Annotated in this window: 106 protein-coding genes and 1 pseudogene (1 of these 107 cut by a window edge); 44 read left to right on the top strand and 63 right to left on the bottom strand. The window is 72.9% G+C overall.

Translation table 11 applies throughout. The features are described 5' to 3' along the window. Positions 1 to 179, top strand: the 3' end of a protein-coding gene (locus V6U89_RS07575; protein WP_334569960.1) for a hypothetical protein. It extends 745 nt beyond the left edge of the window; 179 of the gene's 924 nt are visible here — the last part of the coding sequence; the start codon falls outside the window, past its left edge; its stop codon occupies positions 177 to 179. 70 nt (positions 180 to 249) lie between these two features. Here V6U89_RS07575 and V6U89_RS07570 read toward each other — a convergent pair whose 3' ends face one another. Both V6U89_RS07570 and V6U89_RS07565 read right to left on the bottom strand, forming a co-directional pair. Then, positions 250 to 1329, bottom strand: a complete 1080-nt coding sequence (locus V6U89_RS07570) for an inositol-3-phosphate synthase (protein WP_334569959.1) — start codon at positions 1327 to 1329, stop codon at positions 250 to 252. Between the two features lie 23 nt (positions 1330 to 1352). Beyond that, on the bottom strand, positions 1353 to 1991 hold the full coding sequence (locus V6U89_RS07565; RefSeq protein WP_210773984.1) for a PadR family transcriptional regulator: 639 nt from the start codon (positions 1989 to 1991) through the stop codon (positions 1353 to 1355). A gap of 175 nt (positions 1992 to 2166) precedes the next feature. On the opposite strand from V6U89_RS07565, the gene V6U89_RS07560 reads away from it, so the two are divergent. From V6U89_RS07560 to V6U89_RS07550, 3 genes are all read left to right on the top strand, one after another. Beyond that, complete coding sequence (locus V6U89_RS07560; RefSeq protein ID WP_334569958.1) at positions 2167 to 2625, top strand: DUF5318 domain-containing protein; 459 nt, start codon at positions 2167 to 2169, stop codon at positions 2623 to 2625. A 197-nt stretch (positions 2626 to 2822) separates the two neighbouring features. Beyond that, entirely contained in the window at positions 2823 to 5585 is a 2763-nt protein-coding gene (locus V6U89_RS07555; protein ID WP_334569957.1) for a transglycosylase domain-containing protein, read from the top strand. Between the two features lie 131 nt (positions 5586 to 5716). Continuing rightward, positions 5717 to 7225 carry a glycosyltransferase family 87 protein gene (locus V6U89_RS07550; protein WP_334569956.1) on the top strand — a complete coding sequence of 503 codons (1509 nt, stop codon included), beginning with the start codon at positions 5717 to 5719 and terminating at the stop codon, positions 7223 to 7225. Between the two features lie 123 nt (positions 7226 to 7348). On the opposite strand, the gene V6U89_RS07545 is transcribed toward V6U89_RS07550, so the two are convergent. Together V6U89_RS07545 and V6U89_RS07540 are read right to left on the bottom strand one after the other, a co-directional pair. Then, entirely contained in the window at positions 7349 to 9532 is a 2184-nt protein-coding gene (locus V6U89_RS07545) for a hypothetical protein (RefSeq protein ID WP_334569955.1), read from the bottom strand. A 5-nt stretch (positions 9533 to 9537) separates the two neighbouring features. After that, positions 9538 to 10320, bottom strand: a complete 783-nt coding sequence (locus V6U89_RS07540) for a deoxyribonuclease IV (protein WP_334569954.1) — start codon at positions 10318 to 10320, stop codon at positions 9538 to 9540. A 640-nt stretch (positions 10321 to 10960) separates the two neighbouring features. On the opposite strand from V6U89_RS07540, the gene rpsF reads away from it, so the two are divergent. From rpsF to rplI, 4 genes are all read left to right on the top strand, one after another. Further along, positions 10961 to 11251, top strand: coding sequence for a 30S ribosomal protein S6 (gene rpsF / locus V6U89_RS07535; RefSeq protein ID WP_120328341.1), 291 nt, complete (start codon positions 10961 to 10963; stop codon positions 11249 to 11251). Positions 11252 to 11331: 80 nt separating this feature from the next. After that, on the top strand, positions 11332 to 11868 hold the full coding sequence (locus V6U89_RS07530) for a single-stranded DNA-binding protein (RefSeq protein WP_179802407.1): 537 nt from the start codon (positions 11332 to 11334) through the stop codon (positions 11866 to 11868). Positions 11869 to 11909: 41 nt separating this feature from the next. Next, entirely contained in the window at positions 11910 to 12149 is a 240-nt protein-coding gene (gene rpsR / locus V6U89_RS07525) for a 30S ribosomal protein S18 (RefSeq protein WP_007073789.1), read from the top strand. A 14-nt stretch (positions 12150 to 12163) separates the two neighbouring features. After that, positions 12164 to 12610 carry a 50S ribosomal protein L9 gene (rplI, locus tag V6U89_RS07520; protein ID WP_334569953.1) on the top strand — a complete coding sequence of 149 codons (447 nt, stop codon included), beginning with the start codon at positions 12164 to 12166 and terminating at the stop codon, positions 12608 to 12610. 81 nt (positions 12611 to 12691) lie between these two features. Here rplI and V6U89_RS07515 read toward each other — a convergent pair whose 3' ends face one another. Continuing rightward, entirely contained in the window at positions 12692 to 14236 is a 1545-nt protein-coding gene (locus V6U89_RS07515) for a hypothetical protein (protein ID WP_334569951.1), read from the bottom strand. 413 nt (positions 14237 to 14649) lie between these two features. Between V6U89_RS07515 and V6U89_RS07510 the strand changes: the two genes are divergently transcribed. Beyond that, positions 14650 to 18729: a replicative DNA helicase gene (locus V6U89_RS07510; RefSeq protein WP_334570144.1), complete on the top strand. Its 4080-nt coding sequence runs from the start codon at positions 14650 to 14652 to the stop codon at positions 18727 to 18729. Positions 18730 to 18741: 12 nt separating this feature from the next. On the opposite strand, the gene V6U89_RS07505 is transcribed toward V6U89_RS07510, so the two are convergent. The 5 genes from V6U89_RS07505 to V6U89_RS07485 all read right to left on the bottom strand — a co-directional run bounded on the left by V6U89_RS07505 (position 18742) and on the right by V6U89_RS07485 (position 24402). Next, positions 18742 to 19425 (bottom strand): maleylpyruvate isomerase N-terminal domain-containing protein, encoded by a 684-nt coding sequence (locus tag V6U89_RS07505; protein WP_334569950.1) that lies wholly within the window; start codon positions 19423 to 19425, stop codon positions 18742 to 18744. A 76-nt stretch (positions 19426 to 19501) separates the two neighbouring features. After that, complete coding sequence (locus V6U89_RS07500; protein WP_334569948.1) at positions 19502 to 19915, bottom strand: TFIIB-type zinc ribbon-containing protein; 414 nt, start codon at positions 19913 to 19915, stop codon at positions 19502 to 19504. Positions 19916 to 19944: 29 nt separating this feature from the next. Next, positions 19945 to 20580 (bottom strand): phosphoribosyltransferase, encoded by a 636-nt coding sequence (locus tag V6U89_RS07495; protein WP_154941091.1) that lies wholly within the window; start codon positions 20578 to 20580, stop codon positions 19945 to 19947. 10 nt (positions 20581 to 20590) lie between these two features. Further along, positions 20591 to 21886, bottom strand: coding sequence for a glycosyltransferase 87 family protein (locus tag V6U89_RS07490; RefSeq protein ID WP_334569946.1), 1296 nt, complete (start codon positions 21884 to 21886; stop codon positions 20591 to 20593). Beyond that, on the bottom strand, positions 21883 to 24402 hold the full coding sequence (locus V6U89_RS07485) for a putative bifunctional diguanylate cyclase/phosphodiesterase (protein ID WP_334569945.1): 2520 nt from the start codon (positions 24400 to 24402) through the stop codon (positions 21883 to 21885). The genes V6U89_RS07490 and V6U89_RS07485 overlap by 4 nt, the downstream gene beginning before the upstream one ends. Positions 24403 to 25280: 878 nt before the next feature. Here V6U89_RS07485 and moaC point away from each other — a divergent pair. From moaC to V6U89_RS07465, 4 genes are all read left to right on the top strand, one after another. Beyond that, positions 25281 to 25772 carry a cyclic pyranopterin monophosphate synthase MoaC gene (moaC, locus tag V6U89_RS07480; protein ID WP_334569944.1) on the top strand — a complete coding sequence of 164 codons (492 nt, stop codon included), beginning with the start codon at positions 25281 to 25283 and terminating at the stop codon, positions 25770 to 25772. Beyond that, positions 25745 to 26239: a MogA/MoaB family molybdenum cofactor biosynthesis protein gene (locus V6U89_RS07475; RefSeq protein WP_334569943.1), complete on the top strand. Its 495-nt coding sequence runs from the start codon at positions 25745 to 25747 to the stop codon at positions 26237 to 26239. Before moaC ends, V6U89_RS07475 begins: the two co-directional genes overlap by 28 nt. Before the next feature lie 89 nt (positions 26240 to 26328). Then, positions 26329 to 27588 carry a molybdopterin molybdotransferase MoeA gene (locus tag V6U89_RS07470; RefSeq protein ID WP_334569942.1) on the top strand — a complete coding sequence of 420 codons (1260 nt, stop codon included), beginning with the start codon at positions 26329 to 26331 and terminating at the stop codon, positions 27586 to 27588. Next, complete coding sequence (locus V6U89_RS07465) at positions 27585 to 28016, top strand: molybdenum cofactor biosynthesis protein MoaE (RefSeq protein WP_334569941.1); 432 nt, start codon at positions 27585 to 27587, stop codon at positions 28014 to 28016. The genes V6U89_RS07470 and V6U89_RS07465 overlap by 4 nt, the downstream gene beginning before the upstream one ends. A 94-nt stretch (positions 28017 to 28110) precedes the next feature. Here V6U89_RS07465 and V6U89_RS07460 read toward each other — a convergent pair whose 3' ends face one another. Both V6U89_RS07460 and V6U89_RS07455 read right to left on the bottom strand, forming a co-directional pair. Continuing rightward, positions 28111 to 29553 carry a glycosyltransferase 87 family protein gene (locus V6U89_RS07460; protein ID WP_334569940.1) on the bottom strand — a complete coding sequence of 481 codons (1443 nt, stop codon included), beginning with the start codon at positions 29551 to 29553 and terminating at the stop codon, positions 28111 to 28113. Positions 29554 to 29757: 204 nt separating this feature from the next. Next, the gene (locus V6U89_RS07455) at positions 29758 to 30303 is read right to left on the bottom strand and encodes a DoxX family protein (protein WP_334569939.1); all 546 of its coding nucleotides are present in this window, start codon (positions 30301 to 30303) and stop codon (positions 29758 to 29760) included. 135 nt (positions 30304 to 30438) lie between these two features. Between V6U89_RS07455 and V6U89_RS07450 the strand changes: the two genes are divergently transcribed. Next, positions 30439 to 30984, top strand: a complete 546-nt coding sequence (locus V6U89_RS07450; protein ID WP_334569938.1) for a GNAT family N-acetyltransferase — start codon at positions 30439 to 30441, stop codon at positions 30982 to 30984. Between the two features lie 72 nt (positions 30985 to 31056). Here the strand turns inward: V6U89_RS07450 and V6U89_RS07445 are convergent, their stop codons facing one another. Both V6U89_RS07445 and V6U89_RS07440 read right to left on the bottom strand, forming a co-directional pair. Continuing rightward, positions 31057 to 32298: an ATP-binding protein gene (locus V6U89_RS07445; protein ID WP_334569937.1), complete on the bottom strand. Its 1242-nt coding sequence runs from the start codon at positions 32296 to 32298 to the stop codon at positions 31057 to 31059. A 147-nt stretch (positions 32299 to 32445) separates the two neighbouring features. Next, positions 32446 to 32898 (bottom strand): annotated as a pseudogene (locus tag V6U89_RS07440) (LppU/SCO3897 family protein); the annotation flags it as partial. A 318-nt stretch (positions 32899 to 33216) separates the two neighbouring features. Between V6U89_RS07440 and V6U89_RS07435 the strand changes: the two are divergent. Both V6U89_RS07435 and V6U89_RS07430 read left to right on the top strand, forming a co-directional pair. Beyond that, on the top strand, positions 33217 to 34200 hold the full coding sequence (locus tag V6U89_RS07435; RefSeq protein WP_334569936.1) for an EamA family transporter: 984 nt from the start codon (positions 33217 to 33219) through the stop codon (positions 34198 to 34200). Positions 34201 to 34211: 11 nt separating this feature from the next. Beyond that, positions 34212 to 34841 (top strand): A24 family peptidase, encoded by a 630-nt coding sequence (locus tag V6U89_RS07430; protein WP_334569935.1) that lies wholly within the window; start codon positions 34212 to 34214, stop codon positions 34839 to 34841. Between the two features lie 239 nt (positions 34842 to 35080). Here V6U89_RS07430 and V6U89_RS07425 read toward each other — a convergent pair whose 3' ends face one another. From V6U89_RS07425 to V6U89_RS07405, 5 genes are all read right to left on the bottom strand, one after another. Further along, entirely contained in the window at positions 35081 to 38275 is a 3195-nt protein-coding gene (locus V6U89_RS07425) for a UvrD-helicase domain-containing protein (RefSeq protein WP_334569934.1), read from the bottom strand. Between the two features lie 94 nt (positions 38276 to 38369). After that, on the bottom strand, positions 38370 to 39617 hold the full coding sequence (locus V6U89_RS07420) for a metallophosphoesterase (protein WP_334569933.1): 1248 nt from the start codon (positions 39615 to 39617) through the stop codon (positions 38370 to 38372). Positions 39618 to 39629: 12 nt separating this feature from the next. Next, positions 39630 to 39875: a MoaD/ThiS family protein gene (locus V6U89_RS07415; protein WP_334569932.1), complete on the bottom strand. Its 246-nt coding sequence runs from the start codon at positions 39873 to 39875 to the stop codon at positions 39630 to 39632. 3 nt (positions 39876 to 39878) lie between these two features. Then, positions 39879 to 40892, bottom strand: a complete 1014-nt coding sequence (gene moaA / locus V6U89_RS07410; protein WP_334569931.1) for a GTP 3',8-cyclase MoaA — start codon at positions 40890 to 40892, stop codon at positions 39879 to 39881. Then, on the bottom strand, positions 40889 to 41803 hold the full coding sequence (locus tag V6U89_RS07405; RefSeq protein WP_334569930.1) for a fructosamine kinase family protein: 915 nt from the start codon (positions 41801 to 41803) through the stop codon (positions 40889 to 40891). The genes moaA and V6U89_RS07405 overlap by 4 nt, the downstream gene beginning before the upstream one ends. 150 nt (positions 41804 to 41953) lie before the next feature. On the opposite strand from V6U89_RS07405, the gene V6U89_RS07400 reads away from it, so the two are divergent. Then, positions 41954 to 43012, top strand: a complete 1059-nt coding sequence (locus V6U89_RS07400) for a DUF4192 domain-containing protein (protein WP_334569929.1) — start codon at positions 41954 to 41956, stop codon at positions 43010 to 43012. Between the two features lie 55 nt (positions 43013 to 43067). On the opposite strand, the gene fdhD is transcribed toward V6U89_RS07400, so the two are convergent. Then, positions 43068 to 43925 (bottom strand): formate dehydrogenase accessory sulfurtransferase FdhD, encoded by an 858-nt coding sequence (gene fdhD / locus V6U89_RS07395; protein WP_334569928.1) that lies wholly within the window; start codon positions 43923 to 43925, stop codon positions 43068 to 43070. A 76-nt stretch (positions 43926 to 44001) separates the two neighbouring features. Between fdhD and mobA the strand changes: the two genes are divergently transcribed. The 3 genes from mobA (at position 44002) to V6U89_RS07380 (ending at position 46195) form a co-directional block, all read left to right on the top strand. After that, entirely contained in the window at positions 44002 to 44721 is a 720-nt protein-coding gene (mobA, locus tag V6U89_RS07390) for a molybdenum cofactor guanylyltransferase (protein WP_442933890.1), read from the top strand. Beyond that, entirely contained in the window at positions 44718 to 44972 is a 255-nt protein-coding gene (locus tag V6U89_RS07385; protein WP_334569926.1) for a DUF6457 domain-containing protein, read from the top strand. Before mobA ends, V6U89_RS07385 begins: the two co-directional genes overlap by 4 nt. Before the next feature lie 110 nt (positions 44973 to 45082). Continuing rightward, on the top strand, positions 45083 to 46195 hold the full coding sequence (locus V6U89_RS07380; protein ID WP_334569925.1) for a T3SS (YopN, CesT) and YbjN peptide-binding chaperone 1: 1113 nt from the start codon (positions 45083 to 45085) through the stop codon (positions 46193 to 46195). 94 nt (positions 46196 to 46289) lie between these two features. Here the strand turns inward: V6U89_RS07380 and V6U89_RS07375 are convergent, their stop codons facing one another. Beyond that, complete coding sequence (locus tag V6U89_RS07375; protein WP_334569924.1) at positions 46290 to 47246, bottom strand: zinc-binding dehydrogenase; 957 nt, start codon at positions 47244 to 47246, stop codon at positions 46290 to 46292. Positions 47247 to 47312: 66 nt separating this feature from the next. Further along, complete coding sequence (locus V6U89_RS07370) at positions 47313 to 47771, bottom strand: Lrp/AsnC family transcriptional regulator (protein WP_088959726.1); 459 nt, start codon at positions 47769 to 47771, stop codon at positions 47313 to 47315. A gap of 59 nt (positions 47772 to 47830) precedes the next feature. On the opposite strand from V6U89_RS07370, the gene ddaH reads away from it, so the two are divergent. Continuing rightward, on the top strand, positions 47831 to 48664 hold the full coding sequence (ddaH, locus tag V6U89_RS07365) for a dimethylargininase (protein ID WP_334569923.1): 834 nt from the start codon (positions 47831 to 47833) through the stop codon (positions 48662 to 48664). 74 nt (positions 48665 to 48738) lie between these two features. On the opposite strand, the gene V6U89_RS07360 is transcribed toward ddaH, so the two are convergent. Continuing rightward, a complete protein-coding gene (locus tag V6U89_RS07360) occupies positions 48739 to 49965 on the bottom strand; it encodes an ABC transporter substrate-binding protein (protein WP_334569922.1) in 1227 nt (408 codons plus the stop codon). Between the two features lie 76 nt (positions 49966 to 50041). Then, a complete protein-coding gene (locus V6U89_RS07355; protein WP_334569921.1) occupies positions 50042 to 50839 on the bottom strand; it encodes an alpha/beta hydrolase family protein in 798 nt (265 codons plus the stop codon). An 80-nt stretch (positions 50840 to 50919) separates the two neighbouring features. On the opposite strand from V6U89_RS07355, the gene V6U89_RS07350 reads away from it, so the two are divergent. After that, a complete protein-coding gene (locus V6U89_RS07350) occupies positions 50920 to 51522 on the top strand; it encodes a bacterial proteasome activator family protein (protein WP_334569920.1) in 603 nt (200 codons plus the stop codon). A gap of 13 nt (positions 51523 to 51535) precedes the next feature. Here V6U89_RS07350 and V6U89_RS07345 read toward each other — a convergent pair whose 3' ends face one another. From V6U89_RS07345 to V6U89_RS07335, 3 genes are all read right to left on the bottom strand, one after another. Then, positions 51536 to 52348: an HAD family hydrolase gene (locus tag V6U89_RS07345; protein ID WP_334569919.1), complete on the bottom strand. Its 813-nt coding sequence runs from the start codon at positions 52346 to 52348 to the stop codon at positions 51536 to 51538. Next, a complete protein-coding gene (locus tag V6U89_RS07340) occupies positions 52348 to 53169 on the bottom strand; it encodes an HAD family hydrolase (protein WP_334569917.1) in 822 nt (273 codons plus the stop codon). Before V6U89_RS07340 ends, V6U89_RS07345 begins: the two co-directional genes overlap by 1 nt. A gap of 192 nt (positions 53170 to 53361) precedes the next feature. Then, on the bottom strand, positions 53362 to 54075 hold the full coding sequence (locus V6U89_RS07335; protein WP_334569913.1) for a hypothetical protein: 714 nt from the start codon (positions 54073 to 54075) through the stop codon (positions 53362 to 53364). Between the two features lie 133 nt (positions 54076 to 54208). On the opposite strand from V6U89_RS07335, the gene V6U89_RS07330 reads away from it, so the two are divergent. From V6U89_RS07330 to V6U89_RS07320, 3 genes are all read left to right on the top strand, one after another. Then, positions 54209 to 54640 carry an OsmC family protein gene (locus tag V6U89_RS07330; protein WP_334569911.1) on the top strand — a complete coding sequence of 144 codons (432 nt, stop codon included), beginning with the start codon at positions 54209 to 54211 and terminating at the stop codon, positions 54638 to 54640. A gap of 99 nt (positions 54641 to 54739) precedes the next feature. Then, a complete protein-coding gene (locus V6U89_RS07325; protein WP_334569910.1) occupies positions 54740 to 55099 on the top strand; it encodes a metallopeptidase family protein in 360 nt (119 codons plus the stop codon). A 106-nt stretch (positions 55100 to 55205) separates the two neighbouring features. Continuing rightward, positions 55206 to 55928, top strand: a complete 723-nt coding sequence (locus V6U89_RS07320) for an AIM24 family protein (RefSeq protein WP_334569909.1) — start codon at positions 55206 to 55208, stop codon at positions 55926 to 55928. Positions 55929 to 55967: 39 nt separating this feature from the next. Here V6U89_RS07320 and pheA read toward each other — a convergent pair whose 3' ends face one another. From pheA to V6U89_RS07295, 5 genes are all read right to left on the bottom strand, one after another. Continuing rightward, positions 55968 to 56924 carry a prephenate dehydratase gene (pheA, locus tag V6U89_RS07315; RefSeq protein WP_154941149.1) on the bottom strand — a complete coding sequence of 319 codons (957 nt, stop codon included), beginning with the start codon at positions 56922 to 56924 and terminating at the stop codon, positions 55968 to 55970. A gap of 10 nt (positions 56925 to 56934) precedes the next feature. Continuing rightward, complete coding sequence (locus V6U89_RS07310) at positions 56935 to 57480, bottom strand: hypothetical protein (RefSeq protein ID WP_334569908.1); 546 nt, start codon at positions 57478 to 57480, stop codon at positions 56935 to 56937. A gap of 99 nt (positions 57481 to 57579) precedes the next feature. After that, complete coding sequence (locus tag V6U89_RS07305) at positions 57580 to 57969, bottom strand: ACT domain-containing protein (RefSeq protein ID WP_334569907.1); 390 nt, start codon at positions 57967 to 57969, stop codon at positions 57580 to 57582. Between the two features lie 76 nt (positions 57970 to 58045). Then, positions 58046 to 58504, bottom strand: coding sequence for a hypothetical protein (locus tag V6U89_RS07300; protein WP_334569906.1), 459 nt, complete (start codon positions 58502 to 58504; stop codon positions 58046 to 58048). 183 nt (positions 58505 to 58687) lie between these two features. Then, the gene (locus V6U89_RS07295; RefSeq protein ID WP_088959739.1) at positions 58688 to 59425 is read right to left on the bottom strand and encodes a hypothetical protein; all 738 of its coding nucleotides are present in this window, start codon (positions 59423 to 59425) and stop codon (positions 58688 to 58690) included. Positions 59426 to 59587: 162 nt separating this feature from the next. Between V6U89_RS07295 and V6U89_RS07290 the strand changes: the two genes are divergently transcribed. Beyond that, on the top strand, positions 59588 to 60799 hold the full coding sequence (locus tag V6U89_RS07290) for an arginine deiminase (protein WP_334569905.1): 1212 nt from the start codon (positions 59588 to 59590) through the stop codon (positions 60797 to 60799). A gap of 53 nt (positions 60800 to 60852) precedes the next feature. Here V6U89_RS07290 and V6U89_RS07285 read toward each other — a convergent pair whose 3' ends face one another. The 13 genes from V6U89_RS07285 to V6U89_RS07225 all read right to left on the bottom strand — a co-directional run bounded on the left by V6U89_RS07285 (position 60853) and on the right by V6U89_RS07225 (position 73482). Then, a complete protein-coding gene (locus V6U89_RS07285) occupies positions 60853 to 61737 on the bottom strand; it encodes a DUF5926 family protein (protein ID WP_334569903.1) in 885 nt (294 codons plus the stop codon). 61 nt (positions 61738 to 61798) lie between these two features. Continuing rightward, the gene (locus V6U89_RS07280) at positions 61799 to 62215 is read right to left on the bottom strand and encodes an ATP-binding protein (RefSeq protein ID WP_334570142.1); all 417 of its coding nucleotides are present in this window, start codon (positions 62213 to 62215) and stop codon (positions 61799 to 61801) included. Positions 62216 to 62289: 74 nt separating this feature from the next. Next, positions 62290 to 63747, bottom strand: a complete 1458-nt coding sequence (locus V6U89_RS07275) for a PAS domain-containing sensor histidine kinase (RefSeq protein ID WP_334569902.1) — start codon at positions 63745 to 63747, stop codon at positions 62290 to 62292. A 52-nt stretch (positions 63748 to 63799) separates the two neighbouring features. Beyond that, positions 63800 to 64591, bottom strand: a complete 792-nt coding sequence (locus tag V6U89_RS07270) for a glycerophosphodiester phosphodiesterase (RefSeq protein WP_334569901.1) — start codon at positions 64589 to 64591, stop codon at positions 63800 to 63802. An 11-nt stretch (positions 64592 to 64602) separates the two neighbouring features. After that, positions 64603 to 64938: a rhodanese-like domain-containing protein gene (locus V6U89_RS07265; protein ID WP_088959745.1), complete on the bottom strand. Its 336-nt coding sequence runs from the start codon at positions 64936 to 64938 to the stop codon at positions 64603 to 64605. A 58-nt stretch (positions 64939 to 64996) separates the two neighbouring features. After that, positions 64997 to 65935 carry an LCP family protein gene (locus V6U89_RS07260; protein ID WP_442933883.1) on the bottom strand — a complete coding sequence of 313 codons (939 nt, stop codon included), beginning with the start codon at positions 65933 to 65935 and terminating at the stop codon, positions 64997 to 64999. 211 nt (positions 65936 to 66146) lie between these two features. Then, positions 66147 to 67178 (bottom strand): LCP family protein, encoded by a 1032-nt coding sequence (locus tag V6U89_RS07255; RefSeq protein WP_442933889.1) that lies wholly within the window; start codon positions 67176 to 67178, stop codon positions 66147 to 66149. A gap of 403 nt (positions 67179 to 67581) precedes the next feature. Then, positions 67582 to 68814 carry an LCP family protein gene (locus V6U89_RS07250; RefSeq protein ID WP_334569895.1) on the bottom strand — a complete coding sequence of 411 codons (1233 nt, stop codon included), beginning with the start codon at positions 68812 to 68814 and terminating at the stop codon, positions 67582 to 67584. 78 nt (positions 68815 to 68892) lie between these two features. Beyond that, the gene (locus tag V6U89_RS07245) at positions 68893 to 69867 is read right to left on the bottom strand and encodes an NAD-dependent epimerase/dehydratase family protein (protein WP_334569894.1); all 975 of its coding nucleotides are present in this window, start codon (positions 69865 to 69867) and stop codon (positions 68893 to 68895) included. A 96-nt stretch (positions 69868 to 69963) separates the two neighbouring features. Then, complete coding sequence (locus V6U89_RS07240; protein WP_334569893.1) at positions 69964 to 71637, bottom strand: solute symporter family protein; 1674 nt, start codon at positions 71635 to 71637, stop codon at positions 69964 to 69966. Then, on the bottom strand, positions 71615 to 71986 hold the full coding sequence (locus tag V6U89_RS07235) for a DUF485 domain-containing protein (RefSeq protein WP_334569891.1): 372 nt from the start codon (positions 71984 to 71986) through the stop codon (positions 71615 to 71617). The genes V6U89_RS07240 and V6U89_RS07235 overlap by 23 nt, the downstream gene beginning before the upstream one ends. Positions 71987 to 72206: 220 nt before the next feature. Then, on the bottom strand, positions 72207 to 72962 hold the full coding sequence (locus tag V6U89_RS07230) for a flavin reductase family protein (protein WP_334570141.1): 756 nt from the start codon (positions 72960 to 72962) through the stop codon (positions 72207 to 72209). A 292-nt stretch (positions 72963 to 73254) separates the two neighbouring features. Further along, entirely contained in the window at positions 73255 to 73482 is a 228-nt protein-coding gene (locus V6U89_RS07225) for a hypothetical protein (RefSeq protein ID WP_334569890.1), read from the bottom strand. Positions 73483 to 73677: 195 nt separating this feature from the next. On the opposite strand from V6U89_RS07225, the gene V6U89_RS07220 reads away from it, so the two are divergent. Then, positions 73678 to 74463 (top strand): helix-turn-helix domain-containing protein, encoded by a 786-nt coding sequence (locus tag V6U89_RS07220; protein ID WP_334569889.1) that lies wholly within the window; start codon positions 73678 to 73680, stop codon positions 74461 to 74463. Next, positions 74460 to 74654 carry a DUF397 domain-containing protein gene (locus V6U89_RS07215; protein WP_334569888.1) on the top strand — a complete coding sequence of 65 codons (195 nt, stop codon included), beginning with the start codon at positions 74460 to 74462 and terminating at the stop codon, positions 74652 to 74654. The genes V6U89_RS07220 and V6U89_RS07215 overlap by 4 nt, the downstream gene beginning before the upstream one ends. A 147-nt stretch (positions 74655 to 74801) precedes the next feature. On the opposite strand, the gene V6U89_RS07210 is transcribed toward V6U89_RS07215, so the two are convergent. The 5 genes from V6U89_RS07210 to V6U89_RS07190 form a co-directional block, all read right to left on the bottom strand. Further along, complete coding sequence (locus V6U89_RS07210; protein ID WP_334569887.1) at positions 74802 to 75317, bottom strand: SRPBCC family protein; 516 nt, start codon at positions 75315 to 75317, stop codon at positions 74802 to 74804. Further along, entirely contained in the window at positions 75317 to 77005 is a 1689-nt protein-coding gene (locus V6U89_RS07205) for an ABC transporter permease (protein WP_334569886.1), read from the bottom strand. Before V6U89_RS07205 ends, V6U89_RS07210 begins: the two co-directional genes overlap by 1 nt. Next, positions 76990 to 77754: an ABC transporter ATP-binding protein gene (locus V6U89_RS07200; protein WP_334569885.1), complete on the bottom strand. Its 765-nt coding sequence runs from the start codon at positions 77752 to 77754 to the stop codon at positions 76990 to 76992. The genes V6U89_RS07205 and V6U89_RS07200 overlap by 16 nt, the downstream gene beginning before the upstream one ends. Positions 77755 to 77863: 109 nt before the next feature. After that, positions 77864 to 79504 (bottom strand): sodium/solute symporter, encoded by a 1641-nt coding sequence (locus V6U89_RS07195; protein ID WP_334569884.1) that lies wholly within the window; start codon positions 79502 to 79504, stop codon positions 77864 to 77866. Position 79505: 1 nt separating this feature from the next. Further along, positions 79506 to 79919 (bottom strand): hypothetical protein, encoded by a 414-nt coding sequence (locus tag V6U89_RS07190; RefSeq protein ID WP_334569883.1) that lies wholly within the window; start codon positions 79917 to 79919, stop codon positions 79506 to 79508. A 62-nt stretch (positions 79920 to 79981) separates the two neighbouring features. On the opposite strand from V6U89_RS07190, the gene V6U89_RS07185 reads away from it, so the two are divergent. The 3 genes from V6U89_RS07185 (at position 79982) to V6U89_RS07175 (ending at position 85191) form a co-directional block, all read left to right on the top strand. Then, positions 79982 to 81526, top strand: coding sequence for a hypothetical protein (locus V6U89_RS07185; protein ID WP_334569882.1), 1545 nt, complete (start codon positions 79982 to 79984; stop codon positions 81524 to 81526). A gap of 182 nt (positions 81527 to 81708) precedes the next feature. Beyond that, positions 81709 to 82989: a hypothetical protein gene (locus tag V6U89_RS07180; protein WP_334569880.1), complete on the top strand. Its 1281-nt coding sequence runs from the start codon at positions 81709 to 81711 to the stop codon at positions 82987 to 82989. A 66-nt stretch (positions 82990 to 83055) separates the two neighbouring features. Beyond that, positions 83056 to 85191, top strand: coding sequence for a hypothetical protein (locus tag V6U89_RS07175; protein ID WP_334569878.1), 2136 nt, complete (start codon positions 83056 to 83058; stop codon positions 85189 to 85191). Between the two features lie 92 nt (positions 85192 to 85283). Here the strand turns inward: V6U89_RS07175 and V6U89_RS07170 are convergent, their stop codons facing one another. From V6U89_RS07170 to V6U89_RS07150, 5 genes are all read right to left on the bottom strand, one after another. After that, positions 85284 to 85934, bottom strand: a complete 651-nt coding sequence (locus V6U89_RS07170) for a DUF5701 family protein (protein WP_334570140.1) — start codon at positions 85932 to 85934, stop codon at positions 85284 to 85286. A gap of 69 nt (positions 85935 to 86003) precedes the next feature. Beyond that, complete coding sequence (locus V6U89_RS07165) at positions 86004 to 86774, bottom strand: LytR/AlgR family response regulator transcription factor (RefSeq protein WP_210773840.1); 771 nt, start codon at positions 86772 to 86774, stop codon at positions 86004 to 86006. Next, positions 86771 to 87994, bottom strand: a complete 1224-nt coding sequence (locus V6U89_RS07160; protein ID WP_334569877.1) for a sensor histidine kinase — start codon at positions 87992 to 87994, stop codon at positions 86771 to 86773. Before V6U89_RS07160 ends, V6U89_RS07165 begins: the two co-directional genes overlap by 4 nt. A 65-nt stretch (positions 87995 to 88059) precedes the next feature. Further along, positions 88060 to 89631, bottom strand: a complete 1572-nt coding sequence (locus V6U89_RS07155) for a sugar transferase (protein WP_334570139.1) — start codon at positions 89629 to 89631, stop codon at positions 88060 to 88062. 268 nt (positions 89632 to 89899) lie between these two features. Beyond that, positions 89900 to 90760 (bottom strand): Fpg/Nei family DNA glycosylase, encoded by an 861-nt coding sequence (locus V6U89_RS07150; RefSeq protein WP_334569876.1) that lies wholly within the window; start codon positions 90758 to 90760, stop codon positions 89900 to 89902. Between the two features lie 24 nt (positions 90761 to 90784). Between V6U89_RS07150 and V6U89_RS07145 the strand changes: the two genes are divergently transcribed. Further along, positions 90785 to 92041 carry a glycosyltransferase family 4 protein gene (locus V6U89_RS07145; protein WP_334569875.1) on the top strand — a complete coding sequence of 419 codons (1257 nt, stop codon included), beginning with the start codon at positions 90785 to 90787 and terminating at the stop codon, positions 92039 to 92041. 134 nt (positions 92042 to 92175) lie between these two features. Here the strand turns inward: V6U89_RS07145 and V6U89_RS07140 are convergent, their stop codons facing one another. The 4 genes from V6U89_RS07140 to V6U89_RS07125 all read right to left on the bottom strand — a co-directional run bounded on the left by V6U89_RS07140 (position 92176) and on the right by V6U89_RS07125 (position 95498). Continuing rightward, on the bottom strand, positions 92176 to 92898 hold the full coding sequence (locus V6U89_RS07140) for a CDP-alcohol phosphatidyltransferase family protein (protein WP_334569874.1): 723 nt from the start codon (positions 92896 to 92898) through the stop codon (positions 92176 to 92178). Next, a complete protein-coding gene (locus V6U89_RS07135) occupies positions 92873 to 93940 on the bottom strand; it encodes an iron-containing alcohol dehydrogenase family protein (RefSeq protein WP_334569873.1) in 1068 nt (355 codons plus the stop codon). Before V6U89_RS07135 ends, V6U89_RS07140 begins: the two co-directional genes overlap by 26 nt. After that, the gene (locus tag V6U89_RS07130) at positions 93928 to 94659 is read right to left on the bottom strand and encodes a phosphocholine cytidylyltransferase family protein (RefSeq protein WP_334569872.1); all 732 of its coding nucleotides are present in this window, start codon (positions 94657 to 94659) and stop codon (positions 93928 to 93930) included. The genes V6U89_RS07135 and V6U89_RS07130 overlap by 13 nt, the downstream gene beginning before the upstream one ends. A 68-nt stretch (positions 94660 to 94727) precedes the next feature. Beyond that, the gene (locus V6U89_RS07125) at positions 94728 to 95498 is read right to left on the bottom strand and encodes a hypothetical protein (protein ID WP_334569870.1); all 771 of its coding nucleotides are present in this window, start codon (positions 95496 to 95498) and stop codon (positions 94728 to 94730) included. Positions 95499 to 95818: 320 nt separating this feature from the next. On the opposite strand from V6U89_RS07125, the gene V6U89_RS07120 reads away from it, so the two are divergent. The 3 genes from V6U89_RS07120 to corA all read left to right on the top strand — a co-directional run bounded on the left by V6U89_RS07120 (position 95819) and on the right by corA (position 99015). Then, entirely contained in the window at positions 95819 to 96208 is a 390-nt protein-coding gene (locus V6U89_RS07120) for a CBS domain-containing protein (protein ID WP_088959774.1), read from the top strand. Positions 96209 to 96373: 165 nt separating this feature from the next. After that, complete coding sequence (locus V6U89_RS07115) at positions 96374 to 97468, top strand: aminotransferase-like domain-containing protein (RefSeq protein WP_334569869.1); 1095 nt, start codon at positions 96374 to 96376, stop codon at positions 97466 to 97468. Positions 97469 to 97866: 398 nt separating this feature from the next. Then, a complete protein-coding gene (corA, locus tag V6U89_RS07110; protein WP_334569868.1) occupies positions 97867 to 99015 on the top strand; it encodes a magnesium/cobalt transporter CorA in 1149 nt (382 codons plus the stop codon). A gap of 117 nt (positions 99016 to 99132) precedes the next feature. Here the strand turns inward: corA and V6U89_RS07105 are convergent, their stop codons facing one another. Next, complete coding sequence (locus tag V6U89_RS07105) at positions 99133 to 99930, bottom strand: hypothetical protein (RefSeq protein ID WP_334569867.1); 798 nt, start codon at positions 99928 to 99930, stop codon at positions 99133 to 99135. A gap of 84 nt (positions 99931 to 100014) precedes the next feature. On the opposite strand from V6U89_RS07105, the gene V6U89_RS07100 reads away from it, so the two are divergent. Together V6U89_RS07100 and V6U89_RS07095 are read left to right on the top strand one after the other, a co-directional pair. Then, positions 100015 to 100545, top strand: coding sequence for a peptidylprolyl isomerase (locus tag V6U89_RS07100; RefSeq protein ID WP_280839038.1), 531 nt, complete (start codon positions 100015 to 100017; stop codon positions 100543 to 100545). Positions 100546 to 100572: 27 nt separating this feature from the next. After that, positions 100573 to 101520 carry a rhomboid family intramembrane serine protease gene (locus tag V6U89_RS07095; RefSeq protein WP_334569866.1) on the top strand — a complete coding sequence of 316 codons (948 nt, stop codon included), beginning with the start codon at positions 100573 to 100575 and terminating at the stop codon, positions 101518 to 101520. Positions 101521 to 101580: 60 nt separating this feature from the next. Here V6U89_RS07095 and V6U89_RS07090 read toward each other — a convergent pair whose 3' ends face one another. After that, a complete protein-coding gene (locus V6U89_RS07090) occupies positions 101581 to 102018 on the bottom strand; it encodes a PH domain-containing protein (protein WP_334569865.1) in 438 nt (145 codons plus the stop codon). Between the two features lie 102 nt (positions 102019 to 102120). Between V6U89_RS07090 and V6U89_RS07085 the strand changes: the two genes are divergently transcribed. From V6U89_RS07085 to V6U89_RS07055, 7 genes are all read left to right on the top strand, one after another. Beyond that, the gene (locus V6U89_RS07085) at positions 102121 to 103293 is read left to right on the top strand and encodes a thiolase family protein (RefSeq protein ID WP_334569863.1); all 1173 of its coding nucleotides are present in this window, start codon (positions 102121 to 102123) and stop codon (positions 103291 to 103293) included. An 82-nt stretch (positions 103294 to 103375) separates the two neighbouring features. Continuing rightward, positions 103376 to 104374 carry a phosphotransferase family protein gene (locus V6U89_RS07080; protein WP_334569862.1) on the top strand — a complete coding sequence of 333 codons (999 nt, stop codon included), beginning with the start codon at positions 103376 to 103378 and terminating at the stop codon, positions 104372 to 104374. 163 nt (positions 104375 to 104537) lie between these two features. Then, positions 104538 to 105470: a DUF1906 domain-containing protein gene (locus V6U89_RS07075; RefSeq protein WP_334569860.1), complete on the top strand. Its 933-nt coding sequence runs from the start codon at positions 104538 to 104540 to the stop codon at positions 105468 to 105470. A 121-nt stretch (positions 105471 to 105591) separates the two neighbouring features. Further along, positions 105592 to 106104: a hypothetical protein gene (locus V6U89_RS07070; RefSeq protein ID WP_334569858.1), complete on the top strand. Its 513-nt coding sequence runs from the start codon at positions 105592 to 105594 to the stop codon at positions 106102 to 106104. Positions 106105 to 106172: 68 nt separating this feature from the next. After that, positions 106173 to 106865 carry a response regulator transcription factor gene (locus V6U89_RS07065; RefSeq protein ID WP_334569857.1) on the top strand — a complete coding sequence of 231 codons (693 nt, stop codon included), beginning with the start codon at positions 106173 to 106175 and terminating at the stop codon, positions 106863 to 106865. Beyond that, positions 106858 to 108336, top strand: a complete 1479-nt coding sequence (locus V6U89_RS07060; RefSeq protein WP_334569856.1) for a sensor histidine kinase — start codon at positions 106858 to 106860, stop codon at positions 108334 to 108336. The genes V6U89_RS07065 and V6U89_RS07060 overlap by 8 nt, the downstream gene beginning before the upstream one ends. 56 nt (positions 108337 to 108392) lie before the next feature. Then, entirely contained in the window at positions 108393 to 108995 is a 603-nt protein-coding gene (locus V6U89_RS07055) for a hypothetical protein (RefSeq protein ID WP_334569855.1), read from the top strand. Between the two features lie 55 nt (positions 108996 to 109050). Here the strand turns inward: V6U89_RS07055 and V6U89_RS07050 are convergent, their stop codons facing one another. Continuing rightward, a complete protein-coding gene (locus V6U89_RS07050; protein ID WP_334569853.1) occupies positions 109051 to 110649 on the bottom strand; it encodes a ricin-type beta-trefoil lectin domain protein in 1599 nt (532 codons plus the stop codon). Positions 110650 to 110797: 148 nt separating this feature from the next. After that, a partial coding sequence (locus tag V6U89_RS07045) for a hypothetical protein (RefSeq protein WP_442933882.1) occupies positions 110798 to 112822 on the bottom strand: 2025 nt, incomplete at its 5' end.

Below are 112822 nucleotides of genomic sequence, written 5' to 3'. Positions count from 1 at the left end.
TGGCCGACCAGATCTCCGTGCACGCGCAGCAGACCACCCACGTGATCCTGGACGTGGTCGCGTTCGTCGTCGCGTCCGGCAGTGTCAACCCGTCCATCCTTCCCACCGACGGCGAACTGGCGGCGGCCGATGACCGGGCGCGGCTGGCCCGGCGGACCAAGCCGTCCTGGGCGAAGTAGCCATCCCCCGTACGCGACGAGGGCCGGATCCGTTTGGACCCGGCCCTCGGTCGTGCTGCTGGTCAGCGCGTCAGCGCTCGACCTCGCCCTTGATGAAGGACTCGACGGCGGCGTGCGCGTCGTGGTCGGCGTACTGCACCGGCGGGGACTTCATGAAGTACGACGAGGCGGACAGGATCGGGCCGCCGATCTTGCGGTCCAGGGCGATCTTCGCGGCGCGGACGGCGTCGATGATCACACCGGCGGAGTTCGGCGAGTCCCACACCTCGAGCTTGAGCTCGGCGTTGAGCGGGGTGTCACCGAAGGAGCGGCCCTCCAGGCGGATGTAGGCCCACTTGCGGTCGTCGAGCCACGGCACGTGGTCCGACGGGCCGATGTGCACGTCGCTCTTGCTCATCTCGTGCGGGATCTGCGACGTGACCGACTGGGTCTTCGAGATCTTCTTCGACACCAGGCGGTTGCGCTCCAGCATGTTCATGAAGTCCATGTTGCCGCCGAAGTTGAGCTGGTACGTGCGCAGCAGCTCCACCCCGCGGTCCTCGAACAGCTTCGCCAGCGCCCGGTGCACGATGGTCGCGCCGACCTGGCTCTTGATGTCGTCACCGACGATCGGCAGGCCCGCGTCCTCGAACTTCTTGGCCCACTCGGGGTCGGAGGCGATGAAGACCGGCAGGGCGTTGACGAACGCGCAACCGGCGTCGATCGCGGCCTGGGCGTAGAACTTGTCGGCCTGCTCCGAGCCCACCGGCAGGTAGGAGACGACCACGTCGACCTGCGCGTCGCGCAGCGCCTTGGCCACGTCGACCGGCTCGGCGTCGGACTCCTCGACGATCTCGCGGTAGTACTGGCCCAGGCCGTCGAAGGTCGGGCCGCGCTGCACGGTGACGCCGGTCGGCGGCACGTCGCACAGCTTGATGGTGTTGTTCTCGCTGGCCACGATCGCCTCGGCGAGGTCCATGCCCACCTTCTTGGCGTCCACGTCGAACGCCGCGACAAACTCCACGTCCGAGACGTGGTAGTCGCCGAAGGTGACGTGCATGAGACCCGGGACGCGGTCGTTCGGGTCGGCGTTCCGGTAGTACTCCACGCCCTGTACGAGGGACGAGGCGCAGTTACCCACACCGACGATGGCGACGCGGACGGAGCCCATAGCGTCTGCCTCCTTCTTCTTCATCACGGCCGCTCTTTCCTGGACTCTCCAGGCGGAGGCGGGCTGTTGTTGTCTCGTCGGCCGCCGGCCGTCCCGGGTTTCGGGACCGTCGGGGCACGGCCGGAGCGCTCGTTGGCGATGAGCTCCTCCAGCCAGCGGACCTCGCGCTCACAGGCGTCGAGCCCATGGCGTTGCAGTTCCAGGGTGTACGCGTCGAGGCGCTCGGCCGCCCGGCCCAGCACGTCGCGAAGACCTTCGCGGCGCTCCTCGATCGTGCGTCGGCGACCCTCCAGGATCCGGAGTCGGGTCGCCTGGTCGGTCCGGGCGAAGAACGCGAAGTGCACACCGAAGCCCGTGTCGTCGTACGTCTCGGGCCCGGCCTGCGCGATCAGCTGGGCGAAGCGTTCCTTGCCTTCCGCGGTGATTTTGTAGACCACCCGACCTCGTCGGCTGGTCAGCGCGGGAACCTCCTCGGCGGTCGCGGGTGTCTCGGCGGCTTCGGTGATCCAGCCCGCCGCCTGCAGCCGGCGCAGGGTCGGGTAGAGCGAGCCGTAGCTGATCGCCGCCCGAATGGCCCCCAGCTTGGCCGCGAGCTCCTTGCGGAGCTCGTAGCCGTGCATCGGGGCCTCCTGCAGGAGGCCGAGGATGGCGAGCTCGAGCACGGGTGCCATCCTTCCTACCCCGGCACAGGGCCGTTAACCGCCTCGATGTATCGGACCGATACATCGCACGTTAGTACCTCACCAACGATCAGGGCAAACCCCCGCTCCGGGGTGTTCTTGTCACTCATCGTGACGGTGGTCGCCCCGCCCGGCCGGACCGCGTACCCTTCACCGCATGCGTACGCAGCGCCAGGTGGTGGACTACTCGCTGAAGAAGCGGGCGGTGCTGCGTGAACTCCTCGCCGGGCGGGTCGGTACGTACGACGTCTGCGACGCCTCGCCGTACCTGAAGAACGCCGCCCGGTTCCACGGAGAGCCGACCGAGGAGCGCTGCCCGATCTGTCGGAGCGAGAACCTCATCCACGTCCACTACATTTACGGGGACGAACTCAAGCAGTCCGCCGGCCAGGCGCGCACGTTGGCCGAGTTGCCCGTGCTGGCGATGACGCTGCGTGAGTTCCAGGTCTTCGTGGTGGAGGTGTGCCTCGGCTGTGACTGGAACCATCTCGTCGAGCAGTTCCTGCTCGGCCGGGACGGGCTGGCCGAGGGCGGGTCGGAGCAGGGCGCGGTGGGCGGCGTGACCGCCCCCGGGGCCGGTCCGGCGCGAGAGCGAAGGCGAGAGGCGCAACGGTGAACCTGGCTGGACCGGTCGCTACCGGTGCCGTCGACGACGGACACCCCGCCCGGCAGCTCGACGGCCCGATTGGTCCGAATAGTACGTATCCGACGGCGTCGCTCCGCTCGTATCGCGAGCGAGCGTCACGTGTGTCAACTCACGGCAACCCGGTGGTGGCGCCCCCGCGTCCCACCGCGACCGGCAGGGTGTGAGGAATGAACTCGTACGGCGATCCCAGTTCCCCGCGTGCGCGGGCCCAGGTACCGGGCTCGAACGGTGAGCCCGCCGCGGCTCCGGCCGGCCGGGCCTCGGTCGGCGGCGCGCCCGCCGGCCGGGCCTCGGCGTCGGTGCCGCCACGCGCGGCGGGAGCGGCCGGTTCGGCCTCGGTCGGGCGCGCGGGCGCGGGACGGGCCTCCGTGCCGGTCTCCCCGGCGCCCGGCGGCCGGGCCGGCGCGGGACGGGCGTCCGTTCCGGTGTCCCCGGCCCCCGGCCAGGCCGGCCGCGCCTCGGTGGGTGTCGGCTCCGCCGGGCGGGCGAGCGTCGGATCGGCCGCCGTCGGCGGCCGGGCGGCGGTGGCCCGTGCGGGCGTGGCGCCGGTCTCCGGCGGTGGCCCCGGCGGACCGGGCGGCCCGAACGGCCCGGGACGCGGTGGCCGCGGTGGCGGACCCGGCCCCGGCGATCCGGACGCGGTGGCCCGGGCGAAGAAGCGCAGGCGGGTCAACATGCTGATCGCGGGCTTCGCGGTCTTCATCATGCTCGCCGGCATCGGCGTGATCGGGTTCACCTACTACTCGACCAACGTGGTGCTGCCCAACCAGATCAACCTGCCGTTGGCCACCACCATCTACGCCGCCGACAACAAGACGCCCATCGCCAAGGTGGGTGAGCAGAACCGGACCTTCGTCTCGATCAACCAGATCCCGCAGCACATGCGGGACGCGGTGGCCGCCGCCGAGGACAAGAACTTCTACCGCCACTCCGGCGTGGACTACAAGGGCATCGCCCGGGCCGCCTGGAACAACCTCAGCGGCGGTGACAAGCAGGGCGCCTCGACGATCACCCAGCAGTACGCCCGCAACGCGTACGAGAACCTCCAGGACGACTCGTACGCCCGGAAGGTGAAGGAGGCGATCGTCGCCTCCAAGCTCAATGATCAGTTCACCAAGGAACAGATCATGGAGCACTACCTGAACACCATCTACTTCGGCCGGAACGCGTACGGCATCGAGGCGGCAGCGCAGGCCTACTTCGGCAAGTCCGTCTCGAAGGTCGACGTGGCGGAGGCCGCCGTGCTGGCGGCGCTGATCAAGCAGCCGGAGCCCAGCCCCACCCACAAGGGGTACGACCCGGCGGTCAACCCGACCGACGCCAAGATCCGGTGGGAATACGTCATCAACAACATGGCCAGCGAGGGGTGGGTCGGCTCGCCGAACCACCCGCCGCGTCCCGCCGGTTACCCGACCAAGACGTTGAAGAGCCCGAAGCAGTCGAGTGCCGGCATCCAGTTCGGGGTCAACAACCCGATCGGCAACGTCATCAACTACCTCGTGCCCGAGATGCGGGAGAAGAAGCTCTGCACCGACAACGAGGCCGAGGCGACGGATCGCAAACCGCTCTGCTCGACCATGCTGAAGCAGGGCGGGTACCGGATCCGGACCACCATCGACATGAAGGTCCAGAATGCGATCACCAGCGCCGCCCAGCGCAGCACCAAGGGCTCGGAGCTGGACGGGGCCCGGAAGAACCTGATGGCGGCGGTGGTGTCGATCGACCCGCGTAACGGCCGGGTGCTCGGCTACTACGGCGGTGACGACGGCACGGGCACCGACTACGCCGGCAAGAACACCGACGCGAGCGGCAACGTCACCGGTGGGCACTCGCCGGGTTCAAGCTTCAAGATCTACACCTTGGCGGCGGCGATCGAAGCGGGCAAGTCCGTCGAGTCGCGCTGGAAGGGCAAGGCCTTCACCCCCGACGGCGTGAAGTTCCGGGTCAGCAACGCCGGCACCGACAACCCCAGCTGCGGTGACTCCTGCACGCTGCGGGAATCGACCCTGAAGTCGCTGAACGTGCCCTTCTACCACGTCAGCCTCGACATCGGGCCGGACAAGATCGTCGGGATGGCCAAGAAGGCCGGCGTCAGCATGATGTGGCAGACCAACACCAGCCCGCCGAAGGGGCACGACCTCACCAAGGAAGACCCCAAGGACCTGGCGCCGGACCCCTTCTACCACGTGGTCGCCTACGGTCAGTACCCGATCACCGTGCTCGACCACGCCAACGGCATCGCCACCTTCGCCAACAAGGGCGTCTACAACAAGGCCCACTTCCTGGTCTCGGCGGAGAAGCAGAACAAGGACACCGGCAAGTGGGAGAAGCTCGGCGGCGAGCAGCTCAAGCCGCAGAAGCGGATCGACCCCAACGTGGTCGCCGACGTCACCAACGTGCTCGAGGACTACCCGGCCAAGATCAATCACACGCTGGACGGCGGCCGCAAGGCGACCGCCAAGACCGGTACGTGGGAGCTCAAGGAGGGCACCAACGAGAACGGTGACGCCTGGACGGTCGGCTACACCCCGCAGCTCGCCACCGCCGTCTGGGTGGGCAACAAGGGCAAGCGGGAGGCCATCAAGATGAAGGACGGCCGGAACATCAGCGGTGCCCTCATGCCCGGTGACATCTGGGAGCGGGTGATGGACGAGTCGCTCAAGGGCGAGGAGAAGTTGGACTTCCCGCCGGCCGCGAACGTCGGCGACAAGGAAGCGGGCAACGGCACCCCGCCGCCGCCCCCGCCGCTGCCGGAGAACCCCGGGCAGGGGCAGGACTGCGGACCGCTCGGCCTGTTCTGCCCGCAGGACCCCAACGGCGGCGGCAACCAGGGCCCGGACACGCCGACCGACCCCCGCGGACCCGGTGGCGGCAACGGCGGCAACGGCGGCGGTCTGCTGCCGACCCTGTCGCCCCGCCTCCGGGAGTAACCACCCGTGACACCGCCGACGGCGGCCGGACCCCCGGGTCCGGCCGCCGTCGCCTTTCCACGAGCTGATTTTCCGGTTGTGGCGCTGCGGGACGGGACGGCGACCCCGGACGTACGGCAGGATGCCTCTCCATGAGCACCCAGTCGACGGCCGGCCTCGACGACGCCGGGACCAGCGACCACCCGTCCCGGTCGGACGGTTTCGTCCGAGGCGCCTCCGAGCTGATCGGCGGTCCGCTCGGCGACCACGCGGTCGCGCTGGACCGGCCCGCCGGCCGGGAAGGGCACTTCTGGACCGCCGCGCGGATCGTCCTCGCGCTGGCCTGCCTCACCCTGGCGTTGCACTGGGTGCAGAAGTCGCCCTGCCAGGACGGCGCCTGGCAGAACAACGTGCAGTACACCCGGCTCTGCTACACCGACGTGCTCGCCCTCTACTACGCCGAGGGACTCAACGAGGGCAAGGTCCCCTACCGGGACCACCCGGTCGAGTACCCCGTGCTCACCGGCTACTTCATGGGCGCGCTCGGCCTGCCGGTGCACAGCCTCGGCGCCGACGACCCGCAGCTCAACCAGGGCCAGTGGTTCTACAACCTCAACGCGCTGACGCTCAGCGCGCTGGCCGTCGCCACCGTCGCGGTGATCCTCGCCCTGCGCCGCCGACGACCCTGGGACGCCGCGCTCTTCGCGCTGGCCCCGGCGCTGCTGCTCACCGCCACGGTCAACTGGGACTTCCTCGCCATCGGGCTGGCCGCCTTCGGCCTGGCCGCGTGGGCCCGCCGCCGACCCGCGCTCGCCGGGCTGCTGCTCGGCCTCGGCGGCGCCGCCAAACTGTGGCCGCTGTTCCTGTTCTGGCCCATCCTGCTGCTCGCGTTGCGGGCCGCCCGGGTGCGCGCCGCGCTGACCGCCATCGGCACCGCGGTGGTGGTGCTGCTGGCGGTCAACCTGCCGGTGGCGATTCCCTACCGGGAGAACTGGTACCGCTTCTTCGAACTGAACGACACCCGGCCCATCGACTGGGGCACGCTCTGGTATATCGGGCGGTACTTCGACGGCAAGGTGAACACCGGTGTGGCCGGCGACCAGGGGCCGTTCCAGTGGTTGAACGCGCACATCCCGACGCTCAACACCCTGTCGTACGCCCTGTTCATCCTGGCCTGCCTCGGCGTGGCCGCGCTGGCGCTGCTGGCCCCCCGCCGGCCCCGGCTGGCCCAGCTCGCCTTCCTGGTGGTCGCCGCGTTCCTGATCTTCAGCAAGGTCTGGTCGCAGCAGTTCGTGCTCTGGCTGCTGCCGCTGGCGGTACTGGCCCGCCCCCGCTGGGGCGCCTTCCTCGCCTGGCAGCTCGCCGAGGTCTGCTACTTCGCCGCCTTCTACGGCGAGCTGCTCGGCGCGGCGACCAGCCGGCCGGTCTTCCCCGAGGGCGTGTTCGTGCTGGCCTCGACGCTCCGGCTGGGCACGGTCGTGCTGCTCTGCGTGCTGGTGATCCGGGACATCCTGCACCCGGAACGCGACGCGGTGCGGCGCACCTACGCCGACGACCCGGACGGCGGCGTCCTCGACGGCGCCCCCGACACCCCCTGGCTGGCCGACCGCCACACCGCCGCCCGCTCTCCGCAGCCTCTTTCGACCACCGTCCCCACCTGACGACGCGCAAGTCCAAGACGGCCTCGGCTAGTCAGGTTTTGCGGGGGAGCCCCCGGCGCAGGGATCAAGCCTGACCGCCCGGAGTCGGTCGGGCTCCCCCGCAACACCCACCCCGTGCCGCGCTCAGAGACGGAACACCACGGCGTCGCCGACCTCCTCGCGGGTGATGCCGAGCTGGTCGACCGGCGCGTTGACGGTGACCTCCCACGGGGTGCCGACGATCTGGTCGCGCAGCAGCACCACGTTGCGGACGCCGAGCGTGCGCAGGTAGTCGACGCTGGTCTGGTCGGGGAAGGCCAGCGTCACCCGGCGCACGTCGTCGAGCTGGGTGGGGGTGAAGCCACTGCCGCCGTTGACCAGGTCCGGGAAGGTGCTGGTGGACCAGAGCATCACCGGCTGGTCGAGGTTCTGGCTGCTCGGCAGCACCAGCATCGGGCCGTCCACGGTCCGCATCGCCACCGGCTGCTCCGGGACCACCGGGTGCGGAGTGACGTTCAACCCCTCCGCCAGGACCAGCAGCACCGGAACCACCACGGCCACCCGCAGCCACGGCGACGGCCGGTAGGGGCCCCGCTCGGCGGCGATCTCGCCGACCCGGTCGGCGAAGGCGCTCACCGCGCCGGCCGCGAGCACGCCGAGCAGCAGCGTCGTCCAGAGCATCATCCGGCCCGGGGTGCGCAGCCCGTTCCAGCCCGGGAGGTGCTCGAAGAGCAGGCCGTAGGTGAAGGTGCCGTCGAAGAACCGGGTGCCCATGGCCAGCACCATGGTGACCAGCACCCCGGCGAGCAGCAGCAGCCGCTGCCGCACCTTCCAGACCGAAAAGAACAGGCCCCCCGCGGCCAGCGCGTAGAGCACGAAGCCGGGCAGCAGCGTCATCTCGGGGTGCCAGGGCAGCGTCGCGCGCGCCGCCTCGTGCAGCTCGCCCCAGACCCGGGACTCCGCCGGGGCGGTGAAGAAGCCCAGCGCCGGCGGCGAGTAGACCCCGATGTCGCCGAGCGTGCGCGCCGCGTTGGGGTGCAGCTCCGCGACCTTGAAGTACGGGATGGCCAGCAGCGCGCCCACGCCGGCGAAGATCAGCCCGCCGACCAGGTCCGCGACGAGCAGTCGGGTGCCGAACGGACGCTTCACCGGCCGGACCACCCAGCGCCGCAGGAACCAGGTCGTGGCCGCGACCAGCACGATGCCGGCCAGGACGTACCCGAACGGCAGGCCGATCCCGAAGCCCAGGCTGAGCTGCCAGGCCGCCACCAGCCAGCCGGTGTACGTCCAGCCCTCGTGCCGCCGTTCCGGGCGGTAGCCGTACCGCAGCGACCAGCCGTGACCCCGGGCCAGCATGGCCAGCGCCAGCGGGATACCGCCGTTGGAGACGATGTGCAGATGCCCCGCCTGGGCGAGCAGCCACGGCGCGTACGTGTAGCTGACCCCGGCCACCGCGGCCCCCGCGCGGCCCGCTCCCAGCTGCCGGGCCAGCGCGTACGCCCCGAGCGTGGCCAGCGCGTGAGCCAGCACGAACATGATGTTGTAGCGGAGCACGGCCGCCTCGGGGCCGGTGCCGATCATGCCGGCCGGGGCGTAGCCGAGCAGCATGTCGGAGAAGGCGAAGCTCCACTGCTCCGGGAAGAACGTGTTGGAGTGGAACAACTGGCCCGGCTCGGTCCGCAGGGCGTGCCCCGACCAGGCCATCTGCCAGGCCTGCAGGCTCGGGTCCCAGTAGTCCTGCGGCAGCGTGTAGAGCGGGTAGCGCAGCGTCGGCCAGGTCATGCCGACGGCGAGCGCCAGCGCGGCCAGGGTGGCCAGCGTCCACTCGTGGGCCAGGAGCCGACCGACGACGCGCGCCGCGCGGCGGGGACGCCCCGGCACCGGGTCGGGCGCCGGAGCGAACGCCGACCAGCGGTCCCGCGGCTCTCCCTCGCGGTCCTTCTTCTCGTCGCCGTCGCTCCCGGCCCTGGCGTCGGGGGCGTCGTGCTTCCCGGTCTCGCCGACGGTGGCCTTCGCGGTGTCCGCGGCTCTGGCGTCGGTGGTGCCGGCTCTTCCGGTGTCGCCGGTGGTGGCCCCGGCGGTGTCCGTGGTCGCGGCTGTGGCGCCGGCGGCGCCGTCTTTTCCGTCGTTGCCGGTGGTGGCCTTCGCGGTGTCCGTGGTCGTGGACTTCTTCGCGTCGGTGGCGTCGTCCGTTCCCGAGCTCTTCGTGGTGGCCGTCGTGTCGGGGGCGGCGTCCTGTCCGGTGGTGCCCGCGGGCGTGTTGCCCTGCTCGTCGGGCCGGTCGGTCTGCCCGGTCGGCTGGGCGCCGCCGGTCGCGTTCGTGGTCATCCGGGTCAGGCCCCCGTGCCGAGCTTGTCCCGCAGGAAGGCGATGTCCGCCCCCTGACCCTTGGCCCCGCCGGGCGTCTCCACGATCACCGGCGCGCCGGCGGCGCGGATCACCGCGACCACCAGGTCCGGGTCGATGGTGCCGCCGTCGAGGTTGTCGTGCCGGTCCTGCCCGGAGTTGAAAGCGCCCTTGGAGTTGTTGGCGTGGACCAGGTCGATCCGACCGGTGATCGCCTTGACCCGGTCGACCAGGTCGAGCAGTTCCTCGCCGCCCGCGTACGCGTGGCAGGTGTCCAGGCAGAAGCCGACCTCGTGGTCGCCGACGGCGTCCCAGAGCCGGGCCAGCGCGTCGAGCCGCCGGGCGCAGGCGTTGTCACCGCCGGCGGTGTTCTCGATCAGCACCGGCACCGGGAAGCCGCCGGAGTCCGCCGCGTACGCGAAGGTCTTGCGCCAGTTGTCGAAGCCGACGGCGAGGTCGTCGCCGGCGTTGACGTGCCCGCCGTGCACGATCAGCCCCTTGGCGCCGATCTCCGCCGCCGCGGCCGCGTGCCCGAGCAGCAGCTTGCGGCTGGGAATCCGGATCCGGTTGTTCAGGGTGGCCACGTTGATCACGTACGGGGCGTGGACGTAGAGGTCCACCTCGGCGGCGCGCAGGCGGGCCGCGTCCTCGCGGGGTTTCGGGGCCTTCCAACCCTGCGGGTCGGAGAGGAAGAACTGCACCGCCTCGGCGGAACGGGCGGCCGCCTCCGCCAACGGGTCGGCCTGGTCGACGTGGGCTCCGATACGCATGCAGGCGAGCCTACGTCGCATCCCCGACGCCCGGGGTGACGGAGGCGGGGAGTCGGGGCACCGGATGCGGCCCGCTCGCGTCACCGTCGGGCCGGGCGTTCGTTGACTCGGGTGGGATCGATGCCGGGCTCTTCCGGCCCGTAGGGCCAGGGGCATCGCGGTCGATCCCGGTGCGGGGTCACCCCCGTCGTGCGGCCCGGCACGTCGGGGGCGGGACCCGCCCGACCCGGTCCACCGACCACCGACAGGAAGCTCGGACTAATAGTGGTATTTCCACCAACTAGTGACGAGAGCCGTTGTACGGTCGGATAACAACAGGAAAGAGCTCCGCGGGGCGTCCTCGATCCAACCTCATCGGTGTGGTCGTTCCTCCCCAGGTCCCACCCAAGGAATGCGGATGGGACGCCCCGCGGTCCATGTGGACAGGGGTCCGCCACCGGCCTTCGGGCATCGGGGCGGGCCCCTGTCACCGCGCCCGGCCGGCTGGTCCGACCTGCCCGGGCATGATCGTCCGGACCGGGTATCCTGGTGCGGTTGTCCGCGTCCGGCCGGGTTCCCCCGACCCCGGAGCGGGCAGCGACGCACGACCTCCTGCCACGGAAGGACCGTGGCCGCATAGCCCACAGGAGGTGAGCACGTCTTGCGTCATTACGAAGTCATGGTGATCCTCGACCCCAGCCTCGAGGAGCGCACCGTCGCCCCGTCGCTCGACACGTACCTGAACGTGATTCGGACCGCGGGTGGCTCGGTGGAGAAGACCGACGTGTGGGGCCGCCGGCGCCTCGCGTACGAGATCAACAAGAAGGCCGAAGGCATCTACGCCGTCATCGACCTGCAGGCGACGCCGGAGGCGGTGGCCGAGCTGGACCGTCAGCTGCGGCTCAACGAGTCCGTGCTGCGCACCAAGGTCATCCGGCCGGAGATGCGCTAAGCATTCAAATCCCGGTTCGCCCGGATCAGCCTCATCGCCACTGTCGCACGGCTCTGAGAGCCTGTACGGCAGAACGATGAGTGCGCGAGGAGATGGTCATGGCAGGAGACACCACCATCACGGTCATCGGCAACCTGACCGATGACCCCGAGTTGCGGTTCACCCCGTCCGGTGCGGCGGTCGCCAAGTTCCGGGTCGCTTCGACGCCCCGGTTCATGGACAAGGCCTCCGGCGAGTGGAAGGACGGCGAGCCGCTCTTCCTGGCCTGCACCGTGTGGCGGCAGGCGGCGGAGCACGTCGCCGAGTCGCTCCAGCGGGGCGCCCGCGTGATCGTCTCGGGTCGGCTGCGTCAGCGGTCGTACGAGACCCGCGAGGGTGAGAAGCGCACCGTCATCGAGCTCGAGGTCGACGAGATCGGCCCGTCGCTGCGCTACGCCACGGCGAAGGTGCAGAAGATGTCGCGCTCGGGTGGCGGCGGCGGTGGCTTCGGTTCTGGTGGCGGTGGTGGCCAGGGTGGCGGCGGAGGCAACTTCGACGACCCCTGGGCTTCGGCCGCGCCGTCTCCGTCGCGCTCCGGTTCGGGCGGCGGAAACTTCGACGAGGAGCCCCCGTTCTAATGGCGCCGAGCGCCCGCGATCGCAAACCAGGAGCACGAGCAATGGCCAAGGCTGCGGCACTTCGCAAGCCGAAGAAGAAGGTGAACCCGCTCGACAAGGACGGGATCACCTACATCGACTACAAGGACACCGCGCTGCTGCGCAAGTTCATCTCCGACCGCGGCAAGATCCGCGCTCGGCGGGTGACCGGCGTGACCTCGCAGCAGCAGCGGCAGATCGCCCGTGCGGTCAAGAACGCCCGTGAGATGGCGCTCCTGCCGTACACCGCCACGGCCCGCTGAGAGGAGGCACCGACATGAAGATCATCCTGACCCAGGAAGTTTCCGGTCTCGGTGCCCCCGGCGACATCGTCGAGGTCAAGAACGGCTACGGCCGTAACTACCTGCTGCCGCAGGGCTTCGCGATCAGCTGGACCAAGGGTGCGGAGAAGCAGGTCACGGTCATCAAGCGGGCCCGCTCGGCCCGCGAGATCCGCGACCTGGGCCACGCCAACGAGGTCAAGGACCAGCTCGAAGGTCTGAAGGTCACCCTGAAGGCCCGCGCCGGTGACGGTGGCCGGCTCTTCGGCTCGGTCACCCCGGCCGAGATCGTCGACGCCGTCAAGGCGGCCGGCGGCCCGGCCCTCGACCGCCGTCGGCTGGAGCTGCCCGGTCACATCAAGTCGACCGGCTCCTACCCGGTGCGGATCAAGCTGCACCCCGAGGTGTCCGCCAAGTTCGACCTCAACGTCGTTCAGGGCTGACACCCACCGCACGACGAAAGGGCCCGCACCGGACTCCGGTGCGGGCCCTTTCGCATGTTCTCGTAGCGGCGGGCGGCGGGCTCAGCCGATCGGCTGGCCGGTCACCGCGCTGATCATGACGGTGGACAGGCCCCCGCCGACCACAGCGGCGGCCAACGCCACCGTCGCCGACCGCCAGGTCGTGCCCACCCGGCGCAACAGCCCGGCGACGACGAGGCTGCTCACCAGCGCCAGTCCGAAGCGCGGCGCCCCGGCCACCAACGACGCGAAGGCGTGCGCCCGCGGCGAATCGCAGCCGCCGCCGCTGATGTCCGTCACGCACCCCGCCGGCGCCTGGCCGTTTAGGGTCAGCAGCCACCCGAAGACCAGCGCCGCCGGCACCAGATAGCAGGCGGCGGTGTAGAGCAGCGGACGCAGCGGACCACCCGGATCCGGGTCCAGCAGGTCGTCCTCCAGGCGGCGGTTCCACACCCCGCCACCGACCGAATCGATCCGGTCACGCCACGACGGGGCGGCGACCGGCGCGGCCGGCTCCACCCGACGGCGGGGAGACGGGCGCGGTCGCGGCGCGGTGTAGGCGATCGCCGGCGACCGGGGCGCCGACGAGGGCGGGTCCATCCACCGCGGATCGTCCCCGGCCAGCCGCGTGCCCGACCAGAACCCGTCCGGCTGCTCCGGCCACGACCAACCCTCACCGGTCACCGGCTCCGCCGACCGGGGTGGCTCGGTACGGTCCCAGCGGCTGACGTCGGTGCGGTCCTCCCACCGGCTCGGCTCCTCGTACCGGTCCCGTCGGGCCAGGTCGCCACGGTCCCACTGGCCGGTGTCGGTGAACCGGTCCCACTGGCCGGTGCTGTCGCCCTGATCCCACCGGGCGGCCCCACCGGCGGCGCCCCAGCGGTCCTCGGGGCCCGAGCGCTGCCAGGCGTGCACCCCGGAGGCGTCCCACGGGTCCACCGCCGGCCGGTATTCCGGTTCCGGCTCCACCACCGGCTCGGTACGGCTCCACGGGTCGACGGCCGGGCGGGACCAGGCGTCGGCCGAGGCACGCCGGCTGCGCCGGGTCGGCCGCTCCACCTCCCGCGCGGCCGCGCCCGACTCCTCGTCGGACTCCTCGACACCCGACCAGATCACCTGGGGACGGCGCGACGCCGATCGACGTGGCCGGGGCGTCGGCACGGCCCCGGATACCGGCTCGTCCTCCACGGAGTCGGCGCGCCGGCTGCCGACGTACCCCTGGTCCTGCGGACGGTCGAAGGTCCACTCCCGAGTGTGGTCGGACTCGGCCGTGGCGCCGATCGCCCGGGGCTCGCCCCAGCTGCGCTCGCTGCGCCGCCCGCCCCCGGAGATCGGACGGTCGTCGTACTCGTCGTCGTCCGGCGCGGCGTGCCGGCCCCGGCCGTCGGCGTGCGCGATGCCCGACTCCACGGCCCAACGCGGCAGGTAGGCGTCGACCGGCTCCTGCTGACCGCGTTCGGCGGCCCGCCGTCGGCTGGGGGTGCGGTAGCCCTCGGCCGCGGACCGGTATGGATCGGCCGGGACAGCCTCACCGAAGTCGTCCCACGGGGCGACCGGCTGACGCTCGCGCGGGCTGCCCTCCCCGCGCTCCCAGTCCCGGTAACTCACGGCCGGAGCGTGACCCTTCTCAACCGAAAGCGCAATCCGCTGTCCAGGTGTAGCCGTTCCCAGCAGATAGTACGGGAAATCCGAACCCAAAGCCTTACCGGAAAATACCCGTCCACAGGGTGGGGATGATGTTTCCGCAGGTCAGAGCCGACCGGCCCAGAATTCCCCACCGGTTTTCCACAACCTGTGCACACGCTGCGCACACGCTCGTCCACTCCATCCACAGGTTGTCCCGAGGCTCGTCCACCGGCCTGGTTGGGGTCTGACCTCGGGTTCCGTATCGTGGGGCACCGACCGGTCGCGCGATCGCCCCCGATCGACCGGCCGGGTCGATCGGAAGTTGTCGCACCCGGCCGGTAGAGCTGGTATCGACCCGACGCAGTGGAGGGGGATCCGTGTCGGTCACCGACGACATGCGGGCGGAGCCCCGGGCTGGCGGGCAGCCGCCCGCCCCCGCGCAGCGCGACGGGCAGTTCGACAAGACCCCACCCCAGGACGTCGCCGCGGAGCAGTGCGTCCTCGGCGGCATGCTGCTGTCCAAGGACGCCATCGCCGACGTCGTCGAGATCCTCAAGACGAACGACTTCTACCGGCCGGTGCACGCCACCATCTTCGACGCGATCCTCGACATCTACGGCCGGGGCGAGCCGGCCGACCCGATCACCGTCGCGGCGGCCCTGGCCGACTCCGGTGACCTGGCCCGGGTGGGCGGCGCGCCCTACCTGCACACCCTCATCGCCAGCGTGCCCACCGCCGCCAACGCGGCGTACTACGCCCGGATCGTCGGCGAGCGGGCGGTGCTGCGCCGGCTGGTCGAGGCCGGCACCCGCATCGTGCAGCTCGGCTACGGCACCGCCAACGGCGGCAGCCGGGACGTCGACGACATCGTCGACCTCGCCCAGCAGGCCGTCTACGAGGTGACCGAGCGCCGGGTCAGCGAGGACTTCGCGGTGCTGGCCGACATGCTCCAGCCGACGCTCGACGAGATCGAGGCGGTCGGGGCGCAGGGCGGGGTGATGACCGGCGTGCCGACCGGCTTCACCGACCTGGACCGGCTGCTCAACGGCCTGCACCCGGGGCAGCTCATCATCGTGGCCGGCCGGCCCGGTCTGGGCAAGGCGCTCGCCCTGGACACCCCGCTGCCGACCCCGGACGGCTGGACCACCATGGGCGAGGTCCAGGTCGGCGATCAGTTGGTCGCCGCCGACGGGCGGCCGACGACGATCACCGCCGCCTTCGACGTCCGGTACGACCGTCCCTGTTACGAGGTCGAGTTCTCCGACGGCAGCGTCATCGTGGCCGACGCCGAGCACCTGTGGAAGACCACCACCCGGGCCAGCCGCCGTCAGCCCCAGTCGCGACTCCGGTCGCACTGGCCGCAGTCGTCCCTGGCGAAGGTCCGGGCGGCGGAGGCGGCCGCCGGTGCCCAGCCTCGGCGACTGGTCACCCTCGCGCAGACCCTCGAACTGGTCGGTCCCGAGTTCAAGAACGTGCTGCACACCGTCGCGCATGAGGTCGGCGCGAACGGCCGGGTCAGCCGACCGGTCACCCGGGCGGGCAACACCCGGAACTGGACGGCGCCGGGCTACCCCGCCGGCCCGCTCCTGACCGGGCCGCGGGAGCGCGCCGAACGCCCGGTCAACGCCGGTGCCCGGGTCCGGCACGACGGTGTCGTCACCACCGCCGAGATCGCGGCGACGTTGCGTACCGGTGGGGACGGCCGGCTCAACCACGCCGTCGAGAACGCCGCTCCGTTGCAGCTGCCGGAGCGGGAGCTGCCGATCCCGCCGTACACGCTCGGGGTCTGGCTGGGGGACGGGCACTCCGACGCGAGCCGCTTCACCACCGCCGATCCGGAGCTGGTCGAGCACGTCGTGCGGGACGGGTTCGTCGTGCGCCCGAGCGGCCCGCTGGTTTACACCATCGTGCTCCCTGAGGTGCCCGCTCCGGCCGACCGGCGCTGCGTCGACTGCGGCTCGTCCACTCGGGCGCTGCGGGAGAATCCGTCGACGCGGCGGTGCGCCGAGTGCCACGGGCGGCACGGATCGTTCCGCGCGCTGCTCGGGGCTCTCGGGGTGTCGCCGGAGAAGCACATCCCGCAGGAGTACCTGCGGGCGTCGGAGGCCCAGCGACGCGCCCTGCTCGCCGGCCTGATGGACACCGACGGGACGGTCGCCCCCAGCGGCAACCTGCAGTACACCTCGACCTCGAAGCGGCTGGCGGAGGGCGTCCGCGAGCTGATCGTGAGCCTCGGATACCGCTGCACGGTCAACGAGAAGCCGGTACGCGGCCGCAGCCCCGCGTCGTCCATCGGGTACACGCTGAACTTCTCCACGCCCGACACGGTCTTCCGGTTGGAGCGGAAGCGGTCCGCCCACGCCGCACGACGCCGGACGTCGTCGGATGTCCGGACCACCTCCCGTTACATCGTGGACGTCCGGCCGGTGCCCAGCGTGCCGGTCCGCTGCGTGACCGTGGACAACCCGGAACATCTCTACCTGGCGGGCCGGGCGATGATCCCGACGCACAACAGCACCGCCAGCATGGACTTCGCCCGAAACGCGGCCATCCGCGCCAACCAGGCGGCGGCGATCTTCTCGCTGGAAATGAGCAAGGTCGAGATCGTCATGCGACTGCTCTCGGCCGAGGCGCGGGTCCCGCTGCACGTGCTGCGCAGCGGCCAACTCTCCGACGACGACTGGACCAAGCTGGCCCGCTGCATGGGCGAGATCAGCGAGGCCCCGCTCTTCGTCGACGACACGCCGAGCATGAACCTGATGGAGATCCGGGCGAAGGCGCGCCGGCTCAAGCAGAAGCACGACCTCAAGATGATCGTGGTCGACTATCTCCAGCTGATGACCTCACCGAAGCGGACCGAGAGCCGCCAGCAGGAGGTCGCGGACCTCTCCCGTGGCCTGAAGCTGCTGGCCAAGGAGGTCGAGTGCCCGGTGATCGCGGTGAGCCAGCTGAACCGTGGCCCGGAACAGCGCACCGACAAGCGGCCCCAGCTGTCCGACCTGCGTGAGTCGGGCTGCCTCACCGCCGACACCAGGCTCATCCGCGCCGACAACAACTCCGAAGTCACGCTGGGTGAGCTGCTGGAGGCGGGGGCGAGGGAGATTCCGGTCTGGGCGCTCGACGAGAACCTCCGATACGCCCCGCGCACGATGACCCACGTCTTCCCCAGTGGCAACCGGGAAGTCTTCCGCCTGACCCTGGCCTCCGGAAAGCGGATCGACGCGACAGCCAACCATCCCTTCCTGACCTTCGCGGGTTGGATGCCGCTGGGTGAGCTGACGCCGGGAGCCCGTCTCGCCACGCCCAGGCACGTGCCGCCGCCCCTGGCCATCCGGCCCTGGGTTGAGGCCGAGGTGGTGCTGCTGGCGCACCTGCTCGGCGACGGCTCATTCGTGCGACGTCAGCCGATCCGTTACGCCAGTCGGGACGAGGAGAACCTGCAGGCTGTCGCGGAGGCCGCAAAGCACTTCGGTATCACCGCCGTTCGCGACGACTACGCGGCCGCCCGGGTCACCACGCTCCGGCTGCCCGCCCCCTACCGGCTGGCTCGCGGTCGGCGTAATCCGATCGCCGAGTGGCTGGACGGCCTCGGCCTGTTCGGCCTGAGGTCGCATGAGAAGTTCCTCCCCCAGTCGCTCTTCAGCCTGCCCAAGGAACAGGTGACCCTCTTCCTCCGGCACCTGTGGGCGACTGACTGCTCGGTCTGTCTGAACAAGTCGGGCCAGGGTGGTCGGGTCTACTACTCCTCGACCAGTCGTCGGATGCTCGAGGACGTCTCCCGTCTGTTGCTCCGGTACGGCATCACGGCTCGGCTCAAGGTGGTGCCCGTGGCGCGTCATCGGCCTCAATACACCCTCGACATCTCGGGGCGGGACGACCAGCTGCGGTTCCTCCGCGAGATCGGAGTGCACGGTGAGCGGGCTCACAATTGTGTGCAGCTGCTCGCCTCGCTGGAGTCGATGGAGAGCAACACGAACGTCGACACCGTGCCGACCGAGGTGTGGACCAGGGTTCGCGAGATCCTGGTTGAGCAGGGCATGAGTCACCGCGATTTCGCGAAGGCCCTCGGCACCCAGTTCTGTGGAAGCACGCTGTGGAAGCGCGCACCGAGCCGGTCGAGGCTCGCCAAGATCGCCGCCGTCCTGGATGCCGCCGACCTCGATCTGCACGCTACCAACGACATCTTCTGGGACGAGGTCGTCTCGATCGAGTCCCTAGGGCAGCAGGACGTCTTCGACGCGACCGTGCTCGGGACCCATAACTTCATCGCCAACGGCATCGCCACCCACAACTCGATCGAGCAGGATGCCGACGTCGTCATCCTGCTGCACCGCGACGACTACTACGACAAGGAGTCGCCCCGCGCCGGGGAAGCGGACTTTATTGTCGCCAAGCACAGAAACGGGCCCACCGACAGCATCACCGTCGCCGCCCAGCTGCACCTCTCCCGCTTCGTCGACATGGCGATCGTCTGACCGTCGCCGCGTTCAGCCGAGCAGCGGGAACCAGCCGGCGGCCTCGCCCAGCGCAGCGCGGTCCCGGTCGGTGAGCGGCTCGCGGCCGGCGGCCTTGAGCAGGTACGTGGCGTCGTCCCAGTCGCTCGGGCGGACCGCGTCGTCGCTGAGCAGCCCGTCCACCGTGGTCACCGCGACGCGGCAGGCGAGCGGCCCGGGCGACGGCGCGTCGGGCAGATCGAGCACCAGGTCCAGGTGATGGATGACGGCCTCGGTGGTCAGCGTGGCCAGGAAGTCGGGTACGCGCAGGACGTGCCCCTGCGTGCTGACGCAGCCGGCCGGGTCGGCGGCGGTGGCGGCGCGCACGGCGGCGGGGGCGGTGTCGGACCAGAGCCGGACCACTCCGCTGGGGCGGTCGAAGGCGGCGGCGGAACGGCGGGCCCACCAGGCGTGTCGGGCGGCGTCGTCGCCGTCCCCGCCGGGCGGGAAGGAACGCCAGTAGCTGACGTCGTCCACGTCGGGCGGCCCGTCGGCGGGGCTGGCCAGGGCGACCAGGGCGCGCTGGGCGTCGCAGAGCACGTGGAAGAGCAGGTCGGCGACGAGCCAGCCCCGGCAGCGGGTGGGTCGTTGCAGGTCGGCGTCGTCCCGCCCGGCGACCACGGCGGTGATCCCCTCGTACGCCTGAGCGAGCGCCTCGTGCTGCGCGATCGACCTCATGAGGGGGAGCCTGCCACGGGTCGCCCGGATCGGCAGGGCGGAAGGGCCGGGGCGGGTGCCCCGGCCCCGGTGGCGGTCAGCCGAACATCTCGTCGAGGAAGCTCTTGTGCTTCTTGCGCTTGTAGTGCCCGTGGTAGCCGTGGTGCTGCTGCTGGTGCCCGCTGTGGCCGTACGCCGGCTGCGGCGGGTAGGCCGGCGCGTGCGGCGGCGGGGGCGGCACCGCGGGGTAGCCCGGCTGGTGCGGGGGCGGCGGCGGAGGCGGGGCGTACCCGCCGGCGACGTGGCCGGGCTGGGCGGGGCCGTGGCCCGTGGGCTGCCCGGGCGCCGGGGCGGCGTGCTGCTGGTTCCAGTTCGCCTCGGCCTCGAACAGTTTCTCGAGTTCACCGCGGTCGAGGAAGATCCCCCGGCACTCGGTGCACTGGTCGATGACGACTCCGCTGCGCTCGTACTGGCGCATGTCTCCGTGACACTTGGGACAGGTGAGCTGCATCGCTCGACCGTACCCGGTCGACGCGAGGTTCAGGCGGTGGCGATCAGCGCCTCGTTGACCTCGTCGTCGGAGACCTCGTGGAAGTCCTCGTAGTAGGCGCCGACGGCGCCGAACTCCGGCGGGCGCTGGGCGCAGATCACCTGGTCGGCCTCGGCGGCCAGCATCTCGTACGCCTCCTGGGAGCCGACCGGCACCGCGACGACGACCCGGCGGGCGCCGAGGTGGCGGGCGACCTGCACGGCGGCCCGGGCGGTCGCGCCGGTGGCCAGCCCGTCGTCGACGATCACGGCGGTCCGGCCGGTGAGGTCCAGCGGTGGCCGGCCGGCCCGGTAGCGGGCCTCCCGGCGTTCCAGTTCGGCCTGTTCCCGGCGCTGCACGTCGGCGACGTCGTCGGGGCCGAGCCGGGCGGCGACGACGTCGTTGAGCACCCGGACCCCGCCGGGGCCGAGTGCGCCGAAGGCGACCTCGGGCGCCCAGGGCATGCCGAGCTTGCGGACCACCAGGACGTCCAGGGGCGCGCCGAGCCGGTCGGCGATCACCCGGGCCACCGGCACGCCGCCCCGGACCAGCCCCAGCACGATGACGTCGGGTTCTCCGACCAGGCCGGTCAGCCGTTCGGCGAGCTGTCGGCCGGCATCCTCACGATCGCGGTAGGTGCTGCTCATGTCCTCAGGTCTACGCCCTGGGGAGGGCCGGTGTCGGCGACTCCGGCGAAACGGTGGTCGGCTGTCCGGCCAATGCGGGTGCCCAGACGAGCAGGGCGAGCGGGTAGAGCAGGTAGCCGAAGCGGGTGGTGGGCATCAGCAGGATCGCCGTCAGCAGGCCGTATCCGCAGATCAGCGCGGTGGCGGTGGCGGTGCCGGGCGGGTGGCGCAGCAGTCGGACGGCGATCGCCACGCCGGCGGCGACGAGCAGCGTCGCGGCGATCACCCGGCCACCGGGCAGCCCGGTCGCGATCAGGTGTCCGGGGAAGGGGGACTGGGCAGGGCTGGTCACCTGCCCGTGGCCGAGCGGGAACCGCAGCACGTTCTCCACCAGCGCGTCCCGGTCGACCAGCACCGCCGGCACCAGGGCGAGCGCCGGCAGGCCGAGCGCGCCGACGGCAACGCGGAGCCCGGCCCGCCGGGTGGCGCCCCAGAAGATCAGGACCAGGGCGACCGGCCAGGCGAAGAGCTTCAACGCGCCGGCGAGCCCGACCGCCACGCCGGCCGCGCCGGGCCGGCCGGCGGCGGCGCACGCCAGCGCCAGCAGGCAGAGCGCGAGTACGGGCAGGTCGTCGCCGCCGGTGGCGAGGGTGAGCGCGCAGATCGGCAGCACGGTCGCGGCCTGTACGCCGCGCAGCACCGTCGCCGGATCGGGGCGGTCGGCCGAGGGGCGGCCGGCGGCGCACAGCGCGACCACCGCGACGGCCAGCGCCAGCGCGGTGACCAGCGCGAACCACACCCGGGAGTCGGTCCACCAGGCGTCCACGCCGGCCCGGGGCAGCCCGAACAGCGCCATTCCCGGCTGGTACGGCGTGTAGCCGAGCAGCCGTTCGTCGGCGGGGAGCGCGGCGATCGCGTCGGGCCCCAGGTAGGGGGTGCCGTGCTCGGCGAGCCGGATGCCGGCGCGCTCGACGACCACCACCTCCTCCTGCGCCCGGTCGGTACGCCCCGACGCCCGCTGGACGCTCTGGATCACCAGCGGCAGCAGGGCGGTGGTCGCCCAGGCCAGCGCGGTGATCGCCGAGCGCGCCGGCATCCCGGCCAGCTCGGGGCGGCGGCCTCGGAGCAGGAGCTGGCCGGCGACCAGCAGCGCGGCGATCAGGTAGCTGACGGCGGCGACGCTCCCCCAGGCCCGGTGCGGTGCCAGGGTGGAGGTGGCGGCGGTGACCGCGGCGAAGGCGGCGGAGACCGCGTAGAGGCCGAGGTCGAGGGCGAGGCCGCCGGCGGTGGAGTCCAGGGCGCGCCAGGTGCGGGAGGCGGCGGTCACGCCGGCAAGTGTGGCAGACCCGCCGGGCGGCTCCGGCCGGGCTGGCGGCGGCCGGGGGTGAGGCGGATGACCGCGCCGGTGTCGTGCAGCGGCGGGACGAGGGTGCCGGGTCGGCCGCCCGAGCCGCGTTGCAGGGCGGCGAGGAGGCTGCCGGACGGCAGCGGACGGGCGAAGAGGTGGCCCTGGCCGGCGGCGCAGCCCAGCTCCCAGAGCGCCCGGCGCTGCGGCTCGCTCTCCACTCCCTCGGCGACGACGGTGAGGTCGAGGCTGCGGCCGAGGTCGAGGGTCGAGCGGATGACGGCCGCGGCCTCCGCCGAGCCTTCCATCGCGGTGACGAAGCTGCGGTCGATCTTCAGCTCGTGCACCGGGATGCGGGAGAGCAGGGAGAGCGAGGAGTAGCCGGTGCCGAAGTCGTCCAGCGACAGCCGGACGCCGGAGTCGCGCAGCCGGCTGAGCACCCGGTCGACCACGTCGAGCTGGCTCAGCGTCAGCGTCTCGGTCAGCTCCAGGACCAGCCGGTCGGGCGGGAGGTCGTGGGCGCGCAGCCGGGCCAGCACCGCGCCGGGGAAGCGGGCGTCGAGCAGACTGCGTGGGGAGACGTTGACCGAGACCGGCAGGTCGAAGCCGGCCGTTCGCCAGCTCACGGCGGCGAGCAGCGCCTGGTCGAGGATCGCCTCGGCGAACGCGGGGAGCAGGCCGGAGCGTTCCACCGCCTCCAGGAAGCGCAGTGGGTCGATCATGCCGTGGGTCGGGTGGTGCCAGCGGGCCAGCGCCTCCGCGCCGGTGACCTCGCCGCTGGCCAGGTCCACGATGGGCTGGAAGTTGACGGTGAACTCGTGGTCGGCCACCGCCCGGGGCAGCTCGCCGCCGAGGGTGAGCCGGCCGAGGTCGGCGGTGTCGCGGGTCGGCGCGTACGTGGAGACCCGCTGACCGGCCCGCTTGGCCTGGTACATCGCCACGTCGGCGCGGCGCAGCAGCTCCGGCATGCCGCCGCTGGCCGGGGCCACGGCGATACCCCCGCTGGCCTCGACGCTGATCCGCATGCCGTCCACGTCCAACGGCTGGTGCAGGGCGCCGATCAGCGCCTCCGCCCGGTGCGCGGCGACCGCCGGAGCGGGCAGCCCGCGCAGCAGTACGGCGAACTCGTCGCCGCCGAGGCGGGCCACCAGGTCCTCGGCCTGCGCGGCGGCCCGTAACCGGTCGGCGACCTGCATGAGCACCTGGTCGCCGGCGGCGTGGCCGAGAGTGTCGTTGACCTCCTTGAAGTGGTTGAGGTCGATCAGCACCAGCGCGGTCACCCCCTCGGCGTGCCGGGTGCTGAGCTGCTCGGTGCCGCGCTCCAGCAGTTGCCGCCGGTTGGCCAGGCCGGTCAGCGCGTCGTGGGTGGCGGCGTGCGCGTGTTCGGCGGCCACCCGGGCCAGCTCGGCGTACGCCTGGGCGTTGCGGACGGCGGTGCACAGCGCCGAGGCGAAGGTGCGCAGCGTGTACTGCTCCCGCTCGGAGAGCTGGACCGGTCCCCGGAAGCGCAGCCGCAGCACCCCCACGTCGGCGCTGCCGTCGGGCCCCTCCAAGGGTGCGGAGACGGCGGAGCCCTGGACGCTGCTCGGGTCCCCGGCGGGCCCGTCGTAACCGATGCCACCTCTGGTACCCCGAACCGCGCGGGGGCCGTCGCGCAGCTCTATCTCGACCTCGTCTGCGGAGAAGAGTTCGGCGGCCTGAGTGACGGCGGTGGTGAGAACCTTGTCCAGGTCGACGACGTTCAGCGCGTCCGTGGTGCGGGCGAGGCGCTGCCAGGCCTGCTGCTCGGTGCGGGCCTTCACCCGGTTGGAGTACAGCAGGTGGAGGCTGAGCATCAGGGGTGGCACGGCGATGAGTAGGCGGCTGTCGCCGCGCAGGATGAGGAACGTCCCGAGGACCACCACCAGTCGGCCCACCGCAAAGGCGAGCCGGAGTTCCCAGTCCTCCCGGAACAGTTCCCGTACCCGTTCACCGGAGGCGATCGCGATGACCGGCAGTGCGACCAGCTCGTCCAGCAGCACCGCGGTCAGATAGGCGACGGACAGCGGCATGATCGTGGCCAGCACGCTCTCTTCGCCCACCTGCCAGCCGCTCGCGTGCAGCACCGCGCCCGCCGCCGTCGCCACCAGCATGTTCTTTCCGACGCCGAAGGCGGCCCGGATGGCGGGGATTCGAGCGAGGGTGGTGACCAGGACGAGGGCGCAGCCCGTGGCGAGGACCACGGTCGAGGTCGGGGCCACGGTGAGGCCGATGACGATTGCCGTCTCGGTCCACGCGATGTCGTGGTTGTTGGCTCTGATCCGGATACGCACCTTGACGGTGAACCCGGCGGCGACCAGCGAGATCAGAGCCAGCCAGGTGGCGGGGCCGACACGGGGTTCGTCATTGGTGAGACGAACGGCGGACACGATGGTGGACACGGCCGCCAGAAAGACGACGAGACCGACTAGCGGCAGCAGCCGCCGATCGGTCCCATCACTCCGTCGTTGTGGAGTCACCCATCGACCTCATTCAGTAACCGATGGTTGTGCACTCCGCAAGTTTACTGCTCTCGACCTGCTTGCAGAACGTTGCTCAGGTCCATTCGTGCGACGTCATCATGACCCCCAGTGCGATTGTTCTCGTTACCAATGGGGGGAGCTTAAGGGACAGTTGCCGCTCTCTTGCACTGATGAATGTCGGTATGCGCGATATCAGCGAACTCACAATGATTTGTGACGTTGTGTCCACGAGCTAAATGCGGAGCGCGTACCTCGTACCCGGTCCTGCAACGGACGACCCGAGTCCTCGCCGGTCACCGGCCTAGCACTGCCGTTTGCGAACTATCTTCAGTCTGGCCTTGCCCGCTTCCAATTCCAACGACGGATCGGATCATCTCCTGTCTGCCGCAGGGTGACGTGGAGGGGTACACCGATCATCCGGACGGGCAACGGGATGTGTGCCACTCACACCGTTCCACCCAGTTCACGATCTCGTAGAGTGATCCTTTGAGCACTTGGGCGGAGTGATCGAGGATCTGGTGGAGATTCGCGTCCTGGGTTGCCCTGCTGCTCATGCGAACCGGGCGACTGGTGACCGTAGAGGATCTGGTCGACGAGTTGTGGCCCGAGGTCCCCCATCCGCTGTCGCCAACGTGTGTAGTTATCCCGCCAGCCTCCGTCGTGCGTTCCGGGCCGCCGAAGACGTAACGGATCGCCTTATCCGAGCGGGCGCCCGATACCGGTTGAGCGTCTTCCCGGGATGCTCCTGCACGTCACGGTTTCCCCAGCGGCGCTGACGGCCGGGTGGGTGAGGGAAAGCCCGGCCAGGGCAGCCGGCTGTGCTCCTCCCGAACTCGTGGTGCTTCCCGGTCGTACCCGGCGGATAGGCTGCGGTCGTGACCGATCCCGCGCAGCTCACCCACGTCGACCCGGCGGGCGCGGCCCGCATGGTCGACGTCTCCGCCAAGCCGGTCACCGGCCGGCTCGCCGTGGCCGCCGGCCGGTTGCGCACCACCGCCGAGGTGGTCGACCTGCTCCGCCGCGACGGCCTGCCCAAGGGCGACGCGCTGGCGGTCGGTCGGCTCGCCGGCATCATGGGCGCCAAGCGCACCCCCGACCTGATCCCGCTCTGCCATCCGATCGCGCTGCACGGCGTGACCGTCGACCTGCGGCTGACCGAGGACACCGTCGAGATCACCGCCACGGCCAGGACCGCCGACCGGACGGGCGTGGAGATGGAGGCGCTGACCGCCGTGGCGGTGGCCGGGCTGGCCCTGGTCGACATGGTCAAGGCGGTCGACCCGGCCGCCTCCGTCGAAGCGGTGCGGGTGCTCCGCAAGGAAGGCGGCAAGACCGGCGAATGGGTCCGCCCGGAGGATCGGCCGTGATCCGGGCCCGGGTCGTGGTGGCGTCCAACCGGGCCGCCGCCGGTGTCTACGCCGACACCAGCGGCCCCCTGCTCGTCACGGGCCTGCGTGAGCTGGGCTGCGCCGTCGACGAGCCGGTGGTGGTTCCCGACGGCGAGCCGGTGGGCGAGGCGTTGCGCAGCGCCCTGGCGGACGGGATCGACGTGGTCCTGACCAGCGGCGGCACCGGGATCACCCCCACCGACCGGACGCCCGACGTGACCCGGGCGCTGCTCGACTACGAGATCCCCGGCATCGCCGAGGCGATCCGGGCGCACAGCCGCGACCGGGTCCCCACCTCCGCGCTGTCGAGAGGGCTGGCCGGGGTGGCGGGCCGGATGCTGGTGGTCAACCTGCCCGGGTCGACCGGCGGTGCGCGGGACGGCCTCGCCGTGCTCGGCCCGATCCTCGTCCACGCCGTCGAGCAGTTGCGCGGCGGCGACCACTGACGCCCGGTCCGGCGTCCGCGGCGATAGGCTCGCCCGGTGAACGCGCGGATGTGACGCGCGCACCGCAGTCGGTGAACGGAGGCCCCCCGGTGAGCACGGAAACCGCCGCCGCCGCGGCACAGGTGGCGGCACCGCCGCCGGCCGGTTGGGAGGAGGCCCGCTCCCGGGTGTACGCGGTCGGCCTCGCCGCCGCGCTTCCCGCGGTCCGCCGGCCGCTGGCCGACACCGACGGGCACACCCTCGCCGAGCCGCTGACCACGCGGACCGACCTGCCCGCCTTCCCGACCTCGAGCGTGGACGGCTGGGCGGTGCGCGGTGAGGGCCCCTGGGACGTCGTCGGGCGGGTGCTGGCCGGCAACACCCCGCCCCCGCTGACCGCCGACGGCACCACCGTCGAGATCGCCACCGGCGCGATGGTCCCCGAGGGCACCACCGCCGTGCTGCGGATCGAGGAGTCGAGCCGTACCGCCGACGGACGGGTGACCGGCACGCCCCGGCCCCACCCGGAGTGGCGGGAGCCGGGCGAGGAGGCGTACGCGGGTGAGGAACTGCTCCCCGCCGGCACCCCGGTCGACCCGGCGCTGATCGGCCTGGCCGCCGCCTGCGGCCACGACCAGCTGGCGGTGCGGCGGCAGCCCCGGGCCGCGCTGCTGGTCTTCGGCGACGAGCTGCTGACCGCCGGCCCCCCCGGCGCCGGCCGGGTACGCGACGCGCTCGGCCCGGCCGTGCCGGCCTGGCTGCGCCGGTACGGCTGTCAGGTGCGCTCCTCCGACGTGGTCGGCCCGGTGGCGGACACCCTCCCCGCCCACGTGGCGGCGCTGCGGTCCGCGCTGACCAACGCCGACCTGGTCTGCACCACCGGCGGGACGATGCACGGTCCGGTGGACCACCTGCATCCCACCCTGGAGGCGCTCGGCGCGGACTACGTGGTCAACACCGTGGCGGTCCGGCCGGGCTTCCCGATGCTGCTGGCCCGGCTCGTCGGCGCCGACGGCCGGGTCCGCTTCGTCGCCGGCCTGCCGGGCAACCCGCAGTCCGCGATCGTCGCCCTCGTCTCGCTGGTCGCGCCGCTGCTGGCCGGGTTGACCGGTCGACCGATGCCGGTGCTGCCGCACGCCACGCTCGCCGAGCCGGTGCCCGGTCGGGGCGACTACACGCACCTGGCCCTGGTCCGGCTGGACCGGGCCGCCGGCACCGCCCACCCGCTGCGCCACGTCGGCTCGGCGATGCTGCGTGGGCTGGCCGGGGCCGACGGGTTCGCGGTGATCCGTCCGGGCACCACCGGCGAGGCCGGGGCGCGGGTGCCGGTCGTACCGCTGCCGCTGCTGCCCGGGGAGCGCTCGTGGTGACCACCGACCCGACGGTCGCCGTCCTCGCGGTCACCGACCAGCCGCTCGACCTCGCCGCGCACGAGGCCGCGGTCGCCGACCGGCGGGCCGGCGCGGTGGTCTCCTTCCAGGGCGTGGTCCGCGACCACGACCACGGCCGTCGGGTCACCCTGCTGGAGTACGAGGGCCACCCGAGCGCCGCCGACGTGCTCCGCGAGGTCGCCGCCGAGATCGCCGCCGAACCCGAGGTGTACGCGGTGGCGGTGTCGCACCGGATCGGCCGGCTGGAGATCGGTGACGTGGCACTGGTCGCCGCGGTCAGCACCGCGCACCGCGCCGCGGCCTTCGAAGCCTGCGCCCGCCTGGTCGACGAGGTCAAGGCGCGCCTGCCGATCTGGAAGCGCCAGGTCTTCACCGACGGCACCGAGGAATGGGTCAACTGCCCCTGACCGTTCCCCTCATGATCCGCGCACTTACCGAGAAAGAGTGGCTATCCGACGCGGGATAGCCACTCTTTCTCTGTAGCTGCGGGGCCGGGGGCGGTCAGCGGCGGGCGGTGGTGGGGGTGCGGGAGAGGCGGTCGGTGTAGAAGGCCGGCTCGGCGCCGGGGCGCCAGGGCAGTGCGGCGACCAGCACGATCAGCGCCAGCGCGAGGGAGTTCTCCATCAGCGCGCCGAAGAGGCCGTCCTGGTAGTGCGACACCTCGGGGAGTTGGTGCTCGTACGGCCAGATGGGCGAGACGAGGAAGAGCAGGTAGAGCCCCGCCGCCGCGACGGCGTGCCGCAGGCCGGTCAGCGTCGGGTACCAGATCGGCGGGCGCAGCCCGTTGACTCCGGGCGGCCCCCCGTACGACGACGCCTGGCCGGCGCGGGCCGCCAGCCCCCGGCTCGCCTCGCGACGGCGTACGGCCGCGTCGGCGAGCACGACGATCGCCGGGATCACCCAGACCAGGTGGTGCGTCCAGGAGATCGGGCTGATCACGTTGGCGGTCAGCCCGACCAGGGTGAACGCGGTCAGCTCGTCGCCGTCGGCCCGGGCGGTGGCGGCGCGGGAGAGCCCCACCGCGAGGATCAGCACCGAGAACGACAGCCAGAGCAGGCCGGGCGTCTCGATCGAGTCGTACAGCCGGGCGAGCAGGCCGGCCAGCGACTGGTTGGGGGTCATGTCGGCCGCGCCGACCCGCTCGGTCTGGAAGAGCACGCCGCCGAAGTAGGCCCGCGACTCCGTACCGACCAGCGCGAACGTCCCCAGCGTCACGCCGATCGTGGTGCCGACGGCGGTGGCCGCCGTCCGCCACTGCCGGGTGATCAGCAGGTAGACGATGAAGAGCGCCGGGGTCAGCTTGACGGCGGTGGCCAGGCCGATGCCCATGCCGGCCCACGCCCCGCTGTAGAGGAAGCGCACGAACGGGCCGTCGGTCGGGCGACCGTGGGTGCCCCGCCGGGACCGCCAGCGCAATCCGATCAGGTCGGCCATGATCAGCCCGAAGAGCAGCACGTTGACCTGGCCGTACCCGAGGGTCTCCCGGACCGGTTCGATGGCGACGGACATCGACGTCGCGATGCCCACGGTGAACCAGAGCGGCCAGCCGAGCCGGTCCACGATCGGGCGCAACAGCGCGGCCAGCACGAGAGCGAGGGCGGCGATGCTGCCCGCCGCGTTGATCCAGCCGGACGCCTCGACCGGCAGTCGCGCCATCGGCAGCATCATCAGGGCGGCGAAGGGCGGGTAGGTGAAACCGAGGGTGGTGGTCGGCGCGATGAACTCGTACAGCTCGTGACCGCTCGCCCACCACACCACCGCGCCGTGGTAGATCTTCATGTCGAAGAAGTTGTACGGCCGCCCGAAAGCACCGATGGCGAGCCATGCGGCATAGGCGACGGCGGCCACGATGCCGGTCCGTACGACTGTCCTACGATCGATCCCACGCGTTGCGCGACGGACTGGGGCGAGGCGGTCCAGCCGTCTACCGACGATCGCCGGCATGGCGTGGCCACCCCCGTACCAAGGTCGTCCTACCCGTCCAGGTCCGGTACGGAGCCTAGAACGGCGCCTCACGTTGATGCCTCCCGCGTTATGCGACCGTGTCCGATCCCACACATGTTTTTGACATTTCCACCGCGTTAACGGCAGTCGGGTGGTTCAGGTAATTCGCGGCCTTGCGGGGGGTGATGGCCGTATTGACGCAGGTCAGCCCGGAAGTCGCCGGGCCGTGGACGCGGAGAGGGCGGCGATCCGCGCTTCCCGGCGGGCGGTACGCACCGCGCGGGTCACGGAACGTCGAGAGTGACCGATGCGATGACCGGCCCGCCAGCGCAGACCCGGCTTCCCCTCGGTGTCGGCGGCGGCGAGCAGCAGGCCGCCGAAGAGCCCGAGGTTCTTCAGGAAGTGGACCTGGTTGTTGTTGCGCGTCGCCGGGTCGTTGTTCTTCCAGAAGGGATGGCCGGCGATGGTGACCGGCACCAACGTGCCGGCGAGCACGAGCGCGGCCGGCCGGGCGAACCTCCCGGTGGCCAGCATGAGGCCGGCGGCGAGCTGCACCGCCGAATTGGCGCGGACCAGTGTGGTGGTGTCGGTGGGCAGCTGCGGTGCGACGTTGGAGATCAACGGAGCGACCCGGTCGGTGATCGGCTGGGCGGCCGGCGCGAGGCGCTCGGGGTGCTGGAAGTTGCGGGCCCCGCTGATCACGAAGATGCCGCTCAACATGACGCGGGCGAGGGAACGCACGGGTTTCATGGATCAGTCATACCCCGTCCGGACGTCCGCTACCCGGGCAACGGCCGATCCGGGACCTTCCGACATGGACGTGACGCCACGCCGATTCGAGCGACCGTCGCTGATGGACGCGTGTCGACGGGTAACGTCGCCCGGGTGACTACCCTGCGGCTGCGCCCCGAGGACCCGGCGGACATCGGCCCGGTCCGCATGGTGCTGGCCGCCGCCTTCGCCCGCCCGGACGCGGCGGTCCCCGGCGAGGTGGCGCTCGTCGACGAGCTGCGCGACAGCGACGCGTGGATCCCGGAGCTGGCGATGGTGGCCGAGTACGGCGGTGAGGTGGTCGGCTACGCCCTGCTGAGCCGGGTCTTCGTACAGTCCGACGACATCCGCGCTCCGGCGTTGGCGCTCGGGCCGGTCGCGGTGGCCCCGCACCGCCAGCGGGTCGGGCACGGCACGGCGGCGGTGCAGGCCGGGCTGGACGCCGCGACCGAGCTGGGTGAGCGCCTGGTGGTGGTGCTCGGCGACCCGGCGTACTACCGGCGCTTCGGGTTCGTCCGGGCCGACCGGATGGGGCTGACCAGCCCGTGGTCCGGTCTGGGGGAGCCGTGGCAGGCGCTGGCGCTGCCGCCGAGCACCAGCGGCGAGGGGCCGCCGCCGCGCGGTGAGGTGGTGTTCCCGGCCCCCTGGTCCCGCGTCTGACCGCCACGAGAGCGCCGTCGGCGTGACTGGTGCGCCGGGTGTCGCCGGAGGAGCTGGCCCGGCTGGCGGCGGTCAGGCCGGTTGGGTGCGCAGGTAGCGGCCGAAGTGCGGGACGGTGAAGGCGACCGTGCCCCGCTCGCCGGAGTAGATCAGGCCCTTCTTGATCAGCGCGTCCCGGGCCGGGGAGAGGCTCGCCGGCTTGCGCCCGAGCGCCCGGGCGATCTCCGCGGTCGGCACGGCCGCGTCCATGTCGTCCCGGCCGCCGCCGTCGGCCTCCCCTTCCACCAGGGACAACGTCGCCATCGCGCGCATGTACTCGCGCTCGGCCGGGGTGGCCCGCTCGAACCGGGAGCCGAAGAAGCCGACCGCCAGTTCGGCCTCCGCCTCCGGGGCGGCCACCCGGACGTCCGCCGCGGTGATCGGCGAGCGGGGCGCGTGGTCCCAGGTCGCCTTCCCGTACGCCTGGACGAAGTAGGGATAGCCCCCGGACTTCTCGTAGAGCAGGTCGAGGGCCTTCTGCTCGTACTCGACCTGCTCCCGCTCGGCCGGCGCGCAGAGTGCCTGGTCGGCGGCGATCCGGTCGAGCCGGTCGATGCGCTGGTAGCGGAACAGCCGTTCGGAGTAGGACTTGGCCGCGCTGAGCACGGCCGGCAGGTGCGGCAGGCCGGCGCCCACCACGATCAGCGGCGCGCCGAGCTGGGACAGCTCATGGCAGGCGGCGCAGAGCGCCGAGACGTCCTCCGGGCCGAGGTCCTGCATCTCGTCGATGAAGACGGCGATCCCGGTGCCCACGTCGGCGGCCACCCCGGCCGCGTCGCTGAGCAGCTCGACCAGGTCGATCTCGATGTCGCCGGAGTCGGCCCGGCCGCTGCTCGCCGGCACGTCGATGCCGGGCTGCCAGCGGTCACGCAACTTGGTGGCGGCGGCACCACGACCGGCGGGCGCGGAGCGCTGGGCGAACGCCTTGAGCACGCCGAGGAAGGCGTCGATCCGGTCCGGGGCGCGGTGCCGGGGAGCCAGCTCGCGGACGGCCATGTGCAGCGCGGCGGCCACCGGCCGGCGCAGTGACTGGTCCGGCCGGGCCTCGATCTTGCCGGTGCCCCAGAGATGGTTGATCGCCTGCGAGCGGAGGGTGTTGAGCAGCACCGTCTTGCCGACGCCCCGCAGCCCGGTGAGCATCAGGCTGCGCTCGGGGCGACCCCGGGCGATGCGTTCCAGGACCACGTCGAAGACGTCCAGCTCCCGCCCCCGGCCGGCGAGCTCGGGCGGGCGCTGGCCGGCGCCGGGGGCGTACGGGTTGCGGACCGGATCCACGCATCGCAGAGTATCGGGCCGTCTAGCCGGGGGACTAGAGATGCATAGACGAAGCTACCGGCGTGTCTGCGGGCCTCGACAACAATCTTGCCCTTTCTAGCGTCCAGGCTAGAAAGGGCAAGATTGACCTACCGGGAGTGTTTCCGATCAGCGCTGCTTCAGGCAGAGGACGAAGTCGAGGGTGTCCAGTTCGCTGTCGAAGAAGTACCAGTTGGTGTAGCCGGTGACCTTGGCGCACTTGGCCTCGGCGTCCTTCTCACCGCTGGTCTCCCCGTCGAACCGCCGCAGCACCTCGTACGTCTTCGGGGCGCAGTCGCTGATCAGCAGCTTGGGCTTGCCGCCCGCCGGGCCCTGGTTGCGTACGCACTGCCCCGCCTTCACGAAGCGCGGATCGGCGGACGAGGCCGGCGCGGGGGTGGTCGGCGCCGGTTCGCCCGGCCCGGGCAGCGCCGCGCTCGGCGCCGCCGAAGCGGTGGGCGCGGCGTTCGACGCCGGTTCGTCGTCCCGGCCGGCCAGGTACCACAGCGTGGCGGCACCGCCGAGGACGAGCACCGCCAGCACGGCCAGCACCGCGATCAGCGGACCCCGGCCCCGTTTCGGCTGCTGCGGCGTCGGGTCGCCGAGGTAGGCGGTCGGGCCGGCCGACCGGTACGGCTCGCTGGGCGGGTGGACCTCGGTGGCCGCCCACCCCGGCTGCGGGTACGGCTGCTGGGCGTGCGGCTCGCCCCACGCGGGCGACCCGTGCGGATCCGGTGCGGCGCCGTACGCGTCGTCCGGGCGTCGCCCGCCCCACGGCTCCGGGGCCCCGCCACCCGGTGGCCCGTAGTTCGCCATGCACGCCTCCTGCGTACTCGGTGCTGAGAGGCCGGACACCCGTGCGGGACACCGACGCCGTGGTCACCGTAGCGTGGTCCACCGATGAGCTCACCTCCCGCGAGTGCGACACCCACCCGGCCCGGCCTGATCTGGACGGCGCTGCTGCTGGTCTACGTCCTGTGGGGCTCCACCTATCTCGGCATCCGGATCGCCGTGGAGTCCATGCCGCCGCTCGCCTCGGCCGCCCTCCGGTTCGCCGCCGCCGGGCTGGTGCTCGCCGTCGTCCTGCGGCTGCGCCGCGGGCCGGGGGCGTTGCGGGTCGACCGGCGTCAGCTCGCCTCCGCCGCCCTGGTCGGGGTGCTGCTGCTGGCCGGCGGCAACGGCCTGGTGGTGCTCGCCGAGGCGGGTCCGCGCGGGGTGGCCGTGCCGTCCGGCGTCGCCGCGCTGCTGGTGGCCACCGTCCCGCTGCTGGTGGTGCTGCTGCGTACCGCCACCGGCGACCGGCCACGCGGCTGGACCTTCGCCGGGGTGACGCTCGGCTTCCTCGGCCTGGTGCTGCTGGTGCTGCCCACCGGTGGCGCGGGCGCGGTGCCGCTGGCCGGCGCGCTCACCGTGGTCGCCGGCGCCACCTCCTGGTCGGTCGGCTCGTTCCTGTCCGGTCGGCTGGCCATGCCCGCCGACCCGTTCGTCGCCACCGTGTACGAGATGTTCGCCGGCGCGGCGGCGCTCGCCGTGCTCGCCCTGGCCCGGGGCGAGCTGCGCGACTTCTCGCCGGGCGAGGTGACGGGCCGGTCCTGGGCGGCGCTGGCGTACCTGATGGTGGCCGGCTCGCTGGTGGCTTTCACCGCGTACGTCTGGCTGCTGCACCACGCGCCCATCTCACTGGTCGCCACGTACGCCTACGTCAACCCCGCCGTCGCGGTCGGGCTCGGCGCGCTGCTGGTCGCCGAGCCGATCACCGCGCAGGTGCTGCTCGGCGGCGCGGTGATCGTGGCCGGCGTGGCGCTGGTGGTGAGCACCGAGCGACCCCGGCGGCCGGCGGCGGAGCCCGCCGACGGGGCAGCCGCGGAACCGGCGCACCGGTAACGTCCGGGCCCGTGTCCGTCGGGCTGCTGACCGCCGCCGCGCTCTGCGGCGGCCTCGTCGGCGCGGCGGCACCGACCTCCGCCAACCGGTTCACCACGGACCGGTCCGCCACCGGCCGGTGGACGGTCGGCTGGGCGGTCGTCGGGGCGGTGGTGTTCGCCGGGCTGGCCGCCGCGCTCGGGCCCGACCCGGCCCTGCCGGCGTACCTGCTGGTGGCGGCCTTCGGTGTGGTGCTGGCGGTGGTCGACCTGGCCTTCCTGCGGCTGCCCGATCCGCTGGTCGGCGCGGCCGCCCTCGCCGGCGTCGCCGGCCTCGGGGTGGCCGCGCTCGCCGCCGGCACGCCGGGCCGCCTGGCGCTCGCTCTCGCCGGGGCCGCACTCTCCTTCTCCGGGTACGTCCTGCTGGCGCTGCTGCCCGGCGCCAGGCTCGGCTTCGGCGACGTCAAGCTCGCCGCCGCCCTCGGCCTGCCGCTGGGCTGGCTGGGCTGGTCGACCCTGGGCTACGGGCTGCTCCTGCCGCACCTGCTCAACGGCGTGCTGGTGCTGGCCCTGCTGGCCGCCCGCCGGGTACGCCGGGACACCGCCCTGCCGTTCGGCCCGGCGCTGCTCGCCGGGGCCTGGCTGGCTGTGCTCCTCGCTTGACGCTGGCTGGCGGCGTTGCCCGCCTGGCCTGCTTGGCCGTGCCGCTTGCCTGGCCTGCTTGGCCGTGCTGCTTGGCTGTGCTGCTCGCCAGCGCTGCGGCGGCGGCCGTCCCGTTCCGAGCGTGATACCTGACAGGCATCAAGATGACTCTGGGGTATCACGCTCGTCCGGGTGTCCGGCCGGGCGGAGGTCACCGTCCGTGGGCGCGACGAGCCGCGGGACGATGGTGGCCCGGCAGGTCAGATCAGTCGGAGCTGGCGGTCCTTCGGTCGGCGCGGCTCGGTCTCACCGAAGCGCTCGAAGAGCCCGGCGTCGATCACGTCGAGGAAGGGCGACGGCCGGCAGTCCCGCTCCGACCCGTGCCGGACCCGGCGGGCGGCGTGGCTGACGTAGAGCCGGTCCTGGGCGCGGGTCAGGCCGACGAAGAAGAGTCGCCGCTCCTCGGCGACCGCGTCGTCGTCCGGCTCGCTGCCCGGCCAGCGTAGCGGCAGCAACCCGTCCTCGGCCCCGACCAGGAAGACCACCGGGAACTCCAGCCCCTTGGCGGCGTGCAGGGTGAGCAGGGTGACCGCCTCGGCCCGCGGGTCGAGCGCGTCCACCTCCGCGCCGGTGGCGAGCTGGGACAGGAACAGCCCGAGGTCGTCGCCGCAGCGGCGGGCCAGCGGAGTGAGCAGGTCGACCGCCGTGCGGACGTCCTCGGGGCGTACCGCGGCGGCGCCGTCCAGCGTCGGCACGGCGAAGCGCTCCGCCAGCACCTGCCCGGCCAGGCGGACGCGGGCCGGCAACGAACCGTCCAGCCCGTCGGCGTGCCGCAGCTCCCGGGCGATGGCGGTCACCCCCGGCCGGTCCCGCAGCCGATTGTGCGAGCGCTTCTGCACCGGGATGTTCGCCCGGGCGAGAGCGTCCACTATCGGGGCGGCCTGCGAGTCGGTGCGGTAGAGCACCGCGATGTCGGAGAAGGAGAGCGTGGTCGACCGGCCGTCGATCCGGCCCGAGTCCAGCGACCGGTGGGACAGGCCGCCGACCAGCTCGTCGATGGTGCGTACCACGAAATCGGCCTCGTCGGCGACCGAGGCGGCCGGGTAGCGGCCGACCAGCGGGGCCTCCGGGTCGAGCCGGGCCGGGTCCAGCCGGCGGCCCCGCACCAGCGATGACGGCGCGATGGCCTGCACGGCGGCGGCCAGGATCGGTGCCGATGAGCGGTAGTTGCGGTTCAGCCGGACCAGTCGGGCGTCGGTGAAGTCCTGCGAGAAGCGCAGGAAGTAGCCCACGTCCGCGCCCCGGAACGAGTAGATCGCCTGGTCCGGGTCGCCGATCGCGCAGAGGTTGCCGTCGGCGGGGCTGAGCAGGCGCAGCAGCTCGTACTGGACCGCGTCGACGTCCTGGTACTCGTCGACGAAGATCCATCGCCAGCGCTCGCGGTAGTCGCGTACCAGCTTCTTGTCGGCCTTCAGCAGCGCGACCGGCAGGGTCAGCAGCTCGTCCAGGTCGACCAGGTCCTGCTTGCGCAGCAGCGCGGTGTAGCGGTCCGGGTCGTCACCGGCCTCGGCGTGGGCGGCCGCCCGGTCGGCGTCGTCGGCGATCCGGAAGTCCGCCGGCAGCCCGGCGGCGGCCGCGTTCTCCCGCAGCATGGCCAGCCCGAGCGAGTGGAACGTGCCGACGGTGACGTCCTCGGCCACCGGGCCGAGCAGCCCGTCGAGCCGGTGCCGCAGCTCCTCGGCGGCCCGCCGGGTGAAGGTGATCGCCAGGCACTGCTCGGGGAAGACGTTCAGCTCCGCGCAGAGGTACGCGATCCGGTGGGTCAGCGTCCGGGTCTTGCCGGTACCGGGGCCGGCCACGATCAGCAGCGGGCCACCCGGCGCGGAGGCGGCCACCCGCTGCATCGCGTCCAACCGGTCGAGCAGGCCGGTGCCGACCTCCTCCATGCCGGCGAGCATCGGCTCGAACGGCTCGTGCGGCGAGGGTGCCGGCGCGATCGGCGGGGGAGGCGGCGGCGTGGCCTTCCGCTTCGGCTCGGCCTTCGGCGTCGCCGGGCGGCGGGCCTTCGCCTTCGCCGCCGGCTCCGCGGGCCGTCGCTGCGCCGGCACGGGTACGTCGAAGAGCGTCTCCGCCTGCGCCCCCGTGGCCTTCGCGCCCAGCTCGGCGGGGTCGAAGAGGGTGATCACGCCGTACTCGCCGTCGTAGCCCGGCACCCGGCGGACGTCGCCGCGGCGCAGCCGGCCGATGCCCTCGGCCAGCAGCTCGCCGCCGACCCGCCCGATCTCGTCCAGCGGGGTACGGGTGAGGATCTCCAGCTCCGGGCCGAGCGCGGCGACCAGCTCGTGCAGCTTCCCCTCGACCTTCTTGCTCCGCGCACCCACCTTGTTGATCTCGCCGAGGATCTCGGCCAGCGGCACCAGGTGGGTGACCTCGCGGGCGTGCGCCGGGCGGTGCCCCGCCGGCCGGTCGGCCAGCTCCTCGACCCGACTCAGCACGCCGACGGTCAGCGGCTTGCCGCACTCCGGGCAGCGACCACCGGCCTGCCGGGTCCGCTCCGGCGACCAGTTGACGCCGCAGAGCCGGTGCCCGTCCGCGTGGTACTTCCCCTCCTCCGGGAAGAACTCGATCGTCCCGGCCAGCCCGCTGCCGGTGCGCAGCGCCTCGCGGATCGCGAAGTAGTCGCGATCGGCGGAGAAGACCGTCGCCTCCCGGGCCAGCGCCGGCGGGGAGTGCGCGTCGGAGTTCGAGACGAGCTGGTAGCCGTCCAGGCTGCCGACCCGCCAGTTCATCTCGGGGTCGGAGGAGAGGCCGGTCTCCACCGCGAAGACGTGCTCGGCCAGGTCGCCGTAGCAGTCGGCGATCGCGTCGAAGCCGGACTTCGAGCCGAGCGCGGAGAACCAGGGCGTCCAGATGTGCGCCGGCACCAGGTAGCCGTCGCCGCTCGCCTCCAGGGTGATCTCCAGCAGGTCCCGGGAGTCCAGGCCGAGGATCGGCCGGCCGTCCGAGCCGAGGTTGCCGATCCGGCCCAGGGCCGTGTTGAACCGCGCCACCGCGTCCAGGTCGGGCAGGTAGATCAGGTGGTGGACCTTGCGGGTCCGGTCGTCCCGCTTGTAGATCGTGGAGATCTCCACGCTGAGCATGAACCGGACCGGGTCGGTCTCCGCCTCGCTGGCCAGCCGGGGCGGCAGCCGCCGGGCGATGTCCCGTTCCGCCTCAGGGGCGAGCCGGTAGAGCCCGGGCTCGGCCGGGTGCAGCGTCTCGCGCAGGTGGTCGTACCAGGCGGGGTGGGTGAAGTCCCCGGTGCCGAGCACGCCGATGCCCTTGCGCCGGGCCCACCAGCCGAGGTTGGGCAGGGTGAGATCGCGGCTGCACGCGCGCGAGTACTTCGAGTGGATGTGCAGGTCCGCGACGAACGGCGGGACGCCACCGGGGGGTGCGGCGCTGAACGGAGGCACGCCGCATCCTGTCACGGCCGGTCCATCACCCGCCCGCCGCCACGCGTACGGGTGACCTGAGCAATCCGGTGCTGGACTCCGCCGCCCGGTCGCGCTATGGGGCGCGCAGCTCCACCAGGGTGATCTGCGGCGGGGCGCCGACCCGCACCGGCGGGCCCCAGAAGCCGGCGCCGTTGGTGACGTACACCTTGGTGCCGTCCACCTCGCCGAGCCCGGAGACGACCGGCTGCTGGAGCTTGACGGCCAGGTTGAACGGCACGATCTGGCCGCCGTGGGTGTGCCCGGAGAGCTGGAGGTCGACACCGAACTTCGCCGCCTCGTGCGCGGCGACCGGCTGGTGCGCCAGCAGCACCACCGGGCGGCTCGGGTCGCGGTCGCCGAGCGCGGCCGTGTAGTCGGCCGGTGCCGCCAGGCCGGTGCCGGCCGCGGTCACGTCGTTGACGCCGGCCAGGTCCAGCACGCCACCCCGGGCGTGGATCTCCTGCCGCTGGTTCTGCAGCACCCGCAGGCCGAGCCGGTCCACCTCCTGGACCCACTCCTCTACGCCCGAGTAGTACTCGTGGTTGCCGGTGACGAAGAAGTTGCCGTAGCGGGAGCGCAGGCCGCGCAGCGGCGCCGCGGCCTCGCCCAGCTCGGCGACCGAGCCGTCGACCAGGTCGCCGACGACCGCGACCAGGTCGGCGTCGAGGCGGTTGATCGCGGCGACGATCCGCTCGGTGTGCTCGCGCCCGCGCAGCGGGCCGAGGTGGATGTCGGAGACGGTGGCGATCCGCAGGCCGTCCATGCTGCGCGGCAGCTTCGCCAGCGGGATCCGGACCCGGTCCAGCTCGGGCGGGCCGGTCGCCACCCGGACGCCGTAGCCGGTGACGCCGGCCGCGGTGAGCCCGGCGAAGATCGCCGCGCCCCGGGCCAGCAGCAGCCGGCGCGAGGCGTCGTGGTCGGGCTGGTCCACCGCGTCGACGGCCGGCGGGTCGGCGGTGCCGGCCGCCCCGACCAGCACCGGCTCCGGCGCGGCGGCGGTCGACTCGGCGACCGCCGACCGGCGGCGCAGCACCAGCCGGGCGACCGCCATCGGCACTTCCAGCACGAGCAGCAGGACCAGCAGGTAGAACATCACCGCCAGCCAGAGGTAGCCCGGCCAGGCCAGCCAGAACGCCCCGACCGCCCGGGTGCCGGCCATCGTCGCCGGTACGAGCAGCGCCAGCACCAGCGCGGCGACCGCGCCGATCCGCCGCCACCGCCCGGGGCGGGTGGTGTCCTTGACCAGCCGCTTCCACAGGTAGAAGTGGATCAGCCCGATGATCAGGGCCAGGGTGGCAACGAACGCCAGAGTCGCCAACATGCCAGCCCTCTCTCAGCCGCCCGCAAAGGGGGGCAGCACGTCGATCGTGACCCCGGCCGGCAGCGGTGTCCCACGATCATGACAGCGCACCCCGTCGACCAGGAAACTCGCCACCTCCAGCACGGCGGCCAGCCCCGGCCCGTGCCGCTCGGCGAGTTCACCCACCAGTTCGTCCAGCGACCGGCCGGCGGATGCGGTCTCCTCGGTGCGGCCGGCGGCGGCCCGGGCCCCGGCGAAGTAGCGGACGGTGAGCTGCACGGCTCAGCCTCCGATCGCGGACATCGGCCGGGCCGGTTGCAGGAACGTGGGGTCGTCGATGCCGTGCCCGGCGCGCTTGCCCCGCATCGCCACCTGCCAGCGCTCGGCCAGCTCCGCGTCGTCCGCCCCGCCGCGCAGCGCGCCGCGCAGGTCGGACTCCTCGGTGGCGAAGAGGCAGGCCCGGATCTGGCCGTCGGCGGTGAGCCGGGTCCGGTCGCAGTCGCCGCAGAACGGCCGGGTGACGCTGGCGATCACGCCGACCCGGGCCGGTCCGCCGCCCACCAGCCAGGTCTCGGCGGGCGCCGCGCCCCGCTCGGCGGGGTCGGGCGTCAGGGCGAACGCGCCGGCCAGCGAGGCCAGGATCTCGTCGGCGGTGACCATGGTGGCTCGGTCCCAGCCGTGCTGGGCGTCCAGCGGCATCTGCTCGATGAACCGCAGCTCATAGCCGTGGTCGAGGGCGAACCGCAGCAGCGCCGGGGCCTCGTCGTCGTTGACGCCCCGCATCAGCACCGAATTGACCTTCACCGGGGTGAGCCCGGCGGCGGCGGCGCCGGCCAGCCCGGCGAGCACGTCGGCCAGCCGGTCCCGCCGGGTCAGCCGGCCGAACCGCTCGCGGTCCAGGGTGTCGAGCGACACGTTCACCCGGTCCAGCCCGGCCGCGCGCAGCGTGGGGGCGAGCCGGTCCAGGCCGATGCCGTTGGTGGTGAGGGAGATCCGCGGGCGGGGGGTCAGCGCGGCCACCTCGGCGACGATGCCGGCCAGCCCCGGCCGGATCAGCGGCTCGCCGCCGGTGAAGCGGACCTCGGTCACCCCGAGCCGTTCCACGGCGACCCGGACCAACCGGACGATCTCGTCGTCGCCGAGCAGCTGCGGCCCGGCCAGCCAGGGCAGACCCTCCGCCGGCATGCAGTACGTGCAGCGCAGGTTGCACTTGTCGGTCAGCGAGACCCGCAGGTCCCGGGCGACGCGGCCGTACCGGTCGACGAGGACGCCCTTGGCGGGCGGGGCGACGGTCACCCGTCGACCGTAGCGCGGCCGGTCCCGCCCAGCGCTGCTCGGGCGGCCCGGGTGACCGCATCTCGGTACGTCGCGCCGAAGGCGGCGGTGTGCACCAGCAGCAGGTGGAGCTGGTGCAGCGGCACTCGTTCCCGCCAGCCGTCGGTCAGCGGCCACTCCTCCCGGTAGGCGCTCATGATCCGGTCGAGGTGCGGCGCGCCCCCGAAGAGCGCCAACTGGGCCAGGTCGCTCTCCCGGTGCCCGCCGTGTGCGGCCGGGTCGACCAGCCAGGCCCGGTCGTCCGCGCCCCAGAGCAGGTTCCCCGGCCACAGGTCGCCGTGCACCCGGGCCGGCGGCTCCTCGCCGCCGAACTCGCCGATCCGGGCGACGACCTGCTCCACCAGCGCGGCGTCCGCGCCGCCGAGCGCGCCGCCGTCCACCGACAGCGCCAGGTACGGCAGCAGCCGACGCCGGGCGAACCAGTCCGGCCAGGGGCCCTCGTCGGGGGTGTTGTCCTGCGGCAGCGGGCCGATGAAGCCGGGCCAGTCGGCGCCGAAGGCGGACGCCCCGGCCCGGTGCATCCCGGCCAGCTCCCGGCCGAACCGCTCGGCCGCCTCCGGGGACGGCTCGCCCGGCTCCACCCAGTCCAGCGCCAGCAGCTCCGGCAGGGCCACCAGCACCTCCGGTACGGCCACCGTGCCCGCCTCGCGCAGCCAACGCAGCCCGGCCGCCTCGGTGGCGAAGAAGCCCTCGGGCACCGGCCGGTCGGCCCGCTCCGGCCAACTCTTGGCGAAGACGGAGTGACCGTCGTCCAGGGTGAGCCGGGAGGCGGCGCAGACGTCCCCGCCGGAGACCGGCGTCTCCCGGATCCGCTGATGGGTCAGGAACGTCGGCAGGTGCTCCGGATGCGTCCGCAGGTACGCCAGGTCCATCAGCGCAAGGTAGCCGCTCCCTGCCGCAACCGGGGGATTCCGAAGCCTGGCAAATCAATGACCTGCGGGAACACTCTCCGTGTCTGTGGACAACCCGCGTGTCGTCCACAGGGCCTGTCGGTCGCGTCCCCCGGGTCGCAGGCTGCCGGCATGACCGCGACCGACCGCCCCCGGCTCACCGTCCGCTCGCCCGCCGACCTCCTCGCCGCCGTGCCGTACCTGCTCGGCTTCCACCCCGCCGACAGCGTCGTCGTGGTGGCGATGCGCGCCCAGCGGGTCGTCTTCGCCGCCCGCGCCGACCTGCCCGACCGTGGCACCGACCCCCGGCTGCCCGCCGACCACCTCGGCGGCGTCCTCGGCCGGCAGGACGCCGACGCCGCCACCGTCATCGGGTACGGCCCGGCCGACCGGGTCACCCCGGCCGTCGACGCGGTACGCGCCGCACTGACCACGGCCGGCCTGACCGTGCTCGACGCGATGCGGGTGACCGACGGCCGGTACTGGTCGTACCTGTGCGCGGAGGCAGCCTGCTGCCCGCCCGACGGCACCCCGTACGACCCGGGCAGCAGCGAGGTCAGCGCCGCCGCGGTCTACGCCGGTCAGGTGGCGCTCCCCGATCGGGCCGCCCTCACCGCCCAGGTGGCCGCCGCGGACGGGCCGGACCGGGCGGCGATGCGGCAGGCCGGCGTCCGGGCCGAGCGGCGGCTGCTCACCCTGTTGACCGAGGCGCCCGCCGCCGACCTGCTCGGCGGTCGCGCGATCCGGGCGGCCGGCGTCGCCGCCGTGCGGGACGCCCGGCGGGCGCACCGCCGGGGCGAGCGGCTCACCGACGACGAGGTGGCCTGGCTGAGCCTGCTTTTGACCCACCTGCCGGTGCGCGACCACGCCTGGGAACGCACCGACGGGCGGGAGGAGGACATCGACCTCTGGGGCGACGTGCTGCGCCGCGCCGAGGAGGAGTTGATCGCCGCGCCGGCGAGCCTGCTGGCCTTCGCCGCCTGGCGAGCCGGTCAGGGCGCGCTGGCCGCTGTCGCGTTGGAGCGGGCGCTGGCGGTCCACCCCGACTACTCCCTGGCCCAGCTCCTCGACGACCTGCTCCGCCGCGGCGTGCCCCCGTCCGAGCTGGACGGCTGGCCGGCCGTGGGAGAGCCGGGCGTGGTCCGGCGGCGTCCCCGCCGGCGGCGACACGTGCGGCGGGGTCTCGGATGAGGGTCGTGCGGGAACTTCTGCCGACGGCGCGTCCGCCGGGGCGTCGGTCGGCGGGTCAGTCGACCAGCACCCGCTGCCCGCCGGCGTAGACGTTCATCGTCCGGCCGCGCAGGAAGCCGACCAGCGTCATCCCGGCCTCCTCCGCCAGGTCGGCGGCGAGCGAGCTGGGCGCGGAGACGGCCGCGAGCAACGGTAGTCCGGCCATCCACGCCTTCTGGGTCAGCTCGAAGCTGGCCCGACCGGAGACCAGCAGCAGGTGCCCGGCCAGCGGGAGGCGACGTTCCCGCACCGCCCAGCCGACCACCTTGTCCACCGCGTTGTGCCGGCCGACGTCCTCCCGCAGCACCACCGGCTCGCCCTCGGCGGTGAACAGCCCGGCCGCGTGCAGGCCGCCGGTGCGGTCGAAGGCCCGCTGGGCCGCCCGCAACCGGTCGGGCAGGGCGGCGAGCACGTCCGCCCGGACGGTGAGCGGGTCGTCCACCACCGGGTACGGCGACCTGGTCCGCACCGCCTCGATGCTGGCCTTGCCGCAGACCCCGCACGAGCTGGTGGTGTAGAAGTTCCGCGACGGGTCGGTGGTGGGCTCCGGCACGCCCGGGGCGAGCACCACGTCCACCACGTTGTAGGTGTTGGGGGTCTCCGCCCCGGCGCAGAGCTGGGCGGTGAGCACGTCCTCGGTCGACCGGATCAGCCCCTCGGTGAGCAGGAAGCCGATCGCCAGGTCGATGTCGTCGCCGGGGGTACGCATGGTGACCGCGAGCGGCCGGCGTCGACCGGGTCCGGCCGGGCCGACCCGGATCTCCAGCGGCTCCTCCACGGAGAGGGTGTCCGGCCGGCGTACCGGGGCGCGTCCGTCGGCCACCGCGTCGAGGTCGATGCGGAGCACGCTCCGCCGGTCAGTCGCCCGTCCCATCCCGCCATCCTCCCCCGCCCGCCGGACGACCCGCACCGCGACGCCCGCCGTCGTGCAGGCCCGCCGATGCCGCGGCATCGGCGGCGAAGGGCAGCCGCGCGCCGACCCGCACGACGACGCCGGCCCGGCGCACGGGTCGGCGCGAGGCTACGGTGGCCGGGTGACGGCGTACGCGGCGGTGGTGCTCGCGGGCGGTGCCGCGCGCCGGATGGGCGGGCGGGACAAGCCGGCGCTGCCGGTCGGTGGAACGCCGATGCGGGAGCGGGTGCTGGCGGCCGTCGCCGACGCGGCCCCGCGGATCCTGGTCGGGCCGGCCGACGCGGTCCCCGGCGACGTGCTGGTGACCCGCGAACGACCGCCGGGCGGTGGCCCGGTGGCGGCGACCGCGGCCGGGCTCGCCCTGCTGCCCCCGGACACGACCACCGTCGCCCTGCTCGCGGCCGACCTGCCGCTGCTCACCCGGGAGGCGGTCGGCGTGCTGCTGCGCGCGCTGCACCCCGAGCCGGACGAGGCGCCGTCGCGCGGTCACGTGGACGACGGGCCGGACGGGGTCTGCCTCCTCGACGACCGCGGCCGGCGACAGCCGCTGTGCGGTGTGTGGCGGGCCGCGGCGCTGCGGGACGCGCTGGCCCGCCTCGTCGGGCGTCGGGGCGGTACGCCCGACGGCGCCTCGATGCGGGAGTTGCTCGCCGAGCTCAGGGTGCGTGACCTGCCGTGGTCCGGCAGCGGCCCGCCGCCGTGGTTCGACTGCGACACTGACTCCGACGTACGCCGGGCGGAGGAGTGGACGCGATGACGGTGATGGACGACTGGGTCACGGCGGCCTGCGCCGAGCTGGGGCTCGACCCGGCCGAGGTGCCGGTGCCGGCGGTGCTCGACCTGGCCAGGGACGTCGCCCACCAGGTGCTGCGGCCGGGCGCGCCGGTGAGCGCGTACCTGCTCGGGGTGGCGGTCGGGCGCGGTGCCGACCCGGCGGGCGCCGCCGCGCGGTTGAGCGACCTGGCCGCGACCTGGCCGGTGGAGCTGGGCGGCGACCGTCCCGACTGAGCCGCACCCGCCCCGACTGATCCGCACCCGCCGCGTTGTCCGATCCCGGTCGCGGTGGATTCGACACCGGGTGGGCCTGGGTAGGGTGACCTTGACGGACGGAGGCGATCATGACGGCAGACCACCCCTCGAAGCCGACCGGTGATCAGCCCGGCAGCTCGCCGGAGCAGCACGAGTCGGTCCTGCTGGACGAGCCGAGCACGGCCGACCTGCGGGCCAAGGTGACCGAGGCGTGGCGGGAGTTCGCCCGCGCGCTGGCCGAGCGGCTGCGCGCGCTGCCCACCGGGGCGCACGTCGAGCTGACCCTCGACCCGACGGCCTCCGGCACCGGCAACGCCGTCTACTCGATCAGCGTGGACGTGGGCGACGGGGGGCGGGTCTCCGCACGGGCGGTCGGCAACGCCACCCTGCCGCAGGGCTACCGGCTGGACCGGGCCGCCGTCGCGGACATGATCGCGCTGGGCTGGTCGCCGCCGGGCGTGCTGGAGGGCTCCCGGGACCAGTTCGGCCTGGCGGGCTCGACCGCCGACGCCAGCAAGGTGGCCGCGCTGCTCTCCCGCACCCTGCGCGACGTCTACGGTGCTCCGCACCCGGCCTTCCTCGTCTACCTCGTGCACGACGCCGAGGGGGAGCCGCTGCCGGCCGAACCGCTCGGCACCGCGCGCAGCGAGTTCGGCCCGGACCGCGACATCGAGGCGGACCTCGACGAGGCGCTGGCCGCCGCCGCGAGCGCGCAGAAGAGCGACGAGGGCGAGGACGTGCTGGCGCTGGAGGAGCGGGTCCGCACCGTCGTGTCGACCATGCTCAAGTCGAAGTCCGACCAGCTCCAGGTCGACTCGGACGGCGACATCAACATCCGCGCCGGCTCGGCGATGGTCTTCGTCCGGGTACGCGACAACCCGCCGCTGGTCGACGTCTTCTCCCCGGTGCTCACCGAGGTGGAGCCGACCGAGCGCCTCTACGTGAAGCTCTCCGAGCTGACCAACCGGATGCCGATCGGCCGGCTCTACTGCGCCGACGACACCGTCTGGGCGTCGATCCCGGTCTTCGGCCGCAACTTCCAGGCCACCCACCTGATGCTCGCGGTGCAGGTGATGACCGGGCTGGCCGACGAGCTGGACGACCGACTGCACGGCGAGTTCGGCGGCAAGCGGTTCTTCGGCGAGGGCGACAAGCCGAGTCGGCCGGCCGACTCCGAGCACCGGACCGGCATGTACCTCTGACTCTTCCGCGCCGCGCGTCCGCCGGGAGCGGTCAGCGACGCCTGCGCATCCGTCGAGCGTCGGTCGACGGGTGAGCACCAGGCGGCGGCGAGCGTCAGCCGACGTCGAGCAGGGTCTTGCCGACGGTGGCCCGCGACTGCATCGCGGCGTGCGCGGCGGCGGCCCGCTCCAGCGGAAAGCGCTGCCCGATCAGCGGGCGCAGCCGTCCCGCCGCGCCCTCGGCGAGCGCCCGGACGGTCAACGCGCGCAGCTCGTCGGGCCCGGCGGTCGGCCGGAGCAGCGTCACACCCCGCGCCGCGGCGGTCTCCTCCGGCACCTCGGTCCAGCTGCCCGAGGCGAGCCCGAAGCTGAGCATCCGGCCGCCGGGGTCGAGCAGGTCGAAAGCCCCGCTGCCCACCTCGCCGCCGACGCCGTCGAAGACGACGTCCACCCCGCCGGTCGCGGCGCGTACCCGGTCGGCCCAGTCGGGCTCCCGGTAGTCGATCACGACCTCGGCGCCCGCCGCCCGGACCAGTTCCGTCTTGCGGGGGCCGCCGGCCAGGCCCACCACCCGTGCTCCCGCCCGCGCGGCGAGCTGGACCAGTAGGCCGCCCACCCCACCGGCGGCCGCCTCGACCAGCACCCGTTCCCCCGCCCGGGGCGCGGCGGCGTCGGTCAGCAGCAGCGCGGTACGGCCGTCGGCGAGCAGTGCCACCGCGTCGTCCAACGCCAGCGCGTCGGGCACCTCGACCGGGGCGGCCCGGTCCACCACGACCCGTTCGGCGTACCCGCCGTACCCGCCGGTGCCGCTGACCACCCGCCGGCCGACGAGCCCGGGGTCCACGTCCGGGCCCACCGCGCCGATCACGCCGCCGACGCCGTTGCCGGGGATCACCGGCAACGGGCCGCGGAACGGCCCGAACCCGGTGGCCCGGAACATCGTCTCGACGAAGGTGAGGTTGACGTGCGCCACCTCGATCAGCACCTGCCCCGACCCGGGCGTCGGGTCGGGTGCCGTTCCCGGCACCAACACCTCCGGACCGCCGAACTCCCGCAGCCACACCGCCCGCACGATCCCCCCTCACGTCGCCGTCCGACCCAGTCGACGACATGAAGTGGGGTTGAGGTCAAGCGCGGATCAGCCGGTGGACGGGCCGACGCCGGGGGACTCGACCAGGCGGGAGAGCACGATGGTGCTCCGGGTGGAGGTCACGAACGACTCCGCCCGCAGTCGCTCCAGCGCCTCCTCCAGGTGGGCGATGTCCGCGGCCCGCAGGTGCACCAGGGCGTCCGCCTCGCCCGAGACGGTGTACGCCCCGACCACCTCCGGGTGCCGCCGGGCGGCCACCCCGATCTGCGCGGGCGTGGTCCGGCCGGCGCAGAAGAGCTCGACGAAGGCCTCCGTGGTCCAGCCGACGGCGGCCGGGTCGACCACCGCGGTGAAGCCCCGGATCACCCCGGCGGAGCGCAGCCGGTCGACGCGTCTCTTCACCGCCGGAGCGGAGAGTGACACCCGGCTGCCGATGTCGGCGTACGACGCGCGGGCGTCCGCCACGAGCAACGCAATGATTCGCTGGTCGACCGCGTCTATCTGCAACGTTCCGCCTCAATAAAGCAAGAGTTCTGGCTGTTACCAAAGTTCTACGCTACCTACTCTTGGTCACCGTGAACCAGCAGCGAGTGCCGCGAAAGCGGACATATCTCATGTGCTCGCCCGAGCACTTCGCCGTCGAGTACGCCATCAACCCGTGGATGGACGTCACCACCGCGGTCGACGCGGAGCTGGCGGTCAAGCAGTGGGACCGCCTGCGGGAGACGCTGGTCGGCCTCGGCCACGACGTGCACCTGCTCACCCCCGAGGCCGGGCTGCCGGACATGGTCTTCGCCGCCAACGGCGCCTTCGTGGTGGACGGGACGGTCTACGGCGCCCAGTTCAAGCATGAGCAGCGCGCCGCCGAGGCCGCCGCGCACCGGGCGTTCTACGAGTCGCAGGGCTGGCGGTTCATCGCGCCGAGCGAGACCAACGAGGGCGAGGGCGACTTCGCGTACCTGCCGGAGGCGCACGGCGGGCTGGTCCTCGCCGGCCACGGCTTCCGCACCGAACTGCCGGCACACGCCGAGGCGCAGGAGGCGCTCGGCCGGCCGGTGGTGTCGCTGCGCCTGGTCGACCCGCGCTTCTACCACCTCGACGTGGCGCTCGCCTCGATCGACGACGAGAACATCGTCTACTTCCCGGGCGCCTTCTCGGCGGCCAGCCAGAAGGTGCTCACCCAGCTCTTCCCCGACGCCGTGATCGCGGACGACGAGGACGCGATGGCCTTCGGCCTGAACCTGGTCAGCGACGGGCTCAACGTCGTGCTCAACAGCGAGGCGACCCGGCTGGCCGGCAAGCTCAAGGCGGCCGGCTACCACCCGGTGCCGGTCGAGCTGGCCGAGCTGAAGAAGGGCGGCGGCAGCGTGAAGTGCTGCATCGCCGAGCTGCGTCACTGACGCCACCACGGCGTACGCCGAGGGCCGGCCTCCCCGCGGGGAGACCGGCCCTCGGCGCGTACGGGGCCTGGCGCTCAGCCGAGCGTGGCGATCTCGTTGAGCATGACGTTGGAGAGCAGCCGGCCGTCGAACTGCACGGTGCGCAGGTACCACCGCTGCTGTGGCGTACGGGGCTGGTTGAACTGCCACACCCCGCGCGGGCTGTCGATCTGGCCCACCTTGCCGAGGGCCAGGTTGACCTGCTGCGGGGACGGGTTCGCCCCGGCGATCCGGATCGCCCCGTCGAGCACCTGGGCGGCGTCGTACGAGGCCATCGCGTAGGTGCTGGGCGAGACGTTGTACGTCTTGCGGTACGCGGCGGCGAAGATCCGGTTGGCGTTGTTGTTCAGGTCGGCCGAGTAGTTCGACACCGTCTGGATCGCGCCGGGCAGCAGCCGGTCGGTCTTGTCGTCCACCAGCACCCCGCTCACCTCGTTGAGCACGCTGCCCTCGGTGAGGAAGCCGGGCGCGTAGACCGGCCCGGTGTAGGTCGGGCGGTACCGGCGCAGCTGCTTGATGAACTGGATGGCCGCGGTGCCGGAGAAGTGGCAGAAGATCGCGGTGGGCCTACGGCTGAGCGCCTGCCGGATGGCGGAGACGTACGTGCTCTCGTCCGGGTTGGCGGTGGGGCTCGTCCAGACCGGTTCGCCGGCGATCCGCGGATCGTCGACGCCGAAGCCCTGGCGGAAGCCCTGCACGACGTCGAGGCTGGCGCCGCCCTCCGGGGCGATGATCACCACCCGGCTGCCGGCCGGCAGCCGCTGCTTCAGGTACGCACCGAGCGCCCGGCCCGGCTCGTCCAGCACGTACGAGGTGCGCCAGATGTAGACCACGCTCTGCAGGCTGACCGGCGAGGCGTTCGACCCGATCAGCGGCACCCGGGCCTTCTCCACGATGTCCCGGATGCCGGACATCACCGTCGGGTTGACCACCCCGGTGAGGGCGAGCACGCCCTGCTTGAGCAGGCCGTTCACGGCGTCCTGACCGGTCTTGGCGTTGTCGCCCTCGTCGGCCTTCACCAGGGTCACTGGATGCCCGCCGAGGCGCTGGTCGTGGGTGGCGAGGTAGAGCTCGAAGCCGTTGACGACGTCCTCGCCGATGGCCTTGCCCGAGCCACTTTCGGGGGCGACGAGACCGATCTTGATCGGCGAGCCGGTCGCGACCGGCTCACCCTCGTCGTCCGTGCCGCAGCCGGCGACCAGCCCGGTGGTACCGAGCGCGGCCAGCAGCTGCAGGGCGCGCCTGCGGTTCATCTGCGACACCAAAATCCTTCCGGAGCGTTGCGGGGCGTCACCGCCCCCTCGGCGTTCTACCTGGTTGACGACGCTGCGTCAATGGCTATTGATCTTTGTGCAGCGACTGCAACTCAGCTCTGACGCGCGGCCAGGCGGCCGACTCCGGGTCGATGAGCCCGAAGTGCTCGCATTCTGGCAGTTCAACGAGGCTCACCTCGCCCCCCGCCGCCCTGGCCGCAGCCGCGTAACCCCGGCTGATCGTGACCGGCACCTGCAGGTCCTGGACCCCGTGCACGATCACGGTACGTGTCCGAAGCGGCACCAACTCCCGTGGATCGGCCGCCGCGTACCGGTCCGGGTGCTCCGCCGGGCCGCCGCCGAGCAGCGCGGCCACCGCCCCGCCGTCCAGGTCCAGCCGGTACGCCTCGGCGAGGTCGGCGACCGGGGCCAGCGCCAGCACCCCCCGTACGGTGGCCGGGGCGTGCGCCGCCGTGTAGAGCGCGAGGTGCCCGCCGGCCGAGTGCCCGAGCAGCAGCGGTGGCCCGGCGGCCACCCGGCCCGGCAGGGCGCGGGCGGCCAGCCCGGGCAGCGCGGCCACGCCGGCCAGCACGTCGGTGAGGGTGCCCGGCCAGCCGCCGCCCGGCTGCCCGGTCCGCCGGTACTCCAGCTGCGCCACCGGCCAGCCCAGCACCGCCAGCGCGGTGGCCAGCGGGCCGGTGTGGGTCCGGTCGTACTCGGCCCGCCAGAAGCCACCGTGCAGCACCGCGACCAGCGGCCGGGCCGGCCCGTCCCCGGCGGGGCGGCGCAGGTCGACGATCTGGTCGGGGTGGTCGCCGTAGGCGAGGGTCTCATCGGGGGGCGGAGCGGGCCGGGTGAGGACGGCGCGCGGGTCGGCGGGCATGTCGGCGACGGTAGCGCGACCGCCACCGGCCGGGGGTCGTGACCGGTCCCACCGCGTGCGGCTCGCGGGCGTGGGTAAAGATGGGTGCCATGACCGACGCGCACTCCGCTGGACAGAACGACGAGCCGGGCACCGAGGACACCGGGCACTCGGGCACCGTGGTGGTGATCGGCCCGGACGGCCGCCCGGTCGGCACCGTGCAGACCGACGAGCAGGCGGGCGAGGACCCGACCCGCCTGGTCGAGCAGCCGGCCAAGGTGATGCGGATCGGCAGCATGATCAAGCAGCTGCTGGAGGAGGTCAAGTCGGCCCCGCTGGACGACGCCAGCCGGCACCGGATGCGGGAGATCCACGAGCGGTCGATCGTCGAGCTCAAGGAGGGCCTCGCCCCCGAGCTGCGCGAGGAGCTGGAGCGGATCTCGCTGCCCTTCACCGAGGAGAAGGCGCCCAGCGAGGGCGAGCTGCGCATCGCCCACGCCCAGCTCGTCGGCTGGCTGGAGGGGTTGTTCCACGGCATCCAGGCCGCGCTGGTCGCCCAGCAGATGGCCGCCCGGGTGCAGCTGGAGCAGATGCGCTCCGGCCGGCAGGCGCTGCCGAGCGGTCCCGGCGGGATGGTGCCGGGCATGCCGGGCATCGGCCAGCCGCAGGGCGGCGAGGGGCACCCCACCGGCCAGTACCTCTGACGGACCGGTCCGCTCAGCCCACCCCGAAGACCTTCTCCAAATACGCCGCCACGCCGTCTGCGGAGTTCGCCCCGGTCACCTCGTCGGCGATCTCCAGGACGGCGGGGTGTGCGTTGGCCACCGCCACCGCCCGACCGGCCCAGGTCAGCATCGGCAGGTCGTTGGGCATGTCGCCGAACGCGAGCACGTCGCGTTCGTGGATGCCGAGGCGGGCGGCGTACCAGGCCAGCCCGGCCGCCTTGGTCACTCCGGCGGCGGAGATCTCCACCAGCCCGCTGTACGACGAGTGCGTCGCCTCGGCCAGCCCCTGCAGCGCCCCGGCCACCACCCGGACGAAGAGGTCCGGGTCCTGCTCCCCGGCCCGGGCCAGCAGCTTCACCGCCGGTACGGAGTGCAGCTCCTCGGGCGACTCGACGGCCCGGATGGCGTCGTGGTCGGCGTCCCAGCGCAGCGGGTAGTGCGCCTCGTGCCGCATCTGCCGGCTGTCGACGATCTCCACCGCGAAGCTCACCTCGGGCACCGCCGCGCGCAGCCGGCGGGCCACCTCGGCGAGGAGTTCCGGGGCGAGCGGGTCGGCCCGCAGCACCTCGTCGGCGACCGGGTCGTACACCACGGCGCCGTTGGCGCAGATCGCCGGCAGCGGGGCGGCGAGCTGGTCGTACACGAGCTGGAGCCAGCGGATCGGGCGGCCGGTGACCAGCACGACCGGCGTGCCCTGCGCGCAGATCCGCTCCAGCACCGTCGCGGTACGCGCGCTGAGCGTCCGGTCGTCGCCGAGCAGCGTGCCGTCGATGTCGGTCGCGACCAGTCGGGGTGTCTCTCCCATCACCGGGAGAGTAGCCGGTCCAGGTAGACCGCGACTCCGTCGTCGTCGTTGCGCAGGGTGACCTCGTCCGCGGCGGCGCGGACCGCGGGGTGCGCGTTGGAGACCGCCACCCGGCCCCAGCCGGCCCAGGCGAACATCGGCAGGTCGTTGGGCATGTCCCCGAAGACCAGCACCTCCGCCGGGTCGACGCCGAGCCGTTCGGCCACCACGCTGAGCCCGGTGGCCTTGTCCACCCCCGGCGGGCAGATCTCGACGAAGCCCAGCCCGGCCTGGGTGAGCGTGGCCACCTGCGGTGGGACGATCCGGCGGGCGCTGGCCAGCAGTTCGTCCACGTGGTGGTCGGCGGTCCGGACGAACGCCTTGATCACGTCGCAGGAGAGGCATTCGGCGCGGCTGCGCGCCTCGAACCGGTCCTGGTACGGCCAGCTCGGGTGGTAGTCACCCCAGAGCGGCGCGTCCTGCTCGGCGGACGCCTCGACCATCACGGTCAGCGGCCCGACCTCGGCCTCCAGGTCGGCCAGCAGTCCGGCCAGCACCGCACCGGGCAGCCGCTCGTCGCGCAGCACCACCGGGCCGGCCGGGTCGCTCTGGTCCACCACGCAGCCGCCGCCGGCCATCACCAGGAAGTCGGCGGCGCGGATGTCGTTGCGGGTGAGTTCCTTGAGCCGGGGGCCACGACCGGTCGCGCCGACCACCGGGATGCCGGCGGCCCGCACCCGGTCGAGCACCTGGTGGGTGTACGCGGAGACGGTCTCGTCGCTGCGGACGAGCGTCCCGTCGAGATCGGTGGCGATCAGCTTGGGCAGGCCCGGGCGGATCATGGTTCCTCCTTCGCCCGCCGCCGTCGCAGCCAGCCGTTTCGGTCATCGGTGCCTCGACCCGGAGTGACGGCGGGCAGCAACCGTACCTCGTGGCACCGGCCCCGACCACGGCGTTCCGGCGAATCCGGCGCCAACGCCCGGTGACGCCCGGTGGGCACCGGGGCACGGCCCCGGCCCGGTCGGGACGGCCGGTCAGCCGGCCGACTCGCGGCGGGCGAACGGCACGGTCGGCGTGACGGTGAGGTCGGCCGGGCCGTCGTCCTCCGCGCGGCCGGGCCGGCGGTAGTCGACCGGCTCCGCCTCCGGGTCGTCGGTGTCCCGCTCCGACCGCTCGGCCGGCTGCCGGCCGGCGAGCTGGAGCGCGGCCCCGGCCAGCGCGGTCGCCACGAAGGCCATCACCAGGCCCCGCCCGTAGTCCACCCGGAAGCCGTCCTCGGACGAGTAGAACAGGGCCCGCTGTCCGGAGTCGTCCAGCGAGAAGGCGGTCGCCGTCAGCAGCGCCAGCAGCGCGCCGGCCACGGCCAGCCCGGCCAGCCGCGCCTCCCGCCGGACGGCCGGGCCGCCGCGCAGGGCCAGCGCCGTCACGGCGGCGAGCAGCAGCAGCCCCACCAGGTACGCGACCCCGAAGCCGTCGACCTCGGCCACCCCGCCGGGCACCCGGACGGTGACGTTGCCCTCCGGGCCCCCGTTGGGCAGCGTCATCACCAGCCACTCGCCGACCAGGGAGGCCGTCGCCGCGACCGCGCCGAGAACGGCCAGCACCAGGGGCAGCCGGCGGTCCCGGCCGAGCCCGCCGAGGGCCCGGCCCCACCGTCCGGCCGGGGCGGGGGACGGCGAGCCCCACTCGACGACGGCCGTGCCGTCGGAGCGGTCCTCCTGGCGCGGGACGGGGAGATCCTGGGACATCGGCCACCTTCCGCCGTCGCGGGCCTGAACCGCATCATGACACGTCCGGCGGCGCCGGTCGGGGCACGACGTGGCGGCGGTGGGTACGCCGGGTCGGTCGCCCGACGGTGCGGTTTCGGTTAGCGTCGGGTGCATGCCTATCCGTACCGCTTCCGCCAGTTGGCAGGGGAACCTCACCGAAGGTTCCGGGACCGTCCGCACCGGCAAGGGCGGACTCCAGGGGAACTACTCCTTCAAGTCGCGTTTCGAGGAGGGCGAGGGGACCAACCCCGAGGAGCTCATCGGCGCCGCGCACGCCGGCTGCTTCTCGATGGCGCTCTCCAAGCAGCTCGCCGACGCGGGCGCCACCGACTCGTCGGTGGACACCACTGCCAAGGTCCACTTCGACAAGACCGACGCGGGCATGTCCGTGACCCGGATCGACCTGGAGACCGTCGGTCAGGTGCCGGGCATGGACGAGGCGCAGTTCACCAAGCTGGCCGAGGCCGCCAAGGCGAACTGCCCGATCTCGCGGCTGCTCTCCCCGGGCGCACAGATCAGCCTCTCCGCCCGCCTGGCCTCCTGACCCCGACCGGTCGTACGCGACGGAAAGGGTGCCGGCCCGGCACCCTTTCCGTGGCTCCGCGCGGATCTTGACGGGGCGGATCGCCCGGCGTCGGGGACAATGGACGGCGTGGCGGTCGAGATGAGCCGGGAACGCTTCGAGGAGCTGGTCGGGGAGGCCCTCGACGAGGTGCCCGAGGAGCTGCTCGGGCTGATGAGCAACGTGGTGATCCTGGTCGAGGACGACCCGCCGCCCGGCGAGCACCTGCTCGGCCTCTACGAGGGGCACGCGCTCACCGACCGGGGGTGGGACTACTCCGGTGTGCTGCCGGACCGGATCCTCATCTACCGCCGCCCGATCCTGCGCATCTGCGACAGCGAGGACGACGTGGTCGACGAGGTGGCGGTGACCGTGGTCCACGAGATCGCCCACCACTTCGGCATCGACGACGACCGGCTGCACGCCCTGGGCTGGGGCTGACGGCCCTGCTCGGCGGCCCTGCTCGGCGGCCCCGCTCGGCCGATGTCACCGGTTGCGCTGGTCACCTACCCTCCGGTGAGACACACCCCGAACCAGGAGGAAACCGATGCGCAGCGCGCTGTTCTCCGCGGAGAACCTCGAGAAGGAGTCCGCCCAGCCCGGCATGCGGCTGCAGAACTCCAAGATGCTGAAGATCGAGCTGAACGGCGAGGCCATGGCCCGGGTCGGCTCGATGGTCGCCTACCAGGGGCAGGTGCAGTTCCAGGCGCTCGGCTCCGGTGGCATCGGCAAGTTCATCAAGCAGCGCCTGACCGGTGAGGGTGTGCCGCTGATGAAGCTCAGCGGCCAGGGCGACGTCTTCCTCGCCGAGCTCGCCAAGGACGTGCACATCATCGACCTGGAGCCGGGCGACGCCCTCTCCATCAACGGCTCCAGCGTGCTGGCCTTCGACTCGACCCTGTCGTACGACATCAAGATGGTCGGCGGCGCCGGCATGGCCTCGTCGTCCGGCCTGTTCAACTGCGTCTTCAGCGGCCACGGCAGGATCGCCATCACCACCAAGGGCACCCCGGTGGTGCTCAACGTCGACGCACCCACCTACGTCGACCCGCAGGCCGCCGTCTGCTGGTCGGCGAACCTCCAGACCGGCTACCACCGCGCCGAGCAGCTCGGCCTGGGCACGCTGCTCGGCCGCAGCACCGGCGAGGCGTTCACGATGAGCTTCGCCGGTCAGGGCTTCGTGGTGGTGCAGCCCTCCGAGGAGCCGCCGGTCATGGGCAGCGGCACCCAGCAGCAGCAGGGCGGCCTGCTCGGCGGCCTGCTCAGCTGACCGGGTCGGCGGGGTGCCCGGTCCGGGCGCCCCGCCGGGTCAGCTCAGCTCGCCGGCCCGCAGCCGGGCCAGCCAGGCCGCCGCGTCGGCGTAGTCGGCGTCGGAGAGACCGGCGGGCGCCGGGACCGGCCGCTCGGCCGCCCCGTCGACCCAACGGTGCCGGGGGTACGACCCGAGGAAGCGCACGTCGGCGCAGACCCGGCGCAGCCCCTGCAACGCCTCGCCCATCCGTACGTCGGCCACGTGCCCGGTGCAGTCGAGGAAGAAGACGTACCGACCGAGCGCCTCGCCGGTCGGGCGGGACTCGATCCGGGTCAGGTTGACCCCGCGTACGGCCAGCTCCATCAGCACCGACAGCAGGGCGCCCACCCGGTCGTGGGCGATGTAGACGGCGAGCGAGGTGACGTCGTCCCCGGTGGGAGGCGGCGGCGGGCCGGGGCGGGACACCAGCGCGAAGCGGGTCACCGCGTCGGGGTGATCGGCGATCTTGTCGGCGAGCACGGCCAGCCGGTGCCGGGTGGCGCCGATCGGGGCGCAGATCGCCGCGTCGTAGTCACCGGCGGCCGCGCCGGCCGCCGCCGCGCCGTTGGAGAGCACGTCGACCACCGTCGCGTCGGGCAGGTGGTCCCGCAGCCAGTTCCGGCACTGGGTGGAGGCCTGCGGATGGGCCGCCACGCTGCGCACCGCGCCCAGTGTGGTGCCGGGGCGGGCGCCGAGCACGAACTCGACCGGCAGGATCACCTCGCGGGTGATCACCACCGGGTCCCCCTCGGCCAACTCGTCCAGGGTCACCCCGACCGCGCCGCCGATGGAGTTCTCCAGCGGCACCAGGGCCGCGTCGGCGTCCCCCGCCCGTACGCTCTCCAGCGCCTCGCCGACGCTGCGCGCCGGCGTACGGCTGCCGTGCTCGGCGGCGGGCACGGTGCGCAGCGCCTGCTCGGCGAAGGTGCCCTCGGGGCCGAGGTAGACGTAGCGGGTCGGTGGGGTACCGGGCATGTCGCCCAGCCTACGCACCGGGTACCGCGCCCGTGCCGGCGTCGCAGGCCAACGTCCGAATGCCGGGCGGCGCGACGGTCCGCACCTCGATCGAGCAGACGTCGGTTCCCGCAGTGACCAGGCGCAGCGCGGCGGACTCGGTACGGGTGACCACCTGAAGTTCCTCGTGCCCGGTCACGGCCAGCACGGTGTACTGCCAGTCGGCCGCGCAGAGCGGCCCCTGGGTGGCGCGCACCGACACGCCCCGGGGAAGCACCCGGCCGCGCAGCAGTCCCACCACCCGGTCGGCGGAGGGCCGGCCGGCGCAGGCGACGGCGACCAGGCCGGGCGTGGGGCTGGGCGTCGGTGGGAGCGTCGGCGCGATGCCCAGCGGCGGGGTCAGCGGCGGGGCGGCGGTCGGCGCCGCGGGGGTGACGAGCGCCGGCCGGGAGCTGGTGGCCGGCGCGGGGACGGGTTCCGGCGGGGCGTCGCAGGCGGCGAGCGGCACGACGGCGAGCAGTGCGCCGGCGACGACCAGCCGGCGGGGTGGGGTGCGGTGCGGTGCGTCAGGCGGCACGGACCGGTCCTCGGGGGGATCGAGCCTCGGGTGGCAGCGGGTCGTGACGGCCGGGGGTGGCCGAGCCCATCGTAGGAGGATCCGGCGGCCCGGTGAAGGTCAGCGCAGCACCCGGTGCCCGGCCCGTTCCAGCGCGCCGGTCGCCTCGCCGAGGCGTACCGCCGGGACCAGCACGTGGTCGGTGTCGTAGGTGGAGAACGCGACCACGCTGACCCGGGCCTCGGCGAGCGGGTCGACCAGGGCGGCAAGGGTGCCGGTGACCGCGAGGCCGACCGGCCCGACCACGCGCAGGCACCGCCAGTCGGTCTCCACGTCCGCCTGCGCGGGCGCCCGGGCGGCGGGGCAGATGACCGAGATCCCGTCGGCCGTCCAGCTCACCGTGACCACGTCCGCGACGCCCGGCTCGGCCCACAGGGCGGGGGGCAGGGAGGTGCCGGCGGCCAGCCGGCACACGGCGTACTCCCCCGGGAGCAGGGCGACATCGAGCATGAGGGCACCTTACGGCGTCGATGCCGGCCCGCCCCAGCATCGCGGCGTGCGGCGCCCGCCACACCTCGGACGCGGGTCAGATCTCGGAGAAGAAGGTGAGTGAGCCGGCGACCGAGCCGTCGGTGAGCACCGGGGTGGAGATGGCGTCGACGGTGGCGTCGGGAGCGTCCTCGCCGGCGGGCTGGACCCGGAGCAGGCCCCGGGCCAGCCGGCCGGAGTGCAGGGCGAGCAGCGGCGGGATCTTGTCGGTCTCCTGCTCGGTCAGCTCGCCCCGGGCGGCGGTGAAGTCGAGCAGCCGCAGGCCGCCCTCCAGCAGCGGCAGGCCCACCACGTCCTCCGGTGCGCCCAGGCAGAGCAGGTCGCAGCCGGCGGACGAGATCGCCACGACCCGCGTGTCCGCGTCGATCAGCAGGCAGGGCTCCTCGGCGTGGGAGACCATGGCCGACCACTGCCCGACGTTGTCGCACCCCGGCTCTGTCGGTGTCCGCGACGCCGGCGCGAACACTTCGGAGAGCGAGAGTTCGACGTGGGCCACCGAGCCTCCTATGTACACCGACGGTCTGTCCACGCTAGCCGGTCGTCGCGACGGTCGCTGTACCGCGCTGCTGTCACCGGCCGCCGGTGGCGATCGGATGCCCGGAACGACCGGGCGGCCGGCGACGGCGCGGACCGTAGCTGACCTCGGTGAACACCGGGCTGCGTGGCGTCGACGGTGACGTTACCGGCGGGCGGCCGGCTTGTCAGCGGCCGTTCGGCCCTCGTCGTACCACCGGTAGTCGGCGGCGGGACGGTACGTGCCGTTGAGCCACGTCTGCGGCTGCTGCGCGACCCGGGACAGCTTCTCGGCGGTGGCCGGGCTGATCCGGTTGCCCCCGGCGACGAGGAGCCGGTCCAGCTCCCGGTGGGTTGCCATGAGGCAGTCCTTGGGCAGGCCGTAGACGCTGATGACGCCGGAGCCGACGAAGGTCAGCACCGGCGTCACCGGGATCGGCAGCCCGACCGCGTCGGAGAGGGCCTTGCTCGCCCGCTTGGCGTCGCGCCGGGCCTCGGCCACGTACGGCGGCCGCTTGCCGTTGATCTGGACGACGTCCCCGGCGACCAGCACCCGGGCGCGCCCGTGGTCGGCGATGCTCACCGCGAAGAGCCCGCTCGGGCCGATGGCGAGGAAGCCGGCCCGGTCGTCCTGGCCGCGGTCGAGCAGCACGTCGGCGACGTCCGTACGCGGCCACTCGATGACGTGCCAGGCGGGCCCCAGGTGGTCGAGCTGACCGAGCGCGCGCGCCCCGGCGGCCTCCAGCCGGCGCGCGCCGCGCTCCGCCCGACGGCGGCGGGCCCACTCCAACGGGGTCGGGCGGGCCGGCTCCAGCGCCGACGGCGCCTCGGCCCGGGGGTGCGGCACCGCCACGGGCGGCAGTGCCCGGGTGGGTACGGCTCGACGAGCGGGAAAGACAGTCATCGCGACCTCCGGCAAAAGGTCCCTCGAAGTTATGTCCTCACTACCCTACGTTGCCATCCCCGGGGTACGGCAAGTTGGAGCGCCGGAATGAGTGCGGATGAATGCCATATTCATCCACACTTCTCTCCCGAACACCCTTCGCACCTGCCCTACGCTGCGAGGGTGACCCACTACGTGGACAGCGAGGTCGGTCGGCTCGGCACCGTGCTGCTGCACCGCCCCGGGCCCGAACTGGCCCGGCTCACTCCCCGCAACAACGACTCGTTGCTCTTCGACGCTATCCCATGGGTGGGACGGGCGCAGGAGGAGCACGACGCCTTCGCGGCGGCGTTGCGCGGGCGTGGTGTGGAGGTGCTCTACCTCGCCACCCTGCTCGCCGAGACGCTGGCCGTACCCGACGCGCGGGCCGAGTTGACCGAGGTGGTGCTCCGCTCGCCCCGGCTCGGCGACACGCTGCGCCGCCGCGTCGCGGACCACCTCGCCTACCTCGATCCGGTGGCGCTGGCCGACGTCTTCATCGCCGGGCTCGCCCACGAGGAGGTGCGGATCAGCCCGGAACGCCCCGGCGGGCTGGTGTGGACGCTGATGGACCGGCACGACTTCGTCATCGACCCGCTGCCCAACCTGCTCTTCACCCGCGACTCGTCACTGTGGATCGGGGACCGGGTCGGGGTCACCAGCCTCGCCATGCCGGCCCGTCGGCGGGAGTCCACCCTGACCGACGCGATCTACCGCCACCACCCGCGCTTCGTCGGCACCCAGGCCGTCTACCACCCGGAGCTGGAGCACCTGGAGGGCGGCGACGTGCTGCTGCTCGCCCCCGGCGTGCTCGCGGTCGGGGTGGGTGAGCGGACCACCCCGGCCGGCGCGGAGCGGCTGGCCCGGCAGGTCTTCGCCGCCGGGCTCGCGCACACCATCCTGGTGGTGCCGATCGCCCAGGAACGCGCCACCATGCACCTCGACACGGTCTGCACCATGGTCGACGCCGACGCGGTGCTGATGTACCCGAACATCGCCAGCAGCCTGTTGGCGTACACGGTGATCGCCGGGCCGGACGGCGAGCCGCGGGTGGACGGCCCCGCGCCGTTCCTGCGCGCCGCCGCCGACGCGATGGACCTCGACCAGCTCCGGGTGATCGACACCGGGCTGGACCCGGTCACCGCCGAACGCGAGCAGTGGGACGACGGCAACAACACCCTCGCACTGGCGCCCCGGCTCTGCGTCGGCTACGAGCGCAACACCGAGACCAACGCCCAGCTCGAACGGGCCGGTATCGAGGTCATCCCGATCGCCGGTTCCGAGCTGGGCTCGGGCCGGGGCGGTCCGCGCTGCATGTCCTGCCCGCTGGTCCGCGAGCCACTACGGCGGCCCTGACGCCGCTTCCGGGCCGGTCGTGCGGGGCCCGGAAGCGGCCGGTCGAGGGTCGGTCAGCGCAGGGTGAGCTGGCGGCCGAGCAGCCCCTGGCGGGCCCGCCGCCCGGCGGCGTCCAGCGGCTCCTTCTCCTCCAGCACCTCGGCGTACCGCTCGGCGAAGGCGCTCACCGGCGCCTCCCAGTCGGCGGCCGGGACGTCCTCGGGCAGATCCCAGACCGGCACCAGCCGGCCGTGCGTGCGGAACATGCCGGCGAACCTCGTGCCCTCGCCCAGGGTCAGGGTGCCGGCGGCGGAGAGCCGGGACAACGCGTCCAGCGCGGTGTCCTCGTCCTCCGGCAGCACCCAGCGCACGTGCGCCTTCTCCGGCACCTGGCACCAGTAGGCGGCCCGGGCGGCGGCGAGCCGTACGGTCGGGTAGATCGCGGCGTTCGCCCGCTCCAGCGACGCCTGCACCGACGGGTCGTCGGCCGCGCCCGGGTCCAGCCAGAAGTCGAAACCGTCGTGCATGCTGATCTCCAGCGGGCCGTCCACCAGGACGTCCTGCAGGCGCGGCCCCGGACCCGGCAGCGGCGGGACGGTCACCTGGCCGCCCGGCTCGGTGCGCAGCGCGCAGAGCAGCGCCTCGGCCAGGTCGCGGGAGACGTCACCGGACTGCTGGTGCCGCTGCAGGCCGATGAAGACCCGCCCGTCCGGCTTGGTCATCGCCGGGGCGGCCATCGGCAGCACGGTGGCGAGCGTGACCGGGCGGTCGCCGTACTCCTCGACCAACTCCGGGGTGAGTCGCAGCGGCGCGGAGGCGGCCGGCACCAGCTCGCGCAGGGCGATCCACTCCGGCTCGTCCGCCAGCCCCTCGAAGGGACGGGGGACGAAGATGTCGCGGATCTTCTCCCGGCGAGGGGTCGCTTCGACGGCGCGCTGGTTCTTTCGACGCTTGCTCACGGCGAGACAGCCTAGAGGCCGGGCCGGGACGGTGTGGGGAGGACCCGCCCCCGGGGCCGGCTCAACCGGCGACGACCAGGTCCGGTCGGGTCGAGCCGGTCGGGTCGAACTCGGCCCAGACGCTCTGGCCCAGGCCGTCCCGCTCGACTCCCCAACGGCTGGCCAGGCCGGCGACGATGTGCAGGCCACGGCCGTCGACCGCGTCCGGGCTGGCCGCCCGCATCCGCGGACCGGCGGGGGCGCCACCATCGGTCACCCGGATCGACACGGCCGGTCCGCCCGCCGTGGGCCGCAGCCGCCAGGCCACCCGGACCACCCCGCCGGGCAGCGGGTCGGCGTGCCGGACGGCGTTGCCCACCAGCTCGGCCAGGACCGCCACCAGGTCGGCCAGCAGGACCGGGGGTACGACCTCGGCGAGTTCGTCGGCGATCCGGTGCCGGGCCAGCCGCGCTCCGGTGGCGTGGTGGGGAACCACCACGCACCACGAACGTTCGACCGCGTGCGTCGACACCCTCGCTCCTTCTCGCCCCGTTCCCTGGTGCCCCGCGCAGATCATCCCCGGGGCAGCCGCACCTCTGCGACGGTACCGCCACCGTTCCTCGGCCGGAGGGATACCCATCCATTCTGCTGTTCAACGATCCGGCGGACGAGATAGAGGCCGAGCCCGGCGCCGGGATAGCCGCGCCGGTCCCCGGACTCGCCCTGCCAGAACCGGTCGAAGGCGCGTTCCACGTGCTCGGGCCGGATGCCGATGCCCCGGTCGCTGACCCGGAACAGGACGGTCTGCCCGTCGGTGCCGGCGGTGACCTCGATCGGCGCCTCCGGCGGCGAGTACTTGGCGGCGTTGGTGCCCAGCTCGGTCAGGACGGTGGCCATGCTGTGCCGGTCGCCGAGCGCCTTGGGCAGGTCGGCCGGCAGGTCGAGGACGAGCCGGTGGCGCAGGTCGGCGGGGAGGTCCGGCACGGTGGCGCGCAGCGCGTCGCCGAGGTCGAACGGTACGGCCGGCTCACCGCCGGGCCGGCCGTCGATGGCCGAGGAGAGCAGGCGGTCGATCAGCCGGGCCAGTTCGTTGGCGCGCTGCCCGATGATCCGGGCCGCCTGCCGGCGGTCGGTGTCGGTCAGCGACTCCCAGTGGTCGGTGAGGGTGTCCGCGTACCCCTTGATGACGGTGACCGGGGTGCGCAGCTCGTGGCTGGTCACCGCGACGAAGAGGTCCCGCTCGGAGTCGCGGCGCTGCTGGTCGGTGATGTCGCGGAAGGTGACCACCCGCTGGGTGCCGGGTCCGGCCAGCTCACCGGAGGTGATCCGCAGCCAGCGTCCGTCCGGCATCTGGTGGTCGAGCACCTGGCCGGACGGGGGGAGCGGGAAGGGCAGCGGCCGGTTCAGCGCCTCGGCGGAGGAGCGGCCGGTCACCTGGGCGGCGGCCGGGTTCCAGAGCCGCACGTGCCCCTCCCGGTCGACCACGGCCAGACCGTCGGCGAGCGCCGCGACCACCGGGCCGTCGCCGTGCACCGGCAGGCCGCTCTGGTCGCCGTACATGTGGGCGATGCAGGCGGCCACGTAGCCCAGCACGGCCTGCCCCTCGGGGTCAGCGGCGTCCTCGCCGTCGGCGTAGAGGGCGTGCAGGCTGCCGACGGTCAGCCCGCCGATCTCGGCGCGCGCCCCGATCATCCGGCGCAGCCCCCGGGCGGCCAGTTCCCCGGCGAGCTGCCCGGGGAGGTGGTCCACCCGGACCTGCCGGACCCGGGGGCCGGCGAGCAGGCAGACGGTCACCGGGTCGGACGCCGGCAGCGGGCGGCCGATCATCCACTTGGCGTTGCCGCTGGCCGCGATGACCCGGCCGCCGGTGGGGGCGAACTCGACGAAGGCCACGCTGGCCGCGCCCACCGCCGAGCGGGCCACCCGGAGCAGTTGGGTGAGGACGGGCAGGCCCGCGTCTCCGGAATTGATCATCTCGATCACCGCGCTGTGGCCGGTGATCAGGGCGGCGAGATCGGTACGCTCCGGCATGTCCCGAGTGTGCCCCCTCGGGCGGAGTTCGGGCAGCCCCGTCCGGTGGGCGTCACCGGCCCAGCCGGGCCAGCGTCCGCGCCGGTCGGTCGGTGATCACCCCGTCCACCCCGGCGGCCAGCACCAGCTCCAGGTCGTCCGGCTCGTTGACGGTCCAGACGTACACCTGGTGGCCGGCGGCACGCAGGGCGGGCACCAGCTGCGGGCGGGCCCGGACCAGGCCGATGCCGGGCCCGGCGATCCCGGCGCCGAACGGCAGCCGGCCGAGTCGCAGCCAGCGCGGCAGCACCTCCAGCAGCAGCACCGTCGGCAGCGTCGGGGCCAGCTCCCGGACCCGGCGTACGGCCAGCGGGGAGAAGGACATCACGGTGACCCGTACCGGGTCGTCCGGGCCGGGTTCGGCGAGCCCGTACCGGCGCAGCAGCGCGACCAGCCGGCGCTCGACGTCGCCGCCGTAGCGGGACGGGTGCTTCGTCTCCACCAGCAGCCGGACCGGCCGGCCGGCGGCCAGTACGGCCTCCAGCAGCCGTTCCAGCGTGAGCAGCCGGGTGTGCGACTCGTCCAGCACCTCGTCGCCGTCGGCCGGTACGCAGCCCGGATGCCACGAACCGAAGTCGAGCAGCTCCAGCTCGGCGAGGGTACGGGCGCTGACCAGCCCGCGTCCGTTGCTGGTCCGGTCCAGCCGGCGGTCGTGCACGCAGACCAGGTGCCCGTCCCGGGTGAGCCGGACGTCGCACTCCAGCCCGTCGGCGCCCTCGTTCAGGGCCCGCAGGTACGCCGCGAGGGTGTGCTCGGGCAGGTCGGCCGACGCGCCGCGGTGCGCGAAGACCAGCGGATCGCCCATGGTGTCGGCTCTCAGATGACCCGACCGGGCTGCCCGTCCCCGCCGACCACCGGCCGGCCGACGGCCTCCCACTGGCGCATCCCGCCGTCGGCGTTGCGCACCTGCTCCCATCCGTTGTTGAGCAGGTAGCCGACGACCTGGGCGGAGCGCCCGCCGGAACGGCAGATGACCGCGACGTCCCGGTCGGTGGGCACCTCGGCCAGCCGGGCCGGCAGCTCCATCATCGGCAGGTGGTGGGCGCCGGGGGCGTGGCCCGCCACCCACTCGTCGTCCTCGCGGACGTCCAGCAGGTAGGTCTCGTCGTCGATCTCGGTCACGGGAACGCTGGGTACCTGGGATCCGAACACGGGTAGCAGCCTAGATCCTCACCGGCGACATCGGCACGGGCCGGGCCGGTTCGTCGGCTCACAACCGGGTGACCCAGCGCGGGTTGGCCGCCGCCCAGCCCGGCACCCGCTCGCGGCGTACGGCGTCGAAGAGGCCGTTGCCGCCGTTGTCGAGCACCACGTAGGAGATCCCGTCGATGGTCTCCGGGTACGACGGCACCTGCACCCCGCTCAGCGCGTCCGACGGCAGCGAGCCCAGGGCCACCATCAGGTCCTCGACTCCGACGCCGTTGGTGTCCAGGGTCAGCGAGCCGCCCACCGCCCGCAGCACCCGGTCCAGCTTCAGCGGGTCGCCGCGCAGGTTCGTCTCCCCGGCCCGGTCCAGCACCGCCTGCAGCATCTGCTGCTGGTGCCGCTGCCGGTCGTAGTCGCCGCCGGGCAGGTCGTAGCGCTGCCGGACGTAGTCCAGCGCCCGGGCGCCGTCCATCTGCTGGCAGCCGGTGGCGAACACGGTCTGAGTGTGGATCGACCGGACCTCGGTGTCCACGCACATCCGGATCCCGCCGAGCAGGTTGATGACCTGCTTGAAGCCGGCGAAGTCGACCAGCGCGGCCCCGTCGAAGCGGATCCCGGTGAGCCGGGTCAGGGTGGAGGAGAGCAGTTGGGCCCCGCCCTGGCCGGCCCCGCCGTGCTCGTACGCAGCGTTGATCTTGTCCTGGCCGCCGCGGTAACCGTTGGTGCCGCCGGGGGGAATGGCCACCAGGAGGTCGCGCGGGACGGAGATCAGATAGCCCTGCCGCATGCCGGGCGGGAGGTGCACGATGAGGATGGTGTCCGAGCGCTGGTCCGGCCCGTCGCTGGCGCCCCGCCGGTCGGTGCCGACGAGCAGGTAGTTCAGCCCTTCGGAGAGGTCGGTGCGGGGCTGCCGGGCGTCCGGGGCGAGCAGTTGCTGCCGGGTGATGGTGCGCTCGTACCGCGCGGTGAGCGCCTTCATGCCGACCACGGCGACGACGGCCACCAGCACCAGGGCGAGACCGACCGTCAGCAGGACCCGGGGCCAGCGGGAGGCCGGGCGGCCGGGCGGCGGGGTGCCCCGCCCCCGATCGGACCGCGCTGACCTGGCCGTGACGCCCTCCCCGTGGCCGTGACGTGAGACATGCTCACATCAGGCTACGGGCCGGTCACCGCGCTCCGGCCGGTTTTGGCGTGGCTACCGGTCGGTCACCGGGTCACTTGCGGTTGGAGAGCACGGTCGGGTTGGCGTACACGAATTCGCCCAGCTTGTCGTTCTTGACCGCCTGGAACATCTCCAGGGTCTGCGCGCTGAGCGCCTCGCGGTTGTTGGCGTTGCCGTTGAACGTGCCGCCGTTGGTGCGCAGCATGGTCAGCTCGTTGGCGGTGACCCCGCGCAGGGTGAAGACGAAGTCGGCCACCGGTACGCCGCCGGTGTCCAGGATGAAGGCCTTGCCCGCCGCCCGGATCAGCTGGTTGACCTTGATCGGGTTGGTCAGCATGCCCTTGTCGGTGGCCTTGCGGGCCATCGCCTTGATCAGCTGCTGCTGGTTCTGCTGGCGGTCGTAGTCGCTGTTCGGCAGGCCGTAGCGCTGCCGGGAGTAGTCCAGCGCCTGGAGCCCGGACATCTCGCGGCAGCCCTTCTTGTAGACCACCGGGGTCATCGGGCGGCCGGTCTTCTTGGCGTCCGCGTTCCACATCTGCTTGCCGTCGACCACCATCATGTGGTGCGACTTCACCTCGTGGCTGACGCAGATGCGCACGGTGCCCAGGGTGTCGATGACGTTCTTGAAGCCGCCGAAGTTGATGATCGCGGCGCCGTCGAAGCTGACCCCGGTCATGTTCTTGATGGTCTGGGCCATCAGCTGGGCGCCGCCCTCCCAGCCGCCGCCGTTACGCGCGCCGGCCTGGAACGCCGCGTTGATCTTGTCGGTGCCGCCCTGGAAGCCGCTCTTCTTGAACGCCGGGATCTGCGCCTCGGTGTCGCGGGGGATCGAGATCAGGTACGCCTGGTCGTGGCTCGCCGGGATGTGCAGCACGATGATGCTGTCCGCCCGGACGTCGTCGGCGGCCCAGCGCTCGCGGGCGTCGACGCCGAGCAGCAGCATGTCGATCGGGCCGTCCAGGTCGGCGCCGCCCTCGGCGTCGGTCTTGCCCGCCCCGCCCAGCAGGTTCTTCTGGGCGATGTTGCCGGTCGCCTGGCTGATCAGCGCCTTGCTGCCGACGATGGCGACGCCGCTGGTCATCATCAGCACGGCGCCGAAGATCACCGTCAGGCGGGCCCAGAGCGGGTCCTTACGCTTGGTGCGCTTTTTTGCGCCGCCGGTGCGCAGACCGTTTCGACCGCCCTGGGACGGGATCGTTGTCGACGCCCGTGCGTGGGGGTCGGAATCCAGCGACGTCGGGCGGGGGCTGGTCTGAACCGGCATGCGTGCTCCAGCTCGCGTGGTCGGGGGGCGGGACCACTCTACGTACCGCTTCCGGTCAAGGCGAGATCGTCAGACGCTCAATTCCTGGATATCCCGACACTTGCGACGGCAATTCAACCGAACGGATGAGTCAATACGTCTGGTCGGTGGTTGGCGGCCGATGATGGAACCAGATGTGAATGCACCTCTGATGACGTCCGTCGAAACGTGCCGGCAACCGGGGTCAGTTGCTCCTCGTGTCCGGGTCCTGGTTGGCCGCCACCCAGGCCGCCATCGTGTCCGCCGACATCGCCTTGTACATGGCCAGCGCCTTCGCCCGATCGGAGACCACCACCGACTCGCCGTTGATCGTGTCGCTGCCCGTGTTCGGGCTGGTGATGAAGGTCAGGTTCTCGCCGCGCAGGCTGCGGAACTGCACACCCATGTCGACCAGCGAGAAGCCGTTGTCGACGGTCACCGCGTCGGTGACCGACTGGAGGAAGGCGTTCAGCTTCTTCGGATTGGCCAGCGTGCCCGTGCTCGCCGCCTTGTCCATCAGCGCGCGCAGGAACTCCTGCTGGTGGCGCATCCGGGCGAAGTCGCCGTCCGGGAACTGCTTGCGCTGCCGGATCCAGTCCAGCGCCGTCGCGCCGTCCATGTGCATGGTGCCCTTGGTGAACTTCCGGTACGGCTTGTGGATCGAGGTGATGCTCCGCTCCACCTTGAGGTCCACCCCGCCGAGCGCGTCGGTGACCTCCTTGAAGCCGCCGAAGTCGATCGCCATCACGTGGTCGATCCGGACGTCGCTGAAGCACTCCACGGTGCGGACCGCCAGCGGAAGGCCGCCGAACGCGAACGCCGCATTGATCTTCGCGCGCCGCCCGGTGTCGCACTCCGCGCCGGCGCTCTCCGGGATCGGCACGTACAGGTCACGCGGGATGGAGACCAGGTAGGCGGACTTGTGGTCGGCGGGGATGTGCATGACGATGATCGTGTCGGCCCGCCACTGGCTCTGCTTGTCCACCGGCGCGTCCGGGTCGCGCGAGTCCGAGCCCACCAGCAGGATGTTCAGCGCGCCGTTCACCGCCTTGGCCGGTCGCCCGCCGGTGATCTCCGAGAACGGGTCGGTGCGGGCCAGGTCCTTGTCGAGGTTGTCGGTGTAGACCCAGGCACCCAGGCCGCCGAGCAGCGCCAGCACCAGCACCGCCACGCCGGCCACCAGGCCGATCCGTCCCCAGCGCGGGCGGGGGCCGCGCCGGCCGGGGCCACCTGGGCCGCCCGGCCCCGGCGGCGTGCCGGGTCCGCCCGGGCCGCCGGGCCCGCCGGAGCGGGGGCTCTCCTCGTCGTACGACGGGTACCACTGCGTCTCGGACGGCCGGGCGCGCCCGGCGGCCCGGTCGGGACCGGGAACCGCGGCGCGTCCGGTGCTCTGGTGCAGGTACGGAAGCGGGACGCCGGCTGACGATGTGGCGGACATGCGATTCAGCGTACGTATGCCGGTCGAGCGTTGCCCGAAGGCGAACGCCGCGTCGCGCCCCGCGTGCCGGGCGGGAAGCTACCCTAGCCGCGCCCGGAAGTGGTCGATCGTGCGTCGCAGTCCGTCTTCGGGCGCCACAGCGGGTTCGTATCCCAGCAGCTCCCGGGCGAGGGTGAGATCAGGTCGGCGCATCTCCGGATCGTCCGCGCTGCGGGTGATGTAGGTCACCTCGGAACTGCTTCCGCAGAGTGACACGATCGTCTCGGCGAGTTGCCGCATGCTCATCTCGTGCTCGGTGCCGCAGTTGATCGGCCCGGTCTCGGTCGAGTCGAGCAGCAGCAGGATGCCGCGTACCAGGTCGTCCACGTAGCAGATCGAGCGGGTCTGGTTGCCGGTGCCGTGCACGGTGATCGGCTCGCCGCGCAGCGCCTGGGAGATGAAGGTGGGGATGGCCCGGCCGTCGTCGGGGCGCATCCGCGGGCCGTACGTGTTGAAGATCCGGACGATCGCCGCGTCCAGGCCCCTGCTCCGGTGGTACGCCATGGTGGCCGCCTCGGAGAAGCGCTTCGCCTCGTCGTAGACGGCGCGCACCCCGATCGGGTTGACGTTGCCCCAGTACGTCTCGCGCTGCGGGTGCTCCTTCGGGTCCCCGTACGCCTCCGAGGTGGAGGCCATCAGGAACCGGGCGCCGTCGGCGAGGGCGCGCTCCAGCAGGTGCAGGGTGCCCACCGAGCCGACCCGGAGGATCTCCACCGGCAGCTTCTCGAAATCGGTCGGGCTGGCCGGGGAGGCCATGTGCAGGACGGCGTCGAACCGCTCCGCCAGCGCCGGGTGGGCCGGCAGGCCTTCGGAGATGTCCGCCTCGACCAGGGCGAAGGACGGGTTGTCCAGCAGGTGCGCGACGTTGTCCTTCGAACCGGTGACGAAGTTGTCCAGCGCGACGACCTGGCAGCCGCGCCCGACGAGGGCGTCGACCAGATGGGACGGCACGAAACCGGCGCCGCCGGTGACCAGGACGCGATGACCGCTGCCGAAACGCGGGGCTACCTTCATGCCGGCCAGCCTACTAAGGGCGGCCGCGGATGCGGCGCGGCATGCGGCGAGAGGCCCCGGCGCGGCGCGCGCCGGGGCCCCTTCCGGTGGTGGATGTCAGTGCGCTCCCGCGCCGGTCAGCGCCCGCACCTCCAGTTCCGCGAACTTCTCCTCGTCGTGCTCCTTGGAGATCAGCGTGCCGATCCAGCCGCACAGGAAACCGAAGGGGATGGAGATGAGGCCCGGGTTGGACAGCGGGAACCACTGCCAGTCCTGCTCGGGGAACATCGAGGTCGGTGCTCCGGAGACCACCGGCGAGAAGAACACCAGGACCACGGCGGAGATCAGGCCACCGTAGATGGCCCAGACCGCGCCCGAGGTGTTGAACCGCTTCCAGAACAGGCTGTAGAGGATCGCCGGCAGGTTGCCGGAGGCCGCGACCGCGAAGGCGAGCGCCACCAGGAAGGCCACGTTCAGGCTCTGCGCGAAGATCGACAGGACGATCGAGATCGCGCCGATGACGAGCGCCGAGATCCGGGCGACGTTCACCTCCTGCCGTTCCGAGGCCTGCCCGTTCTTGACCACGTTGGCGTAGAAGTCGTGCGCCAGGCTGGACGACGACGCCAGGGTCAAACCGGCGACCACCGCCAGGATGGTGGCGAAGGCGACCGCCGCGATGATCGCCAGCATGGTCGCCCCGCCCAGGTCGCCGCCGAGGAACTTGATGCCCAGCGCCTCGGCCAGTTGCGGCGCCGCGGTGTTCCCCGCCTTGTCCTGCGCCGTGATCGCCGTGCCGCCCACCATCGCCGCAGCGCCGAAGCCGAGCGCCAGGGTGAGCAGGTAGAACGTGCCGATGATCCCGATCGCCCAGAGCACGCTCTTGCGGGCCGTCTTCGCCGTCGGGACGGTGTAGAAGCGGATCAGGATGTGCGGCAGGCCGGCCGTGCCGAGCACCAGGGCGATGCCGAGCGAGAGCAGGTCCATCTTGTTGTAGAAGGTCTGGGTCGCATTGCCGGCCACCTCCACGCCGTACCGCTGGCCCGGCCTGAGGAAGTTCTCGCCCTTGCCCGATGCCGCCGCCGCGTCGCCGAGCAGCGTGGAGAGGTTGAACTTGTAGTGCGCCAGCACCAGCAGGGTCATCACGATCGCGCCGGTCATCAGCAGGAACGCCTTGACGATCTGGACGTACGTGGTGCCCTTCATCCCGCCCACGGTGACGTAGATGATCATCAGAGCGCCCACCATGATGATGGTGGCGACCTTCGCGGTGTCGGCGTCCATGCCGAGGAAGGTGGTGCCCGGCTTGATGCCGAGCAGCAGCGCCACCAGCGCGCCCGCGCCGACCATCTGGGCCAGCAGGTAGAAGATCGACACGGTGATGGTGGAGACCGCCGCGGCGGTCCGCACCGGGCGCTGGCGCATCCGGAAGGCCAGCACGTCGGCCATCGTGTACCGGCCCGAGTTGCGCAGCAGCTCGGCGACGAGCAGCAGCGCCACCAGCCAGGCGACCAGGAAGCCGATCGAGTAGAGGAAGCCGTCGTAGCCGTAGAGGGCGATGATGCCGGCGATGCCGAGGAACGAGGCGGCCGACATGTAGTCGCCGCCGATTGCCATGCCGTTCTGGAAGCCGGAGAAGGACCGGCCGCCGGCGTAGAAGTCGGTGGCCGTCTTGGTCTGCCGGCTGGCCCAGATGGTGATGGCCAGCGTGATCGCCACGAAGACCAGGAAGAGCGTGATGGTGAGGTTGCGGGCGGTGGTGCTGCCCGCCTCAGCCGCGAGGACCGTGTTCATGGGTCACCTCCCCCATCTCGGCGCGGATCCGGTCGGCGATCGGGTCCAGCTTGCGGTCGGCGTGCCGGGAGTAGAGCCAGGCGATCAGGAACGTGGAGACGAACTGGAGCAGGCCGAAGATCAGCGCGACGTTGATGTGGCTGCCGAAGAGCTTCGTGCCCATGAAGCCCCGCGCGTAGGCGGAGAGGATGACGTAGAGCGCGTACCACAGGAAGAACGCGACGGTCATCGGGAAGACGAAGCCGCGCAACGCGCGACGCAACCCGGCGAACTCGTCCGACCGCTGTACGGCGAGATACCGCTCCGCCGCCGACTCGGCGGGCGCGGACGCGGGTGTGTCCGTGGACATCTGTGGATCACCACCTTCACAGGCCTGGGGAGTTTCGCGCACCGTAGAGAGCGCGCTCCCATCCAGGGAAGGCCGAGATCGGGGCCGGTCGGCGGCTGCGCCGAACGGTCTGGCGGCTGCGCCGAGTGACGCAGGTCACTCCGACGAGCGGTAGGTCGGGCCGGCGCTCGCCGGTCCGCCACGAGCTGTCGTCGGGCCGCCACGAACCGTCCTCGGGCCGTCAGGTCAGCTCGTGGTACCGGCCCCGGTAGTGCAGCAGCGGCATGGTCTCCTCGGTCAGGTCGACCGCCTCGATGGTGGCCTCGACCAGCAGGCCCCAGCCGTACTCCCGGGCGCCGTCGAGGCGGCAGCCGGCCCACCCGCCGGCGTCGCTGGGGATCGGGCCGTAGGGGGTGTCGAGCCACGATCCGGTGGCGAAGAGCCCGCCCGGGGAGGGAAAGAGCCCGGCGAACCGGTCGGCGAGCTGCCGGTGCGGCGGCCCCAACGGCGCCACCGCGAACCGCCCGGCCTCCTCCACCGCCGCCCACAGGTCCGACTCCGCGTCGATCAGCCCGAGCAGCCGGTCCGGCTCGCCCTCGGCGACCAGGGTGGACGAGACGGTCAGCCCCGCCGGGCCGGGGGCCGTCCAGAGGGTCACCGGCGCGGCCAGCCGACCCCGCAACCGGCGTACGGGCGAGCGCTGCCCGGCGGGCACCGCGAACGGATCGGTGTGGTGGATCTCGGCACCCGGCTCATGATTCACGTGAAACATTGTGCCGCCCCGGACCCGCGCCCAGCCGAGGAAGCGCTCGTGCAGGTCGGTCGGGCGGGCCTGCGGGTGGAGTTGGGCGAGCTGATCGGCGGCCTCGGCCATCAGCCCGCCCAGGTACACGAGCAGTGCCGTCCGGTCGTGCCGGTACTCGACCAGCAGGGCGAGTCGTGCCGGCTGACACGGCCAGTGCGCGCCGCAGGCCCGGCACCGCCAGAGCGGTCGCATCGGCAGATGCGGCACCCGCCTGCTCACCGCCGCTCCCCGACGACGGTCGGCGCGGCGATGGCCGACGCGGTGGCGGTCCGCGCGGTGGCGGTCCCCGCGGTGACGGTCCCCGCGGTGACGGTCCGCGAAGTGGCGGTTCGCCCGGTGGCGCTATGCCGGTTGCGTTCGGGCGTGTCGGCGGTTGGAGGCGCTTGCCGCAACGAGCGTGATGACTCAGAGGCATATTGATGACTCAGAGGCATCACGCTCAGGGTCGTGTCCGCCTTCCCGGCGCGACACGCCCGGGCGGTGGTCACCACCGTCCGCCGTTCGCCCGCCAGGTCTGCGCTGGGGTCAGCCAGCCTGCGCGGCCCGGTCGCGGCAGGGCCACCGTCGGCGCGACCGCCCACGCCGGCGGCTGGTTCGGCCGGCCTACCGACCCCTGCGGCGCGGTCGCGCCCGGCGCGCCGGGCGCCGGCGCCACCTTCTTCCTCCGGTACGACCACAGCGCGGCGTTCCTGCCGCGGATGAACCCGAACATCGCTGACTTCCTCCCGGTCTCGGGGGTCGCCCCGGTCGGGGATTGACCGGGGCGACCCGACGCAGGACCGGCCACCGGGTCGGCGCCTCCACCGGCCGGGCCGCGTGTCCTCCACCCTGGACGGCGGGCCGGTCGCAGGGGAGGATGCCACGGCTTACTACGCAGCGGGGTCACGTACTTACCGGAGAGGTAAGGATGAACGTCGAGATGTGGGTCAGGGCGTTGAAGGCCGCCCGAGCGGGTGCCGAGGTGTCCCAGGAGGGGCTGGCCGCCACGATCAAGTGGAGTCCGTCGACCGTGGCGGCGATCGAGACCGGCCGCCGTCGGCCGACCATGGAGTTCGCCGTCGCCGCCGACCAGGCCCTCGGCACCGGCGGCCTCCTCGCCGAACTACTCAAGGCGGCCGACCAGGAGCGGGGGCCGTCCTGGTTCGCACCCTGGCGAGGCTACGAACAGCAGGCCACTCGACTGCGTGCTTTCGAAGCCTGCCTGGTGCCCGGCCTGCTTCAAACCGAGAAGTATGCGCACGCGGTCATCTCAGCCGGCGGGCTGCACGCGCCAGCGATGGTGGACGAGTTGGTGGCGGTGCGAATGGAGCGGCAGCAATTGCTGCACCGCGACGAGCCACCGCACTGCGTCTTTTTGCTCGATGAGTCGGCGCTACACCGTCCGGTTGGTGGGCCTGCCGTGCTCGACGAGCAACTCGGTCGACTCCTGGTTGTGGCCTACCTGCCGTTCCTCCGGCTGCACGTTATTCCGCTGAGCGTCGGGGAGCACGTCGGGCTCGGCGGTGGGTTCGTGCTTGCTGAGCTGCCGGACGGCGACAGGGCCCTCTACCTGGAGAATGCCGCTCGGGGACACGTCATGGACGACCCCGAAATGATCGGCTTGATCGATCGCAAGTGGGATAGCCTGCTCGGCGAAGCACTGTCCACAGGCGCCTCGCTGGATCTGATCCGGAAGCTGAAGGTGACGCCATGACGATGATCAAGCCGCACTGGCGCACCTCCAGCCGATCGACGGACTCCGGCGGCAACTGCGTCGAGGTGGCGGACAACCTGCCCGTGGTGCTGGTGAGGGACAGCAAGGACCGCTCCGGCCCGATTCTCACCTTCGCCCCCAACACCTGGCGCGCGTTCGTCGCGCACGCCCGCTCCAGCCGCGCCGACTGACGCTGACCCCGGCCACTACCTCTTCGCCTTCATGCGCCGGGTCTGACCCCCGGGTGATCCCCCGGTTTGCGCCGTGTCGGGCTGTCCGGCCCGTCGGACACCCCGACACGCCGCAAACGGGAGTGGCGCGCCCAAGGGGCGGGCGGCTCAGGTCGTACCCCCGTCGGCCGGATCGTGGGCGGCCAGCGAGCGGCGGGCGGCGGCCAGCACCTCCGGGTCCGCGCAGCCGGCGGCGTAGCCGGCGATCCGGCGGCGGATGTCCCGGGTGAGCAGCCAGACGCCGACGCGGTCGGCGACCGGCCGCAGGAACGCCGGCCGGCAGCGGAAGCTGTACCGCCAGGTGGCGACGGTGTGGCCGGGCTCCGCAGCGGGGGCGAACCGCCAGCCCCCGGCGAACATCTCGAAGAACCACGGGCCGCGCACCATCTTCATGCCGACGTTCGTCGGCGGCGCGAACGAGACGTACTCGCTGACCATCACCAGGCCGTGGCGGGAGCGGGTGAAGGTCCGCACCCCCTTGCCGGGGCGGGTCGCCCCGTCGGTGAAGTGCTGCTCCCGGACGAACGGGTCCCACCGGTAGCGCACCGGCGCGGTGGTCTGCGACACCGCGAACGCCAGCTCGGGCGGGACCGGGACGGTCGCGACCGCCTCGACGACCGGCATCAGCGGCGCGGGGTGACGGTGGCCAGCAGCTCCGGCGTCCGCCGGTCGAGCACGTCCCCGGCCAGGTACGAGCCGAGCAGCGCCGCCCCCAGCCCGTACGCCGCGCCGAGGGGCAGGGCCAACCAGAGCCAGGCGTCCCCGAGCAGCGCCGCGGCCACCACCATCGGTACCGCCGCTGCCGCCGAGGCGACCATCGACAGCAGGGTGAGGAAGCTCTTCGCCACCCCCGCCCCGGTGTTCATCGCGAACGGGTTGCTCGTCTCCGGCAGCGAGTACGCCCCGAGCACCGACACGAACCCGTTGATCGCCAAGCCGGCACCGTACGCGGCGAGCAGCGCGCCGCCGGCCACCCCGATCCAGCCGGGCTCGCCCACCACCAGCGCGATCACCACCGACACCACGCCCAGCATCGGCACCACGTACGCCGAGAAGGCCGTCATCCGGGCGCGCAGCTCCAGCCGACCGGGCACCCCGGCCACCACGTTCGCCGCGTACGCGCTGCCGTCGAAGCCGAACTGGTTGGCCAGGGTGACCGAGGCGAGCACGCCGACGAAGAGCATCGACAGGCTGAGCAGGACCGGCGACGGGTCGCCGGCGGTGAGGTCCGGGCCGTCCTCGGCGGCGAACTGCGGGCCGCCGAGGTTCACCATCACCGGCACGAAGACCCCGACCACCGCGATGGTGATCAGGTTGGCCCGGCGTCGGGCGTCCCGCCACCAGTAGCGCGCCTCCCGGGCGACCAGCGCGCCGAACCGGTCCCGGCGCGTCCAGGCCAGCGCCCGGGGGAAGAGTTGCGCGACGGCCCCGCCGGCCCGCCCGCGCCGGCCCTTGGCCGGAGCGGCGCTGGCCGCGCCGACCATCGCCGACTCCAGCGACCGTGACCACCACAGCAGCAGCAGGCCGATGGTCACCGCCGTGATCAGCAACTTCACCGGTACGGCCCAGGCCCGCCCCTCGGCCACGTCCACGCCGACCGTCCAGGGTGCGCCGAACGGGGTCCAGCCCACCGCCTCGGCCACCCCGGTCAGCCGGTCCCAGTCGGCCTCCCGCACCGCCGCCAGCACCGCGATCTGCAACGGCCCGAGCAGGGCGGCAACCACCGCGAGCAGCACGGCGGCCAGGTCGCGGACCCGGCGGGACCGCAGCATGGTGGCGAACGCGCTGGTCACCGCACGGCTGGCGGCGACGCAGAGCAGCAGCCCGGCGACCACCCCGACGGCCGCGACCAGCCCGGCCGCCCAGCCGCCGAGCGCGGCGGCGGTGACCACCAGCCCGGAGACGGCGAGCAGCACCGCGAGCACCGGGACGCTGACCAGCGCCGCCGCGAACAGCCCGGCGACCAGGGTGCGGCGGGGCAGCGGCAGCAGTGCGAACCGGGCCGGATCCAGGGTCTCGTCCACGCCGAAGAAGACCAGTGGCAGCAGCAGCCAGCCGAGCACCAGCAGAGCGCCGCCGAACGCGGCGGTCATCAGCGCGTACCGCGGTTCGTCGGCGAAGCCCGGCGCGGCCAGCGCCAGGAAACCGCCGGCGGCGAACCAGAGGCCGACCAGGACGCCGATCACGAACATCGCGATCCGCCAGCCCTGGCCCCGGAAGTTGTTGCCCATCACCCGCAGCTTGAGCCGGACGAAGTGCCGGGCGGAGACCCGCCGGACCGGCTCGGCCGGGACGCTCACCGCGACAGCCACGACAGTTCCTCACCGGTCGCGGTGCGGCCACCGACCACCTCGACGAAGACCTCCTCCAGGGACCGGTCCCCGCGCACCTCGTCCAGGGTGCCGACCCGCTTGATGGTGCCCTCGGCGAGGATCGCCACGTGCGAGCAGAGCCGCTCGACGACCTCCATGACGTGACTGGAGAAGACCACCGTGCCGCCGCCGGAGACGTACCGCTGGAGGATGTCGCGGATCAGCGCGGCGGAGACCGGGTCGACCGCCTCGAACGGCTCGTCCAGCACCAGGACCCGGGGGCCGTGCAGCAGCGCGCAGGCCAGGCCGATCTTCTTCTTCATGCCGGCCGAGTAGTCGACCACCAGGGTCCGGCCGGCGTCGGTGAGCGCCAGCACGTCCAGCAGCTCGGCGGCCCGCTGGTCGATTACCGCCGGGTCCATCCCGCGCAGCAGACCGTGGTACGCCAGCAGCTCCGCCCCGGTGAGCCGGTCGAAGAGCCGTACGCCGTCCGGCATCACGCCGAGCAGCCGCTTCGCGCCCACCGGGTCGGCCCACACGTCGTGCCCGAGCACCCAGGCCCGGCCGTGATCGGGGCGCAGCAGCCCGACCGCCATCGACAGGGTGGTGGTCTTGCCGGCGCCGTTCGGGCCGAGCAGCCCGTAGAAGGAGCCGGCCGGGACGGCCAGGTCGACGCCCGCCACCGCGACCTTGCCGTCGAACTGCTTCGCCAGGCCGCGCAGCGCGAGCGCGGGGTGCCCACCAGTCATGCGTCCGACCGTATCCGGGCCGGACCAGCCGAAGCTCCGGCCGCAGGATGATCCCGCGTCCTCCCCGGGACGTACCCGCCCCTACCCCACACCACCGCCACCGGCGGGGTCACAGCCGCAGTGCCTCTGGGGCGTGCAGGCGGAGCATGGTGGCCCCGACGTCGGCCGGGGCCCGGCGGCGGGTCGCCATCGAGACGGCGACCATCACGGTGAAGGCGAGCGGCACCGTCCAGGCGGCCGGCTGCGCGATGAGCGTGGCCGGCCAGCCGGACAGCGGTGGCCCGAGCACGGTGACCAGGACCGCCGCCACGGCTGCCCCGCCGCCGACCAGCACCCCGGCGGCCGCGCCCAGATCGGTCAGCCCGCGCCACCAGATGCCGAGCACCAGCAGCGGACAGAAGCTGGACGCGGCGACCGCGAAGGCCAGCCCGACCACCTGGGAGACGTCCAGCCCGGAGACGTTGAGCGCGAGCACCGCCGGCACCCCGCCGGCGATCACCGTGGCCAGCCGGAAGCCGCGTACCGAGCCGCGCCCGAGCACGTCGGTGGAGATCACCCCGGCGACGCTGGTGAGCAGCCCCGACGAGGTGGAGAGGAAGGCCGCGAACGCGCCCGCCGCGACCAGCGCGGCGAGCAGCCGGCCGGTGGCCCCGTCGCCGAGCGCGGCCCCGGGCAGCAGCACCACCACCGCGTCGGTCTGCCCGGTGACCAGCAGTTGTGGCGTGTAGATCCGGCCGAGCACGCCGTAGATCGTGGGCAGCAGGTAGAAGACGCCGACCAGGGCGAGCACCACCAGCGTGGTGCGCCGGGCGGCCCCGCCGTCGGGGTTGGTGTAGAAGCGGACCAGCACGTGCGGCAACCCCATGGTGCCGAGGAACGTGGCCAGGATCAGCGAGTACGTGGCGAAGAGGCCCCGGTCATCGTCCCCGGCGGTGTCCGGCAGCAGCCAGTCGGCCGCGTCGGTCGCCACTCCGGTCACCTCGGGCACCGGGTCGCCGGCGGCGAAGTCGAGGCGGTCGCCGGGGCGTACCTCAAGGGTCGTGCCGTCGGCGAAGGTGAGCGCCGCGCGGTGCTCGACCACGACGGTGGTCGCGGTCCGGAACGCCGGCCCGTCGGGCGGGGTCACCGCGGGCCGGGCGTCGGCCTGCCACTGCAACGCCAGGAAGATCGCGGGTACGGCCAGCGCGGTCAGCTTCAACCAGTACTGGAAGGCCTGGACGAAGGTGATCGCCCGCATCCCGCCGAACGCCACGTTCGTGGTCACCACGGCGGCGACCAGCAGCGCCCCCACCGGGTACGGCGAGCCGGCGACGGTGGCCAGGGTCAGCCCGGCGCCCTGCAACTGCGGCACCAGGTAGAGCCAGCCGATGAAGATCACGAACACGGTGGCCAGGGTGCGCAACCGGCGCGAGCCGAGCCGCAGTTCGCAGAAGTCGGGCAGGGTGAACGCGCCGGAGCGGCGCAGCGGGGCGGCCACGAAGAGCAGCAGGGCGAGGTACCCGGCGGCGAAACCGACCGGGTACCAGAGCACGTCCACGCCGTACTTGAGGATCAGCCCGGCCACGCCGAGGAAGCTGGCGGCCGACAGGTATTCCCCGCCGATCGCGGCGGCGTTCCAGGTCGGACTCACCGCGCGGGACGCGACCAGGAAGTCGGAGGTGGTGCGGGCCAGCCGCAGCCCGTAGAAGCCGATGCCGAGGGTGACCAGGGTGACCGCCACGATGGCCGGGACGACGTAGCCGTTGCCCATCTCAGCGCTCCGGCCGCTGGACCAGGTCGGTGAAGTCCTGCTCGTTGCGTTCGGCCAGCCGCACGTACGCCCAGCCCACCACGATCAGGAACGGGAACGAGGCCAGCCCGAGCAGCAGCCAGGGCAGGTTGACGCCGAAGACGGTGACCCGCCCGACGGCCGGCGCGATCGCGAACAGCCAGGGCAGGCCGCCGAGCCCGATCAGCACGACCAGGCTCATCCGCAGCGCGAGCGCCAACTGCGCTCGGACCAGGCCCCGGACCAGCGCCTCGCCGACCCGGGTCTGCTGGGCGAGTTCGACGCGGGTGCGTTCGGCCCGGCTGTCCCGGCGGGACACCTCTGCCAGCACGATGCGCGCCCGCCCGGGTGGCTGTGGCGCCCGGGGGGCCGGTACCGGATCGTCGGCAGCGGTCACCTGGGCAGTCTCGCCTGCTCAGCGCGGATGTCAAGGGTGTCCACCGGGGTTGTGGACAACCTGTGGAGAACGCTTCACCCCTGTGGACAACTCATGAGTTGAACATTAAGACGGCATTAAGTCTCCGCGCGTTCACCCCTTGTGTTCTGGCGAGGTATGTTCTTGCCGGTATTGACCGCGCCCCCTACGCTGGGGCAGCCATTCCCTGTTTCCTCTTCATCCACGGGGTTTCTATGCGCAAATTCCGCACTCTGCTCGGCGCGACTCTCGCCGGGGCATGTGCACTGGCCGTGGTGCCGGGTACGGCATCCGCGGCTCCCGCCGCCGCGCCTCAGCAGGCGACGGCGGATCTCGCCGACACGACCGGGGCCTACTACCCGGTCGCCCCGGCCCGGCTGATGGACACCCGCTCCGGCCTGGGTGGTAAGACCGGAAAGATCGGCCCGCTGAGCAAGTTCGACCTCCAGGTCACCGGCCGCGGCGGTGTGCCGACCAGTGGCGTCGGTGCGGTCGTGCTGAACGTGACCATCGCCAACCCGACGATGGACAGCTTCGTCACCGCCTACCCGGCGGGCGAGGCTCGGCCGGACGCATCCTCGGTCAACTTCGCCAAGGGCTGGCTGGGCTCTAACAACGTCACCGTCAAGATCGGGTCCGGTGGCAAGGTCTCGATCTACAACCGCAACGGGTCCACCGACGTCGTGGTCGACGTCGTCGGCTTCTACGCCAAGGACAACTCGATGACCAACCGCAACGGTGGTCAGTACGAGTGGTTCACGCCGGAGCGGGTGTTCGACACCCGGGAAGACCCGGAGCCCAAGCCGACGGCTGGTACGACCATCGAGTACTCCCTGAGCTTTGACCACGATCCGGAGCGCAACCAGCACGTCAAGGCCTTCGTGCTGAACCTGACCGCCGTCGCTCCGGCCAAGGACGGTTTCCTGACCGCCTGGTCCGGCGTCGGGAGCAAGCCCGTCTCCTCCACGGTGAACTACAAGGCGAACACGAACGTGCCGAACCTGGCCTTCGTGCAGACCACGCCGTGCACCGGTACCGATGGCTGTGCCGCGGGTGTGCCCAAGTTCAGGATCTACACCTCGGCTGCGGCGCACATCATCGTTGACCTCGTCGGCGTGGTGGACGACGGCTACGGCGAGTGGGGCATGCGCTTCTCGCCGTTGAGCCCGACCCGGATCCTGGACAGCCGCGTCAACCTGGGCACCACCGGTGGCGTCCTCAGTGGCGGCGAGGTCGCCAAGGTCACCGCGCCGAGCGCGATCGTTACCGATATGACCGACGTGCTGGCGATGAACCTGACCGCGGTGAAGCCAACCAGGAACACCGTCCTCACCGTGTGGCCGGCCGACGCCGACCTCCCGAAGCCCAGTGCCAGCAACCTGAACCCGTACGCGGGCCAGATCGTGTCGAACGCCGTCCTCGGCGTCATCGGCCCGAACGACGCGTTCAACGTGCACAACCTCACCGGCGACACCCATGTGGTGGCCGACGTGGTCGGCACCTTCTACTACCCGGCCGCTCCGGCGGCCACGCTCTCCGGCGGCGCCGGCAAGAGCAAGCCTCAGATGGTGGGCTCGTCCCACCGCTGAGCACCCGCACCACGAAGGGCGCCCCGGCCGTCGGCCGGGGCGCCCTTCCCCGCTTCCGGCGGGTTCGGCCGTTGGCCCGATACGCCGGCAGGCGCCCATTCGCTCTTCCGGACGGGGTTGCCGGCCATCGATCGTCGCCTTACGCTGGCCGAACTCTCCGCTTTCTGTCTCACGGGGTTTTCATGCGCAAAACTCGTGCCCTCCTCGGCGCGACGATCGCCGGGGCGTGCGCAATCACGGCGCTGCCCGGGGTCGCCGCCACTGCGGCCGGCCCGGCGTCCGCAGCGACCGTCGACGTCACCGGCACCTACTACCCGGTCTCTCCCGCCCGCCTGCTGGACACCCGCAGTGGCCTGGGCGCCCCGGTCGGCAGGATCGGCCCGAGCGGGACGCTGGACCTTCAGGTGGCCGGCCGTGGCGGGGTGCCCTCCACCGGCGTCGGAGCGGTCGTGCTGAACGTGACCGTCACCGGCCCCACGGCGGACAGCTTCGTCACCGCGTACCCGGCGGGTCAGGCGCGGCCGAACTCCTCCTCGGTCAACTTCCCGGCCGGCTGGCTGGGGTCCAACAACGTCACCGTGAAGCTCGGCGCGGGCGGCAAGGTGGCGCTCTACAACCGCAACGGTCACACCGACGTGGTGGTCGACGTCGTCGGCTTCTACGCCGCCGACAACACGCTGGCCGGTCGGGGCATGGGTGGCCGCTACAACTCGCATCCGCCGCACCGGCTGTACGACAGCCGGGTCGACGGAAAGCGGCCCGCCGGCAGCGTCATCGACCTGACCATGCGCCACGGCAGCGACAACCCGCACGTCCGGGCGCTGATCGTCAACGTCACCGTGGTGGATCCGGAGTCGGACGGCTTCGTGACCGCCTGGTCCGGGGTCGGTGAGCGGCCGACCGCGTCCACGGTGAACTTCGCCGCCGGCACGGTCACGCCGAACCTGGCGTTCGTGCAGACCCGGCCCTGCGGCGAGGACGATTTCTCCTGCGGCCCGGCCGGCGCGCCGACCTTCCGGCTCTACACCTCGTCGGCGGCGCACATCGTCGTTGACGCCTTCGGCATGATGGACGACGGCACGCTGCTGTTCGGCCGGCGGTTCCAGCCGATGAACCCGACCCGGATCGTGGACAGCCGCTTCGGCCAGGGCGTCCCTGCCGCACTGGGTCCCGGCGTGACCAGGGCCGTCACCGCCCCCGCCGCGATGGTCCAGAAGGACGAGGACGTCCTGGTGCTGAACGCGACCGCGGTGGCGCCGACCCGGAACACCGTACTCAAGTTCTGGGCGGCTGACTGGCCGGACACCACACCGACGACCAGCAACCTCAACCCGGTCGCCGGGCAGACCGTCTCCGCGGCGGTGCTCGCCGACCTGGGTCCGTACAAGCGGTTCAACGTGCACAACAACGCGGGCACCACGGACGTCGTCATCGACGTGGTGGGCCGGTTCTACTGGCCGTGACGCGGGGCGGCGCCCCGACTCCGGCCGGGGCACCGCTGTCCATTCCTTCTCTTCCACGGGGCCTTCATGCGCAGAATCCGCAGTCTCCTCGGCGTACTCGTCGCCGGCGCCTGTGCCACCGCCGTACTTCCGGGGGTGGCGCTCGCCGCGCCGACCGCGCCGTACACCGTCCTCACCGTCGACCTGGGTGAACACCAGGCCAAGCCGATCGGCTCGTCGGGGGTCTACGACCCCACCAACGCCACGCTGGACGCGGCGGCCGAGGCCGACGACACCTTCCGCATCACCGCCCGGTACGGGGTGAGCGCCTACGTCCGGCTCGACGCCGCGCCGCCCACCGGCCAGACCTGGACCGCAAAGCAGTCGTACGAGACGGCTCGGGGCCGGGACAGTGTGCGGGCCCGGCTCGACCTCAACGACGATCGGACGTCGTTCTGCACGACCGGCACCGGCTCGCTCACCGTCCACGAGGTTCTCCGCGACCCGGGAACCCAGGCCATGACCGGCTTCGCCGCCAGCTACGAGTACCACTGCAACGGTGACTCGGCGGCGCTCACCGGCGAGATCCGGTGGAACTCCACGGTCGGCTACGTCGCCGCGCTGCCCGATCCGAGACTCGTCGACTTCGCCGCCATCCACATCGGCGACAAGCGCGAGCAACTGGTGACGTTCGGTTCGCTGGGCAGCGAGCCGGTCACCTTCGGCGTCGCCATGGTGGGTGGCGTGAATCCCGACGCGTTCGAACTCGTCGCCGGCCAAGACACCTGCTCGGGTCGGACGGTGCAGCCCGGTTCGACCTGCTGGATCAAGGTCCGGGCCCGGTCCAACACGGCCGGGTCGAAGAAGGCAGCGCTCTATCTGCCCGACAACAGCACGGTGGGACGCCGCGCGGTCCCGTTGAAGGCGTTGAGCATCGACGGCAACAAGGGCACCTACTACCCGGTCGCCCCGGCTCGCCTGCTGGACACCCGCGCGGGCCTGGGTGCGCCGAAGGCGAAGCTCGGCCCGGACAAGACGATCAAGCTCGGGGTTGCCGGACGTGGCGGCCTGCCCTTCGGCGGCGTGGCCGCAGCCGTGCTGAATGTGACGGTCACCGGCCCCACGCAGGACAGCTTCCTCACGGTGTACCCGTCGACCGAATACGCGCGGCCGACTGCTTCGTCGATCAACTTTGCCAAGGGGTGGCTGGGTTCCAACAACGTCACCGTCAAGGTCGGCGATGGCGGCTCCGTGGCGATCTACAACCGCAACGGCTACACCGATGTGGTGGTCGACGTGGTGGGCTTCTACGCCAGCGGTGCCGGAATTCCGCCCGAGTTCGGCAAGGGCGGCCAGTACCAGTGGTTCGATCCGTACCGGGTTCTCGACACCCGGACCGGCACCCGCGGCCCGCTGCCGGCCGGCGCCGCCCTCAACGGCTGGATCGACTTCAAGGCCTCCGATTTCGGTGACTTCAACGCGCACGTCAAGGCGCTGGTCCTGAACATCACCGCGGTCAAGCCGGAGCGGTCGGGCTTCCTGACCGCCTGGTCGGGCGAGGGGAGCAAGCCGGTCGCGTCCACCGTCAACTACGGCGCGGGCAAGGTCGTGCCGAACCTGGCGTACGTGCAGACCGTGCCGTGCCCCTCGGGCGGCTGCGGCGGTGCCACCGGCGCGCCGCGCTACAAGATCTACACCTCCGCCACCACCCATCTGGTGGTCGATTTGGTGGGTGTGATCGACGACGGCACCGTCGCCGACGGGCTGCGGTTCCGGCCGCTGAGCCCGACCCGCATCGCGGACAGCCGGTACGGGCAGGGCCTCAGCGATGTCGGTCCCAACGTTACCCGCAAGGTCACCGCACCGCCGTCGATGCTCGACGAGCAGACCCAGGTGCTCGCCATGAACGTGACCGCAGTGACCCCGCAGAAGGACACCGTGCTCACCGTCTGGCCGGCCGACACGGGGGTCGCCAAGCCGTCCGCGAGCAACCTGAACCCGGCCGCCGGGCAGATCGTCTCCAACGGTGTGCTGGGCGTGGTCGGCCCGACCGGCGCGTTCAACGTGCACAACCTGACCGGCTACACGGGGGTCATCGCGGACGTGGTGGGGACGATGTACGTCTACCCCGTCACGTCCAGCACCACCACCACCACCGGACTGACGCGTCCGTCCCGACCGGCGGTGGCGGCCACCGGCGTCTCGGGATACGACCGGGGCTGACGTACGCGCGGGGGGCGTTCCGGTCGTGGCCGCGGCGCCCCCCGAGAGAAGATCGGGCCGGTGCGGATGCAGTTCCGCACCGGCCCATCTCGTCAGGCCAGGCCCACCCGCACCGGGCGGGCGGTGGCGGAGCCGAGCCAGGTGTGCGGGTTGCCGTACCAGCACCAGCCGAGCTTCGGCGCGCCCTGGCTGATCCACAGAGCCGGCACCCGCTTGTCCCCGCACCGGGACCCGACCAGTGAGAAGCACCGGTTGCTGGCCAGCGCGGCGGGGAAGTGGGTGATGAAGGCGATCCCCTCGTCGATGGTGAGCGGCAACCGGTCCTGGGCGGTCATGCTCTCCATCGCGGCGGCCGGCGCCAGGTTGCGGAACTCCTCGCCCCGGCCGACGTCGAAGAGCAGGTACGCCGGTCCGGCCGGTGCCTCCAACTCCTTGATCGGGTCGAACCGGGGCAGGTCGTCGAGGGGGAAGTTCCGGTCGAGGAAGCCGGGCTTGCGCTTGCCGGCCAGCGTGGTGAGCGCCAGCCGGTCGGGCACCGGGACCAGGTCGCGGGTGGTCACCAGCAGGAACGGCACCCGGGCGTCGGTCGGGGCGGGCAGCCAGGCCGCGCCGCTGACCGCGGCGTCCCGCAGCGGGGTGACCAGGTCGCGGAAGGCGGTTTCGGTGAGCCCGGCGAGCTCCGGGTAGCCCAGGCGGATCAGCCCGTCGAGCTGGCGGTCGAACTCGGTGGCGGGGTCGAACATCGGCACGGTTGGCCTCCCGTTGTCGTAGGGCCTACCGTACAGTGTACGGGCATCCGCGATTATTCCCGCTCAGCGATTCCAGTCCTGCTTGGCCGCCCGCACCAGCTTGTCCTTCAGCTCCCGGGTGTGCCGCCGGCTCACCGGCAGCTCCGTCCCGTCGATCACCACCACGTAGCCCGAGTTGACCAGCCGCAGCTCGGCGATCAGCTTCAGCTGCACCAGGTGCGACCGGTGGATCCGGACGAACCCGGCGTCCGCCCAGCGCTCGGCGAGCGTCGCCAGCGACACCCGGACCAGGTGCGAGCCGTCGGCGGTGTGCAAACGGGCGTAGTCGCCCTGCGCCTCGACCCAGCGCACCGCCGACCGGGGCAGCATCCGTGTCGTCCCGGCCAGCTCGATCGGGATGGTCGGGTCCTCCTCGGCGCGGGCCAGGGCCGCCGGGTGCGACGGCACCACCCGGGAGCCGATCACCCGGCGCAGCGACTCGGCCAGCCGGTCGGCGCGTACCGGCTTGCGGACGTAGTCGGTGGCCCCGAGGTCGAAGGCGTCCACCGCGCCGTCGTCGTACGCGGTGACGAAGACGATCGCCGGCGGCCGGGCGAACCGGCGCAGCACCCGGGCCAGTTCCATCCCGTCCAGGCCGGGCATCCGGATGTCCAGGAAGACCACGTCCACGTCGGCGTCGCGGAGCACCCGCAGCGCCTCGGTCGCGTCGCCCGCCGTGTGCAGCCGGGCCACCCGGGGATCAGCCCGCAGGTGGTACGCCAGCTCGTCCAGCGCCGGCGGCTCGTCGTCGACCGCCAGCACCCGCAGGAACCCCGCCGTCGCGTTCCCGGTCACGATCCCGCCCGTACGCCCGGATGGAACTTCGGCACCCGCAGGCTCACCTTCGTACCCGAGCCGGGGCCGGTCTCGACGACCAGGCCGAACCGGTCCCCGAAGACCGACCGGAGCCGCTCGTCGACGTTGGAGAGGCCGACGTGCTGGCCGGTGTCGTCGGTCGGGTCGCTGCCGGCGCGGGCCAGCTCCGCGATTCCCGCGGTCAGCGTGGCCGGATCCATGCCCACTCCGTCGTCCTCCACCGTGATGTGGCACTCGGCGCCCGCGTCCCGGGCCTCGATGCTCACCATGCCGGTGCCGGGCTTGCGGGACAACCCGTGCCGCACGGCGTTCTCCACCAGCGGCTGGAGGCAGAGGAACGGCAGCGTCACCGGCAGCACCTCCGGGGCGATCTGCAACCGCACCTGCAACCGGTCGCCGAACCGGGCCCGCTCGATGGTCAGGTAGCGGTCGATCGAGCGCAGCTCCTCGGCCAGCGTGGTGAACTCGCCGTGCGCCCGGAACGAGTAGCGGGTGAACTCGGCGAACTCCAGGATCAGCTCCCGGGCCCGCTCCGGGTCGGTCCGGACGAACGAGCCGATCGCGGTCAGCGCGTTGTAGATGAAGTGCGGGCTGATCTGGGCGCGCAGCGCCCGGATCTCCGCCCGGGCCAGCCGCTCCCGGGAGGAATCCAGCTCGGCCAGGGCGAGCTGGTTGCCGGCCCAGTGCGCGGTTTCCAGGGTGGCCTGCACCAGCCCGGGCGCGGGTGGGGCGTCGGCGACCGCCACCAGCGCCCCGACCACGCGGCCCTGCGCGCTCAGCGGCGCGAGCACCGCCCCGCGTACCGGGCAGTCGACCCGGTCGCAGTGCAGCTCCGACTCGCCGAGCACCGTCGACCGGCCCGCCTCCACCGTCCGCCGGGCCGCCGCGAGCAGTTGGTCGCCGTGGTGGCCGCCGCGCCCGTCGAGGGCGAGCAGCGCGTCGGAGTCGGTGAGCGCCAGCCCGGCCGCCCCCACCAGGGTCCGCAGGTGACGTACGGCCTTCGCCGCCCCCGCCGGTGTCAGGCCGGTACGCAGCGGCTCGGCGGCCAGGCCGGCGGTGTGCAGCACCTCGTAGGTGGCCCGCTGGGTGGCGGTGGCGATGCCCCGCCGGCCGCGCAGCCGCAGCAGCGCCCAGAGCGCGGCGGCCAGCGCCGTGACCAGCGAGACGACGCCGACGACGGCGGAGAGGTTGCCATCCACGCAGCGATCCTTGCCGCTGGCGGCCGCTACGCCAAGCCCCCGCGGCCTCCTGCGACGTCGAGCGCCTAGTACGCGCCCTTGCGGGCCAGTACCACGCCCACCGTCCGCCACAGGATGCTCAGGTCGTACGCCAGCGACCAGTTGTCGACGTAGTAGAGGTCCAGCCGGACCGCCTCGTCCCAGGACAGGTCGGAGCGGCCGGAGACCTGCCACAGCCCGGTCATCCCCGGCCGGACCAGCAGCCGGCGCCGCACGTCACCCAGGAAGTCGCCGTCGTCGGCGGGCAGCGGACGCGGCCCGACCAGCGACATCTCCCCCCACAGCACGTTGATCAACTGGGGCAGCTCGTCCAGCGAGGAGGCGCGCAGGAAGCGGCCCACCGGGAAGACCCGGGGGTCCTGCTTCATCTTGAACAGCATGCCGTCGGTCTCGTTCTGGTCGACCAGCCCGGCCAGCCGATCCTCGGCGTCGACGTACATGGTCCGGAACTTCCAGACCCGGAAGGTGCGGCCCTCGTGGCCCACCCGGGGCTGCCGGAAGAAGACCGGCCCGGGGTCGGAGATCCGGATCGCGAGGGCGATGGCCGCGAAGAGCGGGGTGAGCAGCAGCAGGCCCAGCCCGGCGGCGACCCGGTCCATCAGGCTCTTCATCAGCAGCGCCGGGCCCGACAGGGTCGGCTCCTCGACGTGCAGCAGCGGCAGGCCCTCGATCGGGCGGATGTGCACCCGGGGGCCGGCGATGTCGGTCAGCTGCGGGGCGACCACCAGGTCGACGCCGGAGCCCTCCAGCTGCCAGGCCAGCCGGCGCAGCTCACCGGGCTCGGCGCTGGCCGAGCCGCAGACCGCGATGGTGTCGCCGCCGACCTCGCGGACCAGGGCGAGGACGTCCCGGCCGGCGTACACCGGCACCGGGGTCTGGATGCCCCGGGCGGCGGCGTACCCGTCGGTGATGTGGATGGCGACCGGCACCAGGCCGGCGCTCGGGTTGCGGGTGACCGCGGTGTAGACCTCCAGCGCCTCCGGCAGGGTGCCGACCAGCACCATCCGGTGCCCGGCGTGCCCGGCGCGGCTGCGGACGGTGTGCAGCACGAACCGGGCGGTCAGCCGGCCCATCAGGACCAGGGTCAACGCCCCGAGCAGGGCGAAACCGACCGTGTAACGGGAAAGGTCGGTCTTGGTGGCGAACGCGATGAAGGAGACCGTCGCGGCGACCGCCACCCCACCCCGGATGACCCGCTTGAACTCGTCGGGACCCAGGCCGAGATAGCGCCGGTCGTAGGCGCGGTTGCCCCAGAGGATGACCACCCAGCCGAGCGGCAGCAGCACGAACGCCACCGTGTAGAACCAGGTGGGGTCCTCCTGGGCGTTGTAGAAACCCGCCCGCGCCTGGCCGAACGTCTCCTGGGCCATCCAGTCGGCCAGCATCACGGCGAGGAAGTCGAGCAGCAGCAGGGCGACGGTGTACGGACGGTGCCAGCGCGACACCCGGCGACGGGCCCTGGCCCACGCCGACCGGGGGACGCCGTTGTGCGACGGCGGTGTCGGCGGCTGGATCTCGAAGCTGTCGACGTGCCGCACGAGTTTGCTCCGGCCTGTGTTGGTTACCGGGCGCTGGAGGCTTGTCGTCACCTCACCCATGTCCTCCCGCATGACACGCGCCGCTCACTCGCCGTGAGGGGCGCGGGTCGCCCACCGTTCCAGTCTCCCACGCTGTCAGTGGGCCGGACGCTGACCCGAAGGACATGGCGCCTGGTGTTGCCAGCAGGGATCCGGCCGACTTCACGTCAGTTTTCGAAGCCGGGGACCGAGCCACTATACCGATGGATGGCGGCCCCGGTAGAGGCGCGGACGGGCAGCTTCCACGCGCCCGGGACGATTCCTCTCCGTAATCACCGAGTGTCATTACTCACCGTACGAGACGGGACAACCGACGGTCAGCGAGGGGCTTTCCGCCGGTCTGACAGGTCGGGCAGTACTGCAGGCTCGAATCGGCGAAGGACACCTCCCGCACCGTGTCGCCACAGACCGGACAGGGCAGGCCGGTCCGGGCGTGCACCTTCAGGCCGGAGCGCTTCTCGCCCTTCAGCTCCGCCGCCCGCTGACCCAGCGAGCGGCGGACCGCGTCACCGAGCACCGCCCGGGTCGCCGCGTGCAGCGCGGCCAGCTGGTCGTCGGTGAGCCGGTCGGTGATCGCGAACGGTGAGAGCTTCGCCGCGTGCAGGATCTCGTCGGAGTACGCGTTGCCGACCCCGGAGAGCACCGCCTGGTCGGTCAGCACCCCCTTCACCTGGCCCCGCCGGCTGCGCAGCCGCTCGGCGAAGGTGGGCAGGTCGGCGCCGAGCGCGTCCGGCCCGAGTTTGGCCACCCCGGGCACCTGCGCCGGATCGGTCACCAGGTACACCGCCAGCTTCTTCTGGGTGCCCGCCTCGGTCAGGTCGAAGCCGGAGCCGTCGTCGAGGCGGACCCGCAGGGCGATCGGGCCCTTGCCGGGGCGCAGCGGGGTGGTGGACGGGAACGCCTCCCGGTAGTGCAGCCAGCCCGCCCGGGCCAGGTGCACCACCAGGTGCAGGCCGCCGTCGACCACCACGTCGAGGAACTTGCCGTGCCGACGGGCGTCCACCACCGCCCGGCCCGACAGCGCCGAGGGCGCCGGGTCGTACGTCTTCAGGGCGCTGATCGCGGCGACCTCGACCCGGTCGATCCGCCGCCCCACCGCGCGCTCACGCAGGTAACCCGCGAGCGCCTCCACCTCCGGTAGTTCGGGCACGTTCCAACGGTAGCCTTCTTTCCCGTGAGAATCGTGGTGGCGCACAACCGGTACCGGGAAGCCCAGCCCTCCGGCGAGAACACGATCGTCGACTCGGAGATCGCCCAGCTGGCGGACGCCGGCGTCGAGGTGCTGCCGTTCATCCGCAGCTCCGACGAGATCCCGTCGATGTCGAAGGCGGCCAAGGCGCTGCTGCCGATCTCCCCGATCTGGGCCCCGCGCGCCCAGGAGGACCTGTCCCGGCTGCTCACCGCGCACCGCCCCGACGTGCTGCACCTGCACAACCCGTACCCGCTGATCTCGCCCTGGGTGGTGCGGACCGCGCACCGGCACGGCGTGCCGGTGGTGCAGACGGTGCACAACTACCGCCAGGTCTGCTCCTCCGGGATCTACTTCCGGGACGGGATGATCTGCCAGGACTGCAAGGGCCGGGCGCTCGGCGTGCCGGCGGTCGTGCACCGCTGCTACCGCAACTCCCGCGCGCAGAGCGCGCTGATGGCGACCACCCTGGCCGTGCACCGGGGCACCTGGCGCTCGGTCGACCGGTTCATCGCGCTCACCTCGGCGATCGCCGACCACCTGCGCGACTACGGCATCCCGGACGAGCGGATCGTGGTCAAGCCCAACTCGGTGCCCGACCCGGGCCGGCCGGCCCCGCTCGGCGACGGGTTCCTCTACATGGCCCGGCTCACCCCGGAGAAGGGCCTTGACCTGCTGCTGGCGGCGTGGCGCCGGCACCCGGTGGGCACGCTGGGCACCCTGCGCGTCGCCGGTGACGGCGAGCTGCGACCGTTGGTCGAGGCGGCCGCCGCGGAGCGCGCCGACGTGGTCTACCTGGGCCAGCTCGACCGGGCCGGGGTACGCGCCGCGGTCGAGGCGAGCGCGGTGGTGATCGCCGCGTCGATGTGGCACGACGTCCTGCCCACCGTGATCATCGAAGCGCTGGCCAGCGGGCGGCCGGTGCTCGGCACCGCGCTCGGCGGCATCCCGTACCTGGTCGGGGCGGACGGTCCCCGCGAGCCGGCCGGCACCGGGCCGGCGGAGATCGCCTCCGCGGTCCCCGGCGGGGGCGTCGCGCCGCTGCCCCCCGGCGTGGTGACCGGCACCGCCGGCTGGGTGGTCCCGCCGGAGCCGGCCGCGATGGCCGCCGCCCTCCCGCTCGCCCGCGCCGGCGCCGCCGCCCTGTCGGGACCGGCCCGCCTCCGCTACGAGCAGACCTTCCACCCCGACGTCGTCACCAAGCGCCTCCTCGACATCTACGCCTCCGTCACCCACCCCTGACCCACCCCCGCGCGCGCTCCCCACGCGCCCGCCTTCCACGTGCACTTTCAGAGAACGAGTCGCTATTTCGGCTCCGATAGCCACTCTTTCTCTGAAAGAGCGGCGAGGGGCAGGCCGGGGTGGGAGGGGTGGGGTCAGCGGAGGGAGGCGCGGGCGGAGAAGGCGATGCTGGTTAGGAGGAAGCCGCCGTTGACGATCGTGAAGGCGATGATCACCCAGAAGGTGAGGGCCGGGGCGAGCATCAGGACCAGCGCGGCCACGAAGATCACCGCGCCGTAGTCGCGGACCAGCTTCACCAGGCGTACCGGCAGCGAGGTCGAGGTGACCATGCTGGCGGCGTTCGGGCCGGCCTGCATCACCGAGGTCACCAGGTTGACCATCCAGGTGCCGGCGAAGACCGCGACCAGCCAGGTCGGCGTCTCCGGCCGCTGCGCCACGGCGGTCGCCGCCAGGGCGGCCACCAGCGCGATCTGGGCGGCCACGTCGCAGAGCACATCCACCCGGGCGCCCGCCGCGCTGCCCTGCCCGGTCACCCGGGCCAACTGACCGTCGGCGCAGTCCAGCGAGTACGCGACCTGCCAGCCGACCAGCGCGGCCAGCCCGACCACCCAGGCCGGTACGTCGCCGGCGGCGACCGGGCCGGCGAGCGCCACCACGGCCACCGAGGTGGCCAGCCCGAGCACCAGGTTGGCGATGGTCAGCGCCGTCGGGCGCAGCCCGAGGCGCTGGGCGACCAGCGCGAAGACCGCGCCGAGCCACTGGCTGAGCGACTCGCTGAACAGGCCGCCACCCCGGTTGACCCGGTGGAAGTCGGCAACGGTGGGACGGGGCTCAGCCACAGTGGTCGCGGATTGCACCGGCGTAGTCTGCCAGCCGCTCCCGCGTCTCGGTAGGCGACATCGCCAGGTGTTCGAGGATGGTGTACCGGTCCGGCCGGGTGGAGGGCGCGAACTGCACGGCCTCGACGAACTGGTCGTCGGTCAGCCCCACGTCGGCGGGGAGGCGGGGCAGCTGGTGCCGGGCCAGGCAGGCCGACATCTCGATGAAGCGCCGCCGGTCGCCGCGCAGCCAGGTGCAGAACAACGCCCCGAGCCCGGCCAGCTCACCGTGCGAGGCGGTGTCGGGGAAGAGCGCGTCGACGGCGTGCATGATCTCGTGGCAGCCGCCGCTGGCCGGCCGGCTGGTGCCGCAGACCGCCATCGCCAGGCCGCTGGAGATGAGCGCCTCGGCGAGCACGGTGACGAAGGCGTCGTCGGTGACGTCGCCCGGGTGGTTGAGGACCGCCTCGGCACCCATCCGGGCCAGCGAGGCGGCCAGGCCGTCGACCGGCTCGCCCCGGACCTGCCGGGCCAACTCCCAGTCGGCCAGCGCGCTGATGTTGCTCACCGCATCGCCGATGCCCGCCCGGTTGTGCCGTTCCGGGCCGCTCTCCACGAAGTCCAGGTCGACGATGACCGCGATCGGGATATGCACTCCGTAGGAGCCCTTGATCCCCTCGCTGACCAGGCTGGCGACCGGGGAGGCGATCCCGTCGTTGGCCAGGCTGGTGGCCATGGTGACCATGGGCAGTCCACGCCGGGTGGCGGCGTACTTGGCGACGTCTATCGTCTTGCCGCCACCGATGCCGACCACCGCGTCGTACGAGCGGGCGCGGAGCTTGCTGCCCAGGTCGTCGGCGGCCTGCAGGGTGCCGCCGGCGACGGTGAACACGTCGGCCGACCGCAGCGACGGCCGGATCAGCTCGGCGATCTGCTCGCCCTGCCCCGGCCCCACCACCACGGCCACGTCGCCGCCGGCGGAGATCCGCCCGTCGGCGAGGATCGCGGCGAGGTCGGCCACCGCCCCGCGCCGCACGTCGATGTGCAGCGGGGTCAGCACCGTACGAGCTAGTAGCGGCACGCGATCTCCCGCGCCCGGGCCAGGTCGGCGTGGTTGTCGACCTCGACCCAGGAGACGTCGCCGATCGGCGCCGCGCGCACCTCGCCGCCCCGGTCGGCGAACTCCTGGTAGCCGTCCTCGTAGTAGAGGTTGGGGTCACGCCGCCAGGTCGCCTCCAGCGCGTCGGCGAGGGCGTCGGCCACCTGCGGCTCGATCAGCGTCGCGCCGATGTACTCCCCGTACGCCTCGCCCGGATCCATGATCTTGGTGATCCGGGTGAGCTGGCCGGCGGCGTCGAAGGTGGTCTTCATCTCCTCCTCGGCCAGCGCCTTGATGTTGTCGATCGCCAGCAGGATGCCCGGCCCGCGCTCGGCGAGCAGGGTCTTCTCCACGCTCACCGGGTGCACGGTGTCGCCGTTGACCAGCAGCACGCCCCGGGCGAAGTGCTCCCGCGCCAGCCAGAGCGAGTACGCGTTGTTCCACTCCTCGGCCTTGTCGTTGTGCACGAGGGTGAGCCGGACACCGTAGCGCTCCTCCAGCGCCGCCTGGCGCTCGACGACCGCGTCGGCGGCGTACCCGACCACGATCACGATCTCGGTGAGCCCGACCTCGGCGAGGTTGCGCAGCGCGATGTCCAGGATGGTGGTCTCACCGTCCACCGGCACCAGCGCCTTGGGCAGGGTGTCGGTGTACGGGCGCAGTCGGCGCCCCGCACCGGCCGCGAGCACCATCCCGATCATGCGGGGTCCTCCCTCGTACGACTCCAGGTCACCGTGGAGGATAGCCCCGTGTGACGGCGGGGCTGCCGTCAACCGGGCAGGGCGGCCAGGTCGGCCAGCACCGCGAGCCGCTCCTCGGCGGTGAGCGCCGCGTACGGGCCGGCCGCGCGGCGGTCGGTCTCCAGCTCGATCGCCCGGCGCTCCGGCCCCTCTGACAGCTCGCTGATGCTCGACGCGGTGTGCCCGGCGGCGGTCCACGCGGCGGCGTGCGCGTCGGCCCGGTGGTAACGCAGCGTGCCGAGCCGGTTCAGCAGGAGCACCCCGGGCGGTGTGCCGTCCGGCTCGTACGGCGGGGCCATGGTGGCGAACGCGGGCGTCGGTTCGGCGTCCGGCTCCCCGGCGAGCAGCAGCGCGTACGCCAGCAGCCGGCCGAACGCCTCGACCAGGCGCAGCACCCGGTCGTCGTGCCCGGCCCACAGTTCCTCGGTGACCTCGCCGTGCACCTGGCAGATCTCGGTGAGGAAGTCGGTACCGCGCTCGGTGGCGGCGAAACCGCCGTCCGGCTGGCGGACGATCATCCCGTGCGCCACCTGTTTGTCCAGGGCACGCTGGCAGGCGGCCGGATCCCGGTAGCGGGTGACGGCGGCGAAGCCGGCCCCGTCGACCGTGCCGCCCGGCGCGGCGAGCCGGGTGCGGAACTCGACCAGGAAGCCGGTGGCGGCCGGCCCGCCGTACCGCTGGCTCAGCTCGGCGCCGCCGCCGTCGCGGCCGGCGAGCATGCCGGCGACGAAGGTCCGGTCGACCGCCGGGGCGACCAGCCCGGCGAACCGGTGCGGCGCCAGCTCGACGCCGGAGTTCACGAACGGGTCGACCGCGGCGCGGCGACGCAGGCGGGCGGGCGGTCGTCCAGCGCGGTGACGGCGTTCTTGCCCGGTCCCGCCTGGCCGTCGGTGATGTCCCAGGCTCTGGGAAAGAGGCTCCGCTCGGGAGGCCGGCGCCGGAGGAGGAGCCGGCCGTCGTGGTCGGCGGTCAGGGCGCCTGCGCAGCGAAGAGGGGCGGGGGGCACGCCTCGACAGTAGCGAGCGGGCGTCGGTCGCGCCGATGCCCGGTCTTGTCCCGGTCTGCCACGGGGCCCACCATGTGGGTACCGGGTGCCGCCGTCCCAAAGGGGTGATGCGTGATGCAGGTTCGGGAAGCTATGTCCAACCAGGTGCTCATGGTGGGTCCGGAGCACACGCTCCGGCAGGCCGCCCAGATGATGTCGGCCCGCCGGGTCGGCTCGGCAGTGGTGATCGACCCGGACTCCGAAGGGGTCGGGATCATGACCGAACGGGATGTGCTCAACGCGATCGGGGCCGGGCTGGACTGCGACGTGGAACGCACCAGGGCGCACGTGAGCTGGGACGTCGTCTACGCCGGTCCGGATTGGACGGTGGAGGAGGCGGCCGCGGCGATGGCCCGGGGCGGCTTCCGTCACCTGGTGGTGCTCGACGGCCGGGAGGTGGCCGGGGTGATCTCCGTACGCGACCTCATGCGGGTCTGGTCGCAGCAGCGGCTCACCGTGGGCTGAGTCCCGGCCGGGGGTCGTCCGCACCTGTCGCGGCGGCCCCTGACCGGCCCGAACAACCCGTCGACGAGAGTCCCGCTCACGTCCGCCGGTCGATCATCTGCCCGCATGTTGAACTTGGCGTGTATGCCGGTCGGACCGGCCGGGACAGGCCCTAGGCTCGTGCGCATGACCGCCGAGCAGCTGATCTCGTTCGCCCGTGGAGCTCCCTCGCTGGACATCGTCGATGTCGAGGGTCTCAAGGCAGCCGCCGTCCGTGCCTTCGACGCCGACCCCGCCGGGATCACGGCGTACGGCACCTCCGTGGGGTACCCACCCCTGCGGAAGTGGATCGCCGAGAAGCACGGCGTCGAGGCGGATCAGGTGTTGATCACCAACGGCTCGCTCCAGGCGGACGCGTTCCTCTTCGACCACCTGGTCCGCCGCGGTGACGCGGTGGTGGTGGAGCGTCCCACCTACGACCGCACCCTGCTCAACCTGCAGCGGATGGGCGGCGAGATCCACGGCGTCTCGATCCAGCCGGACGGCCTCGACACCGCCGAGCTGCGCAAGCTGCTGGAGTCCGGGGTGCGACCCCGGCTGGCCCACGTCATCCCGAACTACCAGAACCCGGCCGGCGTGACGCTCTCGCTGGAGAAGCGCCGCGAACTGCTCGACCTGGCCGTCGAGTACGAGTTCACGATCTTCGAGGACGACCCGTACGCCGACATCCGGTTCCGGGGCGAAGCGCTGCCGTCGATGCTCTCGCTCGACACCCGCAACGTGGTGGTGCACGCCTCCAGCTTCACCAAGACGGTCTGCCCGGGCGTCCGGGTCGGCTACCTGGTCGGGTCGGCGGATCTGATCGCCGACATCGCCAAGAAGGCGACCAGCCTCTACATCTCGCCCGGGATGGTCTCCGAGGCGATCGTGCACCAGTTCTGCGTCTCGGGCGAGATCGATCGGTCGATCGAGACCGTGTCGACCGCTCTCGGCGAGCGGGCCCGGGTGCTCGCCGAGTCGCTGCGCCGGCACCTCCCCGAGGCCAGCTTCGTCGAGCCGGACGGCGGCTACTTCCTCTGGGTGGAGTTCCCGGCGGACGTGGACGTGGCCCGGCTCGCCCCGGCCGCCGCCGAGCGGGGCGTCGCCGTGGTCAAGGGCAGCGACTTCATGGTCGACGGCGGGCAGCACGCGCTCCGGCTGGCCTTCTCCGCCGTCACGGCGGACCGGATCGACGAGGGCGTCCGCCGGCTGGCGGAGGCCGTGGCCGCCGTCCGGGGCTGAATATCTGTCGGGTTTCCGACAATCTGGCGATGCCGGCCGGGCCGGGGCACCCCTCGGGCCGGCCGGCGGCTCACAATGCTGCGAGCGTCGCTCACCTGCCCACGCGCGGCCGGGCCACCGGTCGCGCCGCCCGTACGCGCGACGCCGCCCAGCATCACCCCCGCCCCCACCGGCGCCGGGTGGGCCGCATCGCCCCCTCACCCCCCTGAACGCGGCGCGGCCCACCCGGCGCCACCCCTTCCCTGATCTTGCTCCGGTGGCGGCGGATTCCGTCCGATCGGACGTATTGGCAGCACACCGCATGATCACCGAAGCTGCCGGCGGGCCGGCCGGCGAGGGGCAGCGCGGCCGGCGGGGGCGTAGCCTGCAAGCCGCAGCAGCGTGGGGAGGGGGACGCCATGACGGACCGGGTCCAGCGGGAGCGGTCGACGAACCAGCACGCCGGGCGGGTGCTCAGCCCCCGCGCCTGGACGGCGCCGGTCCGGGCGATGTCCCGCATCCTCAACGCCGACGGTTCCCCCCGCATCCCGGGCCCGGCCGGGCCCGGGCGCAGCGGCGTGGTGGACTGCGGGCTCTACGTCGACGGGGAGCGCCAGCCCGGCCAGTGGCACTACGCCGATGCGCTGGAGGCGGCCCGCGGCGACCGCAACGCCTTCGTCTGGCTCGGCCTGCACGAGCCGGAGCTGGCCGAGATGACCGCCATCGCGGAGACGTACGGCCTGCACGAGCTGGCGGTCGAGGACGCGGTCAAGGCCCAGCAGCGCCCCAAGCTGGAGCGCTTCGGCGACGTCACCTTCCTGGTGCTGCGCACAGCCCGCTACTGCGAGCACGCGGAGCTGACCGAGAACTCCGAGGTGGTCGAGACCGGCCAGGTGATGCTCTTCATCGGGCCGAACTTCCTGATCAGCGTCCGGCACGGCGACGCCTGCCGGCTCGCCCCGGTCCGCGCCGACCTGGAGGCCAAGCGGGACCTGCTGCTGCACGGTCCGTGGGCGGTGGCGTACGCGGTCACCGACCGGGTGGTGGACCTCTACCTGGAGGTGGCCGACCAGCTGGAGGACGACCTGGACGTGCTGGAGGCCGACGTCTTCGACCGGCAGAGCAGCGGCCGGATCCAGCGGATCTACCAGATGAAGCGGGAGCTGGTGGAGTTCAAGCGGGCGGTGATCCCGTTGCAGCGGCCGCTGCTGACCCTCACCGCGCAGGTGAACCGGGAGGTGCCGCAGGAGGTGCGACGCTACTTCCGGGACGTGCAGGACCACCTCAGCCGCACCGTCGAGCAGGTCAACTCCTACGACGACCTGCTCAACTCCATCCTCCAGGCGCGGCTGGCGCAGGTCACCGTCGACCAGAACAACGACATGCGCAAGATCGCCGCCTGGGCCGCCATCGCCGCGGTCTGGACCGCGTTCGCCGGGGTCTACGGCATGAACTTCGAGAACATGCCCGAGCTGAAGTGGACCTACGGCTACCCGGGCGTGCTGGCCCTGATGCTCGGCATCTCGCTGGCCCTGTACCGCTGGTTCCGCCGCAACGGCTGGCTCTGACCCGTACGCCGGCGATCCGCGCCGACGAGGGCCGGGCCGGTCCGGCCGGCGCGCGACGGACCCCGGACACGCTGGCGGCGCGGGAGTCGCCTCCCGCGCCGCCGGCGATCCGCCTGGTCAGCGACGGCTGCTGGACTTGGCGCCGTTCTTGCCGAGCGCCTTGCTCAGGTCGTCCGCCGGACGGCCGGAGACGTCCGTGGCGCCCTCGGCGACCGAGGGGACCTTGTCGTTGCCGTGGATCGTCGGCTGGGTGCCGGGGGTGGTGGTCGAGGCGCTGTCGCCGCCGGCCACCGCTGAGCTGCCCGCGCCGGTGGGGCCACCGGCCGTGCCGGCACCGCTGGACATCGTGGACGAATCGGTCACCTTGCCTCCGTTCGCCGACGGGGTCTCGATGACCAGGGTGTCCACCTCGTCGCGGACGGTCTCCACGCCCTGGGTCGGGTCGTACTCCGCCCACTCCTGCTGCTCGCGGCGGCGGCGCATGGCCATCGCGCCGGCCACACCGGCGACCGCGCCGGCGGCCAGCAGACCCGTCATCATCGACCCGCTCTTCTTCTGCTTCTTCTTCGCGGCCTTCAGGTTCCTGGCCTTGGCCTTCCTGCTCATCGCCGGCTGCGTGGCGGCGGCCTTCCGGCCGGTGAGGGCCTTGCCCGCGGTCTGTGCCTGGGCGTTGCGGACCGCCAGGGCCAGCGGCGCGAGCGCCGCGAGCGTCGACGCGAAACCGCTGGACGCCCGGTCCCGCGCGATGACGGCCCGCGGCCCGACCGTGGCGCCGGCACCCTTCGCCGCGTACGTGGCGGCCTGCCTCAGGTGACCGATGCCCTGGTTGAGCTCAGCCTTCGCGAGCTGCCCCTGGGTCTTGCGCCGCCCGATTCCAAACACGGTCCCACCTCCTGGGAGTTGTTCCTTCGTCATCCTCCACCTTCGGATGCCTCCGCACTGCCAGATCGGGCACATGGGAGGATCCGCATGGAACTGACCAACGAGTGAGGAGTACCCGTGGCCGAGGCTGTCTACGCCACCTTGCACACCAACGCTGGCTCGATCCGGCTGGAGCTCTTCCCCAACCACGCTCCGAAGACCGTCCGCAACTTCGTCGACCTGGCGGAGGGCAACAAGGAATACACCGACCCGCGCACGGGTCAGCCGGGCAGCGGGCCGTACTACGACGGCACCATCTCGCACCGGGTGATCAGCGGCTTCATGGTCCAGATGGGCGACCCGACCGGCACCGGCCGCGGTGGTCCGGGTTACAAGTTCGGCGACGAGTTCCACCCGGAGCTGCGCTTCGACCGGCCGTACCTGCTGGCGATGGCGAACGCCGGGCCGGGCACCAACGGCTCGCAGTTCTTCATCACGGTGTCGCCGACCCCGCACCTCAACAACCGGCACACCATCTTCGGCCAGGTCGCCGACGAGCAGTCGGCGAAGGTGGTGGACGCGATCGCGAACACGCCGACCGGTCCGAGCGACCGGCCGCTGCAGGACGTCGTGATCGAGCGGGTCGAGATCGAGCGCACCCCGGCCTGATCGTCCTGCCGAGGTACCTTTGCACGCATGACTGAACGCCCCGGGCCGGCCGGCGACGCCACCGGCGGGCCGGTGCCGACCACTCCGGTCTGCTACCGCCACCCCGACCGGGAGACGTACGTCCGCTGCACCCGCTGCGACCGGCCGATCTGTCCGGAGTGCATGCGGGAGGCCTCCGTCGGCCACCAGTGCCCGGAGTGCGTGAACGAGGGACGCCGCAGCGTGCGGCCGGCGCGTACCGCCTTCGGTGGCGGTGCGGCCGGCCGCCGCGGCCTCGTCACCCGCACCCTGATCGCGGTGAACGTGCTGGCCATGGTGCTGTCGATCCTCAGCGACCGGGGCGGCGACGCGATGGCCGGCGGCTCCGGCCTGGGCGGGCTGCTCGGCGGGGGCACGCCGCTGACCCAGTGGGGCGCGGTGCTGAGCTACGCCTCCTACGTCCCGTTCGGGGAGCCGCACGGCGTGGCGGCCGGCGAGTGGTACCGCCTGGTCACCGCGATGTTCCTGCACTACGGCCTGGTGCACCTGCTGCTGAACATGTGGGCGCTCTGGGTGCTCGGCCGGGACCTGGAGGCCCTGCTCGGGCCGTTGCGCTTCCTCGGGCTCTACCTGGTCGCCGGCCTCGGCGGCAACGTCGCGGCCTACCTGTTCAGCGAACCGAACGCGGCGTCGGCCGGCGCGTCCACCGCGATCTTCGGGCTCTTCGCCGCAGTCTTCGTGATCATGCGGCGGCTGGGCCGGGACACCTCGGCGATCGTGCCGGTCCTGGTGATCAACCTGATCTTCACCTTCACCGTGCCGAACATCTCCATCCCGGGCCACATCGGCGGCCTGGTCACCGGCGCGGCGATGGGTTGGGTGCTGGCGTACGCGCCGCGCATGCGCCGGTCGGTCTTCCAGGCCGCCGGTACGGCGGTCATCCTGGTGGCGCTGCTCGGCCTGGTGATCGTCCGCACCGCGATGCTGACCGGCTGAGCCGTTGCTCGATGCTGACCGGCTGAGCCGCTGCCCGATGCTCGTCGGCTGAGCCGCTGCTCAGTGGTGGGCGGCGGCCCGGACCGACCGGAGCGTCCCGGCCACCTCGTCGGGCGGGGCACCCAGGTCGTACCGGCCGAAGAGGTGCAGCGACTCCCCGGCGTCGATCTCCAGGGTCTCGGTGGACAGCCCGAGCCGGGACCGCCGGTCCACCGTGATCGCCTCGACGGCCGGCCAGGGCAGGTGCCGCCGGCCGGCGTACCCGCGGATGACGGTGATCCCCGTCGGGTCGGCGGCGAGGCGGACCGGGGCGAGCAGGTCGCGCAGCGCCCAGCCGACCAGGCCGGCGGCGACCGCGACGGTCAGCACCGCCTGGACCCGGTCACCGTCGGAGAGCAGCAGGCCGAGCGCGGCCAGCAGCACCGCGCCGACCAGCTTCACCACCGGCAGGGCCGGCGGGACCCGCCACTGGTGGGATGGGGACGATGGAGGCTGCACGGGTCCAGCATGCCAGCCGGACGCGGCCGACTGTCGGGGGCGGACGACACCGGCTCCCGGAGGACGTAGTATCGACGGCAGCCAGGTTACCGGGGAGTAGATATGAGTGACGCAGTCATCGTCGGCGCCGTACGCACCCCGGTGGGGCGGCGCAAGGGCAGCCTGTCCGCCGTGCACCCGGTCGACCTCTCGGCGCACGTGCTGCGCGCGCTCGCCGAGCGCACCGGCATCGAGCCCGGCCAGGTCGACGACGTGGTCTGGGGCTGTGTGTCCCAGGTCGGTGAGCAGTCCTGGAACATCGCCCGCAACGGCGTGCTCGCCGCCGGCTGGCCCGAGTCGGTCCCCGGCACCACCGTGGACCGGCAGTGCGGGTCCAGCCAGCAGGCGCTGCACTTCGCCGCCGCCGCGGTCGCCTCCGGCCAGGCCGACCTGGTGGTCGCCGGTGGCGTCGAGTCGATGACCCGGGTGCCGATGGGCTCCAGCGTGGCCGGCGGGATGCCGTTCAGCGACCAGCTCCGCGACCGCTACCGGGGCGTCGAGGGCTTCGCCGGGGACGAGCCGCTGCCGTTCAACCAGGGCGTGGGCGCCGAGCTGATCGCCGCGCGCTGGCGCTTCTCCCGTACCCAGCTCGACGAGTTCGCGCTGGCCAGCCACGAGAAGGCGGCCGCCGCGCAGGACGCCGGCGCGTTCGACCCCGAGCTGGCCCCGGTGGCGCTCGCCGACGGCGGCAAGTTCGCCGCCGACGAGGGCATCCGCCGGGACACCTCGCTGGAGAAGCTCGGCGAGCTGAAGACCCCGTTCCGCGCCGACGGCGTGGTCACCGCCGGGTCCGCCTCGCAGATCTCCGACGGCGCGGCCGCGCTCGCCGTCACCACCAGCGAGTGGGCCAGCCGGCACGGCCTGCGACCGCTGGCCCGCATCCACACCGCCGTGGTCGCCGCCGACGACCCGGTCACCATGCTCACCGCGCCGATCCCGGCCACCGCGAAGGCGCTGCGCCGCGCGGGGCTGGGCATCGAGGAGATCGGGGTGTACGAGGTGAACGAGGCGTTCGCCCCGGTGCCGCTGGCCTGGCTGGCCGAGACCGAGGCGGACCCGGACCGGCTCAACCCGCGGGGCGGCGCGATCGCCCTCGGCCACCCGCTCGGCGCCAGCGGCGCCCGGATCATGACCACCATGCTCCAGCACATGCGCGACAACGGCATCCGGTACGGCCTGCAGACCATGTGCGAGGGCGGCGGCATGGCCAACGCCACCATCGTCGAGCTGCTCTGACGGCCTCGGCCACGACGGGCCGTCGCCGGTGCGGGCGGAATACGCGTGACTCCGCCACCGGCGACGGCCTAGATTTCGCGGCGTGACCGAGACCTCGACGCCGCGGACCGGCTGGGCCGACCCGCACTGGCAGGTGGCCGCCCTTCAGTGGGTGGCCGACCGGCTCGACCGGAGCGGTCGCCGGGTGACCGGCCCGGTCGAACCCCGGGTGCGGCCCTGGTCGCTGGTCTGGCGGGTGCCCACCGACAGCGGGGACGTCTGGTTCAAGGCCAACAACCCCGGCACCCGGCACGAGGCGGAGCTCCTGGCCGAGCTGGCCCGGCTCACCCCGGACCGGGTGCTGCACCCGATCGCCGTGGACGCCGGGCGCGGCTGGTCCCTGCTGCCCGACGGCGGCCCGAGCCTGCGGGACACGCTCGCCGCCGAGCCGGACCTGTCCCGCTGGGAGCGGCTGCTGCCCGGGTACGCGGCCCTCCAACTCACCGTCGCGCCGCACGCGCAGCGACTGCTCGCCCTCGGGGTGCCCGACCACCGGCCGGAGGAGCTGCCGCGGCGGTTCGAGGTGCTGCTGGACGACGAGGAGGCGCTGCTGCTCGGCGCGGAGAACGGGATGGACCCGGAACTGCACCAGCGGCTGCGGGCGTACCGGGGCGAGTTCGAGGCGCTCTGCGGGCGGCTGGCGGACTTCGGGGTGCCGGCGAGCATCCAGCACGACGACCTGCACGACGGCAACGTCTTCGTCGCCGCCGACGGGTACCGCTTCTTCGACTGGGGGGACGCCTCCGTCGCCCACCCCTTCGGCACGCTGCTGGTGACGCTGCGCTCCGTGGCGTACGCCGGCGAACTGTCCCCCGACGACCCGGCGCTGCTGCGGCTGCGGGACGCGTACCTGGAGGCGTGGACCGACCGGTACGACCGGGCCGCGCTGCGGGAGGCCGCCGCGCTGGCGATGCGGGTGACCACGGTCAGCCGGGCGCTGTCCTGGCAGCGCGCCCTGGTCACCCCCGACCCGGCCCGCGCCGAGTACGCCGAGGCGGTGCCCGGCTGGCTCGAGGAACTCTTCGCCCCGCTGCCGGTCTGACCGTCGACTGCCCGGCGCGGGACCGATATCCCGGCGGCTCCGAAATGGACGCCGACGGGGTGGACAGCACGTCGTGGGCCAGGCAGGATTCCCCCCGGTCGGTGTTGAGCGCGTGTCCACGCCCGCTCCGCCGTCCGATGACCTTCACCAGAACGGGGAATCCGTGACGATCACCTCCGCTCCGTCGGGTCTGCGGCGGGCCGCCCGTCGGATGCTCACCGCCGCCGTGGCCGGGATGCTTCTCGCCACCGCCGGGCTCGCCGCCACCGACCGCCCGGCTCGGGCGGCCGGCTACACGGGGCCGCACCCGGGCACCTTCACCGGCCTGGGCTTCGACACCTGCGCCGCCCCCTCCGGCGCCCAGATGACGGCCTGGCTCCAGTCGCCGTACCGGGCGATCGGGATCTACATCGGCGGGGTCAACCGGGGCTGCGCACAGCCGAACCTCACCAAGGAGTGGGTGGCCGACCAGCAGGCCAAGGGCTGGCGGTTCTTCCCGCTCTACGTCGGCCTCCAGGCGCCGTGCTCGACGTACCAGCGGCGGATCGACCCGGCGCAGGCGGCGGCGCAGGGGCGGGCGGCGGCCGACGACGCCGTGACCAGGGCCCGGGGCCTCGACCTCGCGGTGCAGAGCACGATCATCCTGGACCTGGAGCGCTACCCCTCGGGCGCCGCCGCATGCTCGACCGCGGTCCTGCAGTTCACCAGCGCGTGGACCGCCCGCCTGCACGACCACGGCTATCTGTCCGGCCTCTACACCAACACCCGCTCCGCCGGCCTCCCGGACCACGTCGGCGCCTACTCCCAGCCCGGTCACATCCGGCCCGACGTGCTGGACTTCGCCAACTGGGACGGCGTGCGGACGACGTCGGACCCGACCATCCCGGCGAACCACTGGGTGCCGAAGCGGCGGATGAAGCAGTACCAGGGCGACCACTACGAGACCTGGGGCGGCGTCAAGCTCAACATCGACAGCGACTACCTCGACCTCGAGGTGCCGATGACCCGGTACCGGTCGGCGACGGTGACGCCGACCCGGCCCAGTTCCCGCGCCGCCGGGTTCGGGCCGTTCCGTACGACCCGCTCGACCCGCTGACCCGAGCCGTTCTCGCGTCCGTCCCGCCGATGACGGACAGGCGGTGCGACAGGGGGTCGTGGAACTTCCAAAAGTCGGTAGTGACCCACGTCACCCCAGGTCACGGCTCGTTGGGCAGGTCATGGACGTCTTCTCCCGAACGTTCCTCCCGGCCGCCGCCGAGACCGGCCTGGCGGTGCAGACCGTGAGCCGGCACATGCCGATCTTCCGGCAGTGCGTGGGCTCCGGCGACGCCACCATCCTGGTCGCCCGGTGCGGTCGCCCCGACCGGCCGGTGGCCGGCGAATACCTCCTCCTGCTCACCCACCGCCGGATGGTGGTCACCCAGCAGACCCGGGTGCTGCACCGGCTCCGCCTGCACCTCAACACCGAACTGCGCGAGCTGAGCAACGTCACCTGGAGCCCGGACCCGCGCTCGCAGTCGGTCGACCTAGCCGCCACCGCGATCGACGGCGTCCGTGAGCGGTTCGTCATCCACACCCAGCACCCGAAGCAGGTGTGGCAGCTCGACACGCTGCTCAACCACGCGTTCCGTACCCGGCTGCGCACGCCGAAGGAGCGGGTCGTCGCCACCATCGGCGAGGCGCCCGCCGCCGCCGGCGGTCCGGCGCTGCGGCCCGTACCGGCCCGCTGACCGCATCCTTACCTGACCCGAACACAGCCGCACGTCGCCGGTGACCGCCGGTCGGTCATCATGGGCCGGTGACCGTCGACGCCCCGCAGCGCGGACTCGTCCTCGTGGTGGAGGACGAGCCGGCCATCGCCGACCTGGTCCGGCTCTACCTGGGCCGGGACGGCTTCGGCGTGCACCTGGAACGGGACGGCACGGCCGGCCTGGCCGCCGCCCGCCGGCTGCGCCCGGTGGCCTGCGTACTCGACATCACGCTGCCCGGCCTGGCCGGCACGGAGATCTGCCGCCGGCTGCGCGAGGCCGGCGACTGGACGCCGGTCATCTTCCTCACCGCCCGCGACGACGAGGTCGACCGGATCGTCGGCCTGGAACTCGGCGCGGACGACTACGTCACCAAGCCGTTCAGTCCCCGCGAACTCGTCGCCCGGGTCCGCGCGGTGCTGCGCCGCACCTCCGGCGCGCCCGAGGCAGTGGAGCGCGCCCGGACGGTCGGCGCGGTCACCCTCGACCCGGCCCGCCGCACGGTCACCGCCGGCGGTGACCCGGTCCAGCTCACCTCCACCGAGTTCGACCTGCTCGCCCACCTGATGGCCCGACCGGGCCGGGTCTTCACCCGGGAGGAACTGCTGGCCGGGGTCTGGGGGTACGCGGCGCACGCCGGCACCCGCACCGTCGACGTGCACGTGGCGCAGGTTCGGGCCAAGCTCGGCGCGGCCAGTGTGATCCGCACCCACCGTGGCGTCGGGTACGCGGCCGATGGCTGACCCCGGCCGATCGCGCCCCGACCGGCCGCACGAGCCCACCGTGGCGCTGCCGGTGCTCGGGCCCCGGCCCGCCCCCACGCCCCGGCGTCGCCGGATCACCGACACCCTCACCGCCCGCGCGGTCCTGGTCACCTGCGCGGTGGCCCTGGTCTCCGTGCTGGTCACCGCCCTGGTCGCGGTCCCCCTCGCGGTACGCGGCGCGGAGCGCCGCGACCAGGCGGCGCTCGCCGCGCAGGCCCGCCTCGCCGCCGACGTGCTGCGGGTACGCCCCGTGCGGCAGCGGGACGCCGCCGGGGACCGGCTGATCCGCCAGCTCCGCCAGCAGGAGATCGAGGTGTACGTCGTGCGCGCCGGCACGGTCGACCGCCCCGGGCTGCCCCGGCAGGTGGTGAACCGGATCACCGCCGGCAAGGACGTCTCCGGTCGCCGGCTGGTCGACGGCCGGCGTGCCCTGGTGGAGGGGCGGGCCCTGCCCGACGGGGACGGCGTGGTGCTCACCCGCGCCACCACCAGCGGCCCCTGGCGGGAAGTGCTGCGCAGTCTCTGGCTGCCGCTGCTCGCCGGGCTCGCCGCCGGGCTCGCCGCCGGACTGCTCCTCGCCCGCCGGCTGGCCCGGCCGATCCGGCACGCCGCCGACGCCGCCGCCCGGCTGCGCGCCGGCGACCGGGCGGTACGCGTACCGGTGGAGCCGCCGGACGAGGTCGCCGACCTGGCGTACGCGCTGAACGGGCTGGCCGCCGCGCTGGCCACCAGCGAGGGACGGCAACGGGAGTTCCTGCTCTCCGTCTCGCACGAGCTGCGCACCCCGTTGACCGCGATTCGCGGCTGGGCCGAGGCGCTGGCCGACGGGGTGATCGGCGCGGACGAGGCGCCGGGCACCGGGCGGACCATGCTCGCCGAGGCGGAGCACCTGGACCGGCTGGTCAGCGATCTGCTGGCGCTGGCCCGGCTGGAGGCGGCCGACTTCCCGCTGGAACCGGTCCCGGTCGACCTCACCCGGCTGGCCGTCGACGCCGAGCGCACCTGGTCGGACCGGTGCGCGGCGGTCGGGGTGCCGTTCCGGCTGGAGGCGCCGGACCGGCCGGTGCCCGCGTACACCGATCCGGGGCGGATCCGGCAGGTGGTGGACGGGCTGCTGGAGAACGCGCTGCGGGTCGTACCCCCGGGGGCGCCGGTGGTGCTCGCGGTCCGGCCGGCGGGCGCGGACCCGGCGGCCGGCGGGGTGGTGGAGGTCCGCGACGGCGGGCCTGGCTTCACCGACGACGACCTGGCGGTGGCCTTCGAGCGCGGGGCGCTGCACCAGCGCTACCGGGGGGTGCGCAAGGTGGGCAGCGGACTCGGGCTGGCGCTCGCCGCCGGGCTGGTCCGCCGGCTGGGCGGGGAGATCGCCGCCGGGCACGCCGCCGAGGGCGGGGCGGCGTTCACCGTCCGGCTGCCCGCCCATCCTTACCTGACCCGAACATCGGCCTGACGCGGCGCCCATCGGGCCGCGCGACGCTGTGAGCACCACGGACGAGAGGGAGTGTCATGGCACGTCAGGGATTGGCCGTCGCCACCACGTCGCTGCTCGCGGCGGTCGCGCTGGGCCTCACCGGCTGCGGCCCGGCCCAGGTCGCCGACGGTACGGCGCAGCAGGCCGCGGTCGACGTCGCCGCGGCGATGGGCGTGGAGGGCCAGGCGCTCGCCGCCATGGGCTTCGACCCGACCGAGCTGGAACTGGTGGCCGCTGCCGCGCCGTCAGCCTCCGGATCGGCCGAGCCGGAGGCCGGCCCGAAGGGCAAGCGCGGTGAGCGGGCCGAGGAGTGGCGCAAGCGTCGCCAGGCCCGGGTGCTGCTGCGGAAGAACACCCTGCACGGTGAGGCCGTCGTGCAGACCAGGGACGGCGGCACGAAGACCGTCGTGGTGCAGCGCGGCGAGGTCACCGCGGTCGACGGTGACTCGGTGACCGTCAAGTCCACCGACGGCTTCACGCTGACCTGGACGTTCGGCGACAAGCTCCGGGTGATCGAGCGGCGGACGACGATCCAGTCGAGCGACGTCAAGGTCGGCACGAGGATCGGTGTCGCCGGTGCCAAGGACGGCGACGCCACCGTCGCCCGGTTGATCGTGGTGCCGGTCAAGCAGCAGTAGGGCGGGCAGACCCGTCGACGGAGCCGGCGCGGATCACCGCGCCGGCTCCGCGCGGTCAGTAGACCCGGGACCCGATGAAGTCGTCGTGCCCGTACCCGACGGGGTTGGCGAACGACCGGGACTCGAAGGACCACTGCTGCCGGCTGCTGGTGGAGCAGCCGGCCAGCCGCAGCCGCGGGGTACCCAGCCACGGGTTGTCGAACGCCACGCAGAGGTTGGTCGCGCCGGCCGGCCTGAGCTGGTTGCCGGCGAAGACGAACTTCTGGTTGGCGCCGCCGTGACAGTCGTAGCTGTTGATTGCCGTGCCGGCGGTCAGCGAGCCGCCCGCCACGTCCAGGCAGCGGTCGTGCGACAGCTCCGAGTGCAGCGACCGGCGGGCCGGGTCGTACCAGAAGCCCTGATTACGGCCGCCGTGGCAGGCGTACGACTGCTGGACGGTGCCGTTGCGCGAGTCGTACCCGCGGCCGTCCACGCAGGTGCCGGTGGCGGCGTTGCGCAGCTGCTTGAACTCCAGCAGCCCGGGCTGGAGCACGCCGGTGCCGGTGCTGGCCGGGTCGACGCAGGTGGCTCGCTGGAGGCCCGCGTTCCAGAACTGGGTGATGCACTGGGCGAACATGCCGTGTCCACGGATGTTGGGGTGGAACGACTGCCGGGCGGCGTTCTCGTCCCAGATCCCCACCTCGATGTAGAGGCCGCGGACCGAGGTGTTGTCGGTGCAGACCTCGTGGCCGTGGAAGAGCCGGCTGGCGTCGAGGTAGCGGGTGCCGGTGTTGGTGGCCGCCGCCCGCAGCGCCGACTCGAACAGCGGCACCGCCTTGTTCCGCGCGAACGCGGCGTCGGCGAGGTAGAGCAGGCAGCCGCCGGCGTACCAGCCGGGGAAGTTCGGGTTGTCCTCCACGTCCGGGCTGCCCGGGCTGGGGTACGACATCAGCACCAGCTCGTAGTCCGACCCCAGGTAGCCGGCGTTGGTCATGGTCTGCCGGATGGAGGTGAGCGCCTCCTGGACCGCGCGCCGGCTGCCGTCGGTGCGGATGGTCCACTGGTCGGTGTAGGTCGGGTAGCAGGGGCCCTGGAAGAAGACCCGGCGTACGGCGCAGTCGGTGGCGACCGGTCCGAACTGGATCGTGCCGTCGCCGTTGGCGCCGACGACCACCCAGATCAGCTTGACGTGCGTGTTGCGTGCCTTGATCGCCAGGTAGTCGCCCTGGTTGAGCTCGTTGTGCTGGGTGGGGCCGCCGGCGATGAGGTTCCACGGGGTGGCCCCGGAGCAGGCGATGTTGTACTTCTCGTCGGCGGCGATGCCGGTGCGGAACACCGCCTGGTCGTACGAGCGGTCGCACCAGTTGCCGTTCTGGTGGGTGCCGGGCACGTAGTTGCCCACACCCTCGCCGGAGATCTCGCTGTCGCCCATGGTGACCAGGGCGGTGCGGCGCTGCTCCAGCGGCCGGATCTCCGGTGAGCCGTAGAGCGCGCTGGCCTCGGCGGCGCGGACCGCTTCGAGGTTCGTCGGGAGTGGCTGGACGGTCGGACGGTCGGCGGCGGTGGCCGAGGACGCCGGCCCGAGGAGCATGGGCAGGACGAGGGCGGCGGCGGAGACGACGGTGAGGGCCCGCCGTCGGATCGCCGGTGCGCGCCTGGTGGGGGTGCCAAGCATCGACGCACTCCTTTCCGCTCGATCGCGGGATGTCGATCGAGTTACCGGACGGTAACGCGGGCGATGCACGGATGTGAATATGTCTCGGAAAGGTTTCCGCCATCTGCGCGGCGCGTGCGGTCTCGTCCTCCGGCACCGCCCCGCCGGGTCAGCGGCCGGGCGGCAGGGCGTAGCCGACGTAGCCGCGGAACTCCAGCGTCCAGCCCGCCGGCACCAGCTTGGCGCACGCCGTACGGCTGCCGGTGCAGACGATCGCGTCCGTCGAGGCCGGGTCGGCCGGCGGCCGGTCGGGCAGCACCGACTGCAACGCCACCAGCTCCGGGGAGCGGCCCGCCTCGTCGCGCAGCAGCAGCCACCAGGGGTACTCCCAGTTGTCGTTCTGCTGCACCAGTCCGATCCGGCGGGCGTCGCCGGCCCGTACCGCCGCCGCGGCCCAACGGAACTCCTCGGCCCACTGCGGCCGGCGCAGGAAGCGGGTGTCCCACTCGGAGGTGGTGAAGACCGAGCCGGCGCCGACCAACCGGCGCGGGAAGCCGTACGACAGTGCCAGCACCCCGGCCAGCGCGGAGGCGGCCAGCATGCTCACCACCAGCCCGGCCGCCACCGACCGCCGCCCGGGGGCGAGCCGGCGCCGCAGCAGCGCGTCCAGCCAGAGCCCGGCCAGCGGCACGGCGGCCACCAGCGCGTAGAGCAGCAGGCGGTTCCCCCAGGGCTGCCACTTGATCGTCGCGGTGTGCAGCCCGACGGCCACCACCACCGCGACCGCGTACGCCCGCAGGGCCGCCGGCCCGGTCGGGCTGATCCGGGCCGGCCGGGCCAGCGCGAACACCGCCCCCAGCAGCGCCAGCGTGCCGGCCAGCGGGAACGCCACCCGGTCCTCGTCCGGGTACCAGGCCGGCACCGGGAACACCTCCCGGCCGAAGGTGATCGCCCGGTCCTGCGGGTCGACGCCGATCGCCCGCGAGCCGTCCGTGATCGCCCCGGCCGTGCCGGCGCGCAGCGGCGCGAGCGGGGTGTCGAACGCGGTGTGGCCGATCCGCAGCGCGTTGACCAGGATCGACGCTGGGTCGTGCCGTTCCATCGGGATGGACTCGCGGAGTCGGGGCGGGCCGAGCGGATGACCGAACTCGACGGTCACCCGAGCCAGGAACGGGCCCACCACCGCCGCCGCGACCAACAGCACCAGCAGCGATCCGGCGACCGTCCGCACCACCCCGGCGCCGCCACGACCCTCCCCGGCAGACCCCGCACCGGCTGACGTCGAGCCCGTCGGCGTCGAGCCCGCCAAGCCCGAGTCCGCCGGCACCGGGCTGGTCGACGCCGAGCCCGCGCCGCCCGTCTCCGAAACTGGAACCATGTCCGCCGACGCCGGGCGGAACGCCAACCGGAGCTGGGCGACTCCCCAGAGGACCAGCAGCGGTCCGACCGCGAGCAGGCCGCTGGTCTTGGTCAGCGCGGTCAGGCCGGTGGCCGCGCCGAGCGCGAGCAGGCTCCCGACGTCCGCGCGCCGGCGCAGCCCGTCCAGCGCCAGCGTCCCGGCGCAGCCGGCCCAGGCGGCGGCCACCAGGTCGGTCTGCGTGCTGGTCGCCTGGAGCGCCACCATCGGCGTGGTGGCCAGCAGGAACGCGGTGAGCAGCTGGGCCCGCCGCCCGCCGCCGAGCTGCGCGACGACCCGGGTCGCCACCACCAGGCAGCCCAGCGCGGCGGCCCACTGCACCAGGTTGTGCAGCGCGTCGCCGCCGGTCAGCAGGCGCAGGTGCAGCAGCAGGTACTCCGCACCCGGCGGGATGGTCACCTGCCGGTGGATCGCGGTGGGCCAGAAGTCCAGGCTGCCCTGGGCGACCCAGTGCTCCACCTTCGGCAGGTGGTAGGTCTGCGAGTCGAAGTTGTTGGGCTCGGCCAGCAGCGCGACGAGCAGTTCCACCAGCACCAGCCCGCCGACCGTGCCGGCCAGCAGCCGCTCGCCCCGGCTCGCCGTACCCCGGAAGTGGGCCAGCCGGGCCCGGACGCCGGCCAGGGCCGACGTGAGGCCGCCCGGCAGGGACGCCGGGGGCTGGGCAGCGCCGGACGGGCCGGGGGAGACGGGCGTGGCGGCCGGGCCGGCGCCGGGAGCGCCGGTCGCCGCCCCGACGAGCGTCCCGGCCCGGGCGGCGGGCGCCACCGCGGCGGGCGC

It is taken from the genome of Micromonospora sp. CPCC 206171 (assembly GCF_036906755.1).
In the GTDB taxonomy this organism is placed as follows: Bacteria; Actinomycetota; Actinomycetes; order Mycobacteriales; family Micromonosporaceae; genus Micromonospora; species Micromonospora purpureochromogenes.
Note: the sequence above shows the minus strand (reverse complement) of the source record. Positions and strands in the feature narration are given on the sequence as shown.

What these genes read in the sequence shown, in the direction of transcription:
- V6U89_RS07570 (WP_334569959.1), bottom strand. Translation starts at nt 1,329, where the DNA reads ATGGGCTCCGTCCGCGTCGCCATCGTCGGTGTGGGTAACTGCGCCTCG.
- V6U89_RS07560 (WP_334569958.1), top strand. Translation starts at nt 2,167, where the DNA reads ATGCGTACGCAGCGCCAGGTGGTGGACTACTCGCTGAAGAAGCGGGCG.
- V6U89_RS07555 (WP_334569957.1), top strand. Translation starts at nt 2,823, where the DNA reads ATGAACTCGTACGGCGATCCCAGTTCCCCGCGTGCGCGGGCCCAGGTA.
- V6U89_RS07550 (WP_334569956.1), top strand. Translation starts at nt 5,717, where the DNA reads ATGAGCACCCAGTCGACGGCCGGCCTCGACGACGCCGGGACCAGCGAC.
- V6U89_RS07545 (WP_334569955.1), bottom strand. Translation starts at nt 9,532, where the DNA reads ATGACCACGAACGCGACCGGCGGCGCCCAGCCGACCGGGCAGACCGAC.
- V6U89_RS07540 (WP_334569954.1), bottom strand. Translation starts at nt 10,320, where the DNA reads ATGCGTATCGGAGCCCACGTCGACCAGGCCGACCCGTTGGCGGAGGCG.
- rpsR (WP_007073789.1), top strand. Translation starts at nt 11,910, where the DNA reads ATGGCCAAGGCTGCGGCACTTCGCAAGCCGAAGAAGAAGGTGAACCCG.
- rplI (WP_334569953.1), top strand. Translation starts at nt 12,164, where the DNA reads ATGAAGATCATCCTGACCCAGGAAGTTTCCGGTCTCGGTGCCCCCGGC.
- V6U89_RS07510 (WP_334570144.1), top strand. Translation starts at nt 14,650, where the DNA reads ATGCGGGCGGAGCCCCGGGCTGGCGGGCAGCCGCCCGCCCCCGCGCAG.
- V6U89_RS07505 (WP_334569950.1), bottom strand. Translation starts at nt 19,425, where the DNA reads ATGAGGTCGATCGCGCAGCACGAGGCGCTCGCTCAGGCGTACGAGGGG.
- V6U89_RS07500 (WP_334569948.1), bottom strand. Translation starts at nt 19,915, where the DNA reads ATGCAGCTCACCTGTCCCAAGTGTCACGGAGACATGCGCCAGTACGAG.
- V6U89_RS07495 (WP_154941091.1), bottom strand. Translation starts at nt 20,580, where the DNA reads ATGAGCAGCACCTACCGCGATCGTGAGGATGCCGGCCGACAGCTCGCC.
- V6U89_RS07475 (WP_334569943.1), top strand. Translation starts at nt 25,745, where the DNA reads ATGGGTCCGCCCGGAGGATCGGCCGTGATCCGGGCCCGGGTCGTGGTG.
- V6U89_RS07460 (WP_334569940.1), bottom strand. Translation starts at nt 29,553, where the DNA reads ATGCCGGCGATCGTCGGTAGACGGCTGGACCGCCTCGCCCCAGTCCGT.
- V6U89_RS07455 (WP_334569939.1), bottom strand. Translation starts at nt 30,303, where the DNA reads ATGAAACCCGTGCGTTCCCTCGCCCGCGTCATGTTGAGCGGCATCTTC.
- V6U89_RS07435 (WP_334569936.1), top strand. Translation starts at nt 33,217, where the DNA reads ATGAGCTCACCTCCCGCGAGTGCGACACCCACCCGGCCCGGCCTGATC.
- V6U89_RS07420 (WP_334569933.1), bottom strand. Translation starts at nt 39,617, where the DNA reads ATGTTGGCGACTCTGGCGTTCGTTGCCACCCTGGCCCTGATCATCGGG.
- V6U89_RS07405 (WP_334569930.1), bottom strand. Translation starts at nt 41,803, where the DNA reads ATGGACCTGGCGTACCTGCGGACGCATCCGGAGCACCTGCCGACGTTC.
- V6U89_RS07400 (WP_334569929.1), top strand. Translation starts at nt 41,954, where the DNA reads ATGACCGCGACCGACCGCCCCCGGCTCACCGTCCGCTCGCCCGCCGAC.
- fdhD (WP_334569928.1), bottom strand. Translation starts at nt 43,925, where the DNA reads ATGGGACGGGCGACTGACCGGCGGAGCGTGCTCCGCATCGACCTCGAC.
- V6U89_RS07385 (WP_334569926.1), top strand. Translation starts at nt 44,718, where the DNA reads ATGACGGTGATGGACGACTGGGTCACGGCGGCCTGCGCCGAGCTGGGG.
- V6U89_RS07380 (WP_334569925.1), top strand. Translation starts at nt 45,083, where the DNA reads ATGACGGCAGACCACCCCTCGAAGCCGACCGGTGATCAGCCCGGCAGC.
- V6U89_RS07355 (WP_334569921.1), bottom strand. Translation starts at nt 50,839, where the DNA reads ATGCCCGCCGACCCGCGCGCCGTCCTCACCCGGCCCGCTCCGCCCCCC.
- V6U89_RS07350 (WP_334569920.1), top strand. Translation starts at nt 50,920, where the DNA reads ATGGGTGCCATGACCGACGCGCACTCCGCTGGACAGAACGACGAGCCG.
- V6U89_RS07345 (WP_334569919.1), bottom strand. Translation starts at nt 52,348, where the DNA reads ATGGGAGAGACACCCCGACTGGTCGCGACCGACATCGACGGCACGCTG.
- V6U89_RS07340 (WP_334569917.1), bottom strand. Translation starts at nt 53,169, where the DNA reads ATGATCCGCCCGGGCCTGCCCAAGCTGATCGCCACCGATCTCGACGGG.
- V6U89_RS07335 (WP_334569913.1), bottom strand. Translation starts at nt 54,075, where the DNA reads ATGTCCCAGGATCTCCCCGTCCCGCGCCAGGAGGACCGCTCCGACGGC.
- V6U89_RS07330 (WP_334569911.1), top strand. Translation starts at nt 54,209, where the DNA reads ATGCCTATCCGTACCGCTTCCGCCAGTTGGCAGGGGAACCTCACCGAA.
- V6U89_RS07325 (WP_334569910.1), top strand. Translation starts at nt 54,740, where the DNA reads ATGGACGGCGTGGCGGTCGAGATGAGCCGGGAACGCTTCGAGGAGCTG.
- V6U89_RS07320 (WP_334569909.1), top strand. Translation starts at nt 55,206, where the DNA reads ATGCGCAGCGCGCTGTTCTCCGCGGAGAACCTCGAGAAGGAGTCCGCC.
- pheA (WP_154941149.1), bottom strand. Translation starts at nt 56,924, where the DNA reads ATGCCCGGTACCCCACCGACCCGCTACGTCTACCTCGGCCCCGAGGGC.
- V6U89_RS07305 (WP_334569907.1), bottom strand. Translation starts at nt 57,969, where the DNA reads ATGCTCGATGTCGCCCTGCTCCCGGGGGAGTACGCCGTGTGCCGGCTG.
- V6U89_RS07295 (WP_088959739.1), bottom strand. Translation starts at nt 59,425, where the DNA reads ATGACTGTCTTTCCCGCTCGTCGAGCCGTACCCACCCGGGCACTGCCG.
- V6U89_RS07275 (WP_334569902.1), bottom strand. Translation starts at nt 63,747, where the DNA reads ATGCCGGAGCGTACCGATCTCGCCGCCCTGATCACCGGCCACAGCGCG.
- V6U89_RS07270 (WP_334569901.1), bottom strand. Translation starts at nt 64,591, where the DNA reads ATGGGCGATCCGCTGGTCTTCGCGCACCGCGGCGCGTCGGCCGACCTG.
- V6U89_RS07255 (WP_442933889.1), bottom strand. Translation starts at nt 67,178, where the DNA reads ATGATGACCAGCGGCGTCGCCATCGTCGGCAGCAAGGCGCTGATCAGC.
- V6U89_RS07250 (WP_334569895.1), bottom strand. Translation starts at nt 68,814, where the DNA reads ATGTCCGCCACATCGTCAGCCGGCGTCCCGCTTCCGTACCTGCACCAG.
- V6U89_RS07245 (WP_334569894.1), bottom strand. Translation starts at nt 69,867, where the DNA reads ATGAAGGTAGCCCCGCGTTTCGGCAGCGGTCATCGCGTCCTGGTCACC.
- V6U89_RS07240 (WP_334569893.1), bottom strand. Translation starts at nt 71,637, where the DNA reads ATGAACACGGTCCTCGCGGCTGAGGCGGGCAGCACCACCGCCCGCAAC.
- V6U89_RS07235 (WP_334569891.1), bottom strand. Translation starts at nt 71,986, where the DNA reads ATGTCCACGGACACACCCGCGTCCGCGCCCGCCGAGTCGGCGGCGGAG.
- V6U89_RS07230 (WP_334570141.1), bottom strand. Translation starts at nt 72,962, where the DNA reads ATGCGACCGCTCTGGCGGTGCCGGGCCTGCGGCGCGCACTGGCCGTGT.
- V6U89_RS07225 (WP_334569890.1), bottom strand. Translation starts at nt 73,482, where the DNA reads ATGTTCGGGTTCATCCGCGGCAGGAACGCCGCGCTGTGGTCGTACCGG.
- V6U89_RS07220 (WP_334569889.1), top strand. Translation starts at nt 73,678, where the DNA reads ATGAACGTCGAGATGTGGGTCAGGGCGTTGAAGGCCGCCCGAGCGGGT.
- V6U89_RS07215 (WP_334569888.1), top strand. Translation starts at nt 74,460, where the DNA reads ATGACGATGATCAAGCCGCACTGGCGCACCTCCAGCCGATCGACGGAC.
- V6U89_RS07210 (WP_334569887.1), bottom strand. Translation starts at nt 75,317, where the DNA reads ATGCCGGTCGTCGAGGCGGTCGCGACCGTCCCGGTCCCGCCCGAGCTG.
- V6U89_RS07200 (WP_334569885.1), bottom strand. Translation starts at nt 77,754, where the DNA reads ATGACTGGTGGGCACCCCGCGCTCGCGCTGCGCGGCCTGGCGAAGCAG.
- V6U89_RS07195 (WP_334569884.1), bottom strand. Translation starts at nt 79,504, where the DNA reads ATGGGCAACGGCTACGTCGTCCCGGCCATCGTGGCGGTCACCCTGGTC.
- V6U89_RS07180 (WP_334569880.1), top strand. Translation starts at nt 81,709, where the DNA reads ATGCGCAAAACTCGTGCCCTCCTCGGCGCGACGATCGCCGGGGCGTGC.
- V6U89_RS07175 (WP_334569878.1), top strand. Translation starts at nt 83,056, where the DNA reads ATGCGCAGAATCCGCAGTCTCCTCGGCGTACTCGTCGCCGGCGCCTGT.
- V6U89_RS07170 (WP_334570140.1), bottom strand. Translation starts at nt 85,934, where the DNA reads ATGTTCGACCCCGCCACCGAGTTCGACCGCCAGCTCGACGGGCTGATC.
- V6U89_RS07155 (WP_334570139.1), bottom strand. Translation starts at nt 89,631, where the DNA reads ATGGGTGAGGTGACGACAAGCCTCCAGCGCCCGGTAACCAACACAGGC.
- V6U89_RS07130 (WP_334569872.1), bottom strand. Translation starts at nt 94,659, where the DNA reads ATGATCGGGATGGTGCTCGCGGCCGGTGCGGGGCGCCGACTGCGCCCG.
- V6U89_RS07120 (WP_088959774.1), top strand. Translation starts at nt 95,819, where the DNA reads ATGCAGGTTCGGGAAGCTATGTCCAACCAGGTGCTCATGGTGGGTCCG.
- V6U89_RS07115 (WP_334569869.1), top strand. Translation starts at nt 96,374, where the DNA reads ATGACCGCCGAGCAGCTGATCTCGTTCGCCCGTGGAGCTCCCTCGCTG.
- corA (WP_334569868.1), top strand. Translation starts at nt 97,867, where the DNA reads ATGACGGACCGGGTCCAGCGGGAGCGGTCGACGAACCAGCACGCCGGG.
- V6U89_RS07105 (WP_334569867.1), bottom strand. Translation starts at nt 99,930, where the DNA reads ATGACGAAGGAACAACTCCCAGGAGGTGGGACCGTGTTTGGAATCGGG.
- V6U89_RS07095 (WP_334569866.1), top strand. Translation starts at nt 100,573, where the DNA reads ATGACTGAACGCCCCGGGCCGGCCGGCGACGCCACCGGCGGGCCGGTG.
- V6U89_RS07085 (WP_334569863.1), top strand. Translation starts at nt 102,121, where the DNA reads ATGAGTGACGCAGTCATCGTCGGCGCCGTACGCACCCCGGTGGGGCGG.
- V6U89_RS07070 (WP_334569858.1), top strand. Translation starts at nt 105,592, where the DNA reads ATGGACGTCTTCTCCCGAACGTTCCTCCCGGCCGCCGCCGAGACCGGC.
- V6U89_RS07060 (WP_334569856.1), top strand. Translation starts at nt 106,858, where the DNA reads ATGGCTGACCCCGGCCGATCGCGCCCCGACCGGCCGCACGAGCCCACC.
- V6U89_RS07055 (WP_334569855.1), top strand. Translation starts at nt 108,393, where the DNA reads ATGGCACGTCAGGGATTGGCCGTCGCCACCACGTCGCTGCTCGCGGCG.
- V6U89_RS07050 (WP_334569853.1), bottom strand. Translation starts at nt 110,649, where the DNA reads ATGCTTGGCACCCCCACCAGGCGCGCACCGGCGATCCGACGGCGGGCC.